Origin of the sequence: Exiguobacterium sp. s125 (assembly GCF_018618605.1) — a bacterium.
In the GTDB taxonomy this organism is placed as follows: Bacteria; Bacillota; Bacilli; order Exiguobacteriales; family Exiguobacteriaceae; genus Exiguobacterium_A; species Exiguobacterium_A oxidotolerans.
In genome coordinates, this window is record NZ_JACSMI010000001.1 from 865,071 (window position 1) to 971,216 (window position 106,146).

Consider the following 106,146-nt stretch of genomic DNA (forward strand, 5'->3'; position numbering starts at 1 on the left):
GTTCACGATGGATGAAGAATTGATCGATTCGCTTTATGGAGGCGGTAAAGAATGAAAGTCATTCAAGACATCGACGAACTACGGCAAGAATTAGCAGCCTATGACTCGATTGGTTTTGTACCGACAATGGGGTTTTTGCATGAAGGTCATGGTTCGTTACTCGAACAAGCACGACGTGAAAATGAGATTGTCGTGTTGAGTATTTTTGTCAATCCGACGCAGTTCGGACCAAACGAAGATTTAGAACGGTATCCACGTGACGAACAACGCGATCAACAACTGGCGCGTGCGGCAGGCGTCGATTATGTATTTTATCCGACGAATGAAACGATGTATCCGCTCGATATGGCGCGCGTGACGGTCAGAACGGGCGACGACGTCCTTTGTGGTGCGTCACGACCAGGACATTTCGATGGCGTCTTGACGGTCGTCAGTAAATTGTTGAACATCGTCCACCCGACCCGTGCCTATTTCGGACTGAAAGATGCTCAGCAGTTAGCCTTGATTGAAGGATATGTTGCAGATTATTTCGTCCCGGTCGAGATTAAACGGTGTCCGATTATCCGGGAAGCGGACGGTCTCGCAAAGTCCTCACGAAATGTCTATCTGTCTGAGCAAGAACGCAGTCAAGCACCGCGTTTGCAACAAGCTCTCCAGCAAGCAAACGCGTTACTTGAAGCAGGCACAGCCGTCGAGGAAGTCGTCGAACGGACGAAAGATGCTTTGCATCTTGAAGGAACGGCGCTTGATTATGTCGAAGCGGTCGACTATCCGACGCTCGGACCGGTTACATCAGAAACGAAAACGATTTTATTAGCCGTCGCGGTTCAGTTTGAATCAGCGCGCTTGATTGATAATTTACTTTATACGAGAGGAGCATGATTTATGTTACGGACATTCATGCACGCTAAACTACACAAAGCTCGAGTGACGGAGGCGAACCTCCATTACGTCGGTTCCATCACGATTGATGAAGATTTGCTTGATGCGGTCGGAATCTTTGAAAATGAAAAAGTTCAAGTGACGAACAATCAAAACGGTGCCCGGATCGAAACATATGCGATCAAGGGTGAACGTGGCTCCGGTGTCATTTGTTTGAATGGTGCGGCAGCTCGCCATTTCCAAGTTGGAGACGAAGTCATCATCATGGCATATGCACAATTGACGAATGAAGAAATCCTCGTCCACGAGCCGAAGGTGGCTGTTCTCGATGAAACGAATAACATCAAACAGATGCTTTCTCAAGAAATCGCGCATACGATCTTATGAAATTCAGAGACCCGGAACACATTCGGGTCTCTATTTTTGTTAAGATGAAACATGAGAAGTTCGATACGTAACAGATGGATGGTTAAAGGTGGAGATAAGTCGTGGAGAAGAAGTATGTGGTGATCGACCTAGAGACGACAGGTCATTCGATTAAAGCTGGAGATGAGATGATTGAAATCGGCGTAGCGGTCGTCGAACAAGGGCACGTGACGGAACGTCTGTCGGCTTTCGTTCAACCGAAAAATCCGATTCCGCCGTTCATCTCGCAATTGACAGGAATATCCGATTTAGATGTAAGGGACGCAGACACATTTGATGTCATTGCACCGCGCGTCCTCTCGATGTTAGATGGTGGAGTGTTTGTCGCGCACAATGTCCAATTCGATTTAACATTTTTAAATGAAGCGCTTGAAGAAGAAGGTTACTTACCGTATACCGGTCCCGTCATCGATACGGTCGAACTGGCACGGATTCTATTACCGACGGCAGAGAGTCACTCCTTATCGCACCTGACGGAAAGTTTACAGTTGACGCATCAAGAAGCTCACCGGGCGGGCAGCGATGCAGAAGCGACGGCAGAATTATTACTCGAACTGTTAAGTCGACTTCGCGAGCTACCGCTCGATACATTAAAACAGTTGCGTCGCTTAGCCCCAAAATTATTCAGCGCGATGGAAGAAGAGATTGATTTTGCGATTCAAGCCGTCGGCATCGAGACAGACGATCGGTTCGATTCGTTCCGAAAGATTGCGCTGAAAAAACGTCTTGATCCGGAACTGATGCCGCACCGGTCGGAACTCCAGCCATTCGGACCGTTCGTTGATCACTTGAATCAAGAGATCTTTCCGAAGCTGTTCAGGGGTTATGAGCAACGAACCGGTCAACTTGAGATGATGCGTCATGTCTATCAATCACTTGATCAAGAAGTACCATTGCTCGTCGAAGCTGGGACGGGTACCGGAAAATCTCTTGGCTATCTTGTTCCGGCGACACATTATGCGATTGAACACGAGACGCCGATTATCGTCAGTACACATACGATTCAACTGCAAGAGCAACTGTTCGCCCGTGATTTACCGCTGTTGCGTCAACTGTTCGATGCCCCAGTCGACATTACATTGCTCAAAGGGCGGAACAATTATATTGATTTACGTAAATTCGAGTTTTTCCTGAATGAAACAGAAGAACCGTATAATTTTACGTTAGCGAAAGCAACATTGCTCGTTTGGTTGACTGAAACGACGACGGGAGACTTGGAAGAAGTCAGTCTTCCCGGTGGAGCAGCACAAGGGAACATCGCCATCAAACAGTTGATCCAGTCGGATAGCCAGTCGCAACTCGGGCGATTCGATCCATGGTTTAGCCGTGACTTTTTCCAACATGCCGTCCGTAGAGCGAAGGACGCGACGATCATCGTCACGAACCACGCCTTATTGTTTAGTGATATTCAGTATGAGGCGGGTGTCTTACCGAAAGGCTGTCCGTTGATTTTAGATGAGGCCCATCAAATCGAGGAAGTCGCGAGCCACCATTTCGGACTCGTCTTCGACGGGCATTCATTCGACCGGATTTTTAGACAACTCGGATTCTCCGCGGATAAAAAACTATTGACGCGTCTCGTCAGCCTCTCCGATCAGTTTGATTTGACGGAGATGGTCGAAGCGCATAGTGAAGTGATTGATGAGACGATGACGGAGCTAATCGAAGAGGCAGATAACCTGTTGATGATCATCCAAGCCTATGGACTTGATCTCTCTTCCCGGAAAGAGCGACGGGAAGGACGTGTCACAGTCCGCTTCAAACGACTCGATCATTCGATGCGGGCCGTTCAGGAAAGTGCGAAACGGGTCGAATTGGTCTTACGTCGATTACGACAAGCGATTCGGGCGATTCATAAATTATTCCACGATCAACGCGAACACATGAGTTACCGGCAACGGTCCGTCGTCGCGGATCTCAAATCCGTGATCGGTCAAATCGAGGATGTCGAGAATGCGATTTTTGAGACGATGCTCGCGCCTCATGATGAAACAGTATCCTGGATTGAGACGACTGCAAAAAATCGGAAGTTGACACGGATTTATACGCAACCAATCGATATTTCAGAACGCTTATACCGGGATGTCTTCTCGAAACGGACGAGCATTTTGACATCCGCGACGTTGACGGTCTCGAACAAGTTTCAATTCATTGAAAAGCGGCTTGGTTTAAGCGAACTCGAGACACGGCGGTTCATTGTCCCGTCACCATTCGGGTACGCGGAAAAAGTCCGGCTGATGGTTCCGACGGACTTGCCGTTACTGCAGGACGTCCCACCTGCGAAATATGCCGAAACGATTGCGGAAGCAATCATCGAAATCGCTGAAGTGACGGAAGGGCGGATGCTCGTTTTGTTCACATCCAATGACATGTTGCGACAAACGCATGATGCGACGAAGCAGGCACTTCCGGCACGATTTACGTTGCTGTCGCAAGGGATCACACAAGGATCCCGGCAGCGCTTGATGAAACAGTTTAAGCAACTCGATGCCTGCATTCTTTTTGGGACTGCGAGTTTTTGGGAAGGGATCGATGTTCCGGGTGACGACTTAAGTTGTCTTGTCATCGTTCGTCTACCCTTCGCACCGCCTGACCAACCCATCGTTCAGGCACGATCGGAACAAATCGAACAACAAGGTAAATCTTCGTTTTTTGAATACAGCTTACCGCAAGCGATCATTCGTTTTAAACAAGGGTTCGGTCGTTTGATTCGAACGACGAATGACCGTGGTGTCGTGTTCGTGTTTGACCGTCGAATTGAGACGACACGTTACGGAAAACGTTTTGTTTCAAGTTTGCCAAATGTGCCTGTTTTATCAAAACCACTTCAAGAATTGACGGCAGAACTCGAATTGTTCTTGAATGATACGGATTGAGTCTATTAAAATAACCATTATCGCATTATAATAGGTTAAGAAAAATGAGGGAGGATATAAGATGGATTCGAAAATCGAGACACTCGCAACGGTCAAGGTCAATCGCCATGACGATACGTACAAAATCGTAGACTTATTGAATCGCACGTTAAAAACGGAGGACTTAATGTTTGGTTTAGCTCTAGATGAGAAAGACAAGGAGCAGATGGTCTTCACCATCTACCGCACATGAAGTGGAAAATCGCCATCGGTTTGATTTCGGTCGTTCTTTTGATTACGCTAATCGGTACAGGAATCTACCAGTTAACGGTTGGTGAAGCAAAGGGGCGAGAACAAGAAGTCGTCAAGCGGGCAGAAAAACGTTTAACACAAGAAATAGCCCCGGACGCCGTGACATTCGAAAATGTCTTTAACGGAAAAGACCAGTACACCGTCTTCTCGATTAAAAAAGAGGGAGAGGCGTTACGCGCTTTTGTCCCGTCAAAAGGTAAGATTGAGACACGCCCGGTTAAAGACGGCATTAAGGTGGATGAAGTCATTCGTCAAAGTGGAGATCAAGGAAAAATCGTTTCCACGAAATATGGTTTCGAAGATCGCGCCTTAATTGAGATCGTCGCGGAAACCGAGACGGGCTATGAATATTCGTACTATACGTATCAAGAGGGATCTTTCATCAAACGACTACGGATTAACTAAAAGGAGTGTGCGACATGTTATCAAAACGCGTACAACAATTGACGCCTTCTACAACGCTTGCCATCACGGCGAAAGCGAAGGAACTGCGGGCATCCGGTCAAGATATCATCGGTCTTGGGGCTGGTGAACCGGATTTCAACACGCCGGAGTTCATCATTCAAGCGGCATTTGCGGCAGCAGAAGCAGGCGATACAAAGTATACGCCTTCAGGCGGAACGGTTGCGTTGAAAGACGCGATTATCGAGAAGACACGTCGCGATTTATGGGTATCGTATGATCGCTCGGAAGTCATGGTTGCGTCTGGTGCGAAACATGCTTTATCGACACTCTTCCAAGCCATTCTCGACCCGGAAGATGAAGTCATCGTTCCTGCTCCGTACTGGGTCAGCTACCCTGAGCAAATCAAGTTGAGTGACGGCGTACCGGTCGTTTTAGAGACGACGGAAGCGTCACGTTTCAAGGTGACACGTGAGTTGCTCGAGCAACACATCACACCGAAAACGAAAGCAATCGTCTTGAACTCACCTTCGAACCCGACAGGTATGGTCTACACGAAAGAAGAGTTAGAGATGGTAGCAGAGATGGCGATTCAACATGACATTCTCGTCATCAGCGATGAAATTTATGAGAAATTACTGTATAACGGTGTGACGCACTTATCGATTGCGACACTTCCAGGAATGCGGGAACGGACAATCATCATCAATGGTGTCTCGAAATCGCATGCGATGACGGGCTGGCGGATTGGTTATGCGATCGGACCGAAAGCAATCATCGGCGCAATGACAAACCTTGCGAGCCATTCGACGTCGAACCCGACGTCAATCGCGCAAGCTGCTTCTGTCGCGGCCTACGAAGAAGGGGATGCCCCGGTCGAAGCGATGCGTGTCGTGTTCGAAGAACGACTCGAACAAATTTACGAACGCTTGATTCAAATACCTGGTTTGACGTGCTTGAAGCCGGAAGGTGCCTTCTACTTGTTCCCACATGCCTTAGAGGCAGCGAAGATGTGTGGTTATGCAAACGTCGATGACTGGTGTACAGCCGTCTTGTCAGAAGCAAAAGTAGCCTTGATTCCAGGTTCAGGATTTGGTGCGCCGGAATATGTACGTCTATCGTACGCAACAGACCCGAAGCGTGTCCTAGAAGCGCTCGATCGGATTGAAGGATTTATCGCGGCTCGTACAGCCGTTTAACTTAGAGAGGATGTTGACTTTTGAAAGCAATGATTCGAGATGTAGCAAAACATGTGGGAGAGGAAATCACGATTGGCTGTTGGTTAGCGAACAAACGTTCAAGCGGTAAAATCGCCTTCCTTCAGTTACGTGACGGTTCCGGCTTTATGCAAGGTGTCGTCGTCAAAGAAACGGTCGGAGAAGACTTATTCAAAACAGCGAAAGGTCTAACGCAAGAATCATCACTTTGGGTGACGGGAGTCATCAAATCAGATGGTGAGCGAACAGCACTTGGACATGAGATGGAGATCACTTCAATTGAAATCATCCATGAAGCAATCGACTACCCGATTACACCGAAAGCACACGGAACAGATTTCTTGATGGACAACCGTCACCTTTGGTTGCGGTCAAAACGCCAGCATGCCGTCATGGTCGTTCGAAATGAATTGATCCGTGCGACATATGAGTTCTTTAACCAAGAAGGGTTCATCAAAGTCGACCCACCAATCTTGACGGGCAGTGCACCGGAAGGAACAACCGAATTGTTCCAAACGAAATACTTCGATGAAGATGCGTACTTGTCACAATCGGGTCAACTCTACATGGAAGCGGCAGCGATGGCGCTCGGGAAAGTCTTTTCATTCGGTCCGACATTCCGTGCTGAAAAATCAAAAACACGTCGCCACTTGATTGAGTTTTGGATGATGGAGCCGGAGATGGCGTTCTACGACCACGAGATGAACCTCGAAGTCCAAGAAAACTATGTCTCGCATCTCGTTCAGTCCGCCTTGAAGAACTGTAAAGCGGAACTCGAGTTGCTCGGGCGTGACTTGACGGTTCTTGAAACGATTCAAGCACCATTCCCACGCGTCCGGTATACGGAAGCAATCGATATGTTGAAAGAGCAAGGATTCGATGACATCGAATTCGGAGATGATTTTGGTGCACCACATGAAACAGCAATCGCAAATAGTTTTGCCCGCCCGGTCTTCATCACGCACTGGCCGAAAGCCATCAAACCGTTCTACATGAAAGAAGATCCGGAAAACCCGGGATTCGTTCTGTGTGACGACTTGATTGCACCGGAAGGATACGGCGAAATCGTCGGTGGTTCGCAACGTGAAGAAGATTACGACAAACTGCTTGCTGATATGAAAGAACATAACTTGGATGAGACAGGCGCCTATAAATGGTATCTTGAAACACGCAAGTATGGTTCAGTACCGCACAGTGGCTTTGGTTTAGGACTTGAACGGACTGTCGCTTGGATCACGGGCGTCGAGCACGTTCGGGAGACGATTCCATTCCCACGTCTACTCAACCGGTTGTATCCGTAATTTAGACTGAAATCGACCCATCGTTTAGACGGGTCGATTTCTTGCTTAGACTAAAGAATCGAGGAAGTGTCATGAATCATAATTTAATCCAACTTTTCGAAGAAGGGACCGTCGTGCTTCCGAAACGATTGTTCACGGAAGCGAAGCGGCTTGGAATCAGCTTCGTCGAGTTTACGTTAATCGGTCAACTGTTCGCTTGCCGTGCGGAAGGGATGGAGATGCCTTCACCGGAAGAATTGAGCAATCGTCTCGGGCTGTCCGAGACGGAAACGATTGAGACGACGCTCGGTTTGTTACAGAAGGGGTTGCTGGCGATGGAAAACGTCGCCGGATCGGAACGCTATTCGTTAGTTCCACTCTATGAAAAATTAATGGCACCACCGGAACAAGAGGCGCCGAATTTCGATACGATCAATCCATCGGTCTTCCAACAATTTGAGCGGGAACTCGGAATGATGTCGCCGTTTCAAATGGAACAAATCATTCAGTGGCTGACGATTGAAAACATCGCGGAAGAGCTAGTCCTTGCTGCGCTTCGCGAAGCCGTCTACCATAACGTCCGGAAGATGACCTATATCAATCAAATTTTGCGGACGTGGGAACGCGAGGGTATTAAAACACTCGAAGATCTTGCGACGAGAGGAGGGTGAATCATGTTACGAGTAGCTGAAATCGACCGGATTGAATTGACCCTCGAAGAGATGTTTCCGGACGCTTTTTGTGAACTGATTCATAAAAATCCGTTTGAACTCGTCGTCGCCGTCGCCTTGAGTGCGCAAGCGACGGACGTGCTCGTCAATCAAGTCACGCCGGGATTGTTTGCCGCGTATCCGACGCCAAGCGACCTAGCCACTGCACCGGTCGCTGCCATCGAAGAGAAAATCAAACGACTCGGTCTCTATCGCAATAAAGCGAAAAATATCAAAGCACTCGCGGAACGCCTCATCACGTTGCATGAAGGCGAAGTACCAACGGACCGCGCCGGACTCGAAGCGTTACCCGGCGTCGGGCGAAAAACAGCGAACGTCGTGTTATCGGTTGCATTCGATGTCCCGGCATTCGCAGTCGATACGCATGTCGAACGGGTCTCGAAACGACTCGGTATCTGTCGCTGGAAAGATAATGTCACACAAGTCGAAGCGACGTTGATGAAACGATTCAAGCGGGAACGCTGGTCAAAGCTTCATCATCAATTCATTTTTTTCGGACGGTATCACTGCAAGGCGCAACGTCCGCACTGCCTTGAATGCCCATTACTCGACATGTGTCGGGAAGGAAAAAAACGGACGAAAGGGACAATCATCCCTGTCGATTAACGAAGAATTATTTAAATGATGCTTGAAAGCAAAAAAAGGATAGCGCGTTTCCGGAAGAAACTCCGGAAGCGTGCTATCCTTTATTCGTGTGAAATAAAATGTCTCTTGTCCATCATACGCGCGTATGTTTAACCATTCCAAGGCGTATCGGACCATTCCCGACGCTTTTTCGTGATCGGAACTTTTTTGAATCCCCAGTTTCGGAAATCTTGATCGGGACTATCGCGACGAATGTAAATTTTTTCTTTGATTGCTTTAAAGATTCGGTTTTCGTCCCCGTAATGGACAAACCGTGGTTTCACCTCAATCACGCCACGACGTACGCGTGAAAGGGGAAGACAGACGAGGTCAGCAATCTCAAGACCGGATTGGTAGAGGTCGCTATCCTTTTCAGCAAAGATGAAGCCTTTAATTTTTTGACGACTTTTTTCGACGTCAAGGTGGACCGTCCCCGAGTTAAAGATATCGAAGAACGCTTTTTGAATTAATAAGTTTTGATAATCATCACGACTTTCGAGGACGACACGAGCACTCGTCGCTTCCGTCTCCTCTAAAAAAGCGTAAAAAGATTTCATCAAGTGGGCAAAGGCGACGACGTAAGGATCTTTTGGTGTCGAATAAAAATCTTGCAGCTTCTGTTTATCGACTTCGACACTGACAATCGTACAGTCGATATCGACTAGGAAGTCAGGTAATGCGACCCAAAAATGACGTAACATATCAATCGTGATCCCGTCTTCTTTGCCGTAAGGATGCTCCGCCTTTAAAATTTCTTTTAAATGGAGTGGAATGTGTGGATCTTCAAACACACTCGACTTAAATTCCATCAAGCGTTTCCGTAAAGGGCTCGGTTCACCCGTTTCGTCCGAATCGATGGCATATTTGTATTCCATCAAGACACCTGTCAAATTAAATTGCGTATTCCCTTTAGGTGTCCCCGTCTCATCGACGAACATGACGTATTTTTTCGCAGTGTTGTTCGACGCTCTAGGAATCATTTTTGATTCATGGCGCGAATTCGATTTAGGTGTTGCCAATCAGATTCCTCCTCGCGCGGTTCTACAGGACCAGTTGTAACTGTCTCCCACACTATACTGTGTACGACAAGTATACCAAGATTTCCTGCTAAAAAAAGTAAAACCTTAAGTGAGAGAAATCACTGCATCAGTTGATCGATATAGCGAACAGACTTAATTGTTTCATTGAAACGTTTTAAACTTGTTTTTGGTTGGAACGCCTGGACTGATAGTTGTTTCAGTTGATCGACGGCACTCTCGACCATCGCCGGGCGTAAATAAGGGCTGTTCTGCGCATTATGTTGCCAATCGGCGATGAGCACATCTGCTTGTTCGACGAACGGAATGACATCCTCGTTGAAGTCATATTCTGTTCCGGCGCGACCTGCTTGATAAATTTTTTCGATTTCTTGAAGTAACGGTTCAATTGTCATTTGTTTTTAACTACTCCTCTCGGCCGATACGATACAATCACATATCATGGTACAATAAACGCGATAGGAGGGGAATCGTTTTGAATTATCCGAACGGTAAAAAATTTCAAAAGCCTCTCGAACCTCATGGAACGACGATAAAAAAAGCACGCTCACAAGCATCGACGTTTTCTAATCGGGGGATGAAGCTTGAAAAATTGATTAATGAAAGCAATACGTTTTACTTGACGCATAATCGGGCAATTATTCACAAGAAGCCAACCCCCCTTCAAATCGTTCAAGTCGATTACCCGAAACGTTCTGCGGCTGTCGTGAAAGAAGCCTATTTCAAACAACCGTCGACGACCGATTATAATGGTGTCTATCGGGGGAAATATATTGATTTTGAAGCGAAGGAAACGAATCATAAAACCTCTTTTCCACTCAAGAACTTCCACCCCCACCAAATCGAACACATGCGACAATGCGTAGCACATGGAGGAATTTGTTTTGTCATCATTCGGTTCAGTATGTATAATGTGCAATATGTGCTTTCAGTCGAGCACGTGTTCCCTTGGTGGGAGCAATTAGAAACGGGTCGTAAATCAATTCCGCTCGACCAAATCGAACAACATGGTATAAAAATCAAGACAGGTGCGTTCCCTGCGATCGATTATCTCGAAGCAGTAGACGAATTATATTTCACTTGAGAAACTTACGGATTGAAGGAGAAGGATAGCATATGGAAAGAAGTCGTGTCGCACGTCGTGAAGAAACGAAGACGTCAACTAAACAATCGAATCGGACGAAACGTCCGAAAAAAAAGAAGTCCGGTGGTTCAGGTGGATCTGGAAAAGGTCCACTTTTTAAAAAGCTATTAATGATTGCAACCGGCTTATTCATCATCATGATGCTTGTCGGAGGTGGGTTTGCTGCGTATGCGATTGCCACTGCTCCGGAACTCGATGAGACGAAACTACGGGATGCGCTCCCGCTGAAAATTTATGCGAGCAACAAAGAGGAAATCAAACAGGGTGGAACGAGTCGCGAGTACGTCTCGATTAAAGAAGTTCCTGAAGTCGTCAAAGACGCCTTCATCGCGATTGAAGATCGACGTTTTTACCAACACAAAGGGATTGACTTCCGTCGTCTCGGTGGAGCGATCATCGCGAACATCACCGATGGATTCGGCTCGGAAGGGGCATCAACAATCACGCAACAGGTCATCAAACAATCGTTTTTAAGTTCTGAAAAAACAATCACACGGAAAGTACAAGAACAGTGGTTAGCGATTCGTCTAGAACAAGACTACACGAAAGATCAAATTTTAGAAATGTACTTGAATAAAAACTACTATGGTCAGAATTCGTTCGGAATTCAGACGGCTTCAAAAGCCTATTTCAATAAGACAGTCGATAAATTAGATTATGCAGAAGCAGCGATGCTTGCCGGATTGCCACAGCGTCCGACAGCATATGACCCGATTAAAGGGGATCCGAAGTTAACGAAGGGGCGTCAAACACAAGTATTAGATGCGATGTTGACGACAGGCGTCATCACGCAAAAACAACGTGACCAAGGAGTCGATCAACCGATTTCTAAATTGATTGATCCCGCTCCAAAATCGACGACAGATGCTTCGTACGATAGCGTCATCTTTGATATGGTCTCAAAAGAATTAGAAGATGTCTTTGGTCTTGAAGGAAAAGACATCTATGGCCAAGGACTCAAAATTTATACATCGATTGATAAACCGATGCATGATTATATGAATGAAGCCATTAAAGAAGACAAAGTCGTACAATTACCAGATTATGCCGAAGCTGCGGCCTCTGCCGTCAACACAAAAACGGGTGAAGTCTTAGCCGTCGTCGATGGAAAAAATCCAGGGGAAGACACGGCACGCCGTAACTACGCGAATGAACCGCACCAACCGGGTTCTTCTGCGAAACCCTTCTTCGCGTATGGTCCAGCGATTGAAAATGAAAAATGGTCGACAGCAAAACAAATCACGGACCAAGAAACGAAGATTAACGGCAAGACGATTCAAAACTATTACGACGGTTACAAAGGAACAAACACGATTCGAAACTGGTTGAAGATTTCAGCCAATACGCCGGCAATCCAAACGTTCCAAGAGATTGGTGGCGATGCGGTCGAATCGTTTGCTGCTAAATCTGGTTTGGCATTAGAAAAAGATGAATCAATTTCTCCAGCGTACGCAATCGGTGGGATGAAACACGGATTCAACACGACTGAGATGGCGGGCGCTTATGCGACACTCGGAAACGGTGGCGATTATGTGGAGCCACACATCATCAAGTCAATTGAGTACAGTGATGGATCAAAAATCAAATCACCAATCAAATCGAAAAAAGCGATGGAAGACTATACAGCCTATATGTTGACGGACATGCTTCGTGACGTCCTGAAGCCGGGCGGTACGTTCCCGACGGCTGGACTTTCATTTGATGCAGCAGGAAAAACCGGAACGACGAATGCCTATAAGGATGTTTGGTTCGTTGGTTATACTTCTGATGTCTCCATTAGTGTTTGGACAGGAACGACGACATCTGGAAATAATAACGGGATCGGCCTCGAAGGGCAAACCGAGAGTAGAATGGCACAAAACCTATGGAAAGATTTTGTGACCAAAACACGTGACCGGACACCAGCGCCGTTCGAACAACCAAGCTCGGTCCTCAGTATCGGTGACGAACTGTATGTGAAAGGAACGAAGGAGCCGGTCGTCGAAAAAAAGGCCGTACCAGCTCCGACTGGATTGCAAGCTTCTTACGATGAAGAAGCGCAGTCAGGTGAGCTGACTTGGAATTACAACGATTCAGCGTTGCGGACGAACGGATACGATAGCGTAACATTTGAAGTATCGATGAAAGATCCGGATGGCAATACATCGGTTCTTGGGACGAGTTCGACGAATCGAATTGGTATCAACAGTCTAAAACCAGGACGAACAGAGTTCACACTCGTCGCGAAAGCATCAGGAGAAGAGTCAGGTCCTGTTGCGACGTCAGTCACAGTCGCTGAACCAGAGACTGAGGAACCAGTGACGGATGAACCGGCAACAGATGAACCGGCAACAGATGAACCGGCAACGGATGAACCGACGACAGACGAACCGACGACCGATGAACCGGCAACGGACGAACCGACGACCGATGAACCGGCAACGGACGAACCGGCAACGGACGAACCAGCGACGGATGAACCGGCAACGGACGAACCGGCAACGGATGAGTCAGTCTCTACACAATCAACGGATGAAAAAGCAAAAGAAAATGATAAGAAAAAACAATCCGATAAAGAAAAGACGGACAAAAAAGAGGATTCCCAAAGCACGGAATAAGAAACAGAGGAATGAATTGAAGGTCAAGACTGAAGTGGCGAACCTGTCGCTACAGTCTTACCTCTTTTTTTTTGTATAATGAGTGAAGAAGGAAGGAAGTGAGTCGATGGAACCGAGACAATCACTCGTTACTTATTTAGAGGAATTAAAAGCTGATCGCGCCTTTATGGAGCGCGTCACATATATGAAGACGATGGAAGCTACAGCAGGACGGTACTCACCTTTTCCGGAACAGATGCCAAAACGATTACAACAAGCTATCAAAGCACGTGGCATCGATGCCTTATACCGGCATCAAGCATTAGCATTTGATCAAGTCATGGCAGGGAAATCGACGGTCATCGTCACGCCGACGGCTTCCGGGAAAACATATTGCTTTAATTTACCGATTCTCTCGCATCTACTGGAGCATCCGAACGACCGGGCACTGTATCTCTATCCGACGAAAGCTCTCGCACAAGATCAAAACAGTGAACTGCTCGAGTTGATTGATGAGCTCGAAGCACCGATTCGTTGTTTTACGTATGACGGAGATACGTCACCGACGATTCGGACGAAAGTCCGCAAAGCGGGGAACATCGTCATTACAAATCCAGATATGCTTCACTCGGGCATTTTGCCGCATCATACGAAGTGGATTGAACTGTTCGAAAACCTGAAGTATATCGTCATCGATGAGTTGCATACGTACCGTGGCGTCTTCGGGAGTCACGTCGCGAATGTCATCCGACGGTTACGCCGGATTTGTCACTATTACGGGAGTGACCCTGTCTTCATCATGACGAGCGCGACGATTGCCAACCCACAAGAACTGGCGGAACGGCTGATTGAGAAGCAGGTCAGTCTGATCGATGACAACGGTGCTCCGACCGGGCGAAAACATTTCATCGTCTATCAACCACCAATCGTCAATGCCCAACTCGGAATTCGACGTTCGGCGACACTCGAAACCAAACAACTGGCATCCCGATTCATCAAAAAGAAGTTTCAGACGATCGTCTTTGCCCGTTCACGTGTCCGCGTCGAGGTGTTGCTGACGTATCTACGCAGTTTGGTTCGCCATGAACTCGGTCCGAAATCGATTGAAGGATACCGTGGTGGTTATTTACCGACGGAGCGACGTGATATCGAACGGCGTCTAAGAAAAGGTGAAATCACCGGCATCGTCTCGACGAATGCGTTAGAACTGGGCGTCGATATCGGTCAATTGCAAGTCTGTATCATGAATGGTTATCCGGGAACGATTGCTTCGCTTTGGCAACAGGCCGGGCGTGCCGGAAGACGGCAAGATGATGCTTTAATCATCCTCGTCGCCTCGTCCGGGATGCTCGATCAATACGTGGCAGAACGACCGGAGTTATTTTTAAATCAATCACCAGAGGCGGCACGACTCGATCCCGATAATTTAATCATCGCCGTCGACCATATAAAATGTGCCGCATTCGAACTTCCGTTTCGGCAAAGTGAAAGATTCGGCACACTCGAGACGGAAGATATTCTCGAGTATTTAGTTGAAGAACGTGTCCTGCATCAGCGGGGAGAGCGTTTCTATTGGATGAATGATGCGTTTCCGGCACATGAGATCTCGTTACGCTCAAGTGATCAAGAAAACGTCGTCATCGTCGATCAGACGGAAGTCCCGAATCGGGTCATCGGTGAGATGGATACATTTAGTGCAATGACGTTACTTCACGATGAAGCGATTTACTTGCATGGGGCGGATCAATATCAAGTCGAGACACTCGATTTTGAGGAGAAAAAAGCGTTCGTCCGTGCCGTTGATGTCGATTATTATACCGATGCTAATTTTTCAGTCGATTTGTCTGTCCTTGAAGAAGATGAAAGCTATTCGAATGATCTGTTTAGTGTGGCCCGTGGTGATGTCAGTGTTCGTGGGATGGCGACGATGTTCAAAAAAATTAAGTTCGGTACCCACGAAAACATCGGGTCTGGTCCGATTCATTTACCTGAACGGGAAATCCATACGACAGGCGTCTGGTTTACGTTGCCTGCTACATCTGCTTCCAGTACGGAGCTCGAACAAATACTGGAAGGGGTCGCGAACAGCCTACGGCGTGTGGCACCTCTTTATTTAATGTGTGACGCGAGTGATGTTTTCGTCGTGCCGCAAGTCAAGGCGACACACACGCAGAAACCGACCATCTATTTGTATGACCGGTATCCTGGAGGGGTCGGCTTAGCTTCTTCAATCTATAAACAACGGAGCATCATGTTACGGGCAGCACGCGACTCGATTGAGACATGTCCCTGCCTTGACGGTTGCCCGGCCTGTATCGGCATGGTCGGTCTCGCAGACGAAAAGGAGCGGACGATTCAGATGTTGACTGAGATGGAAAGGGAGTTAACATGAAAAATAAATTAAGACGAATGTTAAAACCGACGAATCAGGAGAGTGGACAACGGCAAACGATAGAAAAGACTTCGACGCACGCCGTCGATCCGAAGATTGCGAACGAACAAGCCGCCTGGGTGGAGAAGGGGGCGGAAATTTTAACGTTCGAAGATGAGTGGATCGTTCGAATCGATCAGCGCTATCCACTGACAGAAAGCCATGGACACCGGACGTTTGGTGCCGGGTACGAATCACTCCAACTACCGCATCCACCACTCGCGCTCGATGTCCCGCTCGAACAGATCATCTTTTTCGATACGGAAACGACCGGTTTACGTGGAACGGGGACAACGATTTTTTTGATGGGGTTCGCCCGTTTTGAACAAGGCGAGCTATTGATGCGGCAATACTTCCTGCCGCATCCGCACTATGAAGCAGCTTTTTATCATCACTTTTTGACTGATATCGGAGAAGACGTCCGATTCGTCACCTATAACGGAAAAAGCTTTGATTGGCCGCAAATCAAGACGCGACATGTCTTCGTCCGTGAACGTGTACCGCGTCTGCCGAAAGTCGGTCACCTGGATTTACTCCATGTCTGTCGGCGGATTTTTAAAGGGTTATCCGATTCGTACCGTCTGACAGCGATGGAAGAGCAAATCGGATTTGAACGAGCGGGTGATTTGCCAGGATTTTTAGCCCCGATGCATTACTTTCAATACGTCGAACATCAAAATCCGTCCATCATGGATGGCGTCCTTGAACATCACCTGCATGACTGTCTGACACTTGTCAGTCTGTACGATGAATGCAATCATCTCGTGACCCATCGAAAAGAGGTATCACCTCGAATTGGGGAAAACATTGCCGTCTGGTTAGCCGATTTAGGCATCAATGAGCAATCGGTCGAGCATTTTCATCAGGCAAACGATCTATCGGCAGAAGGTTGGTTACGGCAAGGACTTCTGCACAAAAAAATGAAACGGCATCAGGAAGCAGTCAACTGCTTTGAAAAGAGTGAGACATTCCGCGGATACATCGAGTTGGCGAAATGGGCGGAGCACATTGCAAAAGAGCCACAGCTTGCTTATGATTATACTGAGCAAGCAAAACAACTGTTAGAAGGACAGGTGTTACTAACAACACGGCGGGAACGTTTGACCGCTGAACTTACACATCGGAGCAATCGGTTACAAAGGAAGTGTCAAGAATGAAAGTCGTTGCCATCACGGGTTATAAGCCAACTGAACTAGGAATTTTTGATCAAAAACATCCTGGTATTCCGGTTATCAAAGCGGCGTACCGCGAACGCTTGATTCGACTCATTGAAGACATGGGGACGACATGGTTCGTAACAAGCGCGACTCCAGGCTGTGAACTGTGGGCCTGTGAAGTCATCTTAGAACTAAAAGCAGACTATCCGGACATTCGTCTCGGGATTTTATTGCCCTTTTTAGAGCAAGAGGCTAAATGGAAGGAACCTGTACAAGCTCAGTATTTAGCGGTACTGAACCAGGCGGACTTCGTCGATGCAATCAGCCAAAAGCCTTATGAGAATCCGAGTCAGCTTCGTAACAAAACGGAATTCATGATTGAAAAAAGCCAAGGTCTGTTATCCGTTTTTGATGAAGAACACGGTGGCTCAGCGAAGTATCTCGTCGAGCGTGCTAGAATAGAGATGGAACGGACCGATTATCAACTGTTCTTAATCACACAAGATGATTTATCGATGATGGAACAGGAACTGAACTATAATGATCAGTGGGAGTGAAGACGATGTATAAACCCTTATTGACAGCAGATGATATTTACAAAAAAGAATTTAAGACGGGCCTACGCGGTTACGTGATTGAAGAAGTGGATGGATACTTGGATCAAGTCATCAAAGATTACGAAGGATTCGAGCGCGAAATCGAGCGTTTGAAGAAAGAACTAGAAGCAGCAAAAGCGACGGCGCCGAAACCCGAAGAGCGAATCGTTGAGGCGGAAGCCCCAGTGTCTAATCCATCGAATTATGACATGCTACGCCGGATTTCAAATCTTGAAAAAGCTGTTTTTGGACGTCCTCACCAAGAAAATCAATAAACGTCAAGACATCTACTTAAAAAGAAGTGGATGTCTTTTTTTGTTACGAAATTCCCCTGATTTTGAAAGCGCACACCGCTTGTGCAAAAGGATGGTAAACTAACTAATAATACATAGACGTAAGGGGAGACAATATGTTACAGGTGATGGCAAAAAAAATGACACCTCTAGAAGAGCGGCGTTTCTTTTCCTTTAAACGTTCAGTTCCAAGTAAGGTGAACGACTTAGAACTCGTCTGTGATCAAGTGCGACATATTTGTCGGTACGATTGGATGTTATTTGAAAACGTCGAGCTCGACCGCCGCATGAAGATTGAATTTGCCTTAATCGGGCCAAAAGGATTGTTTTTAGTCCTTGTCAATCAAGAGGCTGCTGTATTGCTAAGTGATCAAACCTATCACGTCGAAGACGAGCAACGTGTTCAACGGGTTGAACAACGGCACCCAGTGATAGAGGCACAACGCCTCACGAAACATGTCAGATCACTTTTAAAGGCGGAAGGCGTGTCGATTCCTGTTCACACGATGATAGTATTCAAACAAGCGCCAAAGTTGCGTATGACGCGGGTTAAGTTTCCGATTGGCCAGTCCTTTGCCGCCATCAAGCCATGGATCGCAAGACGACAAGGAACTCCTGTCACGGAGAAAGATCGTAAACAGGTTGCTTTTATACTGGCAAACCATCAAAAATAAGCAACCTCTCAACTTACGGAGAGGCTGCTTATTTTTTAACGTCTTTTTTTAGGTTGAGTGAGAAAACGTTCGACACGGTCGATATCTTCTTTAAGTGCATAAATTGCAACACGATCGGCTAAATCTTTACTGAACCTTCGGAAAAAGATAGAGGTTTTAACACCTCGTTCGAGCCGAACTTCAAAACCGGCATCCGCTAGTAGCTCGTAATCTCGATGAAGCTGTTCGCCTTTTTCTCCAAATTCTTCACCGACGAGGACCCAACGCAAAGACTCTTTTGTGCGACGGGCGACGATGATGATGAACAGAACAACTAGAACGATGATCAAAAAGTATCGTATATTCATAAACTCCATGGATCTTATCACCTCATACCTATCATACGTGCTTACCGGGCATAAAGTAAACGTTCAAGGTAGCGAGAGAAAGGTTTAATCTTCAAGCCTTGCTGACGATAAGCGATGTAGCCGTCTGGACGAATCAAATACAGACCACATTGCTTAATCCCGAACTTCCGTGCGAGTTCTCCCCCCTGGTCGACGACCCCGTCTTCTTTTAGCTCTTGATGAATCGAGACGGTCTCAAACAGGTCCGGATAGGAGTAGGCGAGTTCTTTATAAGGGGTCAGTTCTGATTCATCGGACTGACGCGGTAAAAAGAGCAGCAATAAGAAATTTCGATCAGCGCGACGTAGCAGTAACTCATTTTTTTTCGTCCGCGGATTTACAACTTCGCTGTACGGCATCGGTTCACCCGGTTTCGGTGCAAGTAAGCCAAATCTCCCTTGCGTGACAAACGTATCGGATGGATGATAGTTACTATTCAATTGAGCAATCCGGTTCGTCACGTAATGATGAAGCGGTGTGATTTTTAAACTGTTCCGAATGACTTTTTCTTGCAGAGGTAGTAAAAATGGCACATTGATTTGCAACAATTCAGTCGCAAGGTTCGTCGAACGTAAAATTCCACGTGCCGCTTCCCGCCGTTCCGTACTATAAGAGTCGAGCAACGGGAAACTTGCTTTAAACTCATGTACACACCAAAGCTTCCAGGCTAGATTCATCGCGTCTGCGATTCCCGTATTCATCCCTTGTCCGCCGACAGGCGAGTTAATATGCGCTGCATCACCGATTAAGTAAATCCGGTGGTGACCAAACTTTTCGATGATTCGATTGTGGACACGGAACATGGAATACCAATGGACTTTTTTAAGTTTAAAGGGTACTTTCGCCCGATTTTTAAGAAAGTCTTCAATCGCCGCATGATCCGTCGGTACGACACCGTCCGTTAAATTGCCCGTAATTCGAAATAAGTTTGATTGTAATGGGAACGACTCGATTACTCCATGATCGGAAAAGAAAATATGGACTTCTTCTGACGAAAGCGGCCAGTCGACTTCAATATCAGCAAGCGCCCAAGACTCCTTGAACGACTTGCCACTGAAGGGAAGTCCTAGTTCACGCCGGACGAAGCTGTTCGCACCGTCTGCGCCGACTACGAACGAGGCATCGACTGTCTCGACGACATTGTTTTTTCGAATCGATGCCGTGACGAATGTTGGAAATTGAGCGAAGCCGGTCAACTCGGTATCCCGTTCGACACGATGTCCGTAATCAAGTAGGCGTTGTTCAAGAATCCGTTCCGTTTCACTTTGAGGTAAGAGTGTTACAAATGGGAAAGGTGTATTCAAATCCGTAAAATCAAGTTTTGCTTGCCAAGCTCCATTCACATAGAGATTTCCTTGATTAATCTTAATCGCTTCTGCCATCAGTTCCTCGGCAACACCGAGACGGGCAAACAATTCAAGTGAGCGTGCTTGAATACCGATTGCCTTTGAGACGACAGATGGTCCGCTCGCTCGCTCGATGATCCGGAATGTTAAGCCATACCGTGAGAGCGCGAGTGCAAGTGTCAATCCGGTCGGTCCGGCCCCGATAATCAATACATCTATGTTTTTCTTCACGAATAAGCCCCCCTTATTTTACTTCTTAGCCAAAAGTAGCTACCATTAAACTATACACCTAGCGGCTAACCGCAAGAGAGGATGAGTCGGTTGAACGAACAGTTATTTACAGCAGACCGTTTAGTAGCGAATTTCAAAGAGTATATTCGACAAAATGAGGCATATATGACAAAGACACAAGCATTGAATGCGTATTATAAAGTCGTTTCGGGCTCGATTCTTGCAGACCGAATCGCGAAGAACGCCGATTTGATTGTTCGGATGCGTCACTTAGAGGAAGCGTATCAGAGAGTTTCGCAGGAAGGACGATGAATAATCCCGTATTCGATCAAATCAAAGATGTATTCAAATCGACAAGGGACAGCCTTCCGCGGCAAGCAGCAGCAGTTCTTGTCCCGTTAGTCGAACGCGATGGGGAAATCTGCCTCCTCTTTCAAGTGCGGGCAAAAACGTTACGTTCGCAACCCGGAGAGATTTCTTTTCCGGGTGGACGAATCGATGCCGGAGAACAACCGAAAGAAGCGGCAATCCGGGAAACGCGAGAAGAACTCAATGTGACAGTGGAAGAAATTGAAGTCATCGGGACGTTAGAACCGCTCGTGACACCGAACCGCTCCATCATCTATCCATACGTCGGAATCATACAAGCGAATCAAATCGATCCCTCTCCGGATGAAGTCGATCATATTTTTTATGTCCCGTTAAACGCACTGTTGAACGCGCGTCCGATTGAAGGAGAGATGGAATGGCGAATTCGCCCGGGGAAAGCGGTTCCGACAAGTCGGATGGCGAATCGGGAAGCTTATCTTGATCGGACGTACAAAGTCGTCGAACATTTTTATGAGCATGAGGACTACTTGATTTGGGGATTGACGGCAAAGATTCTTCGCCAAGTGTTGAGTATGATTTCACGATACTAGCTTTTTTGTGAGTTCTTTTATATGATTAGTACTATCTGAACGTGTCAGGAGATGATTGAGATGGAAGAAACAGAAGAGTTATTTGATTATATCGTGGGCGATATGGTCAAAACGAAAGAAGGATGGGTCGCGGAAGTTACGGCTGTATTAACAAATACGGTTGTCGGTGATCTCTCGCATACAAAAAACTTTGAATCACTTGGATTCGAATTTGAAAAACAAGTTCTCCTCAAATCAGAGATTGAATTGTTAGAACGTAAAACAAAATAACACGGGACCCGACAACATATTGTCGGGTTTTTTGTTTGATTGAACCACCTCCACTTCGCTTAGAGGTGGAGGCTTCCTGAGCTATTCAATCTATCGGTCGAAAATTGATCAGGCTAACCCCGTCGTCCCGACGGTGGACCGTTTATCTTGCCCGAAGACGATTCATCTCCTATTTACACGAGGAGTTCACCCTGAACGTTTAGAAGTGGGAGATGAATCGTCTGATTTTGAATAAATATTCAAAGCGTGGATGAAAAGTTATAAACAAATCAGTCATTTGATCGCTGAATCGATTGGATGACCTCAATTTTAAGAATAAATTAACAGAATTTCATGAACAATCGTAATCATTACAAAGACGTTACAAGAATAAAAAGATGACAGAACGGTAACAATCATAGAAATGGCTTGATATCAACGATAAGAGCATATTTTGAAAGCGTGTAACCATTTCGTTACTTTTTGACAGATATATTTCAAATGACCTTTTAGGGTTTTCATCCGCAAATTCATCATGGTAAGGTGTTCGAGCCGTTAAAGGCCGGAAAGGTTGTTTTGAAAGATGAAACTAAAACAGATCGTACTTACAATCATTTTTACTTTTACAGGACTTATTCTTTTACCACATATGCATACGGAAGCCGCACAAATTGGAATCGGGACGGAAAAGAAAATCGTCCAAAATCCGCTCCAGATGAAACGAGAGGCTATTCGATTGGAAAAAGAGAAGCAAGCAGCAAAACTAGCTGAAGAACAGGCGAAACAACGTGCTGCAGAACAGGCAGCGCAACAAGAACGTGAACGCCAGGCGAAAGCCGAGCAGGAAGCAAAGCAAAAAAAGGAAACATTAGAAAAGGCAGAAGCACAGAAAAAACAACAAGCAGAAGACGAAGCGAAACGTAAACAACAGGAAAATCAAAAAGAAGCGGCATCGACTGTCGAACCAAAAAAAGTAGCTGCCAAAAATGAAACTGGTGGGCGCCAAGAGACATTTGAGACGACGGCTTATACGAATGATGCAGCGCTGAATGGTTCATATGATGGAAAAGTTTTAACGGCTTCAGGCTATGATGTTACACATACGATTCATTTTGAAGGCCGACGGATTGTTGCGGTTGATCCAAGCGTCATCCCCCTCGGTACGAAAGTGCATGTTGAAGGATTTGGAGATGCGATTGCTCTCGATACGGGAGGCGTCATCCATGGGAAAATCATGGATTTAATGATGGAAACGGAACAAGAAGCAATCAACTGGGGCCGACGTTCGGTCCAAGTTACGATTTACGAATAAGACTAAAAGAGCCATCTCGACCGAACGTTTCGGTCGAGATGGCTCTTTTTTAATGAAACTGCTAAAAAATCAGGTTTTGGAAACACTGATTAAGGGGAATTTTACAAAGATAATAAAACAATAGGAAACGGAGGGATCGTCTGTGATTGAATTTAAAGAAGTCGGAAAAACTTATGCCGACGGAACAAAAGCGGTCCAAAATTTGAATTTTACAGTGGAAGAAGGCGAAATCTTTTGTTTGATTGGTCCATCTGGTTGTGGAAAGACGACGACGATGAAGATGGTCAACCGATTGATTGATCATACAGCAGGTCAGATATGGATTAATGGAGAGCCGATCATGTCGATTGATGAACATGAACTTCGCCGGAAAATCGGCTATGTTCTGCAACAAATTGCACTTTTTCCCCATATGACGATTGAAGAAAATGTCGCTGTCGTTCCGCAGTTGTTAAAGTGGGACAAGAAAAAAGTTGCAAAGCGCGTCGACACATTATTCGAGTTGACGGGTCTTAATGAAAATTTAAAAAAGAAATATCCAAGTGAACTATCGGGTGGACAACAACAACGCGTCGGGGTCATGCGTGCGCTCGCTGCAGAGCAAGATGTCATTCTGATGGATGAACCATTTTCAGCCCTTGATCCGATTTCTCGAGACCAACTTCAAAATGACTTGATTCGATTGAACGGTGAACTCGGTAAAACGATTTTGTTCGTCACCCATGACATGAATGAAGCGCTGAAGCTCGGCAGTCGCATCTGCTTGATGAACGAGGGCGAAATCGTATTTATCGGAACAAAAGAGGAAGTCTTAGCGAGTGACGATCCCTTCATCAAAGAGTTCATGGGACAAGTCAGGGGGACGATGTGATGAACGGTTTAGTCGAAACGTTTCAAAATCGAAAAGAAGAATTACTGCAGGCATTAATCGAACATATTCAACTTTCGGTCATTTCGTTATTAATCGCATGTTTGATTGCCATTCCTTTAGGCGTTTACTTATCACGAAATAAAAAAATTAGTGAATGGTCGATTGGTGTGACATCCGTCATCCAAACGATTCCTTCGCTCGCACTACTCGGACTGATGATTCCGCTTGTTGGAATCGGAACACTCCCGTCTGTCATTGCACTTGTCTTATATGCTCTTTTACCAATCGTCCGTAACACATTTACGGGATTAGCAGAAGTCGACCCTTCAATTAAAGAAGCGGCCCGTGCCTGCGGAATGACACCGACACAAAGTTTGTTGAAGGTTGAGTTACCGCTCGCTTTACCGGTCATGATGGCTGGTGTTCGGACAGCGATGGTTCTCATCATCGGGACGGCGACGATTGCTGCCTTGATTGGGGCAGGGGGACTCGGATCGATCATCTTGCTCGGAATCGACCGAAATGATAACAATCTCTTATTATTAGGAGCTATCCCGGCAGCCTTACTCGCGTTATTGTTCGATTTTTTATTACGTCAGACGGAAGTCGCCACAAAAAAACGGCAAACGAGCCGGATGGTCGTCGCCCTGGCCTTGATTGCGACACTGATTATCACGCCGTTCGCACTCGGACGGACGGAACAACCTGACTTGGTCGTCGCCGGAAAATTAGGGGTCGAACCAGAAATCTTAATGAACATGTATAAAATCGTCATCGAGGATGAAACGGACTTAAACGTCCAAGTCAAACCGAACTTCGGGAAGACGACGTTCGTCTATAAAGCCTTGCAATCGGGTGATATCGATCTGTACCCGGAATTCACAGGGACGGTCCTTGCTAGCTTAACGAATGAAAAACCGGTCTCAAATGATGCACAAGCGGTTTACGAGCAAGCACGAGATGGATTGGTCAAACAGGACCTCGCGCTGTTACCGCCGATGGACTACAATAACACTTACGCCATCGCAGTTCCGAAAAAAATCGCGGATCGGTATGACTTAAAAACGATTTCCGACATCAAGCGGGTTGCGAGTCAATTAACGGCAGGCTTCACGTTAGAGTTTAAAGATCGTCAAGATGGTTACAAAGGGATTCAAGAAAAATATGGCGTCAATTTTAAAGAAGTCGTGACGATGGAACCGAAATTACGATACAAGGCAATCGAATCAGGAGATATCGAAGTCATCGATGCCTATTCGACCGATCCGGAAATCGCGAAATATGACATGGTCGTCTTGAAAGACGATCAACAACTGTTCCCTCCGTATGAAGGGGCACCTCTGTTGCGCCAAGAGACACTTGATGAGTACCCGGAAGTCGGGGAAGCATTAAAGAAATTAGATGGAAAAATCACGGATGAAGAAATGTCTAAAATGAATGAAGAAGTCGCCTATGGTGGTAAAACTGCCAACGAAGTGGCAAATAATTATTTGAAGAAAGAAGGAATCATTCAATGAAACTATTGATGATTAGTAATCCTTCCGCCGGGACGAACCGGAGTGGTCTTCTAGAAGATGTCATTAGTCCACTTGCGGAACAATTCAATGAAATCGTCATTAAGCAAACGAGTCGGGCAGGAGATGCACAGGAGTTTGCAGAAGAGGCAGGAGACTTCGATGCCCTTGTCGTCCTCGGTGGTGATGGAACCGTATTTGAAGTCATTAATGGATTAGCTAAACTGGAGACGCGTCCGATTCTTGGCATCGTGCCAGGGGGAACGTGTAACGATTTTGCACGGACACTCGGTTTACCGATGGTGCCGCGTCTTGCTGCAGAGATGATTGCGACCCAACAAATCGTCGAAGTCGATCTTGGACAAGTCAACGATACGTACTTCCTTAATTTTTTGGGTCTCGGATTAATTGCTGAAGCATCAATTGGCATTGATACAGAAGAAAAAGTCCGACTTGGGAAAATGGGGTATTATCTGTCAACCATCCGCTCAAGCTTGGATGCAAAACCGTTTGCCTACGAACTTGAATTAAATGAAGGGCAAAAAATGACAGGAGAAGCCGTTTTGATTTTAGCAGCGAACGGCGAGTCGCTTGGGGGAATTGAAACGAATCTATCGAACGGTGCATACAATGATGGGAAACTGGATTTAGTGATTGTCGATGAAGTCAACTTAGCGACAATCCGTGACGTGATCCTTCAAAAAATCGGACTGGCAAACGACCCATCTTTCACGCACATCTTAACGAGTGGTTTTACCTTAAAAACGGATTCTCCGAAAGTCATCGATACGGATGGTGAGAAGGCGCTGAACTCGCCTGTCGAGGTGAAGGTCTTACCGGAGTTCTTGAAAATGTACGCTGGACAAAATCGTAAACTAAATCGGACTTAACAAGATTGTATCAGGAGAGACAAAAAAGATTCGAAGAAGAATCCATGTCTCTCCTTTTTTAGTGTATAAGCTTTTTGTTTTAATACAAACATGCGAATATGCGGTTATGCTTTGACGCTTTAAAGAAAATGTTTGATAAAGGATGACTTCTTTATTTAACTTTTGTACAATAAGGAAGTATTTTTGAAAAGGAGGTGGAGTACCATGAAAAGCAATGCATGGGCTTCAAAAGTTGGGTTTATCTTAGCAGCAGCAGGATCAGCGATTGGACTCGGTGCGATATGGAAGTTTCCATATACGACAGGAACGAATGGTGGAGGCGCTTTTTTACTACTATTTTTAGTGTTCACCTTGCTCCTCGGTCTCCCGGTATTGATTGCAGAATTTTTAATCGGTCGAACGAGTGGAAAAACGGCGTTGCGCGCTTTCGAAGAGTTGGGTCATAAGAAATTCACCTTTATTGGCGTGTTAGGTGTCATCACCTGTTTCTTACTCTTATCCTTTTACAGCGTCATCGGGGGATGGGTATTGATTTATACGGTTCTTGGTTTTTCCGGAAATTTGACTTCCATGAGTGGGGATCAGTTAGGAGAACTCTTCGGAACGATATCCGCCTCTCCACTCTATGCGATTTTAGGCCAAGTCGTATTCCTCATCATTACGGGATTAATCGTCTTGCGAGGTGTTCAGTCGGGAATTGAAAAAATGAGTAAAATCTTGATGCCATTATTATTCCTTTGTTTCATTATATTAGTGAGTCGGTCATTGACCCTTGAAGGTGCAAGTGAAGGGGTTCGTTTCTTCATCGAACCGGATTTCTCAGCGCTGAACCGGACATCGGTCCTGAGTGCGCTCGGACAAGCCTTCTTTTCATTATCGCTCGGCGTCTCCGCAATGTTGACGTATGCCTCGTATATGAAAGAGCGTGGTCAAATCAATCGGTCAGCAGGATGGATCGTCTCTTTAAACATCGTCGTGTCATTACTAGCCGGATTCGCGATCTTCCCAGCGGTCTTCGCTTCAGGTCTTGATCCTGCTGAAGGTCCTTCACTCTTATTCATCGTGTTACCAACAGTATTCAGCCAAGTCCAATTTGGAACAGTCTTCTTAACGTTGTTTTTCTTACTCTTTGCTTTCGCGTCGATCACTTCTTCAATCGCGATGCTAGAAGTTGTGGTTTCATCGATTACTGATCGAAAAGAAGATGCGACCGTCCAAAATAAGAAACGTAATACCATTATTACGACAATCCTTGTCGCAATAGTAGGTGTTCCATCAGCACTCTCCTTTGGAGTCGCGAGCGACATCATGTGGTTCGATAAGACAATTTTTGATTGGATGGATTTCCTCGTATCGAATATTTTGATGCCAATCGGTGCACTCTTGATTTCAATATTTGCTGGATTTAAACTTGATCGGGCGATTGTCGAACGTGAGCTAGCGACAGGTCCCCTGTTAAAACGAATGATTCCATTTTGGCGCTTTAGTGTATGCTACTTGAGTCCGCTCGCCATTTTAATCATTCTGATTTGGCCACTCGTATTCTCTTGAATGTTTGATTGAATCAGAATATGATCACGAGCACTAGCTTTCGTTTTGATTAACGGAAGCTAGTTTTTTTGATGAAAGTGATTTTTGAATAATCGAAAAATCTTATGCGTATATGTTACTCGTGAAAAGTAAAAAGTAAAAAGAAAAAAGTAGATGCAATCCATTCAGCATCGTACATCTAGAGACGGATGCGGCCGGTGAAAGATTATGGTGAAATAAAGAGTAGAGAGGACTAACATTTATCGAAAACGGGAAACTTTTTGTTAAGACATCCGTAATGGTAAGATATAAGAAACAGTAGATTCATTCATGACACAAATAGATGGAGTCAATAGAAAGAGGGGATGACATGAAATCTTCTACATGGTGGATTTTCGGATCGATTGGTTTGATGTTCGTATTTCTTCAGATAGCAGATACGTTAAACTTTTCCGGAATCTTCGTAGCACTCGGTTTATGGTTCATTTGGAGCGGTTACCGGGCGAAACCCGGGAAGCGGTACCGGACAGAACGAAAATCAACAGAGATAAAACGACAAAATGTCAAAAAGAAATTGTTACTCGATGATGATGATCAATTTGTCGGAAGCGTCATCTTAAAGCCTGAACAAGCGACGCGCAGATTTGATGAAACGGATGATTTGGAGTTGCAAGTCTTGCAACGGACCGTCGAAGAAGGTTTCGTGAAGTTACAAGCATTCGATGGCATTATCCCATCGATCCGAGACAGCGAAGTACGTTCAGATATGCGAATCGTCTCGCGCGAAGCACATGTTTTATTTGAAGAATTATTTAATGCACCACGTGAAGTAAAAAAAGTACGCGACTTCTTCACGTTTTATCTCGATTCCTTATTATCGATTTCAGAAAAATTCGCAGATTTAGAACGACGTGGGGCTCAAGTGCAATTTGATACACGCGAACAACTGCAAGCGAACTTGAAGATGATTGCTCAAAAATTAAAACAACACCAATCCTTGTTGTTAGAAGGAGATACGGTCGACTTAGAGCGTGAACTTTTAACGATTGAAAAAGTTTTGGCACAAGAATCGGAACAAAGAAAACAGGAGGAGAGTTATAAACATGACCCATTCTGATAACAATTCATGGCAAGAGTGGCCGGACGAATCCAAAACAGAGGAACAGGCACAACCAACGATTTCTGATCCATCAGTTGACCTGAATCTTGCGGAAACACCAAAACACCGGACGCCAGTTCGTCCGGTTGAAGAAATGATTCCAAGTGACGTTCCAGCTGAACAGCGTCAAAAAATCGAACGTTTACTTCAAGTGATTGATTTGAATAAATCCGATGCCGTCATGCAATTCGGAGCACCGGTTCAACGGGAACTCTCGCAATTTTCAGATCAAGTGTTAAGCGAAGTCAAAATGAAAGATGGTGGCGACGCCGGAAAACTGTTGTCGGATTTAATGCAACGTGTCCGTCAAATGGACCCGGATTCGTTACAAGAAAAGAAAAGCTTTTGGTCAAACGTTCCCGTCATCGGACGGGCGAAGAAAAAAGCGGAGACCTACTTCTTACAATATGAAAAGATGAGTGCTTATTTAGAAGAGGTCGTTCATAATTTAGATCGTTCGAAGTTTGGCTTAATGAAAGACATTACGTTACTTGATCAAATGTATCAAAAAAATCGACGTTACTTCGAGGAACTAAATCTTTACATCGCAGCGGGTGAGACGAAGATTGCACACGTCAGAGAAAATGAGATCGAACCGCTTCGGACAGAAGTCGAGGTTTCACGTGACCAGACGAAACTACAAGAATTAAATGATTTGATTCAATTGACGGACCGGTTCGAGAAAAAAATTCACGACTTAAAGTTATCACGTACGATCAGTCTTCAAATGGCACCGCAAATCCGTGTCATTCAGCAGAATAACCAGATTCTTGCTGAAAAAATTGAATCTGCAGTCGTCAATACGATTCCACTTTGGAAAAACCAAGTCGTCCTCTCACTCAGTCTGTCTAGGCAAAAGAGTGCTTTGCAGATGCAAAAGGATGTTACAAATACGACGAATCAATTGCTCGAACAAAATTCACGTCTTTTAAAAGATTCATCGATCGAAATCGCAGAAGAGAATGAAAAAGGAATCGTATCGGTCGAATCGTTAAAAGTCGCGCATCAAAATTTAATCGAGACGCTTGATGAGACACTGCGGATTCAACAAGATGGGAAGCAGAAACGTCGCGATGCAGAGCATGAGTTAGAGCGGATGGAAAATGAATTAAAACAAAAAGTCATTGAAGTCGCTTCGAAAAGTCGCGAATTACCAAATCAACGATACTAAGGGACACGTTTACGTGTTCCTTCGTATTGTTTAAGGAGTGAACGTTATGGATCCGAAACAAGAGAAATGGGATACGACCTGGTTACTGTTTGCCCAGATGATGGCAGAACGTCATTCGAAATGTGCCTCGAAGTCTGTCGCATGCGTCATCGTCAAGGATGAAAAGCCAATTTCGATTGGAATCAATGGAACACCGAGTCAGCATGTGAACTGCAACGAAATTTTTTTAAAGCAACACGGGGTTTTCTATAAATCAATCAATGAAAATGTGTTGGAATCTGATACTACTATACATAATGGCGAAGTTTTTTATCGTTGTGATAACCAACAAGAACATCATGAATGGTCAAAGCAACATGAAATTCATGCGGAGATTAATGCGTTAGGAAAACTTGCTGCGGATTCGACGAGTGCGCGTCATGCGACGGCTTATGTCACGCATAGTCCGTGTCACGCATGTAGTTTAGCTTTAATCGCTTCAAAAATTGATCGCGTCGTCTATACGACGGGTTATGAATACGGCGATGGATTAAACTTGATGCGCCAAAGCGGGATTGAAGTCGTACATTTGCCATTAAAAGAACAATATTTTCTTGAGAAAATTTTAGATAAAGGCTTGTAAACGCTTCCATTGCATTGTATGATGAAATCAAGCATTGCCATGGTAATTATTCACTCTTCCATTCGGGTTGATTTCTAACGAGATCAACCCACTTTTTTTGAAAATCAATTGACAGAACCTTCAATATCTGTGATGATGATTATAGAATATGACGAAGCGGAATGCCGCATTTTCATAATATACACCTTTCAAGGAGCTGGAATGCCAGGTCGTTGAAAAAAAGTCCTGACTCACTCGAGTCAGGACTTTTTTAATGAGAGTAGGTGACGCGGGTTGACTCTTGTAGTCGACGTGCCCGAATCGAACACTTTTGTTCTGCTGCACCACACAGAACACGTTGTAGCCGTTGGCAAATGATATCGACTTGTGTCTGATGGAGAAAAAGTTTTTGGATGAGACGCGCGAAGATGGCATCGTATGAAGACAATTGTCTTTTGATTGCATTTGGTGTCATACTGTTCAGTTCTGCGGTGCTAAATCCCGCATCACTACTGAAAGCGGACAAGACGAGTAACTTGACGAGGTCGGATTGAACGTCGAGTCCGGCATGCTGTACTTGAATACAACATAAGTGGAGCTCCTGTTCGATTAAAGCCTGTAAAGGTGATTCATCTTTAGCCGTTATGCCATAGGCGACGACGGCCTGCCTCAGTTGAGCACGTGTTGCTGGATCGACTGTATCTCGCGCTGTGCGCATCACGACATCATAACTTGAAGAGAGTGAGCGAAGCATCATGAAAGTCCTCCTTAATTGGAAGTATTGTACATATGCATTCATCATAGCTGATTAAGTAAACGCTTACAATCATTCTTTTGTTTTGTACAGGTGGTGAGCGACTTTGATATGATGGACAATAGAGATGAGAGGAGTGATTCGGAAATGATTCGCTTATTTAAAGCAATTCCAGAGCAACAGATGCCACCTTACCTTGGGGATGAATTTGTGGTTGACGTATCAAATGCGTCAGGCGGCTTTTTGATTGAACGTCACGTTCCGGGAGAACAAATCGAAGAGACACTTTTAGTCGCTTCTGCGGAAATCAGAACGAGTCAGACAGGGCGTGAATGGCTACAGTTTACATTCAATTCATCGAGTGGTTCTTGTAAAGGAAAACAATGGTTGAATCAAGGAACGGCGGAAGAGGCGATGCGTCCTTATCTAGAGACGCGGATCGTCCACGTTACTGCCAAGGTCGAGGAATATCCCGTCGACTCAGGCAATAAGTCGTTGACTGTTCAACGCGTCAAGGCCGTCCATGATGTCGCTGGAACGACATTGTTACCTCAGATGCCGATGGAAGAGTCTGCGAGCGATTACCGGGATCAATTGATTGGCCTAGTCGAGCAAATGCAACAACCTTACCGCCAGATTGCCCTGCGTTGTCTAAACTTGTATTGGGATGATTTTTCGACGAGACCAGCGGCATTGTTCCATCACCATGCCTATATTGGTGGGTTGATGAAGCACACTGCTTGTATGATGACGATCGCGGCAGGAATCTGTCAATCGGAGCGACCTTATTTGACGTTACTCAAGTGTATTCAAGAAGCAGAAGCTGATCATAAAAACGATTTATTTCAAGCTCCTGAGCGAGCGACACGTCAATTTGCCTGGGACGACAGCTTCGATTCTCTTTATCAGGCGGCACGGTCGATTACGCTTCTCGATCAAGAACCGAATCAGGATGAACTCTTGTTAGGTGTCTTGTTGCATGACATCGGAAAGATTTGGGAGTATAATCATCTCGGCGCAACACCAAGTCGCTTCACGGACTTACTGCAAGTCGATGCGGCAGAGGAAACGTTATCCGGTATTGCGATTGATCCGCTTGGAAGTCTAGTCGGACATATGCCATACGGCTGTTTTGTGTTCGAACGCGCGTTGCGTGACGAGGCACTCCGGATTCCGTTAGACATGCATCATCGGATGATGCATCTCATCTTATCGCATCATGGAAAAAAAGAATGGGGTTCAAGTGTCACGCCACAAACAACGGAATCCTGGTATTTGCATGCGATTGATTTACTGGACGCACGAAAAGAGAAATGGCGAACGGCACAACTGCTGTAAGGAGTGAAAGTTATGCAAGAACGAATTAAAACGACATTGATTACGGGTTTTTTAGGAGCGGGAAAAACGACACTGTTGAATCATATTGTCTCCCATCCGACCGAAAAGGTGGCGCTGCTCGTCAATGAGGTAGGATCAGTCCATATCGATGAAGCTTTGATTGAACGAAGTGACGAAGAGATGATTGAATTGACGAATGGATGCATCTGCTGTTCGATTCGTGGCGATTTACGAGAGGCGTTATTACGGATTGCTAAAAAACGACGCGCAGGTGAGATGGTATTCAATCGTTTATTGATTGAAACGACAGGAATTGCTGATCCGGGCCCAATCCTCCAAACATTCTACTTTGAACCGGCAATTGAACAACAATATCAACTCTCGAGCGTCATCACGGTCGTCGACGCGTACCATCTCGAACGAGAATTGACGTTTGAAGAGAATGTCAGACAAATTGGCTTTGCCGATGTTTTGTTACTGAATAAAGTGGATTTGGTACCGGATGCTGCACGAACCGACATCATCGCCCGGCTCGAAGTCTTGAATCCGACGGCACATATCATTCCGACAGTCGAGTCACGTGTCGAGGTAGCAAATTTATTTGAAACGTTCCATTTTCCAAAAGCGGAAGAAGAACGTTTATTACAACAAGATGATCGCTTCGAACGAGCGGCAGATTCGTTCACGGCATTGACGATTACGGAAGTGCAGCCGTTGAATCGGAATCGTTTCGGTGCCGTTTTGCGTGAAGTACTCGAAGCCTATGCGGAAGATTTATACCGCTATAAAGGAATCATTCGTTTCGCGGATACGGATCAAAAGACGATTCTTCAAGGCACCGGAATGATTTACGGAACAGCAGTACGTGGAATGTTCGAGCAAGAGAAACAAACGACGCTAGTTTTCATCGGAAAAAATTTAGATGAACAAGCAATCCGAAAAGGTGTAAAGGCGGCGATTGAACATGGTTGAAATGTATTTTGATGGGGCTGTTCGGCCATCGAATGATGACGCGACGGTAGGAATCTTCTGTAAGAATTCCGCAGGAGAAGTCATCGAACGAACGTTTCGGATTACCGCGGTCAACAATCATGAAGCGGAATTCCAGGCGTTTGCACGAGCGGTCGAATTAGCGGAAGAGTTATTGAACGCAGGAGAAAGTGTCTTTTCGTTCCGGACGGACTCGGAAGCAGTTTCGTTAGCGGTCGAACGCGAGTTTGCCAAGAACAAGCGCATTCAAGTTTATTTTGATCCGGCATTCGAACGGTATTCACAATTACCACTGGCATTCGTCAAGTGGATTCCGCGGTCTGAAAATAAAGCGGACCGTGTGGCACGTGAAGCATTAAATGAGTTTTAATTTAAAAACGACCTGTTTGTCCGAGTAACTCGGTGCAATCAGGTCGTTTTTCTGATATTACAAATCAGGAGCGGCTTTTTCGATTAAGACTTGATCGATGCGACGTCCATCCAAATCAACGACTTCAAAACGATAATCGGCGATCATGACGTGACTGCCACGCTGTGGAAATTCGCCGAGTGTATATAAAATCAGTCCAGCTACCGTATGATACGCATTCTGGACTTCACCCGGGAGTGGTGTCGTCAAACCGAGCGTTCGTTTCAAATCATCGATATGCAACAATCCGTCTGCTAAATAGGAGCCATCACTTCGCATGATCAGCTCTGGTTCTTCCTCGATCGTTGAAATTTCTCCGACGAAGGCTTCCAATATATCAAATAATGTTATCATTCCTAAAAAACCACCGTATTCATCGAGGACAAAGGCAATCGAGACGGTTTCTTTCCGCATCCGCTCGAGTAAGTCTGTTGCTTTAAGCTGTCGAGGGACAATAAGCGGTGTCTGGATGTAGCGTTCAATCGTCAAGGCGGGAGTATCGGATGCTAAGACTTCTTTCGCATCGATATAGCCCACAAAATGATCCAAATCATCGTGTCCGACGGGCAAATTCCGGTGCTTCGCCCGACGTAAATCATTTAAGATTTGTTCAGGTGAATCGTTTAAATCAATCCACTCCGTGACGGTCCGGGGTTCCATTAATTCATAGGCGTATTGATCGTGGAACGCAAAGACACGAGAGACTTGTTCGGCTTCCGAATCTGCAAAGATTCCTTCCTGAGCACCACGAATCAACAACTGTTTCACTTCATCTTCTGTCTCATCTTCGCTTTCGAGACGATCGAGGCCAATCAATCGGAAAATGCCACTCGTCGACTTACTCAAAATGTAGATGAACGGACGAAGGAGTGTTGAAAAAAAACGCATCGGTTGGGCGAGCCACATCGTGACACGTTCCGGACTGACGAGAGCAATCCGTTTCGGGACTAATTCACCGATGACAAGTGAAATATACGTGATGATTGTGACGACGAAAATATATCCGAGCGTACTGGCATAGGCTTCAAGCCAAGAAAATTGACCGAGCCAGCGGATGACAGGTTGCGATAAAGCAGCGCCGCCGAACGCGCCGTTGACGATTCCAATCAAAGTGATGCCGACTTGGACCGTCGATAGTAAATCCGTCGGACGATCTAAAAAATCAAGTGCAATTTGGGCTGATTTTTTTCCTTCATCCGCATACTGTTGCAGTTTCTGGCGTTTTGAAGACAACAGCGCAAGTTCGGTCATTGCAAAAATCCCGTTTGCGACGATTAAAAGTAAGACAATCGTCAGATTGATAAACCACATACTGCATTCACTCCTTTTCGATTAACAAACTATTCCCCAAACAACGCTCTATCATTCCCATTCAACGTTTTTTCCGTTAAACTGATAAGGTGTAAGATGAAAAAAAGGGGGAAACAACAATGGAATATCGTTTAGAGCGAGACACGATGGGGGAAATTCGTGTTTTGGATTCAAAGGAATGGGGCGCACAAACACAACGGAGTTTAGAGAACTTTAAAATCGGTACAGAAAAGATGCCAATCGAAATTATTCGTGCCTTTGCCGTCTTAAAAAAAGGCGCAGCGTTAGCCAATCGAGACCTCGGTGTACTCGACCGGGAAAAGGCAGACGTGATTGCAGAAGTTTGTGACGAGATCATCGCGGGGCAATTCGATGAGGAGTTTCCACTGGTCGTGTGGCAGACGGGGTCCGGCACACAATCGAACATGAACGTCAACGAAGTGATTGCACGCGTTGGGACACGTAAGTTACAAGAACGTGGCAGCGACTTGACGATTCATCCGAATGATGACGTCAATAAATCACAAAGTTCAAATGATACATATCCGACGGCCATGCACATCGCAGCCAAAACGGTCGTCATTGATGACTTGTTCCCGGCGATTGAAGCCATTCATGCGACGCTTGACGAAAAAGCGAAGGCATTTTCTGACATCGTCAAGATTGGACGGACACATTTACAAGACGCGACACCGATTACACTCGGTCAGGAAATCAGCGGCTGGGTCCGAATGCTCGATTTATCGAAAAAAATGATTACGTTGACGCTTGATCCATTGACGGAACTCGCGATTGGAGGAACGGCTGTCGGGACAGGGATCAATGCGCACCCAGAGTTCGGGGACCGGGCTGCTGAAAAAATGAGTCAAGAGACAGGAAAAGCATTCGTCAGCGCTGAGAACAAATTTCATGCCTTGACGAGCCATGATCAGCTTGTCTTCGCGCATGGTGCCATTAAAGCGCTTGCGATGGACGCGATGAAAATCGCCAATGATGTCCGCTGGCTCGCGTCAGGTCCACGAGCAGGAATTGGTGAAATCACGATTCCTGAAAATGAGCCGGGTAGTTCAATCATGCCAGGGAAAGTCAATCCGACACAGAGTGAAGCATTGACGATGGTCGCGGCACAAGTGCTTGGAAATGATGCGACGATTGGATTTGCTGCGAGCCAGGGAAACTTTGAGCTGAATGTCTTCAAACCGGTCATTATGTATAATTTCATTCAGTCCGTTCGTCTGTTGACGGACGCGCTCCATTCATTCAACGACCACTGCGCAGTTGGTATCGAGCCGGAGCGAGCAGTCATCGATGAAAATGTAGAGCGCTCGCTCATGCTCGTCACAGCCTTAAATCCACACATCGGGTATGAAAATGCAGCGAAGATTGCAAAAGCTGCACATAAGAATGGAACGACGTTAAAAGAAGCGGCATTGGCGACAGGATTATTGACAGAAGAACAATATGACTCCTGGATTGTTCCAGCCGATATGATTAGTCCGAATTTAAAGGCTTAATTTGAAAGTGAGGGTGCCTCCCTCGCTTTCTCTTCACTCGAAGCAACACTGCTTCGGTTGTAGAGAAAGAGGGGGAGGATGTTTTGAGAAATAAACAAATGCAGTTGGAGAAACAAATCAATCAGACGATTCTGATGGTAGAACGTTTATTGCGGATGGAATCCGTCCCGACAGCGGAATTACTAGTGTTCGCCAGTTGGCTTGAGCGGCTCGGTCAACAAGAAAGCATGGAGTTCTTTGCGCGACAAGCGACGCGGCTTGAACAAGAACTTCCTTCAGAAGAAAAGACGATTGGTCATGAGGTGGTAAAACTTCAATTACGACCTGTCATCGACTATTTATCTGCATATGGTCGTAAAAAAATGGTCCGAAAAGAATTAATCGTCTCAATCACGAAACGGTTTCTTGATAATGTCCAGTGGAAAAAGGCGTTAGAAAACGAACGTTACATGACCCGTTTTTTTGGATCAGTCGAAGATATGCTTGAGGTCGGTTACGATTTACCGACGGATGCATTGTTGATTGACTATGAACTTGTCCGGGCTTCAAAAAAGGTACAGCTAGATAAGTTAATCAAAAAATTAGAGGCGACGTTCACCCCTTTGATTATTATCGGAGAGGAAAATCAACAGACGCGTCAATATTGTTACCAGCTCGGAGCAGATGATTACTGGGATGAAACGGTGACGCTCATCGAACGACAAATCCGGTTGAAACGGCTACTACATAAGCTGCGAATTGTCTCATCTACGATTCTTGTTGATGAACTGACCGGGGCGTTCAATCGTAAATACTTACAGAATGCTTTTCAACGGCGTGTGTCACGCCTTGCGCGTGACGGTCAATTATTTGCACTGGCAATCTTTGATCTCGATCATTTTAAGCGGATTAACGATTTACACGGACATCCGACAGGGGATCTCGTGCTATCTGAGCTTGCATCTTTAACGAAACAAGCAATTCGCCAAGAGGATGAAATGATTCGATTTGGTGGAGAGGAATTCATGTTGCTCTTTAGTACAGAGCATGTGGAAGCTGCGTGTGTAACGATGGGGAAAGTTCGGGAACGAATCGAACGGCATACATTTCCTAACGGTCTAAAGGTCACCGTTTCAATCGGTGTAACGCTTGTCTCTCAACCATCGTTTGACCTTGAAGAGATGACATCCGAAGCAGATGAAGCACTTTATCAAGCTAAACGAAAAGGACGGAACCGTGTCGTGGCGTACTCGGTCGCAACGGAAAAAGAAAAGATTGAAGGCTTGATAAAAATTGACGGAATGCCTTTGCAGAACTTGAGTCAGCTTGACGTACCGGAGCATCCAAAATATCATTTCCGTGTGTTACCATACGAGGATCCGGCAGAGGCTGTAATGCAACTTAACTTTGTTCCGTTATCGATGATTGCGGAAGCGGATTTCCGTCTGCTCGATCAATGGAAACACGAACGCGAACATACGATTGAAACGATTGTTACTGTCATGGAGGAAAGTACGCTGCTTGGAGAAGCATTACAACGGGGGGTCGTCGATTACTGTCTACTTCCCCTCGAATCGAATCAAATCGAAGAACAGATTCGGCAATGGGTGCTTCGGTTATCATGATTCTTTCGATGTGATGGTTTGCGCACTATAAGTTGATGATTACGATATTTCCCGGAAGTCTTGCATATCCTCGAATGCTTCATAGCACTTGATTGGAGAAGATATCTATTTCAGTACGGACTAAGTAAATTATAATAAATCAATGTTATCCTATTCGTTATTTTCCGATTCAATTAAGCATAGATATGATATGTTAAATTTAGCTGGTCAGGGTGAAATTTTAAGGCCGACTCAAGTCATCGACTTATCATAGCACCATCACTGTTGCGACAGGCAGACGGTTTAGGGAGGTTCATAATGACACAATTTAAAGCAGTTGCTGAAGATATGTATCAAACGCTTCTTACGAAGGAACATCAATTGATAGAATTGATTAAAGCTCAGAATAAACCGGACGATGAATTGGAACGGACTTTATTTGCGATTCGCGTTGCAAAGGATATTCTTGAAAATCGAGTTGTTTTTGGAAAAACAGTAACCATTACATATCCGCAAGGACAGTTAATCTTACGGTAAATGTATTAAAAAATAAGGAAATTCCTTTTAGAGTACGTCTAAAAGGAATTTCCTTATTTGCAGTGTGGCTAAAAAGATAATTGTGCTTTCTTTTTACGAAATTCACTTGGTGAATAACTACTTTCTTTTCGGAATACTTTATTGAAGTAATTTGAATTTGGATAACCTATTTCTTTAGCGATTTGATCAATTGTTTTAGACGTCTCTGTTAAGAGGGCAGCAGCTCGTTCGACACGAAGCCGAGTAATGTAATGGTTTGGCGTCATACCGACAGTCTTTTTGAACAAGCGCGAGAAATGGTGACGTGATAACCGAGCGACCGTCGCTAAGTCCTCAATACCCAACGAATCTGCATAATGTTCATGGGCGTAAACTAAAGAACGAGCGATAGAGGGCGGTGTGTCGGTTAGCATGTCGGTTGGATTAGCAAGAAATGTTTCGAGTGCCATCAAAAAAGTATAACCAAGAGCCGAAGCTTGAAATCCATCTGAAATCGTATCACTTGCTGCTGCATCATAAATAGTGGTTAATCGTTTAATCGGTTCAGATTCCGGATGAAAGCGGACGACAGGACCGAATCGTTTTCGTAGCTTAGTGAAGCAAAGGTTAGCAATTTCACCTTGTAATGTAATATAGATGAACGTCCAATCAGGCTCTCCCTCAATGACACCATATTCAAAATCACTTGGAACAGAAACAATGAAGCCATGTCCGGGGTCAAGTCTATAATTTTTTCCATCTATACGTAATTGACCTGTGCCGGAAAGTGTATATTGAAAAATCAGACTTCCTTTATCGCGACGCTCTAATCCATTCCACTGATAGAGAGAGGATGTTTGATGATCTTTTCCAACCGACCAGATTTGAACAATATCATTTACGAATTCCGGAAAACGAAAAGCATAAGAACCATATTCAATCTCATTTGTCATATCATTTCTCCTGATAGCATAAATTAGCTAATTAAAAAGCATAAAATGATTAAATAAAACTAAAAATATTTAAAAATAATCATTTCAAATATTTATTTCGTAAATATAGCATAAAATAGCATAGAAAACGCTCTAAATTTAAAAAAAGAGCACAATAAGACGTAAAATGAAGAAGAAATAGCTTCTTGTGATAACGCTTACAAAAAAATAAACTAATTATAACGAATTCAGTACTTCATACATCATTTAAAGGAAACGGGGTCTATTGTAATGGAATGGAAACAACACTTTGACACACCTAAAAAGGTAGCTGCGCTGATCATTATGTTCTTTGTTATGTTTACGCTTGGAGCAATTAATTATTCAAAAGGAGTAATACTCCCGCGTGCCCAAGAGGATTTAGGGTTTGGTTATAACGACATTGGAATAATGATGGGAATTTACTATACGGGATTTTTCTTATCAAGTTTATTTGGAGGATACATATCAGATAAACGCGGTATCCGGTTCATGATGGCAGGTGGAACGATCATTATGATAATCGGTTTGACTGGTACAGGATTTTCAAACAATTTTGCAATATTTGCTTTGTTTTATGCGATCGTCGGGATAGGGCTTGGAACGATGACGATTGGTTCAAATGCAATTGTTCCACCCATTTTTCCACAAAAACAAGGCTTAATGTTTAACGTCATGATGGGAGTATACGGAATTGGTGCATTCATTGCTCCGCTCCTTTTGAACTATCTATTTGGCGTTGCTGTATCTTGGCGTACAATCTATATCGTACTCGGGGTTACTTTAATCCTCTTTGCATTCTATACACTGAAGGCGCCAATGCCTAAGCAAACTGTTGAAAAGGAAGCCCTTGATTTAAAACAATTTTTTGGGATGTTAAAAAATCGTCAGTTCGTTTTATTGATGTTGTTACTAACACTATACGTTGGGGCGGAAGCGGGATTTGCCAGTTGGCTTCCAGCCTATCTTGAAGGAATTCAACTGGAAGAAGCCCGTTCAAAAGGTGCGTTGTATCTTTCAATTTTCTTCGCTGTTTTTACAATAGGACGTTTACTGGGGGGAATCATCGTCGATCGATACGGTGAAAAACGAGTGATTTTCGTTTTTGCATCTCTTGCTATTTTGACATTTAGCTTCGCTAAATTCGGTCCAGATTCGATTGCCATATTATATGGTGTGTCAGGTGCATTTTTTTCAGTCATTTTCCCGACGGCAATTGCGCTCGCTACATCGCTATTTAAAAATGCGGGGTCAGCACTTGGGTTTTTATATACGGCAGCAGGTCTAGGTGCGATGTTTTCAACTTGGCTCGTTGGATATATGATGGAATTTGTCGGTGTTCGTGCCGGTTTTAACTTACCGCTGTTCTTCTTGATAGGGGTTGTACTCTGTACATTCTTCATCAAGGATCAAGTCAAAGAAGTGAAACGTAATCAGGAAGAAGCTTCTTAAAAGAGAAAGGAGGAATTTTCTATGGCGATTTATTACAATAGTTCACCTACACCACAATTTCATATTCAAGGTAAGGATTTTAGCTATATTCTTCACGTTTTACCGAATGGTCAGCTTGGTCATTTATATTATGGAAGAAAAATCAGGCATCAAAAGAATTTTTCACATCTTATGCGCCAAGTACCACGAGCAACCCTTTCATGTGTCACAGAGGGTGACCTTGCTTTTTCGTTAGAAACGACACAACAGGAATTTCCGAGTTACGGTACGACGGATTATCGCGAACCTGCATTCCAAGTCGTACATGAAACAGGGCATCGAATAAGTGAGTTAATATACGTATCACATGATCTTTTTAAAGGGAAATCGAAACTTGATGGTCTTCCTGCTACTTATGTAGAAGATGAAACAGAGGCAACAACCTTAAAAATAACGTTACGTGATGAACAATCCGGTCTTGAGACTATTTTGTCATACAGTGTTTTTGAACAGACAAATGCATTATCCCGTCAAGTTAAGTATTGTAATACGGGACAGGGACGACTTGAATTAACACGTGCACTCAGCATGTCAGTTGATTTAGACGATGCCGATTATGAACTGCTACAGCTATCAGGTGCGTGGGCGCGTGAACGACATTTAGAGCAACATCATTTACGTCCTGGGATACAGAGTATCTCAAGTACGCGAGGAACAAGTAGCAGTCAACACAATCCATTTTTGGCCTTGAAACGTCCCGGTACGACAGAGCATTCTGGTGAAGTATTCGGATTCAGCCTAATCTATAGTGGAAATTTCTTAGGGCAAATCGAAGTTGATCATTTTAATACGACCCGTGTCCAGCTTGGGATTCATCCATTTGATTTTAAATGGATACTTGATGCCACGGAACAATTCGAAACGCCGGAAGTCATTTTAGTATACTCGAATCAAGGTATCAACGAGATGAGTGAAACTTACCATCGTTTATACCGGACGCGATTAGCGAGAGGTGTTTGGCGTGATCGTGAACGACCAACCTTGATTAATAATTGGGAAGCAACTTATTTTGACTTTGATGAAGATAAAATTGTTACGATTGCACAAACTGCACAGAAACTAGGTGTTGAATTGTTTGTTCTCGATGACGGATGGTTCGGTCAAAGAGAAGATGACACAACATCTCTTGGTGATTGGTATATCAATGAAAAGAAACTTCCAAATGGAATGCCACACCTTGTCAACCGGATCAGACAGACTGGACTGTCATTTGGTTTATGGTTTGAACCGGAAATGGTGTCAAAAAAAAGCCGACTATTCCAGGAACATCCGGACTGGATTATCGAAGTACCTGGCTATCATCATTCACATGGGCGTCATCAATATGTACTTGATTTTTCCCGCGAAGAGGTTGTAGATCATCTCTTTGAACAAATGACTACTATATTAGGAAGTGCCGACATATCTTACGTCAAATGGGATATGAACCGGTATATGACTGAAATTGGTTCTGCTACGTTACCGTATGAACGACAGCAGGAAGTCGCACACCGATATATTTTAGGGGTTTATGCACTTTACGAACGATTAATCGAAGCGTTTCCAGCTATTTTATTTGAATCGTGTGCAAGCGGGGGGGCCAGATTTGATCCTGGTATGTTGTATTATGCACCACAAGCTTGGGCCAGTGATGATACGGATGCAGTCGAACGATTAAAAATTCAATATGGAACGTCAATTGTTTATCCGCTCAGTTCTATAGGAGCACATGTATCGGCTGTACCGAATCATCAAGTCCACCGTCATACGAGTCTTGCCACTCGTGCAAACGTAGCGTTCTTTGGTACATTCGGATATGAATTGGACATCACTAGACTGTCCTTCGAAGAGCAGGAAGAAATCAAGCAACAAATTCATTTTTTTAAGAAGCATCGTAAGTTATTGCACACGGGCATCTTTAAAAGATTAGTCAGTCCTTTTGACGGAGATGGCAACGAGACAGCATGGTCCGTCATCTCTGGAAATAAAGAAGAGGCCCTTATTGCTCACTATCAGGTATTAGCGCGTCCTAATCCACGTTTGAAACGGTTAAAGTTGAGCGGGCTTGATCCAGAGAAAAATTACAGGGTGAATGGAAACGTATATTCTGGTGATGAGCTTATGTACATCGGTCTGAGCTTACCAGAACCTTACACGGGAGCTGACTTGCAGCAAAAAAGCCAGCAAGGAGACTTTAGTTCAATTCTGTATCACTTGGTTGCTGTGCGAATCGAACAAAACTATCTGGAAAAGACGAGTTTTACAAAAGTGGTAAATTAATAAATAAAGTAAAGGAAGACTCTCAGTCGACATCGAAGGATTAATCAAAAATCTCTTGAACGAGGGACCTTTGATTTCGTGCTTCCCGTCCAATTTTATATGTGGAAGCGTTCTTAAACGATACAAAAAGATGACCCCTGCTATGTAGTAAAAGGGGTCATCTTTTAATGTTATTGTTCAAAGCATTTTATCGAGAATGCAAATGTATTTTCTTTGTTAGCCGGATAAAATGCTTCTTCTAATAAAGTGAAGTGCGAAGGGATGGAGGGATAAAAAACATCCCCGTCGATCTCGGCTTCAATTTCGGTCACGTAGAGACGTTTTGCAACTGGCAAGGTTTGGCGGAACAGTTCGCCGCCCCCGATCAAAAAGACTTCTTCTTCTGAATTAATTATGGCAGAGAGTGAATCGAGATTGTACCAAATCGTGACACCGTCTGCTTGAAACTGTTCATCTCGCGTAACGACGATATTTTGTCGCCCGGGTAACGGACGTCCGATTGATTCAAAAGTCTTTCGCCCCATGATGATCGGTTTGCCAAGTGTCACGCGTTTAAAATGAGCGAGGTCAGCTGGAAGATGCCAAGGCATCTCATTATCACGACCGATGACACGATTTTTCGTATAGGCGACGATATGTGAAATCATACGGCGACGACTCCTTTAATGTGTGGATCAGGATCATACTCTTCGATGATGATATCTTCGAAACGGAAGTCCTCTATACGAGTCACTTCGCGGGCGAAACGGAGCCGTGGGAGTGGTTTGGGCGTCCGACTCAATTGAAGATTAACTTGATCCATGTGATTGGAGTAGATATGTGCATCTCCTAACGTATGGACAAAATCCCCGACTTCAAGTTTACAGACATGTGCGACCATATGTGTCAATAAGGCGTATGAGGCGATATTAAACGGTACTCCCAAAAAGACGTCTGCCGAACGCTGGTAGAGCTGACAAGAAAGTTTGCCGTCGGCGACGTAGAATTGAAACAAGAGGTGGCACGGCGGTAATGCCATCTCGTCTACTTGTCCCGGATTCCAGGCACTGACGATGAGGCGGCGAGAATCTGGATTTGTTTTGATTTGCTCGATGACATTTGCGAGTTGATCAACTGTCGTTCCGTCTGGCTTAGGAAAGGAACGCCATTGTGCTCCGTAAACCGGACCTAGATTCCCGTCTTCGTCTGCCCACTCATTCCAAATTCGAACTCCGTTTTCTTGTAGGTAAGCAATGTTCGTGTTCCCAGAAATGAACCAAATCAATTCATGGATGATTGATTTCATATGTAATTTCTTCGTCGTGACCATCGGAAATCCGTCCTTAAGCGGGAACCGCATTTGATGACCGAAGATGCTCGTCGTCCCGGTTCCCGTCCGATCTTCTTTTTTTGTCCCGTTCGTCAGAATTTCATGGCATAGGTCGTGATATTGTTTCATTTGCAAAACTCCCCCTCTAACTCTCTGTTCCCTTATTGTATCTGAAATCAGGAAGATGAGCTAGAGACATGACGGCGAAAGAGATAGCTGAATAGTCCGAATAGCGGGAGGAAATCGCGCCACATCAACTTTTTTTCATCGCGTGAGCGAATGCGGTATAACATAAAAATTTGTAAAATATAAAACATCACGAGGTCGACGGCCATCGTTCGGACGAACTGATTCGTCATGAAGTAAAGCAAGAAAATCGACCAATCGGAACGGGCTAACGCAATCCAGATGATGCACGCTGAAAGGACAGCTAACAGAGGAACGGCAATCAATATCCAAGTGCGCCGACGAAACGGAAGAAATGTCTGTCGCGGAATGGCGAGTGCGAGGTAAGGCATCAAAACGAACGATCCGAGGACGAAGGCGCCGATACTTGCTAACATCGGTGAAGGTTTTAAAAATCGTTTTTCGTCTAAGAACATCATAAAGAATGCAAGCGGATAAATGCCTAGCAGTGTAAACAGGCTCAGGGCTGACGTGTCAAATTGACTTTGATCAAACCGAAGAAAAGAAAATAAAAAACCGTCCGGAAAAACACGATTGTTTCCGAAGGATAAAATAAAGACGATGGCAACAATCCAAATTAAAAATAAAAAATAGCGACGATACACGATGAAACGCCTCCCTTCTCAAATTATTTTCCTCAATCAGTATACTTTAAACATCAAAAGTCTGTGGAAACGGATGTAAAGGTACTGTTTAAAATATTGGAATTCACTTGTTTTAAGTCAAAATGACATGGTACGATGGCGATGAAGTCGTTGGAAGCGCTTAACCGAAATGTGCAAGCGTTTGCCTAAAGCAATCATGGAGGAGTGATGACAAAGTATGGAACAAAAATGGTGGCATGATAGTGTTGTCTATCAAATTTATCCGCGTAGCTTTAATGATTCGAATGGGGATGGAATCGGGGACCTCGTCGGAATCATTGAAAAACTGGATTACTTAAAATTACTCGGGATTGACGTCATCTGGTTGAGCCCGGTCTATGATTCGCCGAATGATGACAATGGATATGATATTCGGGATTATGAAGCGATCATGAATGAGTTCGGGACGATGAATGATTTTGATCAATTGCTTGATCAAGCGCACGCACGGGGAATTAAAATTGTCATGGATTTAGTCGTCAATCATTCTTCAGATGAGCACGCTTGGTTCGCAGAATCACGAAAAAGTAAAGACAATCCGTATCGGGACTATTATATTTGGCGGGCAGCGAATGACGATGGTACATTGCCGAACAATTGGGGCTCAATCTTCTCCGGCCCAGCGTGGGAGTTAGATGAAGCGACGAATGAATATTACTTACACCTCTTCTCGAAGAAACAACCGGATCTGAACTGGGAAAATGAAAAATTGCGTCATGAAATTTATGCGATGATTACGCGCTGGTTAGACCGTGGAATCGACGGGTTCCGAATGGATGTCATCAACTTGATTTCGAAAACTCCAGGCCTGCCGGATGCGGATGTTGCACCGGGGGCATTGTATGGCGACGGGGGACAACACTACGTCAATGGTCCGCGGATTCATGAATACTTAAAAGAGATGAACGATGCGTCGTTCGGGAACTATGATGTCCTGACCGTCGGGGAAATGCCAGGGGCGACGACGGAAGATGCGATTTTATATACGGATCCAGCGCGTGACGAGGTCAACATGGTCTTTACGTTTGAACACATGGATTTAGATTCAGGTCCAGGTGGAAAATGGGACGTCTTACCGTTTGACTTACAAAAATTAAAGGACAATTTCACGAAATGGCAAGTCGCGTTACACGACAAAGGCTGGAACTCACTCTATTGGAACAATCATGATCAACCGCGTGTCGTCAGTCGCTTCGGAAATGATACGATGTACCGGGTCGAATCGGCGAAGATGCTCGCGACGTTGTTACACTTGTTAAAAGGAACACCGTACATCTATCAAGGAGAAGAAATCGGGATGACCAATGTCGCCTTCGAGACCATTGAAGAGTATGAAGACATCGAGATTCGGAACATGTGGAAGGAACGGATGGTCCAAGGAGCAAATCCTGAAGCATTACTGCAGGCTGTCCATCGAAAAGGACGCGATAATGCACGGACACCAATCCAGTGGAATGCAGAGCAGCATGGCGGCTTTACGACAGGAACGCCGTGGTTGAAAGTCAATCCAAATTATCGTGAAATTAATGTCGAACGGGCGTTAGAAGATCCGAATTCGATTTTTTATTACTATAAGAAGCTGATTCAGTTGCGTCATGAACACGATTTGGTCGTCTACGGGGAGTATGCGTTGCTCGAAACGGCTAATGATATCTATGCGTATTCGCGGACTTATGAAGGAGAAACGTGGTACGTGTACTGTTCGTTTGCAGAAGAAGAGACAACAGTCGAGGTCGCACACGATACCTCGGATATCATAATTGGAAACTATGCCACTGCCCCGACGAATACAGATCAAGAAGTCGTTTTGCGTCCATATGAAGCGGTTGTCTATCGAACGGAATAAAAAAACAGCCCTTTTCTCATTGAGAAAGGGGCTGTTTCATCACACTTAAAGTTCATTTTTAGCGATATGTTTGACGGCTTGAACAATCGATTCACGGTCTTGTTTAGTCGTGTGTAGATGTAGTCCGTATAACCGCTCCGTTCCAATCCACTTTTCGTGTAACAGTTGCCCTTCAATTTTTAAAGGTTCCGTGTTGGCAAGCAACGAAAACTCGACGATGATTGTTGTCGTTTTCTGTAAAGGTAACTTGAGTGGGGTCGTGATGGCGATACCACTTGGAGAAATATTATGGATGTGCATCAATCCAGCTGGTGTGCGGCGTCCGTCTTTAACGAGGTAAAACTCACCTGTGATCGGTTCTTTAAAGGTATAGCGAAAAGGTTCATTCCGTTTGATTTTCAATCATCCCACCTCCCACTTCCCATTATCCGTTAATTCAATGAAATCTTCCATCCTCGATTTGATGAATGAAGTCATTGGATTTTTTGATGTCAGGCTGCGAGATCCGTCGAATCAGCAGGCGGGTTCATCCGTTTCGCGATATACATAAATGGTGTCGCGAGCCATGCGATGACGAACTTCGCAACATACGTCGTCAAAAAGATTTGCCACCAAATATCAAACGGGAGACTGTGAAAAGCAATCGCGCAAAACGTTAACGTATCGAGCAATTGGCTGATGACTGTTGAACCAGTTGTTCGGAGCCATAAATTTTTTTCACCCGTCTTTTGACGAATCTTCGAATACATGAAGACATCAAATAGTTGTGAGACCAAATAAGCAGAAAGACTACCGAGTGCAATCCAAGGTAATAAACCGAATAATAAGTTCATCGATGAAGACATGTCCTTCGCGAAAGCATCATTTAGAGGTGAGTAAAGGAGACTGTATTGCATGAGGATGGTCGTAGCAATCAAAGAGAAGAATCCTAAGAAAACACCTTGACGCGCAACTTTTTTTCCGTATTTTTCATTCAAGATGTCCGTGGCAAGATAACAACTTCCATACACGACATTTCCTAATGTGAAAATGTACGAGTAGATATCGACTTGTTGTGTTACTTGGATATTGGCGATGATTGTCGCGATCGCAATCCAGACCATCAATCCCGTTCTACCAAAAAAACGATAACTAAGTAATAACAATCCCATCGTTAAGATAATCGAGGGGAACCATAACCATTCATTCATAAATAATGTGCTCCTTTCTAGGTCATACAGAGCAAAATTTTACGCGTAATTTTAAAATATGTCAAAAAAAAGACGCTCGAGAGCGTCGGTGGTCAATCGGGACGTTGAAGCGAATAACGTTTTCGACGGCCTTTGACGAAGTACCCGTCTGATTCCTGAAAGTCATTGGAAAGGAAAATTTTCCGTGCAATCTGTTCATGAGGTGATGTCGGTAAGACGCGAGCACGTACTTCGTATACTTCAAGGACGTTCGATGTATGCAAAGCGGACTTAACAGCCTTTGTTCCATAACCTTTCCCGCTGTATGAATCAAAAATCATCAAATCGAGCTGGAAGTAATGACCCATTTTTAATAACAAGACACGACCGACGACTTGGTCTTCGACGATAATGTCAAAATAGAAATCCTCTGGGTAACTGTGTTCGAGTGAATCAAAGGCACGAGTGGTCCCGAGTTCCTGATCGTAGCCTCGAATCTCTTGTTTCGTCAGTCCGTAGGCCGGCTCGCCATATTTTACGAAATGTTCGAATTCCACTTGGTCTACATGTCGTAGTGTTCGACGTTTTAAATCCATGACGTTATCCTCCTCTGATAGCAATTACCTGTGCATGTTCATTATAGCGAGTAAAAGAACGAAAAAGCAAAAGATAGCCGATGGGAAGGGAGGAGGGGCATCTTTAAAAAAGTATTCGGAAGCACCTGTAAACGGAATGTCGTTGTATCATTTGACGTCGAATATGGTAAAGTAATGATGTAGACATATATGTATTGGAAGGAGATGGAAAAATGTTCACTGAACGAGATGGTATTAAATTACGCCTCGAGCAAATCGAACGATTGTATGCTGATTTGAATCGTGAGGCAAAACAATTGACAGAACGCTTACGTCAGTTGGATGAGCAAGGTGATGATGTACGACATGATGTTGCGTTAAATAAAGAAGATCGGGATCATTTGAAATCAAGTATCGATGAGACGTTGCAGGCATTATTGCAACGGACGACAGTCGACGCGAAAGTCGAGCAAGAAAAACAGGAAGATTTGATTTCTAAAAAAGCACTCATCGAAGATATCGAAGGGTTATTGAAGAAAAAAAAATAAGCTGGCCTGGGCTAGCTTATTTTTTTTCTAAATTAGGCGAGAATACGCCCACTTCTAAACGATCAGGGTGAAGATCGAGTGAAGGTGGGAGATGAATCGCCACCCTCTCTTTCAGGTATATCCGTTGTAGGGAGGTGAACGTCATGTTGACTCACAAGGCCTACACATTCAGAATCTACCCGACAAAAGAGCAGAAAATCCTGATTGCGAAGACGATCGGTTGTTCGCGCTTCGTCTTCAACCACTTCTTAGCGAAGTCGGATGAGACGTATAAAGCGACAGGGAAGGAACTGTCCTACGGTTCTTGTTCGAAAGAACTCCCGTCGTTGAAGCATGCGTTCGACTGGCTGAAGGAAGTCGATAGCACGTCTGTGCAAACGAGCGTCAAACATCTTGCTGATGCCTTTGATCGCTTCTTCAAGAAACAGAACGAACGACCTCGCTTCAAGTCAAAGCGTAACCCCGTTCAATCGTACAAGACGAACATTCAAGGCAAGTCTCAACTTCCAAAAGTCTCGATCGTTGGCGCAAAAATCAAAATTCCAAAGCTGAAGTGGGTGCGCTTCGCTAACTCGAGGCAGGTCGTCGGACGCATCTTGAACGCGACCATCCGGCGGAACGCTTCAGGAAAATACTTCGTCTCCCTGCTCGTCGAGCAGGAGAGCAACGAAATGCCGAAGACGGGCTCATCCGTCGGTGTCGATGTCGGGTTGAAGCACTTCGCCATCTTGTCGGACGGCACGGTGTACAAGAGTGACCGTTACTTCCACTCGCTTGAGAAGAAGCTAGCGCGCGAGCAACGCAAGCTCTCTCGTCGTCAACGGTTGGCCTTGGAGAAGAAAGTGAAACTTTCCGAGGCGAAGAACTATCAGAAGCAGAAGCGGAAGGTCGCCCGCATCCACGAAAATATCGCGAACAAGCGAACCGACTTCCTGCACAAGGTATCGACCGAGATCGTCAAAAACCACGACGTCATCGGCATCGAGACCTTGCAGGTGAAGAACATGCAGAAGAATCGCAAGTTGAGCAAGTCCATCTCTGAGGTCAGTTGGTCGGAGTTCTTCCGCATGCTCGGATACAAGGCGGCATGGTACGGAAAGACCGTCGTGAAAGTCGGCAAGACCTTCGCCTCTAGTCAACTGTGTTCCAGTTGCGGACATCAACACAAAGACGTGAAACATCTTGGCTTGCGTGAATGGACATGCCCGAGTTGCGGCATCCATCACGACCGCGATGTGAACGCAGGATTGAATCTTAAACAAGAAGCTGAACGCCTCTTAGCTTCTTCAACCGTCGGGACGACGGGGTTAGCCTGATCAGGTTTCGACCGTCAGGTCGGATAACTCAGGAATCCTACACCTCTAAGCGAAGCGTAGGTGGAGGTAGTTCAAGGGAGTGAATCAAGTGAAGAAAGAACAGGTGTTGTTGACAACATGTTTAAGACCGACCGCTGCCGTCGAAACACGCTTACATCAGTTGATGCAAGAGGGAGCGCTAGACTTTCAGGTTGTCGAACGTAAAAAACACAGCATTCAGTCGTTACAACAAACCCACCGCTTACCCCTTTTAGTCGTTGACAAGCAACGGTTGGAATATTATCCGTTAGATGAAGAAGCCTCGTTTTTCTTTCATCCGTCTAGTGCGGTCTTTCGGATAAAACAATTTGATGCATCGGGTCATGATCCATTAATTGCAATCGCCAAGCTTAAGCCGGGAATGACCGTTCTTGATTGCACGCTAGGATTAGGAGCGGATGCAATCGTCATGAGCCATGCTGTCGGCTCAAGTGGTCAAGTCGTAGCGTTAGAGAGTAAAGCAGAAACGGCACTCATCGTTCGTGAAGGACTGATTGCTTGGCAAGAAGGCTATGAGCCGATCAATGATGCCATGCGCCGGATCGAGGTGCTGAACGAACAACACATCCGTTATTTAAAGACCTTGCCCTCGGATTCATTTGATGTCATCTATTTTGATCCAATGTTTGAAAAGACAGTGACGGAGTCGACGCATTTGAACGGCCTGCGCACCCTTGCTGACTATGAAGTATTATCGATTGAGGCAATCGAGGAAGCAAAACGAGTCGCAAAGAGACGAATCGTCTTAAAAGCCCATTTTGAGAGTGAGTTGTTTAATCAATTTGCTTTTGAGCGTATTAAACGGAAATCATCGAAACTTCATTACGGTGTGATTGAATTGACGTAATCTAGTACGACGAAAAAATCTCCACCCTCATCAGTCGACGACTGAACAGGATGGAGATTTTTTTAGTGTTTATTGTGTGACTTCTTTTAATTCTTCTTCCATATCATCAAACTTGTCTTGTACAGAGTCAACAGGTTGTTTCGTAAGAAGGCTGACGACGACTGTAAAGAGAAGACTTGTAAAGAATCCTGGAACCATCTCATAAAGCGTATCGCTAAAGTTGAGTTGGACCCATAGAATAACTGTGACGGCACCAGAGATAATTCCGGCAAGTGCCCCTTGTTTCGTCATCCGTTTCCAGTAAAGTGAAAGCAAGATGATTGGTCCGAATGCAGAACCGAAACCAGCCCATGCGTAACCGACAAGTGAAAGAATCGTCGCTGAAGGGTTCCAGGCAAGGAATGTTCCGATCACTGCGATGGCTAAAACTGCACCACGACCGATTAAAACAAGTTGTTTGTCTGACGCTTCTTTATGCAAGAACGTCTTATAGAAGTCTTCCGTCAGCGCACTTGATGTAACGAGCAGCTGAGAAGAAATTGTCGACATGATTGCTGCCAAGATGGCTGCCATCAAGAAGCCAGTGATATACGGGTGGAACAAGACATCAGCGAAACGAATAAAGACCGTTTCTGGGTCACCGAGTGCATTACCTTGTCCTTCAAAGTAGGCAATCCCGACAAGACCTGTCAACATCGCACCTAAAATTGAGAAGAACATCCAACCAATCCCGATACGACGGGCTTTTTTCAAGTCCTTAACAGAACGAATTGCCATAAAGCGGACGATGATGTGGGGTTGACCGAAGTAACCAAGTCCCCAAGCGAGGAATCCGATGATTCCGAGGACAGTCGTTCCTTTGAACGGATCAAATAGTGTAGGATCTAAGTTGTCCGCATAGTTGAATGCGCCGTCGACACCACCAACATCCGTCAATGCGACGATTGGTACGAGAATGAGGGCGACGAACATGATACAACCCTGGACGAAGTCGGTCCAACTGACTGCGAGAAAACCGCCAAAGAGTGTATAGGCGACAACGACCGCAATCGTCAAGAGCATACCATAATGATAATCAAAGCCAAATGAACTTTCGAACAATTTACCACCCGATACAATACCGGCTGAAGTATAGAACGTAAAGAAGACGATGATGACGATCGCAGAGACCGTCCGTAAGATACGTGATGTATCTTTAAAACGATTCTCCAAGAAGTCTGGAATCGTAATTGAATCGTTTGCCATTTCCGTATAGAGACGAAAGCGTGGAGCGAGGACGATATAGTTGATGTAACAACCAATCAGTAATCCTAATGCAAGCCAAAGTGCTGAAACGCCGGTAGCATACATGGCACCAGGAAGTCCCATCAACATCCAACCACTCATGTCAGAAGCACCAGCAGATAGTGCTGTTACGCCCGGTCCTAAGTTACGACCGCCTAACATGTAGTCTTCCGTGTTTGTCGTTCGTTTATACGCGATGTAACCGATGGCAAGCATCATAAATAGATACAGGCCAATTGAAATCCATTCTTGCGACATAAAAATAAATCCTCCCATGCATGTAGTTGTCGTCGTCTGTTCGGGATAAAAAAGTTAAAAAGTGAACATCGATGACTTATTTGTTCCCAACCTTACAGGTGACAAAACTACATTGCAAGTCCTTGCAAACAGGCGGAAAATGGCTTCAAGCCTAGTCTATCAAGGGGTTGGGACACTTTTCGTCCCTGCTAAAGTTCTAATTTTCTGATTTTCGTCACTTTATTGTAATGGTTAAATCGGATGAACGTATTTCAGTATTTGTGAAATTAGTGTAAAATGTGAAAAATTAAAAAACAGACTAGCATGTGCTAATCTGTTTAGAGAAAAATCATTTACATCAAGCTGAGGTATGCGTCATGCAGCCGGTCGAGTGCTTCGTCTAGTTGGCGCCGCGGGCATCCGAAGTTTAAACGTTCGAATGTCACGCCGTTCGTTCCGAATGCTTTTCCATGGGTTAAGGCGAGGGATGCTCGTTCAACGAGCCAAGTCGCACGGTCGTCTTCGGTCAATCCGAGGCGCTCAAAATCAATCCAAAGTAAAAAGGTTGCATCAGGTTTGACGACAGATAGTAACGGCATCTCCGTTTCGATTCGTCTGAGAGCATGGTCACGATTCTGCTCTAAATATAAGAGAAGTTGGTCAAGCCATTGTTCGCTCGCTTTATCCTCATAGGCAGCGATGATTGCTGTTGAGGCAAACGCGTTCGGATGAACAAAGTTTGCTTGCTGGACACGTTCGATTTCCAAACGAATGGTTTCGTTCGGAACAACTAGATAAGAAGCATAAAGTCCTGGAATGTTGAATGTTTTTGAAGGTGCACTGACGAGAATTGCCTTCTCATATGAAAATGCTGAAATCGGATGGTGTTTGTTACCGGAAAAAATCAAATCAGCATGGATTTCATCGGACAGAAGATAAACGTCATATTTCTTGGCCAACTCAACAATTGTTTCAAGTTCACTCCGATTAAACACCCGACCAGTTGGATTATGGGGACTGCATAAAATCATCATTTTCGCAGTTTTCATCTGTGCTTCAAGACTCAAGAAATCAATTTCATAACGTCCTGCAATCAAGCGGAGCGGATTTTCAATGAGCGTTCGATTGTTCGATTGAATGATTTGGTGAAACGGGGGATAAACAGGAGTTTGAATGATGACCTCATCATGCTCATCGGTCAGTGCCAAGAGACTGTGTGCTAGAGCAGGGACGACGCCACTCGAATAAAGGAGCGATGATTGTTTAATCTGTTGATCATAACGTTTCAAAAACCAGTTTTGAATGGCTTGTTTGGCTCGATCTTCGAATAGGGAATAGCCGAAATGACCGTGTGCAATCCGTTTTGTTAATGCCCCGACGATTGAATCCGCTGGTCGGATATCCATATCGGCGACCCACATCGGAATTAATTCTTCTGCTCCATATAAATCTTTTAAGCCGTCCCATTTTACCGAACCCGTCATTTTTTTATCAATGATTTCATCAAACATGTAATCTTTCATATGCCTCGACTCCTTCGTAAAATATGATTCATGTCTTCACCTTAGCGAACGGATTGAAATTCAGCAAGTTGAAAAATTGTAGGTTTTAGAGTGTACGCTTTTGGGAAAAACCATAATCGTACACAAAAAATAGACGGGGTGAATAAGATGTTGCATTCAAAAGTATTGGTAGGACGTACGCCTGAGGAGTTAGAAGAACGAATGAATCATTTCTTCGAAGAAAACGGAGTCGGTTCAAATTCAATCATTACACTTAAGTTTTCTACATTCGTTGCATCAAAAGCAGACGAACATTACTCAGTTCTTATCGTGTTCGATAATTCGCTAACAAAAACCGTATTATAAGTAAATAACTCTTCTAAATTGGCAGACTTGGCAACGTCTGTCAGTTTTTTTATTGAAGAAATATTTCATCTAAGCTATACTGATATCAGAAATATGTACGCTTCCGTAGGTTAATGGCAGACCTCAGCAATGGTAATGCTGCAGTGCGAGTTCGATTCTCGCCGGAAGCATCGAATAAATAAGTCTTCCGTAACAAGTAAAATTAACTTGGACGGGGGACTTTTTTTACTCTATTTGCTCGTTTTATATTAAAGGAGAAAAAGAATGACTTCTGTACAACGAACAATTGGTACGCGCTTAAAGAAATTACGTCAAAAGAAAAAAATTACTCAACAAGAATTGAGCCGAAATATTTGTAGTCAAGCTGAAATTAGCAAAATAGAAAATGGGAAAAATTCACCGACGATTGAACTACTTCAAGATGTAGCGAAAAAGCTACGTGTTCCGGTCTCTTTCTTTTTTATGGAGGAAGAAGAGATAGAAGAATTTCACCGAATTGATCATCAAATAACACAATTGATGCGTGCTCAAAAACATGCAGAGATTCTTAAAATCATCCCACAGAAACTAAAAAATACGACTGCAGAAGGCACGAGAATTTTATTGAGATATTATCAATTGATTAATGAAGTGGAAATGAAAAAAATTGATTATCGTACGTGTATTTCTCAGTTATTGAAGTTGGTAAATGATAAATTAATCCTTGAAGAGTACTTTTTAATTTATGTCAGGATTCAGATGGCTGTTGCCGTCCTGTATACTAATAATAAAGAATACATGCATGCTCACAATATTTACAAAGAGACTTTGAAATTAGATTATGTGACCGATGATTATAAAAAATTAATGCTAAAAGTAAAATACAATTATATTAGAAATTTGATTAAACTGAAAAAATTTTCACTTGTGATTGCAGAGTCCACCGAGGGCATTAATGAAAGCAACAAAATGCAAGACATGAGTTATCTGGGGCACTTTTTTTATCAGCAAGGATATGCGCTTGAACAAGTGTGTGCGTCGTCAGAAAAAATTAAAGAAGCATATACGCAGGCTTACGTAGTATTTATTGCTACTGAAAATAAGGCGTATAAAGAAATACTAGATGAATACCTATTCGAGTTAATGTATTTTACGATCGATTAGCGTTCTGCTTATATTGATCGTATTCTAATTGAATTGGTCCTAAAAAAAGTTATCAGCTTACTTTCAGTATGAAGGAAGGAAAGAAGAATGAATTCATTACCACTTTCCATTGGAAACGAAATCAAACGAATTCGAAAAGAAAAAAAATTGACACAAAAACAATTGTGTGATGGGATTTGCAGTCAAGCAGAAATCAGTAAAATTGAGAATGGACGAAATTCTCCAACAATCGATTTATTACAACAAATTGCGAAGCGGCTCCGTGTACCCATATCATTATTATTTCAGGATCGATTAGAAAGTGAACAATATCGTAAATATGATATGCATTTTTCTCAATTACTTCGAGAAAAAAAGTTTGGACAATTAGAGGAGGAAATATCTAAAAAAATTGTGAATCAAACGAAAGAAATGACGTTATTAAAGTCTTATTTTGAGATTTTATTAAAATTTAAAATAGCTCATATTGATTATCGCACGGCCTCTTCATTGTTATCTCATCTGACAAAGAAAGAAGACATTTGGTATGAGTCTCCTCAAGTGTTCATTCGAATCAAAATGGCAATTTCTAATTTGTATGCTGAAAATGACCAATTTCATTTATCAGAAAAAGTATATTTAGAATTAGAATCTTTATCATATGATACGTTGGAATTAAAGAAACAGTTATTAAAAATTTATTATAACCATTCGCAACTGCTGACATTTCAAAAAAAATATGATGAAGGAATGGCGTTAACGGAGAAAGCATTAGTAGAAAGTCTCGCTTTGAATGATTCTTCCTTTATCGCTCATTTTTATTATCAACGTGGATACTATAACGAAGTATTAGGAAACATTGAATCGACGAAGCGAGACTATACGGTTGCTTACACGTTATTTCGTACTTTTCATTTAAAGACTTATGAAAAAATTGTACTTAACGGAAAAAAGGACTTTTTATTATTCACATTCTAAAAATCCATCCCAGCCTTCTCACATGCAAAGAGGGCTTTTTGAATCCGTTCTTCGGCTTGATTCGGATATTGTTGGTGCCCTTCGAGAATGATGGATTTGACATCCGTGATTCCGAAAAATTGCAGAATGTCCTGCATATACCGTACGGCATGGTCGGATTCGATTTTATCAGGCGTTGAATAGTCACCTCCACGAGAATGTAAGAGTAGTACACGTTTACCAGTCACAAGTCCGACGGATCCTTCAGCAGTGTAATGAAACGTTTGCCCGGATTGCGCGAGATAATCCATATAGTTATGCAAGGGAGCAGGAACACTTAAATTCCACATCGGAAAAGAAAAAACGATTTTTTCTGATTCTAAGAAACGATTTAAATATTCTTGTAACCGTTCCGCCTGTTCGGCTTCCTCTTGATCGAGCGTTTCCCCTCGAAATAGTTTCGCGGCAGATTTAGCGAGACGTAAATCAAAAAAAGGAAGGCGTTCTTCAAATAAGTTTAGGATGGTAATCTCATCTTCTGGATGTTCCTTGCGATAGGAAGCAAGGAATGCGTTATTCATCTGTGAACTAAGACTTTTCGATTGATGTGTACTATCATTGGCTTCGATAAACAGCAGATGGCTCATCGTTAAGCTCCTTTCTTAGCATATAATTAACACTTCTTTTAATGAATACCCGTTTCTCTTTTCATTTAGACGTTTCCAACTAAATCATTATTTTAGGAAAAATTAGGTTTTATAAGTATGATCTAAAGGAAAAAGACAATTGGATAGAACAGAAAAGAGGGATTCCTATGAAAAATCAGCAGCGACCTTCTTCCGCCAGTCTTCAGTATAATCGAGAAGCAAAAGCGAACTATCAATTGTTTGGCTCCATCATTTTAGTTCTGACGAGCTTGGGTGCGATTTTGTATGTGCTTACTAGTTTACTCAGTACATCCGGCTTGAACAGGTATGACCTTTTACGTGCTGGACTTATTTTTCTCGTAGGCATTTGTCAATTTCTGCTTGGGAAAAGTAATATGCCGGATCGTCTTAAACCCCACGTGATGTCGAGTGTTTTTTTACTAATTCCTTTCATCTATTATCCCTTCCTCGAAAGTGGTGCTCAGACCGTTTGGGCAGCTGCGATTCTTTTTTTACTGAGTTCTCTTGTCGTCATTAATCGAACGATGCTCGTCTATGCGACGGGGACGACGATCATTTCTCTCTTATACATTTGGTTTAATGCACCGAACGTCACGTCCGTTACTAATACAGCAGATTATATCGCACGAATCGGCTTAGTCATCATTGCTGCGCTGATCAGTTTATTGATTCATCGTCAGTACGTGACACGATTAGAACGTAATATCGAGTATCTTTCACGCTTACAAGAGCAAGCCTTTCTTGATCCGGTAACAAAACTCGCTAATCGGTCTTATTTCGTTCTTGAAGTCGAAAAAATTTCAAGCGAAGGAGATGCAATTTGTTTAATTGATTTAGATGACTTCAAAACGGTCAATGATGCCTTCGGTTACCGGACGGGAGATCGCACGTTGCATATGGTTGGGAGTAGACTCATGAATCGTTTTCCCGATTGTTTAATTGCCAAAGCAAGCGGAAGTGCTTTTTTACTTCATGCGAAAGGTCATGCTGGTATTGAACTGCTATGCGAGGAGGTTTTAACATGTGTCGCTGAACGCGTACAAATTGATTTCAAACAAATCAATGTCACAGCGAGCATCGGTGTTTCTTTTATTTATGACGAATCCATTGATCATGTCATCAATGATGCAGAAGTTGCATTGTTCACAGCTAAATCGAACCGAAAAAACACGTATGCAATTACGGATGCAGAGACTCAAAATCAGCGTAAGCGAGCGCTTCAGCTGACACGCGATTTGTACGATGCAGAACTCGATCGAGATTTTTTTGTACTGTTTCAACCGCAAGTAGAAGCAGACAGTCACAAAATTACTGGAGCGGAAGCGCTTGTGCGTTGGAATCATCCCAAGTATGGAATGATTTCCCCTTTAGAGTTCATTCCGATTGCGGAGCGGACGCGTTTTATTGAAACGCTAGGAGGATGGGTGATGCGCCGCGCTTGCGCGCAAGGAAAGACGTGGTTGGATCAAGGACATGGAGCGATTACGATTGCAGTCAATGTCTCCCCGTGGCAATTAAGGCAACCCGATTTTACCGAAAGAGTACTGACGATTCTTGAAGAGACACATTTTCCGGCATACTTGCTTGAAATCGAAATGACAGAACATATTTTTATCGAAGGAACGAATCAGATTATCGAGACCTTAAACGAACTTCACCTTCATGGGATTCGAATTGCACTTGATGATTTCGGGACAGGTTTTTCTTCAATGCAAACACTCGTAGAATTACCGTTCGACCAGTTAAAGATTCCTAAAGAAATCGTTCAAGAAGCAATCCGTTCAGATGAGAAGCGTGCAATCATCGAGATGATTATTCAGTTAGGAAGACGGTTAAACATGACGATTGTTGCTGAAGGGGTCGAGTTAGTCGAAGAAGCAAGGTTATTAAATCAGTTAGGGTGCCATACGTTGCAAGGTTATTTGTTCCATAAACCTCTTCAAGCTATACAAATTGAACTCTTTTTAGCTAAGAACTATAGACAAGGCTAAAGCACCGCCCGCTTGACGAGTCGACTTTCCTCGTCAATCGGGCGGTGCTTTTTATGTCGGTTAAAGATAACGAGCAAAATGACGCTCTAGAACTTCTTGTACAGCTGCAATCAATGCGCAAATTCCCCAATAGATGAAGGCGATTACGAAATAAACCGTCATGTAATCGAATTCGCGTCCACCGACGATTTTTGCACGTTGAAAGATTTCTGGGACGGTAATCATCGCAGCTAAAGAAGACGCTTTGACTAAATCGAGTAAAACGTTCGATAAAGGTGGGATTGCCAAACGAATCGCTTGCGGGAGAATGATTCCGACTAGGACGCGATAAGGAGAGAGGCCGAGAGACTGGGCAGCCTCTCTTTGTCCTTTGTCGACAGACACAATGGCGGAGCGAATGATTTCTGCCATGTACGCAGCACTGTTTAGACTGAAGCCCGTTATCGCTGCTGTTAGCGCATCGAGTTCGATATTGATCACAGGTAAGCCGAAGTACAGCATGAAAAGAATCACGAGGATCGGTACACCGCGCATGAATGAAATATAGAGCGTCGCAGTCAGGCGTAAAAAACGAGACGCTGATAAACGAGCAAGTGCAAGCAACAAGCCGAATATCAGACCTAATCCCATGCTTGCGAATGCAATCCATAATGTATGTCCAAGTCCTCCTAAGATAAAGGGAAACGCATCAACCGCTAACTCAGGATTAAACACGGAGCGCCAGTCGACATTGCTCAATTCACATCCACAATCGTCGTTTTGACGTCAGGCATTTTTGAAACATCTTTGTTGGCGTAATATTGCTTTGATAATTTTGCGAGCGTACCGTCTTTTTTCATCGCCTCGATTTGAGCGTTAATGTTTGATTGGAGCTCTTTATTATCAAGATCCATGATGAGACCGACTTGACTCGGATTATAGGCGATGTCCGGGTGGATCGTGATGTCGAAGTCTTTGAAGAAATCGACAGCAAGGCTTTGAAGATAATAGTCGTTCAAGATGACATCCGTTCGACCATTCGAGACGTCGCGGAGATATTGATCGTTCGTTGCATTATCATATGTGACTTCTTTTGCACCATATTTTTTAGCGATTTGCATGTAAGTCGTCGTTGCCTCGCCAGCTGCTTTTTTACCTTTTAAATCCTCAAGAGATTGTATGTCAGATAAATCACTTTTACGAACGATGGCCGTTCCGTACGTATACTTGTAAGGTTTTGAAAATGCGAATTTTGCTTTCCGTTCTTCTGTGATTGTAATATCGTTTGCGGCAAGATCGACTTGTCCAGTATTGACGCTCGTCAACATACCATCGAATGACATCTCTTTGAAGTTTACTTTTAGATCGAGTCGTTTTGCGACTTCTTTAACGACTTCGACGTCAAAGCCAGTCAACTTGTTGCTCTCTTCATCATGAAACGACGTTGGATAAAGTGTTCCGGCAGTAGCTACTGTCAACGTCCCCTCCTTAACGATTTTGTCATATGCTGTCGTCTTCTCTTCTTCCTGACCACAAGCGCTAAGGAAAAGGGTAGTTCCTGCAATCAAGAGCCCTGTCCACTTTACTGAATTTTTCATAACGTACTTCCTCTCTAATCAAAATAATAGATTTCTCTTTATTAAAAATACCACGCTTGAAACACTCGTTGCAAAAAATAAAATTTAAACGAGAATAATTCTTCTGAAAAAATAATTAGTATGATTATTCATCTTTATGTAAGCGTTAACATTGTCTAGCCTCAGGGAATCATAAGTGATTTGGATATAATAGTTTCATTTATACATGGTGGCGAATAATCATAAAAGAGTGTAAAGTATATTTTAACTGAATATACAGAAAATTTAGAACGTGTTAAGGAGAGTGAAATTATGTCATTTCATCAATTGCCTGAACGGCAAGGTTTATATGATCCGAAGCAAGAACATGATGCGTGTGGAATCGGAGTCTATGCGCACCGAACCGGGAGACCGAGCCATGAAATCGTCGAAAATGCACTCGCGATGCTCTGTCAGATGGAGCATCGAGGCGGACAGGGGAGCGATGCGAAAACAGGGGATGGTGCCGGTGTCTTAACTCAAATTCCCGACCGTCTCTTTCGGGAGACATTTCGGAATGTAACCTTACCGAAAAAAGGAGATTATGGTGTCATGATGATGTTCCTGCCTCGGGAGGAACGGTCGAGACAGCGACTCGAACGCGCTTTAGAATCAATTATTTTATCAGAAGGACAACGGGTGATCGAGTGGAGAACGGTACCAGTCTCGAATACAGTGATTGGTGAAAAAGCACGTCAAACAGAACCGGTCATTCGCCAATGCTTCATTGAAGCGAAGGACATTGAAGGGTTGGCCTTCGAACGAACGTTATTCATGATTCGTCGTTCTTTTGAACGAGAAGCAAATCGTCTCAGGATCGAACAGTACGTGCTCAGTAGTTCGAGTGAGACTATCGTCTATAAAGGACTTGTCACTACAGATCAGCTCGGTCAGTATTTTGATGATTTACGTGATGAACGGTACCAATCGGGGTTTGCGATTGTTCACTCACGTTTTAGCACGAACACCTTCCCGAGTTGGAAACGAGCTCACCCAAACCGCTATTTGATTCATAATGGAGAAATCAATACGTTACAAGGCAATATTCAAGCGATGCGTGGACGCGAAAAAAGTCTAGCAAAAACGACGTATGGTCGCCGTGCAGATGATGTGCTCCCAATCCTCGATGAATCAGGAAGTGACTCGTCGATGCTCGATAATGCGTTTGAATTTTTATACTTGTCTGGTTTGACGTTAGCGGAAACAGCTTTAATGCTGGTTCCAGAGCCATTCGAGCATGCGGAAGTACGGCCGGCGAAACGTGCTTATTACGAGTATCACAGCAGTATGATGGAGCCATGGGACGGTCCGTCTGCCATCGTATTTACGAATGGGAAACAAATTGGCGCGACACTTGACCGAAATGGACTCAGACCTGCCCGTTATATCATGATGCGCGATGGTCACTTTATGTTGTCCTCGGAATCAGGTGTCCTCCCGATTCCGGAAAAAGAGATTTTGTATAAGAAACGTTTGATTCCTGGTGAGCTCCTCTTGCTTGACTTTGCTTCCGGTCAGCTGATTTCTGACGAAGAAGTGAAACGGGATCTTGCGATGCGTCATCCTTATGCCGAATGGTTATCAGAAGAACAGATTCAATTACCGACGTTAATGCACTCAGAAACGATTGAGGAATTAGGTACGACGCAACGTCTGTTTGGATACACGCGAGAAGATATCGAGCAATACTTGATTCCTCTCGTCGAGGAAAAAAAAGATCCGCTTGGTGCGATGGGAACGGACATCCCACTCGCTGTATTAAGTGAGCGACCACAATCGTTGTTCCGTTACTTCAAACAATTGTTTGCCCAAGTCACCAATCCACCAATCGATGCGTTACGTGAACAAATCGTCACGTCAACGATGACCTGGCTCGGGCGTCAAGGTGAACTATTGACCCCGAACCGGAAAAACTGTCGTCGGGTCCGCTTGAACTCACCGGTGCTAGTTCCGGCTGAAGCGCATGCGCTCAGTCAAACAAAGTTGAAACAAAAAACGTTATCAACATTGTTTACGAATCAAATGGAAGAAACACTTGGAACGCTCCTCGAAGAAGCGGTTCATGCCGTCGAATCGGGTTGTGAGTTGTTGATTCTTTCTGACCGGAACATTCGACCTGGAGCCATACCGATGCCAATCCTGCTCGTGACGAGTGCCGTGCATCACCATTTAATCCGTAAAGGGCTTCGGACAAACGTCAGTTTAATCATCGAAGGGGGAGAAGTCCGGGAGGTGCATCACTTCGCGGCGCTGCTCGGTTACGGAGCTGACGCAATCTACCCGTACCTTGTATATGCGACACTCGATGAAGCGATTGGTGAAAAACACGCGGACAATGCTGTTCGTTATCGTAACGCCGTGACGGAGGGGGTCGTCAAAGTCATGTCGAAGATGGGGATTTCGACCGTCTTCAGTTATCGGGGGGCGCAGATTTTCGAAGCCGTCGGGATTTCGACGGACGTCATCGATCGCTACTTTACGGGAACAGTCTCTCAACTCAGTGGTCTGTCGCTCGCTTTGATTGAAAAGGAAGCGAAACGTCAACATGAGGAAGGGACGAAACGGACGTTCTTGGAATCAGGTAGTGTCTTCCGGTACCGTAATGACGGAGAACATCATGCGTTCAATCCGGCGACGATCCATTTGTTACAACATGCTTGCCGAACTGGGGACTATCAGTTATTTAAACGGTACTCAAATCAAATTGCAGAAGAACCCGCAACCTTCCTGCGCCATTTGTTGACGTTCAAGGAAACGACACCGATTCCGCTCGAGGAAGTCGAACCCGCGAGTGAAATCGTCAAATTCTTTAAGACCGGTGCGATGTCGTACGGTTCACTATCGAAGGAAGCTCATGAAACACTAGCGATTGCGATGAACCGTCTAGGTGGTAAGAGTAACAGTGGTGAAGGTGGCGAAGAAGAGGAACGGTATCAACTCGACGAAAATGGTGACTCACGGATGAGTCGGATTAAACAGATTGCATCAGGTCGGTTCGGCGTGACGAGTCATTATTTGATCCATGCGGATGAACTCCAGATTAAAGTCGCACAAGGCGCGAAGCCAGGCGAAGGGGGACAACTCCCAGGCGAAAAAGTGTATCCGTGGATTGCGCGGGTCCGTGCTTCGACACCGGGTGTCGGTCTGATTTCACCACCACCACATCATGACATTTATTCAATCGAAGACTTGGCTCAATTGATTCACGATCTAAAGCGGGCAAATGACGAGGCGCGGATCAGTGTTAAGCTTGTCGCAAAAGGAGGCGTCGGAACGATTGCTGCCGGTGTCGCCAAAGGACTTGCCGATGTCATCGTCATCAGTGGGCATGATGGAGGAACGGGGGCTTCCCCGAAGACGAGTATCCAACATACGGGCTTACCGTGGGAACTGGGACTCGCTGAGACGCATCAAACGCTAGCCTTGAATGGTCTGCGGGAACGGGTCAGCTTAGAAACGGACGGTAAGTTACTAACTGGACGCGATGTCGTCATCGCAGCGATGCTCGGGGCGAATGAATATGGATTTGCGACAGCACCATTGATTGCCGTCGGTTGCATCATGATGCGTGCCTGTCATCTAGATACGTGTCCGGTCGGTGTCGCGACACAGGATCCGAAGTTGCGTGAAAAATTCACCGGATCTGCCGATCACGTCGTCCATTTCATGACGTTCGTTGCGGAAGAAGTTCGTGAATATTTAGCTCAACTCGGCGTCCGTAGTCTAGCGGAACTCGTCGGACGGACGGATCTTTTAATGACATCGGATCGTTTGACGAATCACTGGAAAGCAGCCAGTCTCGACTTTTCTCGACTACTTGTTCAACCAACATATGATTCGACGTCGACACAAGCGCAAGATCATGCTGTCGCGAAGTCGTTTGACCACCTTGAAATCGCTCCGTTGCTTGATCATGATGCATTTACGGAAAAACAAACATTTGCGCTTGCGATTACGAATACAGACCGGGCAATCGGTACGAATACCGGATCACGTCTGACACGGATGTTCGGAGAAATGGGCTTACCTTCCGATCGCCTAACATTGAACTTGACAGGATCAGCCGGACAAAGCTTAGGTGCATACGTGCCTCGCGGAATGACGTTGAACGTCGTCGGGGATGCTAATGATTACGTTGGAAAGGGATTATCTGGAGGAATTCTTTCGGTTCGTCCTGATATGAAGACGAGTTTTGTTTCTTCAGAGCAAGTCATCATCGGTAACGTCGCGCTTTATGGTGCGACGAGTGGGGAACTGTACGTCAATGGACAGGCAGGCGAACGGTTCGCCGTTCGAAACAGTGGTGCGACGGCAGTCGTCGAAGGAATCGGGAATCATGGCTTGGAATATATGACGGGCGGGAGTGTCGTCATTCTCGGTGACGTCGGAAAGAACTTCGCTGCCGGTATGTCAGGTGGTGTCGCCTACGTCTTACCGAAAGACATCGCGTTGTTCCGCTCGCGCGTCAATCTCGAGCTCGTCACGATGGGCGCAGTAACAGACACGGAAGAAGCGGCACGCTTAAAAACATTTATCGAACGTCATGTCGTACGGACGAACAGTGAACAAGGACATGCGATTCTTTCAAACTGGGATCATGTTTTGAGTTCGTTTATTCGTGTCATTCCGACGACCTATCAAGTCGTCACGACATTGATGGCCGATTATGCGAAAAAAGGACATAATACGGAAGAAGCGATGTTGTTAGCGTTTGAGACACACCTCGGACGCGGAACGGGAGGTCAATAATGAAAAGACGCGATAAATTCATGAGTGTTCCTCGCCAGTCCGGACGAGAGCGCGCCAGTACAGAACGGATTCAAGACTTTAATGAATATAAAGAAGCATTTTCTGAAAGTGAGGCGTCGGAACAAGCCAGCCGGTGTATGGATTGCGGAACCCCGTTTTGTCATGTCGGCGAGACCTATGGACATGTCAAAATTGGTTGTCCGGTCTACAATTTGATTCCCGAGTGGAATCTCCTCGTCGAAGAAGGAGACTTTAAAGGAGCGCTCGAGCGCCTGCATCAAACGAACAACTTCCCGGAGTTCACGGGACGTGTTTGTCCCGCACCGTGCGAAGGTTCATGTACGTTATCGATTAATGAACCGGCCGTCGCGATTAAACAGATTGAGCGTACAATCATCGATATCGGCTTTGAAAAAGGATGGGTCGTTCCGCGGGTGCCATTGAACCGGACGTCCCATCATGTGGCAGTCGTCGGTTCTGGTCCGGCAGGGCTTGCCGCGGCCGATCAATTGAATCAAGCAGGGCACCAAGTCACCGTTTTTGAACGGGAAGATCGTATCGGAGGTCTGTTGACGTACGGGATTCCGGCGATGAAGTTATCAAAAGATATCGTCGAGCGTCGTGTCGATCTGCTCAAAGCAGAAGGCATTCTCTTTAAGACCGGCGTAACGATCGGTCTTGATGTGACGCTGGACGAGCTTGAACAAGCGTTTGATGCCGTCATTCTTTGTGTCGGTGCAACGGAACCAAGAACGTTACCAAATCTTCCGACGAGCGGTGTCGGTTACGCGATGGACTATTTAACAAGCGTGACGCGCCATCTGTTGTCGAATCAATCCCTGCTTGAGCAACACGATACGCGAGGTAAAGATGTTCTCGTCATCGGTGGCGGAGATACGGGAGCGGACTGTGTCGCGACGGCACTCAGACAGGGTTGCCGTTCTGTCGTCCAGTTCGGGAAGCATGAAATGCCAGGTCAGGTCCGGGCGAACGACAACATGTGGCCGGATACACCGAACCTCTTTACACTTGACTACGGTTATGCAGAAGCATTCGATCAATTCGGACGTGATCCTCGCGAATATTTGATCGCGATCACACGTTACACGACAAGTGATTCCGGTCGCTTGACAGGGGTTTGGACGATTCATAATGAAAAAGTAAAGCAAGCAGATGGGTCAATTGAATTCCGAGCAATTGAAGGAACAGAAAAATACTATACGGTCGACTTGATGCTGATTGCAATCGGCTTCAGCGGAGTCGAGCAGACGGTCTTGAATCAACTCATCGTTGAATCAGAGCGAGGGAAAATCAAGACGAAGGGATATGCAACAAATCGGAAGGGTGTCTTCGCTGCAGGGGACGCACGGCGCGGACAGTCCTTGATTGTCTGGGCGATCCGCGAAGGGCGGGAAGTGGCAGAAGCAGTCGAACGACATCTGTCACTGATGACTCAAACGGGCTAATTCATTTAACGTCATGTATGGGAACAGTTAAGTTTCCACACATGGCGTTTTTGTTGTTCCTTAAAAAAAGTCTGAAAAATGTCTGTAGAAATTAACATTTTTAATGACACATCCGCTAGGATTAAAGAAAAGAGGTGGGTGATGACGTGAAACGTCTTAAAATCGGATTCGTCTGTGATTCTGGGTTAGTAGGGAGCGTCCTAGGAGCGAACGTGCTACGAAAGCGCCTGCGACAGGAGCAGTTGCAAGTCGATGTTCAGAGTTATCGTCTGAAGGAGGTCCCTACTGAAATACATCTGATTGTCGGACCTGAGAAGATTGTCCGCCAAGTGACGGGGGTGACGGATTATCGCGTATGCATCGTCAATCATCTGTTGTCTGAAGCGGCTTACGATGAAGTGATCACTGTATTAAGAAAAGAGTTGATTAAGGTTGATTGAGTTTTCTACACGAGAACGTGAAGTCTTATTTTATTTGTTGACAAAAACAGAGCCTGTTCAAGTCCAAGAAATTGCAGAAACGCTTGGAACGTCCGAACGGACCATTCAGCGTGAACGAGAACCGATTGCTCAAACAATTGCTTCTTTTCAGTTAGAACTGGATTATATTCGAGGAAGAGGATTAGTGCTCGTTGGGGATGAAAGTGACAAACGGAAGCTCCGAGAGGCATTGTTATTATCACATAAAGCATTACCTTCGACGGATGACCGGCAAGTTGAGCTCACTTATCGTCTCTTACAAGAACCGGGCATGATTAAATTACAGGCACTTGCGCATGCGATGTACATCGCACCGAGTACGATCAGTCAAGATTTAGAGCGGATTGATGAATGGTTTCAACAATATGATTTAGAGTTGCGGCGGAAGAAGGGGATCGGAGCTGAAGTCATCGGCGAAGAAATCAATAAGCGTCGTTTATTGCTTTCGCTTATTTTCACGCAATGGGATGTATTGTCCTTTTACCGGTTGCTCCAAGGGGATCTTAATCAATTACCCGATCTTTTGCATCCGGCGCGTAATCAGTGGGTCGAAGCAATCAATCAATCCTATGCAGTAATCGCTCCCGTAATAAAGCAACAGGAACTGAGCGACCGGTCAATTATGCGAGCCACACTTAGTTTGGCGCTCCAAGCGATTCGGATGGAAATATTTCCAATGCGCTATGAATTGAAAACGTACCCGGTCGAAGTGCTTCAACGGGTAGACATCATCGGACGACGTCTACCCTATGCGTTGACAGTTGCGGAGCGTCAATGGATTTCAGAAGAACTACGCAATTTTCAACAAGATCAACTAGACAGTTCTGAAGAATTGGTCATTCGATTGCGCGTCAAGCGATTGATTGAGGAAGTCTCTCTTTTATATGGAGAGCAGTTTACAGAAGACAGTGCCCTTGAGCGGGGACTCGTTTCCCATATCATGTCCTATACGCGACAAAACGTCATCAATCCGTCTTATGTCATCAAGCAGATCGAAAGGGAGTATCCACGGCTGTTCGATTCGGTTAAACAGGTGGCGCAAACCGTCTTTTCGGATCAAGCGTTTGCTGATCATGATTTAGCATTTTGGGTGATGCATTTTGGAGCGGTATTAAGTAGACCTGTCGTAAAAGTTCCGTATCGCGTTCTGGTCGTTTGTTCAGCAGGACTTGGCTCTTCCAAATTATTAATGAACCGGTTGCGACAAGAGTTTTTAGAACTTGATCAAATCGAAAATTCTTCCTTGTTCGGGATTGATCGTTTGAATTTAACTGATTACGACTTTGTATTATCGACGGTTCCGTTGCCGGATATCAGTCAACCACATTTACTCGTCAACCCCTTACTTCCGCAAGATGAAGTCGATCGTGTCAGAAAACTGCTTGTCTCGCTTCCGAAATCATTTAAACAACCCGCCCGAAAAGAGGTACAGGGGTGGTTAGATTTAAAACGATTAGAACAACTTGTGAAAACGGCACGTGAATTGACAGAATTTTTTTCGATTGAGTCGATTGCTTCACAGTCAGAAGGCCTAGAAGAGCTGCTTCTTGAAGTAAGTAATGTGATGGTTATGAAAGATATCGCGCATTCAGCGGTCCAGCTGTCGACACAATTGTTGCGGCGGCATGAAATGTCAGGTCTTGGAATTCCAGGAACACGGCTCGCATTATTCCATGGACGTGACAGTTCAATCAAACAGGGTGCCTTTTTAATTTTCGAGCTGAATCAAGCTATCGATTTGCTCGGAATGGATCAAGTCATCCATCCAGTTGAGCGGATTTTAGTACTTGTCGCGCCCGAACAAGCACCGGATGAACTTCTTCAATTGCTGAGTTCAATCAGTGGTGCAATCATTGAAAGTGAAGAACGGACGACTCAGTTTGAATATGGCGATGAACAACAATTGGACACCGTCCTCAATGAAACGTTCCGCAAAGTCATTGAACGGGAGTTGAATGTTACGGAAGTTTGATGTGATGAATGAATCGAATAGACAATGAAAAATGGAATTCGTCTCGTGACGAATTCCATTTTTCATTGTCCGCTGTACTATCTTTTTCACTTGTCCAACTACCTTGCCAAAACGCGAACTAGGAAAGATTGAGTAAGCGTTTGCAAGCAGTATACAATAAACATGTAGCAAAGAACGACTAACTGAATTTAATGAAATGGAGGTTATAGAGATGGCAACTGCAACTAAAGGAATCCGTGGATTACGGGTACAAGTACAACGATTTGGGAGTTTTTTAAGTGGGATGGTCATGCCGAATATCGGTGCATTCATCGCTTGGGGAATCATTACAGCACTATTCATTCCAACCGGTTGGGCTCCAAACGCAAGTTTAGCGGAGTTGGTAGGTCCGACAATCACGTATCTCTTACCGCTCTTAATTGGTTTTACTGGTGGTAAATTAATGCATGACGTTCGAGGGGGTGTCGTCGGGGCGCTCGCAACGATGGGTGTCATCGTCGGGACGGAAATTCCGATGTTCCTTGGAGCAATGATCATGGGGCCTCTCGGTGGATTCGTCATCAAGAAATTTGATCATTTCATCGAAGGAAAAGTGAAACCAGGTTTAGAAATGCTCGTTAACAACTTCTCTGTCGGCATCATCGGTGGTTTGTTGATGATTGGAGGATTTGAAATCTTCGGTCCGATCATGACTGGGTTGGATGATGTCATGGCGGCGGCAGTTGGTGCAATCGTCAGCGCACAATTATTACCACTTGCGAGTCTCTTCATCGAACCCGCAAAAATCTTATTTTTAAATAACGCCATTAACCACGGAATTTTAAGTCCACTTGGTCTCGATCAAGTCAGTGAAGCAGGAAAATCCGTTTTGTTCTTACTTGAAGCGAATCCGGGTCCAGGGCTTGGATTATTACTCGCATACTCAGTCTTTGGTTCAGGTGCAGCGAAAAAAACAGCGCCAGGTGCTGCATTCATCCAGTTCATCGGTGGGATTCATGAAATTTACTTCCCGTACGTACTAATGAAGCCAGTTCTTCTTCTCGGTATGATCGCGGGTGGAATGAGTGGGATTTTGACATTTGTTATATTTGATGTCGGTCTTGTCGCTCCGGCTTCACCAGGTAGTATCATCGCTGTTCTTGCGATGGCAGCACGTGGATCATATGTCGGCTTGATTGCGGGTGTTCTCATCTCTGCAACGGTAACGTTCGTAATTTCTGCTGTCTTACTCAAAACGAGCAAAGCGAAGGAAACGTCACTTGAAGAAGCAACGGCGAATGTCGGTGCAATGAAAGGTAAGAGTTCAATCACGTCATCACTTGTCGCAGCAGATTCTAAAAAATCACTCGCTGAAGTCGAACACATTATCTTTGCGTGTGATGCTGGAATGGGTTCGAGTGCGATGGGAGCTTCCGTTCTCCGGAATAAGATCAACAAGGCTGGCTTGCCGATTAAGGTGACGAACACGTCAATCAGTAACCTGCCAGCAGACGCAGAGTTCGTCATTACGCACCAAGATTTGACGGAACGTGCAGTCGAACAAGTTCCAGATGCAGAACATCGCTCGGTCGAAAACTTCTTGAATGCTGCATATTACGATCAGCTCGTTCAAGAAATTGAAAAGGCACGCAATAAAATTTCTTAAAAATTAGAGGGGGATTTACAATGGCAACAGCAATGAAACTAACAGAAGATATGATTTTACTCGATCAGCAATTCGATTCAGAAGAAGCGGCAATTCGTGCGGCGGGGAAACTCCTCGTCGATCACGGTTTTGTCCGCCCGGCCTATGTGGACTCGATGTTAGCTCGAAACGAAATGTCGAGTGTATATATTGGAAATCATGTTGCGATTCCACACGGTACGGAAGAAGCAAAAAGTGAAGTCGAAAAATCAGGATTATCGATTCTTCAAGTCCCGGGCGGTGTAACGTTCGGTACTGAACCAGCAAAATTAATCATTGGGATTGCTGGTGTTGGTGATGAGCATTTGGAGATTTTATCAAATATCGCAGTGATTTGCTCAGATGAAGACAATGTCGAGCAGTTGATTCAAGCGAAAACGAAGCAAGAAATCATCGAACTGTTATCGATGGAGGTGTAAAAATGAAAGCCGTTCATTTTGGAGCAGGTAATATTGGACGTGGCTTCATCGGATTACAACTTGTGAAGTCAAACTACGAAGTTTGTTTTGTTGACGTCAACACGACCGTAGTAGACGAATTAAAGTCTCGAGGCACATATGAAGTCGGCTATGCAGCTGAAGGAATGGCAAATGAGACCGTAACTGGTGTTACGGGACTCAATAGTATGACGGAAGCAAACGATGTCATCGCAGCAATTGCAGACGCAGAAATTGTTACGACGGCTGTCGGACCAGCACTGCTTTCGAAAATTGCACCCCTGATTGCTAAAGGGTTGGAAAAACGAACAAAAAATCAACCCATTTATGTCGTCGCTTGTGAAAACATGATTGGTGGATCGACACACTTACAAACAGAAGTGGCACGTCATACGACGTTAACTGAAGCTGCAAGTTATTTTCCAAATGCAGCGGTCGATCGTATTGTACCGCTTCAGCGTCATGAAGATCCGTTGTACGTTGAAGTCGAACCATTTTTTGAATGGGTGATTGAAACGAAACGATTGCCGGCAGATTATCCAGTTTTAGAAGGCGTAACATATGTCGAGGAAATTACACCATTCATCGAACGAAAGCTGTTCACTGTCAATACAGGTCATGCACTCACATCGTATCTAGGTGCATTATTCGAAAATGAAACGATTGCCCAAAGCCTGCAAGATCATCGTGTCCGACGCGGGGTCCAGACGGCTCTTTACGAAACAGGATGGTTGTTACTAGAAAAATACGGGTTTGATGCGAAAGAGCATAGTGCTTATATCCAAAAGAATATTCAACGGTTCGAAAATCCGCGGATTCATGACGAAATCGTTCGTGTTGCCCGTTCGCCAATCCGTAAACTCAGTCCGAATGATCGCCTTGTCAAACCAGCGCGCGAATTGATGGAGCGTGGCATCGAAGCGAATGGACTAGCACTCGGAATCGCAGCGGCGTTAACGTATTCTGACCCGAATGATTCGGAATCTGTTGAATTGAAAACATTTATCGAAACAAAGGGGATCGAAGAGACTTTAGTGACGTATCTTGGCCTTCAGCCGAATGAGCGTCTCGGTCAATTAATCATCAGCCAATATAATCAAATCAATGATTCAATCAATTCGCTTGCTTAAGTAGTTAGGGAAGGGTAAAGAAATCGGGCGTGCGTCCTCAGTGATGCACGCCCGATTTCTTTTTAACGATGTCTATTCTTAACATAAATGAACAAGAATTTGTATACGAGATTTGGAATATTCGAAAACGAATATTATTTCCGTCAAATAGATTGTACGCTATAGAAACGGAACCTGTCTGTTTCGATTTTTTCTATAAGAAGGTGGAAACATGCTGAATTATAAAGTGAACGTCTATATGATCAATGGTTCTCGACCAAAGAATGGGAAATCGGGTGGTTTCAAAAATTTGATTTATACGAGTCAGTTTCTTTCCTACACACCTGTCGACTTAGTGCATCAATTGATTTTAAATCGATTGATGATTGAACAAGATAAAAATACAGGATTGATGTATACACTTGAAGTCAATACCGTGATTGATCAATATGTCGTCGATGTCCGTGTTTATGCAGAAAAGACGGTTGATCCGCAAATCGAGCGTGATTTGATTGAAATCATTGAACGTGAAGAAGTCAGACACATCCCATCCCTTGAAATCGGAAAACCAGACTTTGCGGAATTCGCGCATCTCGTTCTTCATGTTAAAGAGTCAAGTTTACGGTTTACCCAAGACCGTGTACAAAGCATCTTCGACGAGTCTGGCGTTCGTGGAAGAATCATTCTTCAAAAGGAACGGATCGATAGCCATGAACCTTCGCATTCAATCCAATTGTTGATCGGTGGTTCGGAAAAAAGTTTATATAGTTTATCGCAGTACCAACTCGATCCGTTGTTCCGGAAATATGGTCTCGTGATTCAATCATTGAATTTATTGCCATTTGACTTATTTTCGATTCGGGAAAAAGTAGCGATGTTATCTTCAGCAGACGAATCACGACTATGGATTGATGATATCACGACTTCTAAGAATGGCAGAAGCCATCAAATTTGTTTTCATGATGGGCAGGAATGCATGACCGTCATCTGTGATTATCGTGGGTCGATTCGTTCGTACAAATGTTCTTGAACTACCTCCACCTACGCTACGCTAAGAGGTGGAAGGTTCCTGAGTGATCCGACCTATCGGTCGAAACTTTATCAGGCTAACCCCGTCGTTCCGACGGTTGAGAGTTAATCTTGTCAGTTTCTTTTGCACGGATGCCTACTTTGCTTGGTTTTCGCTACTTCGGTCATTCGCAAGGTGAACGTTGAAGATTTTACGTGACAGACGAACTCCCTGTCACAACCCTATATCTTCAGTTTTTAAAGAACATGACATTGATTTTATTCCTGATTTTGAGTGTTTTTGAACCAAGAATGTCGTGCAATTGACGTGTCTCAAGACACGTCGCATACATAAGACAAACCTTCATTTCCAAGTGGAAATGAAGGTTTGTCTTATGTATGCGTAAAAAATATGACACTCCATTAGGATTCCGACTGGAATCCCATGACCAATTGGCCAATTTTTTGAGGTTCAGGGCAGCAAAAGTGAGCATGGTCTGCATCGTTACTTTTTTTAACCCGCGGTAGCGAGTCCAACGCATGCCATGCTTTTCTTTCGCGTCGGCAAAGACACGTTCGATTGTCTCTTTTCGTCGGGCATACAGCTGCCTATTAACCGGTGTGTGGCGAAGGTGCTCGACTTCGTCGATTGCATCTTGCCAGACATGCCGATGAATCACTTTCTGCATCGTCTGACTTTTCGTATACCGTTCTAGAAATGGACAAGTTTCGCAGATTTTTGGATCTGATACGTACTCCCGTCTTCATTCCCGTGTAGTTGTTCGATAGACAAGCTGCTGATCATTTTCACAGAGATAGCAATCGTAATACGCATCATAATAAAAATGATACTATCGTGAATATTACCTGGTGTGACAATTGTCCCGAGGACAAAACCATTCCGATCACATGCTGTATGAAAGGAATAGGCGAATTGCTTTTCACGCTTCCCCTTCACGTAATATCCTGACTCAGGATCCGTGGTACTCTCCTTCGTCAAACGTCGATCATTCTCGTCCTTCTTCTTGGGGGTAAAACGCTTTTTTTTTTCCGTGCGCCTCACAATCATCATTGATTTCTTGTTCCAGTTCATCTTGATAAAAACGTGCTGCACGACGAACATGTTTCTTTTTATATTTCCGCTTATTCGCATTTGCTTTGACGTGTGTCGAATCGATAAACAGGACCACTGGGTCCACGAATCCAGCATCGACGCCTTGGGTCAGAATTTTGTAGAAGATATCTTCAAAAATCGTCGTGTCTTGGAAGCGTCGGACATAGTTTTTTCCGAAGGTTGAAAAATGAGGAACCTTTTCATCCAATCCAAGTCCTAGGAACCAACGATAGGCGACGTTCGTTTCGATTTCTTGGATCGTCTTCCGCATAGAAGGAATACCGAATAAATATTGAAGAAGAGCCATCTTGATTAAGAGAACAGAATCCACGCTAGGTCCTCCGTTATTTTCACAGTACAACTTTTCAACCAATGGATAGATGAATTGAGAGTCCATCACCTGATCAACCTTGCGAACCAAGTGGTCCGCAGGAACCAATTGTTCGAGTGTGACCGTAATGTTTTCAGAACGATGGGGTTGATTTCGTTTTCCCATCATGGGAAACCCTCCTTCGTGGTATATTTCTTTTACTTTATAATATGAAAGAAAGCTAAAAAAGCCTCGATTTCCGATCTAATCGCTTCCTAGTAGAAAGCAAACAGGAGCGACCCTGCAGCGAAGCGAAGCGGCGCGATGTTTGCCACAGGAAGACGATTAGGGAGGAAAGAGAGAGCAAAAAAAGATGGGAGATCACATTCAAGTGACCTTCCATCTAGTTTGTCTACACGCTGTGACGTGTCTCAAGACACGTCTTGCTCGAAGGCGATTCATCTCCTACCTGCGCTGGGCTTCGCCCTGAGACGCTTAGAGGTGGGAGTATTCTCGCCTGATTTTGATAAACGGCAACTAAACGTTTAAGATACCTCTGATTCGGCTAAAACATAATTAGAGCAGAATAGAGAATTGGAGATGATGAACATGTTGTCAGCGAAACAAATCGAGGAATTCAAAGAACGTCTACTTAAGGAAAAAGATAAAACGGAATCGAACATCGAGAACCGTGAAACAGATTACGACGAAGGCGCACTTTCAAGTTATGATAATCATCCTGGAGATTCAGGTGACGAATTATTTTTACGGGAACGGGATCAAGCGATCACGGATTTAGAAACAGACATGTTATCTGACGTCGATCTTGCCCTAAAAGCAATCGAAGAAGGCACGTACGGAATCTGTAAGGTATGTGGAAAAGAAATCGAGCTAGAGCGTCTCGATATCATTCCTGAAACACTCTTATGCATTGATGATGCGAAAGAAGAAGCTGAAAAAAATAGCTTGAATGAGCAACAACGACCGGTCGAAGAGGATGTACTCGATCCATCTGTTACAGCGACGGGAAAAGATATTGATGGAGATACGGATGGCTTTAGTAAAGTCAGTGACTTCGGAAACTCAGACTCGCCGTCAGATAATGAAGATGGCATCGACACGACGCGTTCATAAGAGGTTGATTAAGAGATGCAAGACAGGGGGCGATAATCGTTTCCTGTCTTGCATTTTTCAATCAAAAAAGTTAACGGAAAATTTTGACTTTTCATACTTATTTGTTAGTATGTACATGAGGGGTTTTTTTACGGGGGACCAAAATGAAAGCGCATACAAAAACTTCTCGGGTTGACCATTTTATTTGAGGGAGGAAAACAGTCATGATTTACGAGATTCCAAACACACAAGGGTCAAAAGTACAGTACAGAGATCGTTATGAAAATTTCATCAACGGGAAATGGACGGCACCCGTCAATGGAGAATATTTTGATGACATCACACCGGTCACCGGGAAGGTATTATGCCAAGTCGCGCGTTCGACAAAAGAAGATATCGAATTAGCACTCGATGCCGCACACGCAGCCAAAGAGGCGTGGGGAAGAACATCGGTCGCGGAACGGTCGAACATCTTAAATAAAATCGCCAATCGGATGGAAGAAAATTTAGAACTTTTAGCCTACGCCGAGACGCTAGAAAACGGGAAAGCCGTCCGCGAGACGTTAAACGCAGATTTACCACTGGCGATTGATCATTTCCGTTATTTCGCCGGTGTCATCCGGGCGCAAGAAGGATCTGTCGGGGAACTTGATAACGATACCGTCGCCTATCATTTTCATGAGCCGCTCGGCGTCGTCGGTCAAATCATTCCGTGGAACTTCCCGATTCTGATGGCCGTCTGGAAACTAGCACCGGCATTAGCTGCCGGAAACTGTGTCGTCTTAAAACCGGCAGAACAGACACCGGCAAGTATTTTACTCTTGACTGAAATGATTGAAGACTTGCTCCCGGCAGGCGTCTTAAATATCGTCAACGGGTTTGGTTTAGAGGCAGGGAAACCACTTGCGTCGAGCAAACGGATTGCGAAAATCGCCTTCACGGGTGAAACGACGACAGGTCGCTTAATCATGCAGTATGCGTCACAAAACATTATTCCCGTTACACTTGAATTAGGTGGAAAATCTCCGAACATCTTCTTTGAAGATATTATGGACGCCGATGACGCCTTTTTCGATAAAGCAATCGAAGGGTTACTAATGTTTGCCTTGAATCAAGGGGAAGTCTGTACCTGTCCATCGCGGGCGTTGATTCAGGAGTCGATTTATGAACCGTTCATGGAGCGGGTACTTGAACGCGTCAAAGCAATCAAACTCGGAAATCCACTTGACGGCGACGTCATGATGGGTGCACAAGCATCGAATGAACAAATGGAAAAAATTCTATCTTATCTAGAAATCGGTAAATCAGAAGGCGCAGAATGCCTGATTGGTGGAGAACGCAATCAGATGGACGGCGATCTTGCGGACGGTTTCTACATCCAGCCGACGATCTTTAAAGGGCACAACAAGATGCGGATTTTCCAAGAAGAAATTTTTGGACCGGTTCTGTCCGTCACGACGTTCAAAACGGATGACGAAGCGCTTGAGATTGCGAACGATACGTTATATGGTCTCGGTGCCGGTGTATGGACGCGCGACATGAACCGTGCCTATCGCTTCGGACGGGCGATTGAAGCAGGACGTGTCTGGACGAATTGTTACCATCAGTACCCTGCCCATGCGGCATTCGGCGGTTACAAGATGTCCGGGATTGGTCGAGAAAATCATAAAATGATGCTCAATCATTACCAGCGGACGAAAAACCTTCTCGTCAGCTATAGCCCGAACAAACTCGGTTTCTTCTAAGCGAAGAAAGGAAGTGTCCGTATGGTCGAACGTGTCCTTGCTACAGCGGCGACGCTCGAGTTGATTGACAAGTTACGAGCAAAGCATGGACCCCTCATCTTTCATCAATCCGGGGGGTGTTGTGATGGCAGTTCACCGATGTGCTTTGCGGAAGGGGATTTATTTCTCGCAGATCACGATTTATTGATTGGGACAATTGGCGGCTGTCCATTTTATATTCATGAAGATCAGTATACGTATTGGAAACACACGCAACTCCTCATCGATGTTGTCGATGGGCGCGGTGGCATGTTTTCGCTTGAAGGGGTCGAAGGGAAACGTTTTCTGACCCGATCCCGTGCCTTTACGGATGAAGAGTACGCTACACTTCAGACTGACACTAGATGACCCCCTTTAAAACATCTGAAACTGCTTCGAGTGAGAGATGTCACCGAGGCAGTTTTAGGTGTTTTTTCATTTGCTGTGTGAGGGGAACGCTAGCACGAAATTTGGTTTCTCTATGCGAAGAGCGGTATAATAAAAGCAACATTTTTTAAAAGGAGGTCTTGTTGATGGTTGAGTTTACACGATTGACGTCCATTGATGCCGTGCAGTCCTGGTATTCGGTTCAGGGTGCTAGTTTTTTATACGTCTCAAGCCCGAATTGTTCCGTCTGTGAATCCTTGTTCCCACAAATCGAACCCATCATGTTGGAACACCCGGAAATTCGATCGGCGCGTGTCGATGTATCGGACGTTCCCGAAATTGCAGGAGCGTTATCCATTTTCACCGCCCCTGTCTTACTTTTGTTTTTAGACGGAAAAGAGATGCACCGCGAGGCACGAATCGTCCCAATCGAACGATTCCGTCGACGTGTGGAGCAGATTGGTGAATTTGTAAAATCAGAAATCATCGATTTAGAAAATTAATCGTTAACTGAAGGAGGAAGAAGATGAGGTATCCATTTTTCGGCTGGACAGGGCAAACAATTGGTATAACAGCATTATCTTCCGGCTTACCTGATGCGCTCCATCCTTTACTCGAAGAATCCAAGTTACGTTTAGAGGACCGGCAGATGGAGACGATGATTGGTGATACGGTTTGGACACAAAAGAAAGCACAGAGTACAACAGCAGCGGTTCGGGCATCTGAATTGATGCAGATGTTCCAAAACCCAGATATCGATGCGATCCTGCCGCCGTTTGGTGGCGAACGCGCCTTGGATGTATTACCGTATCTAGACTTTTATGAACTGCCGGTGAAATGGTTACTCGGATATTCAGATACGAGTACGGTCTTGTTCGCAATTACCGTAAAAACGGGGATTGCGACAGCACATGGTCCGAACGTGCTTGAGTTGAGAAGTGAAGAATGGGACGAGACGACAGCTGCTTGGCGTCGCGTGCTTGCAACACCGCGTGATGGTTCCGTGACCCAATGGATGTCGACAAGGTTTCAAACAGCCTGGAATCACGACGTCCGCCCTGAGCGCTTTATGTTCCATTTCGATCAACCGACGGAATGGAAAACCCTGAATCCATCCATCACTCAGGTAACGGGTCGACTTCTCGGAGGATGCCTCGAAACCGTCCGTCATTTAATCGGTACGCCTTATGGCGATGTCCGTGCATTTCAAGAACAACAACTCGAGGGTGAACCGATTCTTTGGTACTTCGAAGCCTGTGAAGCCAGCGCGACTGATCTTCACCGTTCCTTGATGCAGATGCATCTTGCCGGCTGGTTTGATAACGCAACTGGTATTTTGTTTGGTCGAACAAGCGCAGGGCAGGCAATCGAAGACTATGCATTACTGGATGTCTACCAAATGATTGCAACAGAGACAGGACTGCCGATTTTTTATGATTTCGACATCGGTCATCAGCCGCCCCAATTGACACTCGTCAATGGTGCGACGGCAACAGTGACGCTTCAAGGAAAAGATTCACGGCTTGATATGACATTCAACTAAGGAGATTTCATATGGCGACACGACATTTTCAATCGCTTGGTGCATATAAGCGAATCTACATCAATCCGGAAACACGCCGGATGACGTTACCAGAACCTTTTTATGATGCACTCGGACTGACGGATGAAGTAATGATTGCGCAAGTCGGACAAGTCCTCGTCATGCGCAATCCAGACGAGATGGTCGAGATGGAGACCGAATTATTATCGCAAATCGTTGAAGAAGGATTTGCGGGGCAAGAGCTCATTCGCGAATTCGCTTACCGTAAGGCGCAGCATGAACAACGGTTGCGCCAGCACATATTACAAGATGATCATCCAGAGTCGTCAGCTCAACTAGAAATCGAACTATAACAACAAGGAGTGAGGACCGGATGCGAACAGGTACAAAAATTGGTTTAGGCGTGATTGGTTCAGGGATGCTTGCAGCAAGCTATTACTTTTACGAAATGGCGATCGCAACGAATCCGAAACCCTTCTTGACGAACAACCGTGATTTAAGTGACGAGATGGTCCGATTGATGCAACCGGGTCAGACATGGATTAAGGAACAACCGTTAGAACTCGTCGCGACGCAAGCAGATGATGGATTGACGCTTCGCGCACATTACTTACCGCCACTCGTTGCGTCCGATCGAGTCGTCATTCTCGTACATGGTTACGGTGGTGTCGGAACAGACTTAGCAGGATTCGCCTATCTGTATCATCAAGCGGGTTTTCATGTGTTGATGCCGGACAATCGTGGTCACGGAAAAAGTGACGGAAATTACATCGGTTTCGGTTGGCATGACCGGCAAGACTGTCTGCGCTGGATCGACTATTTAGTCGGACGTGTTGGAACGGCTTCTTCCACCTTTTTACATGGTGTATCGATGGGGGGCGCGACGGTTTTGATGACGAGTGGAGAAACATTACCTGCTCAAGTCAAAGGCATTATCTCCGACTGTGCTTATACATCAGTCAACGCAGTCCTCGCCTATCAGATGAAACGGATGTATCGTTTGCCGCACTTTCCGTTCCTTGCGATGACGAGTTTATTGACGAAATTAAAGGCTGGTTACTTCTTCAGTGAAGCTTCCGCATTAAAACAAGTCAAAAAGGCGGCGGTACCGATCTTATTCATTCATGGGGATGCAGATACGTTCGTTCCGACATCGATGGTCTATGAACTGTATGATGCTTGCCAAACGAAGAAGGAACTCGTCGTCATTCCGAATGCGGCACATGCAATGGCTTATTTTGAGGCACCCGATCGATACGATGAAGTCGTCGAGGCGTTCGTTCGGCGCGTAATGTCAGCATGACAAATGAAAGTGTATGAAGTGGAAGGAATGGATTGACAAAAATCAGTCCATTTCGTATTCTACAATCATATAAGCCATGTCGTCGTGGCGGAATCGGTAGACGCGCTAGACTCAGAATCTAGTGGTGGCAACACTGTGGAGGTTCAAGTCCTCTCGGCGGCATTTCCATAAGTTGAAGACCTGTTAGTAGGTCACAGACTGTAGACAAACTAGATGGAAGGTCACTTGCATGTGATTTTCTATCTTTTTTTGTTCTCTCTTTCCTTCCTAAGCGTCTTCCTGTGGCAAACATCGCGCCGCTACAGCGAAGCTGCAGGGTCGCTCCTGTTTGCTTTCCACTAGAAAGCGATTAGATCGAAAATCGCGACTTTTTTAGTTTTCTTTCAGATAATTCAGTTTTTTTACCAAAACATGTTTCAAAGGGACCATTATTAAGGAAAATATCCTAATAGAGGGCCGTGCCTTCAAAAGAAGGGGGTAAAAAGTATGAATAAACGTTTTTCTATCTTATTTTTATTGATGGGATGTCTGTTCGTATTAAGTGCGTGTAGCATCGGTTCAAATGATGATTCATCGTCAGAGGACAAAACGTACAAAGTCGGGATCGACGTCACCTATCCACCATTCGAGTACAAGGACGGGGATACGTACAAAGGAATCGATATCGATTTGATTCAAGCGATTGCAGACGACCAAAACTTCAAGATTGAATTTGAAGCGATGGACTTTAGCGGAATCATTCCTGCTCTGCAGGCGAATCAACTCGACATCGCGATTGCCGGGATGAGTATCACACCGGAACGTGAAAAAGTCGTTACCTTCTCTGACCCGTACTTTGAAGCCGGACTGATTCTTGTCGTCAAAGACAACAATGATGACATCAAGTCGGTTGATGATTTAAAAGGGGAACGCGTGGCAGTTAAAAAAGGGACGACGGGGGCAAAGTATGCAACGGATAACGCGGATAAGCTAGGCATTAAAGTTACACAATTCAATGATAGTCCAGCGATGTTCCAGGAAGTCAAAAATGGGAATGCAGCAGCCTTGATTGAAGACTATCCAGTCATCTCGTATGCCAACAAACAACAAAACCTTGGTCTGAAACTCGTGGGAGATCGTTTAAATGGTGATAATTACGGGATTGCCGTCCTTAAAGGGGAAAACGAAGACTTGATGAAAAAAATCAATACAGGTTTAGCGAATTTAAAAGACAGTGGCGAGTACGACGAAATCGTTGATCGTTATTTAAAATAATCACCCGATTGAGTGAATGATGAGGGAGTTGAGCTGCTGATGGAAGTAGCAAAAGCTGCATTTCCGTTTTTCTTAGATGGGTTACAAGTTACCTTATATATCTTTATCATCGCCGTCATCGCAGGATTCTTGATTGGTCTCATCGTTGCCTTGATGCGCTTGTCTCCATTAAAACTTTTAAATGGGATCGCAATCGTTTATATCGATGTGATCCGTGGGACACCGTTCATCGTTCAACTGTTCTTCATTTATTTTGGTTTGAACTCACTCGAATGGTTATCGATGGACCGGATGTACGCGGGGATTTTGACGGTCGCGATCAATGCAGGGGCCTATTTTGCAGAAATCATCCGGGCCGGCATCCAGTCGATTGACAAAGGTCAAACCGAAGCCGCACGATCGCTCGGGATGACGGGCCGTCAAACGATGGTCCAAATCATTTTACCGCAAGCTTTTCGGAGAATGTTGCCGACCATTACGAACCAATCGATCATTAGTTTAAAGGATACTTCGTTGCTCTCGATTATCGGCATCGCCGATTTGACGCAACAAGGACAAGTCCAGCAAGCGACGACGTTTGAACCGTTCATCGTCTGGTCCGTCGTCGGCTTAATGTATTTCGTCATCATCTATCTGCTGTCGATGTTAGCGAAATTCTTGGAACGGAGGTTTACGCTACGATGAGTATCATTCAAGTAGATAACTTAAAAAAGTCATTCGGAAAAAATGAAGTCCTAAAGGATATCTCCGTTGAAGTAGAAGAGAAAGAAGTAGTTTGCGTCATTGGTCCATCTGGTTCTGGGAAAAGTACGTTTCTTCGTTGTCTGAATCGTCTGGAAGACATTACAGGTGGGACAGTCATCATCGATAAGCACAATATTACGGACCCGAAAGTCGACATCAATAAAGTCCGAGAAGAAGTTGGGATGGTCTTTCAGCACTTTAATCTCTTTCCGCATAAGACGGTTTTAGATAATGTTATGCTCGCACCGATTAAAGTCCGTAAAACGGAAAAGGGACAAGCAAAGGAACGTGCGCTTGCATTACTTGATAAGGTAGGGCTCCGCGAAAAAGCGGACAACTATCCTGGAGAACTTTCAGGCGGACAAAAACAACGGGTCGCGATTGCCCGTGCACTCGCGATGAATCCGAAAATCATGTTGTTCGACGAACCGACATCGGCACTTGATCCGGAGATGGTCGGGGATGTCCTTGAAGTCATGAAACAATTGGCGATCGAAGGGATGACAATGATTGTCGTGACACATGAAATGGGCTTCGCCCGTGAGGTCGGAGATCGTGTACTCTTTATGGACGGCGGCTATATCGTCGAAGAAAATGTTCCGAGTGAACTGTTTGATTCTCCGCAACATGAACGGACCCAATCGTTTTTAAGTAAAGTGTTGTAAACGAGGACGCCGGTGCCTGAAAGATAGGCATGGGCGTTTCTTTTCGTGTGCAGAAATGACACTACCGTGAAAGAAATGTTTGTATCATAAATCACTGATGCTGACATCATAAGAAAAACTTATACATTTAGCACAGAGAAATTGGGAATTCGAAACGCACTGGGGCTTAAGAAGTAGTAAGATAATAACTAAGGCAAACACTTTGGTATAAACGCCTTCAGTCGTGGTCATCCATCTTAATTCATAGAGGAAGTGCCACTGTCGATTTTTTATGCCACTATATTTGAAAGCGCTAACAGGTAGAGAGTTGGGAACGGGCTGTGTTGAGCAGCTCAAAGGGTGAAATGAATGAAACGGGGGGAACCGTACATGGCAAGCCGGGAACAGGAGAAACAAGCATTTTATGGACCGAACCTTGGGTACATCATCGAGATGTACGAACGATTTTTAGAAGATGCTTCTTCGATTGACGAAGAGACGCGTGCTTATTTTGAAACACACGGTGCTCCGGTCACAGAAACTGTCACACCAGTGCACGTAGAAACAGGGGATTTCGAAAAATATTTAGCCGCGCATCGTCTCGCAGAACGTATTCGGGCGAAGGGTCACCTTGCGGCAGATATTTATCCGTTGAAAGATCATCCGCGTGAGAACGAATTGCTTGAATTAGAGCAGTTCGGATTAACGGAGGCAGATTTACGGACGATGCCGGTCTCACTCGTTTGTCCAGATCCACCTGCAGGTCTTTCGGACGCATTCGAAGCGATTGAGCACTTAAAAGCGCAATACACGGGAGCGGCGGCAGTCGAACTCCAACACGTTGATGATTTAGACGAAAAGAAATGGTTACGTCAAAAAGTCGAACAAGGTGCATTGACGGCGAAACTGACGAATGACCAAAAGAAACAACTTTTCAAACGACTAGCTGAAACGGAGTTGTTCGAGAAGTTTCTTCATAAAACATATGTCGGACAAAAACGTTTTTCAATCGAAGGACTCGACGCGATGGTTCCATTGCTTGATACGATTATCGGTCACTTGATTGCGAACGGTTCAGAAACGATCAATATCGGGATGGCTCACCGTGGACGCTTGAACGTGCTCGCTCACGTGCTCGGGAAACCGTACGAAATGATTTTCGCAGAGTTCCAGCACGCGCCAAATCATGACCTTGTCCCGTCAGAAGGGTCAATCGGAATTACGTATGGTTGGACAGGCGATGTTAAGTATCACCTCGGGCTCAATCGCAAAATGGAACAACAATCGACGAACGTCCGCGTGACACTTGCGAACAACCCGTCACACCTCGAGTTCGTCGATCCTGTCGTCGAAGGGTTCACGCGGGCGGCGCAAGACGATCGCTCCGGCAAGGGGATGCCGACGCAAAGTCAAAATAAAGCAGCCGCGATTTTAATTCATGGTGATGCTGCCTTCCCTGGTCAAGGAATTGTCGCAGAGACCTTGAACATGACGAACTTGAAGGGGTACAACACGGGCGGTACGATTCATATCATCGCCAACAATACGATTGGCTTCACGACAGAGCCAACCGATTCACGGTCGACACGTTATTCGAGTGACTTAGCGAAAGGTTATGAGATTCCGATCTTCCACGTCAATGCGGATCAGCCGGAAAGCTGTTTAGCAGTCGCGCTCTTAGCAAGCGAATACCGTGCGAAGTTCAACAAGGATGTCTTGATTGATTTGATCGGATATCGCCGGTTTGGTCACAATGAGATGGATGAGCCGATGAATACGAACCCGGTCCTGTATGAGTTGATCCATAAACATGACACAGCGCGTGTCCTTTATGCAAAAGATCTTGTCGAACGCGGGGAAGTATCGCAAGAGGAAGTCAAAACGATCGAAGCTGAGATTAGTGATGTGATGAAAGCGGCGCGCGAAAAAGTACCAAACGTCGAAAAAGAATACGGGGGCATCATGCCGGATGTCGTATTCAAAGGGGTTCCGTCGATTGAGACGGGGGTCGAGAAGGACAAATTGATTCATTACAATGACCAGCTACTCGCATGGCCGAGTGGGTTCACGGTCTTCCATAAGCTTGAAAAAGTCTTAAAACGGCGAACGGATGCTTTAACGACGCACAAGGGAATTGACTGGGGACATGCAGAAACGCTTGCCTTTGCTTCAATCCTGTCAGATGGCACACCAATCCGTCTCAGCGGTCAAGATTCGGAGCGGGGAACGTTTGCACAACGTAACATTAACTTGAATGACGTGAAAACAGGGAAATCGTTCTCACCGATGCATGAGTTAGAATCAGCGCAAGCATCATTCGCCGTCTATAACAGTCCGTTATCGGAAGCTGGCGTACTCGGGTTTGAATATGGATATAACGTCTTTGCGCCAGAGACACTTGTCTTGTGGGAAGCACAATACGGTGACTTTGCAAACTCAGGGCAAGTTATCTTTGATCAATTCATCGCCGCAAGTCGCGCGAAGTGGGGTCAAACATCAGGTCTTGTCATGCTGTTGCCACACGGGTACGAAGGGCAAGGTCCAGAACACTCAAGTGGTCGCTTGGAACGTTTCCTGACATTGTCCGGTGAAAAGAACTGGACCGTCGCAAACGTCACGAGCGCAGCGCAGTACTTCCACTTGTTGCGTCGCCAAGCCGCCATTCTCGGCAAAGACGAAGTCCGTCCGCTCGTCGTGATGACGCCGAAAAGTTTACTTCGTCATCCGCTTGCGACATCTGACTTGTCGGAATTGACGTCGGGTTCGTTCAAGCGAATCGTCGAACAAGAGGGGTTAGGTCAATCACCGGAACGCGTCGAACGTCTTGTGTTCGCAACGGGTAAAGTTGCGATTGATTTAGCGGATGCACTCGCGAAGTCGGACGAGTCATATGACTGGCTGCATATCGTCCGCGTCGAGGAAATCTATCCGTTCCCGGCGAAACAGTTGAAAAAGTTAGTCGCGCGTTATCCGAATGTGACAGAAGTCGTATGGGTCCAAGAAGAACCGAAGAACATGGGCGCGTGGTCTTATATCGAACCACGCCTTGAGTCCGTCGCACCTAACGGAATCACACAAGTCCGTTACATCGGTCGTAGACGCCGGTCGAGTACAGCTGAAGGAGATCCGACCGGTCACAAAGTCGAACAAGCGCGTATCATTCATGATGCGTTGACTCGGACAGCAGCACGGACGGAGAACGAACAAGAAGCGTCGAATACGAACGCGTAACGAAAGCGATTTAGCAGAGATTGAACCATAGTCATAGGGGGACAAAAACGATGGAAATCAAAGTACCAGAACTTGCCGAATCAATTACAGAGGGGACGGTCGCTTCGTGGTTGAAACAACCGGGCGATCACGTAGAAAAAGGGGAAGCAATCGTTGAGCTGGAAACGGACAAAGTAAACATCGAAGTACCGTCAGACGAAGCGGGAACATTATCAGAAGTGATGGCAGCAGAAGGGGATACAGTGCGTGTCGGGGAAACAATCGCCATCATCACGGTTGGTGGAGAAGCGGAAGCGCCGAAACAAGCAGAAGCGCCAAAAGCAGAACCGAAACAAGAAGAAGTCAAGCAGCCTGAAAAAGAACAACCGGTCGCAGTCGCAGCAACTGAAAAAACGTCAGCGGCTGATCGTCCAATCGCTTCTCCGGCGGCTCGGAAATTGGCACGGGAAAAAGGAATCGATCTCGCACAAGTAGCGACGCAAGACCCACTCGGTCGGATTCGTGTTCAAGATGTCGCGACGTTCGAAGTTTCACCTCGTGAGCAAGCACCTGTTCAGGAAAAACAAGCAACACCAGCACCGAAAGCACCAGCACAAGCAGCTCCAGGTAAACCGGAAGAGCGGATTAAAATGTCACGTCGTCGTAAGACGATTGCCAACCGTCTCGTCGAAGTGCAACAGACGGCAGCGATGTTGACGACATTCAACGAAATCGATATGTCGGCCGTAATGGCATTACGGAAACGGCGTCAAGAAAAATTCGTTAAAGACAACGATGTCAAACTTGGTTTCATGTCCTTCTTTACGAAAGCAGCCGTCGCAGCACTGAAAAAAATGCCGTACTTGAATGCTGAAATCCAAGGCGACGAAATCGTCCTTAAGAAATTCTATGATATCGGCATTGCCGTGTCTGCTCCAGACGGACTCGTCGTGCCGGTCGTTCGTGACGCGGATAAAAAGAATTTTGGTGAGATTGAAAAAGATATCATCAGTCTGGCTGTTAAGGCACGCGATAACAAATTAGGGCTGTCTGACTTAACGGGTGGGACGTTTACGATCACGAATGGTGGGACATTCGGTTCATTGATGTCGACACCAATTTTGAATGGTCCTCAAGTTGCGATTCTCGGAATGCATGCGATTAACTTGCGCCCTGTCGCAATCGATGCAGAACGGATGGCCAACCGCCCGATGATGTATGTCGCACTTTCATACGATCACCGGATCGTGGACGGAAAAGAAGCCGTGACGTTCTTGAAACACATCAAAGATTTACTTGAAGATCCAGAATCATTGATTTTTGAAGCGTAATCAACGTTACATGTGCGGCGTTCTCCTTTAAATAGGGAGGACGCCTTTTTGTTTGCTTGGGAAAAGGATGACATCAGTAGTTGCGTATTTGTCATCGTTTCTAAAAGCTTCTTCATCCGAACTACATGTTTCCTTCACAGTCATAGCGTAAGATTCAGTCTGTAAGTTACTTTTAAGGGGGAAATCCAACATGATGAAACAGATTGGCGTTACCGTACTTACAGGAGCAATCGTTGCAACAAATTTCGGGAGCATCGATGCTTCGGCACATCAACAGAAACACGGGTTACTCGATCAGAATCGAGTCGTCAACATCGCCCACCGCGGTGCTTCTGGATACGCACCTGAACATACGATGACGGCGTACCAACTGAGTCATAAAAAGTTGAAAGCCGACTACATCGAAATCGATTTACAGATGACGAAGGATGGTAAGCTGATTGCGATGCACGATGAGACGGTCGACCGGACGACAAACGGAACAGGTGCCGTCAAAGATAAGACGTTAGCAGAAATCAAGCGACTTGATGCAGGAAGCTGGTTCAATACAGCGAACCCTGAATATGCGAAGGACGAATATAAGGGACTTCAAGTTCCGACTCTCGATGAGATTTTTGATACGTATGGCAAACATGCGAACTATTATATTGAAACAAAATCTCCTGAAGTCTACCCGGGAATGGAAGAAAAATTATTGAAAACGTTACAACGTCATGGTCTATCAAGTGATCACGTCAAACCGGGGCAAGTTATGATTCAATCATTCAGTCAAGAAAGTTTGTTGAAAGTCAAGCAGCTGGATGCACGTCTTCCGCTCGTTCAATTGATGGACGCGGCGACGGTCAAAGCGATGACGCCTGAGGCACTCGACGAGCTACAGACGTACGCAGTCGGACTCGGACCGTCCTTTAAAGGATTGACGCGGGAAAATACAGCGATGATCCGCGAGCGTGGGTTATTGCTCCACCCCTATACAGTCAACGAAAAAGTCGACATGGAGCGGATGCTTGACTTCGGTGTAACCGGAGTCTTCACAAACTATGCCGATCGATTTAATGAAGTGTTGCACGCCCTGAATAAAAGAAATAAATGAATACCAGAAAAATCAGTTGTCTCCCGTTATGGAAGGAGATAGCTGATTTTTTTATTGTTCATAAAAAAACGATCCAAGAGCGATGTGCTTACGTATGCTTGTATGAAAAACTGTTAATTCGCCGAAACGCGTGAGGATGAAAAAAATTTAAATCGGACATTTGATTTTCAGATTCTATCTAAAAAATGGTACGCTAGGCATAGAGAATTCGGATGAATTAAAACTTTTTAAGACGCTTGAGCGAAAGGACGGGTTGGATGCGCATCACACAATATACGGATTATGGATTACGGGTCCTGATTTATCTCGGTGTTCATCGAGATAAAGTTACGCCGATGCCGATGATCGCGAGCCATTATGGAATTTCAGCGAATCATTTGATGAAAGTCACGCAACAGTTGACGAAACTCGGGTACGTTGAATCGACGCGTGGACGGACAGGTGGATTACGATTGATAAAGGATCCGGCAAATATCAATATCGGACAAGTCGTACGTGAGATGGAACCGATGGAAATCGTTGAATGTTTTTCTAAAGAAGGCCGATGCATCATTGAGCCGAATTGTCATTTAAAAGGGATTCTTGGACGCGCTTTACGTGCGTTTCTTAAAGAACTCGAACAACACTCACTAGCAGAACTCGTTGAAAATAAAGAGGAGTTAACCTTTTTATTTGCATCAGAAACGACATCCGTTCAATCGTAAACACGTGACGACGTTCACGAAAAAGGACATCATCTCCCGTAAAAAATCGGAGGATGATGTCCTTTTTGCGTTGAATTAACAAGAATTAGTTATCTCGGTTGATGCGTTTTTTCGGCATGACATGTTCTTTGTTTTTCGAGAGGTCGTCTTGAACGGATCCTTTCCATAAGGGAACATCACTGTAGTAGGCAGCACGGGCGATTAAATGACTTCCGATTGGTGCTGTCGTCAGAACGAACAGGATACCTAAAAATGTTCGTGATGAAAAGAGTCCTTCTTCTGTCACGAAGAAAATGATGACGCTGATCAAAATACTCATGACGCCGAGTGTGGCGCTCTTAGAGGCTGCGTGTGCGCGTGTATAGATATCGGGTAGACGAATCAGCCCGAGAGCCGCGACGATGCTGAAAAAGGCTCCAATTAAAGCAAAGGCGACTACGAAGATTTCATTTATTGCGATCACGTTCGATGATCTCTCCTTTCTCAATGAATTTCGAGAAGGCGACAGTCCCGATGAAAGCTAAAATACCGATTAACAAGATGACTTCTAAATAGTCACTTGTCCGTAAGAGAACGGATACTAAACCGACGATGGAGATTAAACTGATGCCGATTGAATCAAGTGCGATGACGCGATCAGCAATCGAGGGTCCTTTGATGACGCGGTAAAACAAACCGAGCATGGAAATGAAAACGCCTCCGAGTGCGATATAGATCAGCATTTCAAACATTATCGACTCACCTCCAGAATCGCTTTTTCAAAACTATTCCGGATGGCAGCGACAGCTTCATCCGCTTCTGGCATATGAAGCGCGTGGATATACAGTGTTTTATTATCATCTGAGATATCGACGACGAGTGTTCCGGGTGTCAACGTAATCAACATAGAAAGTAACGTAATCTCCCAGTTTTTCTTTAACGTCGTCTCGTACGCAAAGATACCGGGCTGAATATCGAGTCGCGGTTTTAAGATGACGGCCAGAACTTCGATATTCGCAACGACCAATTCGTAAAGAAACCGAATCGAGAGGCGAACTAGAGCGATGACCGGACCGAGATAAAACCGGCTACTGAAACCACGACGCATCGCGAACATCGCAATCAACCCGAGTAGATAACCGACGATGAATGACGAAGTCGTGAAGGAGTTCGATAGAAACATCCATAAGATGGCTAAAAAAGCATTGAGCATTAATTGAAATGGCATCGATTAGCCCTCCTTCAGTACAGCTTGAATATAAAGTGATGGATCGACGAGCGGATCAACGGCTTGGGTGATGAATGGACGAACGGCTTCTGCCCCGACCCCATACGCGACGGTAATCATTACTAAAAGAATTGATGGAGCGAGCAATTGTTTGACGAGATGACGTCGTGAACCCGTATACGTCTTCGATGTACCCCAAAATCCGCGAATGAAGATTTGCATGACGGAATAGAGGACAAGCAAACTTGACGCAAGGACGATGAACGGTCCGACGAGGTCACCGGCTTCAATCCCGCCACGGACGATCAGTAGTTTACCGATGAACCCGCTGAACGGCGGGATACCAGCCAAGGACAAGGCAGCGATGAAATACGTCCAGCCAAGCAACGGATAAGCCTTAATCATTCCACCCATGCTTTTAAGACGGCTCGAGCCCGCAATTCCGACCATGATACCGACGAGCAAGAAGAGAGCTGCTTTGATTAACATATCATGTAACAGGTAGAAGACGGCTCCTTCGAGCGACTGACGAGTCATGACGGAAACGCCGTAAAGAATGACGCCGACGGCAACGATGATGTTGTAGATTAAGATTTGTTTCGCATCTTTTGTCGCGAGGGCGCCGATGACACCGATGATGATTGTCGCCAGTGCCAATCCCCCAAGAAGCGAGTGGATGATCCCGATTTCGTTCGAAAAGAACAAACTATACGTCCGCAAGATGCCATAGACACCGACTTTCGTCAAGAGAGCACCGAACAAGGCGAGGACGGGTGTCGGTGGCACTTGATACGAGCCAGGTAACCAAAAATAAAGCGGGAAAATCGCTCCTTTTAAGCCGAAGACGACTAAAAATAAAATCGCGATGACACTCAAGATTCCGGGCTGATTGATTTCAGAAATCTTTTGCGAGATATCTGCCATATTGAGCGTGCCGATGATGCCGTATAAAAAAGCGACCGTCATGACGAACAAAGCAGATGAAATGACATTGACCAACAGATACTTCAACGACTCGCGTAACTGCGCCGGTTTACCACCGAGCACAATCAAGACATACGATGAAATCAAGAAGACTTCAAAGAAGACGAACATGTTAAAAATATCACCGGTCGTAAAGGCGCCATTGACACCGACGAGCAAAAACTGAACGGCGATGTAGTAATAAAAACGTTGATGTTGCTCCGACAGATACGTCATCGAATACCAAATGACGAAGAAAACGAGCACGCTTGTCGTCAAAACGAGTAATGCGGATAACATATCTGAAACAAGTGTGATGCCGAACGGTGCCGGCCAACTGCCGAGTGTGACCGTCAAAATCCCGTTTGCCTTGACTTGAGAGACGAGGTAAAGCGAGACACCAATCGTCAACAGCGTCGACAAGAAGGACACGATACGTTGCATCCACAGACGTTTCGTGAAAAACATCAACAAGACACCAGTCAGCAGTGGAATTAAAATCGGTAATAGCGGTAAATTAATCATTCGTATCGGTTCCTTTCATTTCCTCGATATTATCGGTCCCAAGCTCTTGATACGCTCGGTAGGCAAGAACGAGGAAAAATGCTGTTACCCCGAAACTAATGACGATTGCGGTCAAGACAAGCGCTTGCGGGAGTGGGTCGGTATATTTCGTCACTCCGTCTTCAAGGACGGGCGCAGCACCAGTCTTCAGTCCACCCATCGTCATGACGATTAAGTGGGCAGCGTGACTGAGCAAGCCGGTTCCGATGATGATGCGTAAAATACTTTTTGAAAGAATGAGATAGACGGCACACATCGTCAAGATGCCTGCAGCTATCGCCATGATAATCTCCATCTGTTAATCACTCTCCCCAATCGTTTGAATGATCGTCATCGTGACGCCGACGACGACGAAGTAGACACCTAGGTCAAATAACATGGCCGTATGCAAAGACGTTTTTCCGAACAATGGTAAATCAAAGTACCCATGGGCGTGGGTGAAGAACGGTACATTAAACAGTAAGGCACCGGACGCCGTCAAAACAGCGATCAACATCCCGACGGCTGTCACCATCTTGTAGTCGAACGGCAGGATTTGCCGAAGCGTCTTGATGTCGAAGGCAAGCAAAATCAACACGAGAGCAGACGCAGTGACTAGTCCACCGATGAATCCGCCACCTGGCGTATAATGTCCAGCGAAGAACAAGTAGACGGCAAACAAGAAAATAATGAAGGTGATGAACGTCGTCGCCGACTCTAGAATGACGTCATTCGTATTCTTTTTCATTGGTTTTTTCATTTGTCGATGCCTCCTGTCTTTCTGAAGTGAATCATCGCGTAGATGCCAAGACCAGCAATGGCAAGCACGCTGATTTCGAACAGTGTATCAAAACCACGGAAATCAACGAGGATGACGTTGACCATGTTTCCGCCAGCCGCCAATTCATACACGTTATCAATATAGTACTTAGCAATTGAGGCAAACGAGCGTTGGCTGAGTGATGACAAGGCAACGAGTGTCACGCTGAGACCGACCAATACTGAAATCGCAGCATTTCCAAGTTTAAATTTAATTCGTTCTTCTTTACGACTGATTTCCGGCATGTGATAGAACACTAGCAGGAACAGTGCGACAGAAACTGTCTCGATGACGAGTTGCGTCAAAGCGAGATCCGGTGCCCGGAACAAGACGAAGAACAAAGCGACCGAATAACCGGCGACTCCGAGCAAAATGATTGATGTCAAACGCGACCGAGCGAACGTGATCGAAAGCGCACTGCTGACGAGGACGAGCACTAAGATGATTTCGTAAGCGGAAATCGAGCTTAAGGGATCGACGTCGAAGGCGAAGGCATCGAAGAAAAACAGGCTCGATAACACAAGGAGGACAATGAATCCGAAAATATAAACGAGATAAGACCGCATGTATCCGGTCATGACCGCATCGTGAATCGCCGTCGAAACTTTTTCACCGCGGCGTAACAAGCCATCATATTGATGGTTCAGCGAGAAACTTTTCGGCATCCGGTTATAGAGTGACTGCCATTTCGGGAAGGTCTTGAACAAGATGAACCCGACCGTAATGATGATGACGGTGAAGAGAAGTTCAAGATTCAATCCGTGCCAAAGCTTAATGTGGACATCAATTTCACCACCAGCAGCTAGGACCTGCGGTAAGATCGCTTCGGCCGCCGGACGGATGATCGTTTCCGACAACATATTCGGGAAAAGACCGATCAAGATGACGAGTGAAGCCAAAATGATAGGTGAGATCAACATCCCGATTGGTGCTTCGTGTGGTTTTTTTGGTAACTGATCGTGCTGTTTTGGTCCAAGGAACGTCCGGTAGACGATCAGTAAACTATAAACAAACGTAAAGATACTTCCGACGACGGCGAAAAGTGGGAATAAGAAGCCGAACGTTTCCAAGTGGAATAAGCCGGATTCAGATACTTCGTTGACTCCAGTCAAGAACATCTCTTTACTTAGGAAACCGTTGAATGGTGGGACACCTGCCATCGACAATGTTCCAATCATCGCAATTGTAAACGTGACCGGCATCAATTGTGATAGACCACCGAGCTTACGTAAATCGCGTGTTCCGGTTTCGTGGTCAACGATTCCTGCCATCATGAACAAGCTTCCTTTAAAGGTTGCGTGATTAATCAAGTGGAAGACGGCCGCGACGGTCGCGATCGTATATAAACTGTCAGGCAATGCCTCGACCTGCAAGGCGGCGGCTCCTAAACCGAGGAGCGACATGATGAGACCGAGTTGAGAAATCGTCGAGTACGCTAATATTGCTTTTAAATCGACTTGTTTGACAGCGTTGAGAGATCCCCAGAATAGCGTGAACATTCCGACGCCAGAGACAAGATAGAACCAAAGTGGCGTCTCGGCAAAGATCGGACTCATCCGAGCGACGAGATAAAGACCGGCTTTGACCATCGTTGCCGAGTGGAGGTAAGCACTGACCGGTGTCGGCGCTTCCATCGCATCCGGTAACCAAATATGAAACGGGAATTGAGCCGATTTCGTAAAGGCTGCCAATAAAAAGAGGACGAGTGCAACAAGAAACATCGGATCATTACTGTACGTACCGAGTGTACTGAATGACTCGCGGATACTAAAGGAGCCGGATAGTAACGAAAGAATCGAGATTCCACCGAGCATTGAAAGTCCACCAAAGACGGTGATCAACATTGATTTTTGAGCACCATAGCGGGAACGTTCCCGTTCATACCAATACCCGATCAACAGGAATGAAGAAATCGAAGTCATCTCCCAAAACATGTACATGACGATCATGTTGTCGGAGAGGACGATTCCGAGCATCGCCGTCATGAAAAGAAGCAAGTAGACATAAAAATTATGCAGCGCCTCTTTTTTTGCATCAAGATAATAGACGGAATAGAGAACGACGAGCGTCCCGATTCCTGTGATCAACAGGGCGAACAATAGTCCGAGACCATCGATGTAAGCGACGAAGTTGATTCCGAGTGACGGGATCCACTGCATCGATTGCGTGACAGTCTCCCCAGCCATCGTCTGACTGATGTATTGACTAAAGTAAAGAACGAGCGAAAGAGGGACGAGCAAGACGAACCATCCCGTATGCACGGAGCGAAACTGTTTGTACAAGAATGGGATGAAGATACTAGCAAGTAATGGCAACAAGATGGCCAAATGAAGCAATGACACAAGATTCCCTCCTTTGAAATGAACCGAGTAAATGAAAGAAGGACTTCGTACGCAAGCGTTTGTTCTGCTTGGGACTTGTCCTCTCAGCCATATTCATTCGATTTTATGATTGAGCACCTGTTAAAAGTATAGCGTACATTTGCCGTCTCTGCATGACTAGAACCCTCATGAAGCAAAGGAGACCAGTGTTTTTAGATTGAAATATTAAATATGTAGAAACACGGGTGAAAAGGATTGAAAAAAATTTTTAGCCTTGGTTAGAAAGTGATTAATCTGCAATCATTGAGGGAACATTATTCAAGTAAGATCATCTACTATGGAAAGCAGGGGGAACAAAATCATGAATACTACATTAAAGCGCAGTCTGTTTGTAGGTAGCTTAGCCGCAGTGTCTGTTTTCGGAATCAAGCAATATAAACGTTCATGCGCGAAACAAAATCAAAGCATCAGTGATTCAGCTGAGCTCGATCGTCGTCCGAGTGTCGATCAAGGTCAAGATGAATCGGAAGTTGGCTTAACACAACTCGATTCTATCCAAAAAGCAGAGTGGCAAGCGAATGGTTTCCCGCAAACACATGCGGAACGTGAGCGTCTAGAAAACGAAGAAGTGTAAAAAAACAGCGCGTCCTGTAATGGGAGGCGCTGTTGACATGTATTAGAAAACCACTTAAGCACTCGTACTTTCGAGGGCTTGAATTCGTTCGCTATGGGCAGTATAGGATGAAAGATGTTCGAACTGATGTAACGTCAGTGTCGTCATCCGGCGTTGACCGGTGCTTGATTCGAGGAGTAAATACGCCTCGTTTTGATCTTCACCACCACCGTCGAAACGGATGTGAGCAGTAATTAGGCGACCATCGTTCGTCTGCATATAAATATCGTAACCACCAAAGTCGACCCGATTAAAGCGAGTAGCCTCGTTGACGATGTGTTTAAAAGTTTCAATGACTGCATATGACATGATTATTCCTCCTTCTTCTCTTACAAAACAAACGGGCTATTCCAAAGATTAACCGTTCCGATTAATAATTTTCCCATTAAATTGAAGAACTAAACATAAAAAAAGAATCTTTTTTTTGCTTGTCATGAAACGCGTTTCATAATGTATTTTGTAAATAAGGTAGCGCGTAATTGGAAGGATAGTTAAACCAAGCGTCAGCTAAAAAAGGAAAAAGCAGCCAAAAGGCTGCTTTTTTATCGTTTAAAGTTCAACGTTATGATAGACCTGTTGCACATCTTCTAAATCTTCGAGTGCATCGACCATTTTTTCGAATTGCTGAACATCTTCTTCAGATAAAGCGACTTCGTTTTGAGCGAGCATAACGAGCTCGGCAACTGAAAATTCCGTCACACCGGCATTTTTTAATGTTTCCTGGACCGTGTGGAACTGATCGGGTTCCGCGTAGATGATAACGGCTTCCTCTTCTTCTAGGATGTCACGGACGTCGATATCCGCTTCCATCATCAATTCAAGAACATCATCCGCCGATTTTCCTTCAAAAGCAAAAATGGCAGTCGCGTCAAACATATAGGCAACGGAACCACTGACACCCATGTTGCCTCCATTTTTCCCAAAGGCAGCCCGCACGTCTGAGGCCGTCCGGTTGACGTTGTTCGTTAATGTCTCGACGATGACCATCGAGCCGCTTGGTCCGAATCCTTCATAACGGAGAACATCGAAGTTCTCTTCCGCGCCGCCTTTTGCTTTTTCAATCGCCCGATCGACGATTGCCCGTGGCACGTTATACGTCTTCGCACGCTCGAGAACAACTTTAAGTGCTTGGTTTGATTCAGGATCCGGTTCACCTTGTTTCGCAGCGACATAAATTTCACGACCGAATTTCGCATAAATCCGGCTGGTGTTTTTGTCTTTCGATGCCTTTTTTTCTTTAATGTTATTCCATTTACGACCCATCAGAATCCACTCTCTCTTTCACATGACTTCGATTTTAGTTGGAAACCAGACGGCTTCCTCTGCGTTATCAGTATACATCAAAAACAGGGAAATACTGAATCAAAATGGTGAGGGAATAGCTGACTTTTTGCGGAAAACGTTTATAAGAGGTACGAAGTCGGGAACAGGAATTAAATCTATAGCTATTCTGAAGGGGTGACGGATCATTAATAAGCAGGCAGTTTTTCACCGGGCGATGTCGCCATATGTCTACAAGTACGATCAAGAAACAGTCCATATCAGGTTGACGACAGCAAAAGGGGATGTCGACCGTATCCGACTGATTCATGGCGATCCATACGAATGGGATGCAGAACGAGAAGAAGATCGGGACTGGAACTTTGATCCGGATAAAGAAAAGTTTTGGAAAACGCAACAAACACCGATGATTCGGACAGGTGCTGACGCGACGCACGACTATTGGTTCGTCGCCATAAAACCGAGTCGAAGACGCGTCCGTTATGGATTCGAGTTGTCGACTGCTGAGGAAACGGCAATCTACACGGAACGGGGATGGTACGACGAGATTCCGCTTGACCATCCCGGTTATTATTTTGCCGTTCCGTACATCAATGCAGTCGACGTATTCGATGCACCGGCATGGGTCAAAGAGACGGTCTGGTATCAAATTTTCCCTGATCGGTTTGCGAATGGAGACGTTACGAACGACCGACAAGGAACGGTCCCGTGGGCGTCGGAAGCACCGGCTTACGAGAATCACTTTGGTGGCGATTTTCAAGGTGTGATTGACAACATCGGTTATTTGAAAAACTTGGGGATCAACGGGATTTATTTCTGTCCGGTTTTCGCTGCACCCTCCAATCATAAGTACGACACGCTTGACTACTTGAAACTCGATCCTGCATTCGGGACGGAAGAGAGGTTTCGTGAGATGGTCGAATTGTTACATGCGAACGGGATTCGCGTATTACTCGACGCCGTCTTTAATCATGTCAGTGTCGACCACCCGACGTTCCAAGATGTCATCAAGCGGGGGGCTGATTCAGAATATGCCGATTGGTTCATGATTGATTCGTTTCCGATCGAGATGGACCCGCCGAACTATGAAGTATTTGCTTTTGAAGCCAACATGCCGAAGTTGAACACGGCGAATGCAGATGTCAAAGCCTATCTGTTGAAAGTCGGACGATACTGGGTCGAAGAGTTTGGAATTGACGGCTGGCGGCTCGATGTCGCGAGTGAAGTCGATCATGCCTTTTGGCGTGACTTCAGAAAAGAAGTGCGTATGGCAAATCCGGAAGCCTATATCGTTGGAGAATGCTGGACGGATTCGCAAGAGTGGTTGTTTGGAGATCAATTTGATGCCGTCATGAACTACGGACTGACGGAAGCGTTCTTGACCTTCTTTGCGACGCGAGAAACGACAGCCTCTGAATTTAGTGATGCCGTCGTCCGGAACTTGAACGGAAACGCGATGAACGTCAACGAGGTGATGTTTAACTTAGTTGGCTCTCACGACACACCACGTGCATTGACACGAGCGGGTGGCGATAAGGAACGGATGCGACTGCTGTTATTATCGCTCTTAACCTTCACGGGAAGTCCTGTCATCTATTATGGTGATGAAATCGGTATGACCGGTGGGCAGGATCCGGCAAACCGGAAATGTATGGAGTGGGATCAAGAAAAACAAGACACAGAACTGCTTAGCTACGTAACGGAATTGATTGCGTTACGAAAAGCCCATCCGGCGCTCGCGAATGAAGCATCGTATGTCTTTGAGCAAATCGATGACGAAAAAAATCAGTTCGTTATCCGGCGCTCCTCACCACATGGGGACTATCTCATCCTCATCAACAATGGGGAGAAAGAAGCGCGGTTCGAATTTTCAGGACGTGCAGTCAACTTACTGGACGGAACAGAGTGGGCTGGTGAAATCAACGTAGGGCCAATCCATGGGACGATCTTACAAATAAAGAATGGATAAGAAAAAGGATTGGAGCAATTTTTGCGCCAATCCTTTTATATTGTCAGCTGAAAAAGCGATGAATCAGTAAACCGCTACGCAGTTTTGGTTCGAACCACGTCGATTTTGGCGGCATGACTTGATTTGCATCCGCGACTTGCATCAAATCCGTCAAGTCGGTCGGATGTAAGTGAAAGGCAACTGCCATCGTCCCGTGATCAACGAGTTGTTCTAGTCCAGCATACCCACGGATGCCACCGACGAATTGAATCCGTGCATCGGTCCGAGGATCTTCAATCCCTAAAAAGGGTGTCAAAAGTTCATGCTGAAGGATAGAGACGTCAAGATTGTCTTTGACAGTCGTCTGTTGCGCCGTGTAATCGAGCGTATACCATTGTTGCTTAAGATACATCTCAAACCGGTGTTTTTGCGTCGTCTCAGCACGACCAACCGTCACGGTGAAGCGTTGACTGATCCGTTCGAGTAATTCGTCGACCGATTGTCCGTAAAGATCTTCGACAGCGCGATGATACCCCATGATCTTTAATTGATCACTTGAGAAGGAGACAGCAAGGAACAGTTGTGCCTCTTCGTTGTCCGGATGTAATTTTGCAACTTTTGATGCCGCTTCTGCCCGGTGATGTCCGTCCGCGATGTACAGTGCGTCATGACGAGCAAACTGACTCCCAATCGTCAGCATGTCAGAGCGATTTGTAATTTTAAAGATTGTATGTTCAATCCCGTCCTCGGTGGTGAACTGATAGAGCGGGACATTCGTACTCTGTTCTGCAACGATTCGATTGAGTTCATCATCCGGTTGATGGGCGAGTAGGATGGGGCCGGTATGTGCCTCTAACGCATCGATTTGACGGACGCGATCTCGCTCCTTATCAGGACGCGTAAATTCGTGTTTACGGATGAAGCCGTCGTCGTAATCAGTTACGGACACGCAACCGACAAAACCTGTTTGGACATGTTCGCCATCACGGAGACGATAGAGGTAATAGCATTCGTCTTCGTCAAGCTTTAGGATTTGACTATCGCGTGCATCCTTGAAGTGGAGGGCAGCTTGTTGATAAACACGCATGTCGTGCTCATCGATTAGATCAGGTAGCGTCACTTCAGCTTTGTCGATCCGAAGGAAGGATAAAGGGCGACGGCGTACCTCGACCCGTCCTTCAGCCCGGTTGAAGACATCATAAGGTAGCGAAGAGAACGTTTCTGCATATTTGCTTTGTGGTCGTAGTGCCTGGAAAGGTTCGAATGTTGGCATGAGATCACTCCTTTAAAGTAGTCGCGTTTTTAAGATGCCGGGAATCGCATCGAGCTGTGTCAAGGAAATCGTTTCGTCAAGATGGTTATCGATGTCGATGATCGTATAGGCAATCGGTCCTTTGCTACCGTTAATCATGTTCGCGATGTTAATACGCTCCGTCGCGAGGACAGAAGCAATCTGACCGACCATGTTCGGAATATTTTGATGGGCAATCGTCAAGCGACGTTTACCTGAATCGGCGAGTTCGACTGACGGGAAGTTGACGGAATGACGGATGTTGCCGGTCTCAAGAAACGTTTTTAGCTGATCGACGGCCATGATGGCGCAATTTTCCTCCGCTTCAGCTGTCGATGCCCCTATATGCGGCAACGGGATGACGCGCGGTAATGATAAAATGAAGGCATTCGGGAAATCGGTCACATAGTTCGCGAGGCGACCAGATTTCAGGACGGTTGCGAGTGCAGCTTCATCAATCAACTCACCACGCGAAAAATTAAGTAGCGTCGCACCTTGCTTGACTTTCGACAACAAGCGTTCATCGAGCAGGTGATGTGTTGCATCGACGAGTGGAAGGTGAAGCGTGACATAGTCACTCGTCGCAAGAAGTTCTTCAAGATTCGTCACCCGATGAATTTGATTTGAGACCCGCCATGCGGATTCAATCGACATATGCGGATCGTAACCGGAAACGGTCATCCCTAACTCATGCAGCGTATTAGCAAGATTTGCCCCGATTGCCCCGAGGCCAACGATGCCGATTCGTTTACCTAACAGCTCTGTCCCGACAAATTGCCGCTTGTTGGCTTCGATCCGTTCCGGGATGTCTGGTCCGCGTAAATTATTCGTCCAAAGGATACTCGGTATCAATTTTCGGGCTGTTAAAAAAAGACTGGCGATGACGAGTTCCTTAACGGCATTCGCATTCGCACCGGGCGTCGAAAAGACGGGGATCCCACGATTTGCGAGTTGGTCGAGCGGGATCGTATTGACACCGACGCCAGCACGGGCGACCGCCTTCAAGGAGTCGGCGAACTGCATCCCGTGTAAGTCCTTGCTTCGAACGAGGAAAGCATCTGGTGCCTCAACTTGGCGATGGACGTGGTAATCGTCCGTAAAGCGACTCAGTCCTTTTTCAGACAAATCATTCCACAACTGGATTTGGTACATTTAACGTTCCCCCTGTTCAAATTTACGTAAGACGGATAGTAAAGCTTCGACACCAGTGGTCGGCATCGCGTTATAAAGGCTAGCCCGCATACCGCCGACAGAACGATGTCCTTGTAGGTTCACTAAGCCGTGTCGTTCGGCGTATGCGATAAAGGCATCGTCTAAGGCTTGTTGTCCTGTCGAAAACGGGATGTTCATCAAACTTCGATCTGCGTGAGCGACTTGATTCGAAAACAGGTCGGAGTGGTCGAGCGCATCATAAAGCGAGGCGGCTTGAGCACGGTTGCGTGCCGTGATTGTCTGTAATCCGCCCTCTTGTTTTATCCATTCGAGAACGAGTTTCGTTAAATAAATACTATACGTAGGTGGTGTATTGTAGAGTGAATGGTGTTTCGCATGAACGTTATAACGTAAGTATGAACCGAGAGCAGAAGGTGTCTGCTCGACTAAACTTTTTTTGATGATGACAAGTGTCATACCGGCAGCACCGAGGTTTTTTTGGGCGCCTGCATAGATGACGTCGAACGCGCTGACATCAATCGGTTCTGATAAAATTGATGAAGAAAAATCAGCGACGAGCGGGACGTTGACACGTGGAGCTTCCTGAAAAGTCGTCCCTTCAAGCGTGTTGTTCCATGTCACGTGTAGATAATCGGCATCCGAAGTAAAAGGACCGGCCGGAATCGACCGATAGTGATCGTCTCGGGAAGAGGCGATGATGCGTGTCGATGCATAAGGAGCAGCATCGGCAATCGCCTTTTGCGACCAGCCGCCCGTATCGATGAAGTCGACACGATGAGTCGTCGCAAGGTTCAGTGGCAACATAGAGAATTGGAGCGTTGCGCCACCCTGTAAGAACAAGACATCATAGTCTGACGGCACTTCAAGCAGTTCGCGGACGAGCGACGTTGCATCGTCTAAGATTGCTTCGAATAGGGCGGAGCGATGACTGAGCTCGAGGACAGACTGATGGGACCCTCGATAATTCAATAATTCCGATTGTGCTTTACGTAAGACAGGTTCAGGTAAAACGGCTGGACCTGCGGAAAAGTTAAAAACAGTCATCCAATTCCTTCTTTCTCGTTAATTTTCAGAAAATACATGCAACTTCAGTGTAACGGAATGAAAACGGATTTTCAAATTGCTTTCAGATAGATTTCAAGTACCGAATTCGAATAAATAAAGAGGCTGACTCAAAAGTTGCTCCAAAACCAATTGCAGTGACGGACGGTTCCGGTTTTACGCGGCTTTTACAGAATAAAACGGAAGAGCTCGCACCGTCAGATACAAATAGGCCCGTTTCCCTGTCCATAGTGAGCAGGGAAACGGGCTTTTGTCTCACCCGAGAAAAAGTGAGAGAGCCATTCCTTGTTAAGGCCGTTGATCGTCATCGCAGTAAATGAGAGGAGTGGATCCATGTCATTTAATTTTGATCAAGCGACGTCGCTTGCGAAAAATGCCACTTCCAGCCTGTGTCCGTCAGTTGATAAAGAGAAACGATACGAAAACGTCCTACATAAGACGTCGTCCCATATTGAAACTGGTCTTCTGTCAATGTTTGTACCAAGGCAGTCGTCTCAAAAAGCTCGACAGTCATCGATTCATCTATAGAAGAAACCCATTTTATCAAATCAACGTCAACATAGTGGTCTAAATAAGTTTCTGCGTCGAATTGTCGTCCAAGTCCATCGATGAACGAGAAACTAGGAGTTAAAAGTTCGTTCATCGCTTCTCGGTTTCCAGCCATCAAATGGTCGTGTCTTGCTTGTAAGACATGTTGCAGTTGTTCTTGTGTTGAGAGTTGCATGGAAATTCTCCTTTCTATACGTATGAAGTTTATCATGAATGAAATTAAAAAAAGACCTTGCATCAGCAAGGTCTTAAAAAAATTAAAGTTTAGTAACGTTAGTTGCTTGCGGTCCGCGTTGGCCTTCTTCAACTTCGAAAGAAACCTCTTGACCTTCGTCAAGTGATTTGAAACCATCAGTTTGGATAGCTGAGAAGTGAACGAAAACGTCGTCGCCGCTTTCACGTTCGATGAAGCCAAAACCTTTTTCTGCGTTAAACCATTTTACTGTACCTTGTTCCATGTGTGTTGCCTCCTGCGTGCGACTAAGTCACACTGATTATTACTACCGTGATCAATTTCATCGAGTTAAAGCGTAAACTTTGTATCTCCACCGAACAACAATAATTACTTAATAATATACCATGCTCATCGGAAGAAAGAAAGGGTAATTTCAAAAAAAATAAAAAAAGAGGATTTGCATCAGCAAATCCTCTAAGGAAATTAAAGTTTAGTAACGTTAGTTGCTTGCGGTCCGCGTTGGCCTTCTTCAACTTCGAAAGAAACCTCTTGACCTTCGTCAAGTGATT

At 45.1% G+C, this 106,146-nt stretch carries 100 protein-coding genes, 2 tRNA genes and 1 pseudogene (1 of these 103 cut by a window edge); 69 read left to right on the top strand and 34 right to left on the bottom strand.

Annotation, left to right across the window (positions count from 1 at the left end; all coding sequences use genetic code 11):
• From panB to nth, 10 genes are all read left to right on the top strand, one after another.
• Positions 1 to 55 carry the 3' portion of a 3-methyl-2-oxobutanoate hydroxymethyltransferase gene (gene panB / locus KNQ05_RS04230; RefSeq protein WP_029330615.1) on the top strand. Its footprint begins 785 nt before the window's first position, so the window shows 55 of its 840 coding nt (coding positions 786–840); its start codon lies beyond the left edge, outside the window; it ends in the stop codon at positions 53 to 55.
• Positions 52 to 882, top strand: a complete 831-nt coding sequence (gene panC, locus KNQ05_RS04235) for a pantoate--beta-alanine ligase (protein ID WP_214765100.1) — start codon at positions 52 to 54, stop codon at positions 880 to 882. The genes panB and panC overlap by 4 nt, the downstream gene beginning before the upstream one ends.
• Before the next feature lie 3 nt (positions 883 to 885).
• A complete protein-coding gene (gene panD, locus KNQ05_RS04240; protein ID WP_029330611.1) occupies positions 886 to 1,269 on the top strand; it encodes an aspartate 1-decarboxylase in 384 nt (127 codons plus the stop codon).
• 101 nt (positions 1,270 to 1,370) lie between these two features.
• The gene (dinG, locus tag KNQ05_RS04245) at positions 1,371 to 4,184 is read left to right on the top strand and encodes an ATP-dependent DNA helicase DinG (RefSeq protein ID WP_214804451.1); all 2,814 of its coding nucleotides are present in this window, start codon (positions 1,371 to 1,373) and stop codon (positions 4,182 to 4,184) included.
• Positions 4,185 to 4,245: 61 nt separating this feature from the next.
• Entirely contained in the window at positions 4,246 to 4,416 is a 171-nt protein-coding gene (locus KNQ05_RS04250) for a YpmA family protein (protein ID WP_012370646.1), read from the top strand.
• The gene (locus KNQ05_RS04255; protein ID WP_214765099.1) at positions 4,413 to 4,880 is read left to right on the top strand and encodes a hypothetical protein; all 468 of its coding nucleotides are present in this window, start codon (positions 4,413 to 4,415) and stop codon (positions 4,878 to 4,880) included. Before KNQ05_RS04250 ends, KNQ05_RS04255 begins: the two co-directional genes overlap by 4 nt.
• 14 nt (positions 4,881 to 4,894) lie before the next feature.
• Positions 4,895 to 6,076, top strand: a complete 1,182-nt coding sequence (locus tag KNQ05_RS04260; protein ID WP_029330605.1) for a pyridoxal phosphate-dependent aminotransferase — start codon at positions 4,895 to 4,897, stop codon at positions 6,074 to 6,076.
• Between the two features lie 29 nt (positions 6,077 to 6,105).
• Positions 6,106 to 7,395: an asparagine--tRNA ligase gene (gene asnS, locus KNQ05_RS04265; RefSeq protein WP_152638933.1), complete on the top strand. Its 1,290-nt coding sequence runs from the start codon at positions 6,106 to 6,108 to the stop codon at positions 7,393 to 7,395.
• Positions 7,396 to 7,466: 71 nt separating this feature from the next.
• The gene (locus tag KNQ05_RS04270) at positions 7,467 to 8,045 is read left to right on the top strand and encodes a DnaD domain-containing protein (protein ID WP_029330601.1); all 579 of its coding nucleotides are present in this window, start codon (positions 7,467 to 7,469) and stop codon (positions 8,043 to 8,045) included.
• 3 nt (positions 8,046 to 8,048) lie between these two features.
• Positions 8,049 to 8,711 (top strand): endonuclease III, encoded by a 663-nt coding sequence (gene nth, locus KNQ05_RS04275; RefSeq protein WP_088837310.1) that lies wholly within the window; start codon positions 8,049 to 8,051, stop codon positions 8,709 to 8,711.
• Between the two features lie 128 nt (positions 8,712 to 8,839).
• On the opposite strand, the gene KNQ05_RS04280 is transcribed toward nth, so the two are convergent.
• Complete coding sequence (locus KNQ05_RS04280; protein ID WP_239456727.1) at positions 8,840 to 9,748, bottom strand: DUF3800 domain-containing protein; 909 nt, start codon at positions 9,746 to 9,748, stop codon at positions 8,840 to 8,842.
• A gap of 119 nt (positions 9,749 to 9,867) precedes the next feature.
• The gene (locus KNQ05_RS04285; protein ID WP_088837309.1) at positions 9,868 to 10,161 is read right to left on the bottom strand and encodes a DUF1798 family protein; all 294 of its coding nucleotides are present in this window, start codon (positions 10,159 to 10,161) and stop codon (positions 9,868 to 9,870) included.
• A gap of 74 nt (positions 10,162 to 10,235) precedes the next feature.
• Between KNQ05_RS04285 and recU the strand changes: the two genes are divergently transcribed.
• From recU to KNQ05_RS04320, 7 genes are all read left to right on the top strand, one after another.
• Positions 10,236 to 10,850 carry a Holliday junction resolvase RecU gene (recU, locus tag KNQ05_RS04290; protein WP_204251435.1) on the top strand — a complete coding sequence of 205 codons (615 nt, stop codon included), beginning with the start codon at positions 10,236 to 10,238 and terminating at the stop codon, positions 10,848 to 10,850.
• A gap of 32 nt (positions 10,851 to 10,882) precedes the next feature.
• Positions 10,883 to 13,507, top strand: coding sequence for a transglycosylase domain-containing protein (locus tag KNQ05_RS04295; protein ID WP_214804453.1), 2,625 nt, complete (start codon positions 10,883 to 10,885; stop codon positions 13,505 to 13,507).
• 106 nt (positions 13,508 to 13,613) lie between these two features.
• Complete coding sequence (locus KNQ05_RS04300) at positions 13,614 to 15,878, top strand: DEAD/DEAH box helicase (RefSeq protein ID WP_214804455.1); 2,265 nt, start codon at positions 13,614 to 13,616, stop codon at positions 15,876 to 15,878.
• Positions 15,875 to 17,074: a ribonuclease H-like domain-containing protein gene (locus KNQ05_RS04305; RefSeq protein ID WP_088837305.1), complete on the top strand. Its 1,200-nt coding sequence runs from the start codon at positions 15,875 to 15,877 to the stop codon at positions 17,072 to 17,074. The genes KNQ05_RS04300 and KNQ05_RS04305 overlap by 4 nt, the downstream gene beginning before the upstream one ends.
• The gene (locus KNQ05_RS04310) at positions 17,071 to 17,631 is read left to right on the top strand and encodes an SLOG family protein (protein WP_088837304.1); all 561 of its coding nucleotides are present in this window, start codon (positions 17,071 to 17,073) and stop codon (positions 17,629 to 17,631) included. The genes KNQ05_RS04305 and KNQ05_RS04310 overlap by 4 nt, the downstream gene beginning before the upstream one ends.
• A 5-nt stretch (positions 17,632 to 17,636) precedes the next feature.
• Positions 17,637 to 17,945 (top strand): cell division regulator GpsB, encoded by a 309-nt coding sequence (gene gpsB / locus KNQ05_RS04315; RefSeq protein WP_088837303.1) that lies wholly within the window; start codon positions 17,637 to 17,639, stop codon positions 17,943 to 17,945.
• A 134-nt stretch (positions 17,946 to 18,079) separates the two neighbouring features.
• Positions 18,080 to 18,637 (top strand): nuclease-related domain-containing protein, encoded by a 558-nt coding sequence (locus tag KNQ05_RS04320; RefSeq protein WP_088837302.1) that lies wholly within the window; start codon positions 18,080 to 18,082, stop codon positions 18,635 to 18,637.
• 35 nt (positions 18,638 to 18,672) lie between these two features.
• On the opposite strand, the gene KNQ05_RS04325 is transcribed toward KNQ05_RS04320, so the two are convergent.
• Both KNQ05_RS04325 and KNQ05_RS04330 read right to left on the bottom strand, forming a co-directional pair.
• Positions 18,673 to 18,993 carry a hypothetical protein gene (locus KNQ05_RS04325; protein WP_088837301.1) on the bottom strand — a complete coding sequence of 107 codons (321 nt, stop codon included), beginning with the start codon at positions 18,991 to 18,993 and terminating at the stop codon, positions 18,673 to 18,675.
• A gap of 32 nt (positions 18,994 to 19,025) precedes the next feature.
• Positions 19,026 to 20,600: an FAD-dependent monooxygenase gene (locus KNQ05_RS04330; protein ID WP_088837300.1), complete on the bottom strand. Its 1,575-nt coding sequence runs from the start codon at positions 20,598 to 20,600 to the stop codon at positions 19,026 to 19,028.
• Positions 20,601 to 20,681: 81 nt separating this feature from the next.
• Here KNQ05_RS04330 and yvfG point away from each other — a divergent pair, with 81 nt between their 5' ends.
• The 11 genes from yvfG to KNQ05_RS04385 all read left to right on the top strand — a co-directional run bounded on the left by yvfG (position 20,682) and on the right by KNQ05_RS04385 (position 30,838).
• Positions 20,682 to 20,912 carry a protein YvfG gene (gene yvfG / locus KNQ05_RS04335; RefSeq protein WP_236549972.1) on the top strand — a complete coding sequence of 77 codons (231 nt, stop codon included), beginning with the start codon at positions 20,682 to 20,684 and terminating at the stop codon, positions 20,910 to 20,912.
• Complete coding sequence (locus KNQ05_RS04340) at positions 20,909 to 21,520, top strand: NUDIX hydrolase (protein WP_088837299.1); 612 nt, start codon at positions 20,909 to 20,911, stop codon at positions 21,518 to 21,520. Before yvfG ends, KNQ05_RS04340 begins: the two co-directional genes overlap by 4 nt.
• Before the next feature lie 60 nt (positions 21,521 to 21,580).
• Positions 21,581 to 21,790 (top strand): hypothetical protein, encoded by a 210-nt coding sequence (locus tag KNQ05_RS04345; RefSeq protein ID WP_029330566.1) that lies wholly within the window; start codon positions 21,581 to 21,583, stop codon positions 21,788 to 21,790.
• 562 nt (positions 21,791 to 22,352) lie between these two features.
• A complete protein-coding gene (locus KNQ05_RS04350; protein WP_214804457.1) occupies positions 22,353 to 23,081 on the top strand; it encodes a 3D domain-containing protein in 729 nt (242 codons plus the stop codon).
• Positions 23,082 to 23,223: 142 nt separating this feature from the next.
• Positions 23,224 to 23,952, top strand: a complete 729-nt coding sequence (locus KNQ05_RS04355) for an ABC transporter ATP-binding protein (RefSeq protein ID WP_029330561.1) — start codon at positions 23,224 to 23,226, stop codon at positions 23,950 to 23,952.
• Positions 23,952 to 25,469 carry an ABC transporter permease/substrate-binding protein gene (locus tag KNQ05_RS04360; RefSeq protein WP_214804459.1) on the top strand — a complete coding sequence of 506 codons (1,518 nt, stop codon included), beginning with the start codon at positions 23,952 to 23,954 and terminating at the stop codon, positions 25,467 to 25,469. Before KNQ05_RS04355 ends, KNQ05_RS04360 begins: the two co-directional genes overlap by 1 nt.
• Positions 25,466 to 26,356, top strand: coding sequence for a diacylglycerol/lipid kinase family protein (locus tag KNQ05_RS04365; protein WP_214804460.1), 891 nt, complete (start codon positions 25,466 to 25,468; stop codon positions 26,354 to 26,356). The genes KNQ05_RS04360 and KNQ05_RS04365 overlap by 4 nt, the downstream gene beginning before the upstream one ends.
• 204 nt (positions 26,357 to 26,560) lie before the next feature.
• Positions 26,561 to 27,907, top strand: a complete 1,347-nt coding sequence (locus KNQ05_RS04370) for a sodium-dependent transporter (protein WP_088837295.1) — start codon at positions 26,561 to 26,563, stop codon at positions 27,905 to 27,907.
• Positions 27,908 to 28,256: 349 nt separating this feature from the next.
• Entirely contained in the window at positions 28,257 to 29,003 is a 747-nt protein-coding gene (locus KNQ05_RS04375) for a 5-bromo-4-chloroindolyl phosphate hydrolysis family protein (RefSeq protein WP_088837294.1), read from the top strand.
• On the top strand, positions 28,990 to 30,216 hold the full coding sequence (locus KNQ05_RS04380; RefSeq protein WP_051667285.1) for a toxic anion resistance protein: 1,227 nt from the start codon (positions 28,990 to 28,992) through the stop codon (positions 30,214 to 30,216). The genes KNQ05_RS04375 and KNQ05_RS04380 overlap by 14 nt, the downstream gene beginning before the upstream one ends.
• 46 nt (positions 30,217 to 30,262) lie before the next feature.
• A complete protein-coding gene (locus KNQ05_RS04385) occupies positions 30,263 to 30,838 on the top strand; it encodes a deoxycytidylate deaminase (RefSeq protein ID WP_214801818.1) in 576 nt (191 codons plus the stop codon).
• 250 nt (positions 30,839 to 31,088) lie between these two features.
• Here the strand turns inward: KNQ05_RS04385 and KNQ05_RS04390 are convergent, their stop codons facing one another.
• The gene (locus KNQ05_RS04390) at positions 31,089 to 31,574 is read right to left on the bottom strand and encodes a hypothetical protein (protein ID WP_214804462.1); all 486 of its coding nucleotides are present in this window, start codon (positions 31,572 to 31,574) and stop codon (positions 31,089 to 31,091) included.
• 144 nt (positions 31,575 to 31,718) lie between these two features.
• Between KNQ05_RS04390 and KNQ05_RS04395 the strand changes: the two genes are divergently transcribed.
• The 3 genes from KNQ05_RS04395 to KNQ05_RS04405 are packed head-to-tail and all read left to right on the top strand — an operon-like array spanning position 31,719 to position 34,269.
• Positions 31,719 to 32,909: an HD domain-containing protein gene (locus tag KNQ05_RS04395; protein WP_214765095.1), complete on the top strand. Its 1,191-nt coding sequence runs from the start codon at positions 31,719 to 31,721 to the stop codon at positions 32,907 to 32,909.
• A 12-nt stretch (positions 32,910 to 32,921) separates the two neighbouring features.
• Positions 32,922 to 33,881, top strand: a complete 960-nt coding sequence (locus tag KNQ05_RS04400; RefSeq protein ID WP_214804464.1) for a CobW family GTP-binding protein — start codon at positions 32,922 to 32,924, stop codon at positions 33,879 to 33,881.
• Positions 33,874 to 34,269: a ribonuclease HI family protein gene (locus KNQ05_RS04405; protein WP_029330538.1), complete on the top strand. Its 396-nt coding sequence runs from the start codon at positions 33,874 to 33,876 to the stop codon at positions 34,267 to 34,269. Before KNQ05_RS04400 ends, KNQ05_RS04405 begins: the two co-directional genes overlap by 8 nt.
• Before the next feature lie 57 nt (positions 34,270 to 34,326).
• Here KNQ05_RS04405 and KNQ05_RS04410 read toward each other — a convergent pair whose 3' ends face one another.
• Positions 34,327 to 35,619 (bottom strand): hemolysin family protein, encoded by a 1,293-nt coding sequence (locus KNQ05_RS04410; RefSeq protein WP_214765092.1) that lies wholly within the window; start codon positions 35,617 to 35,619, stop codon positions 34,327 to 34,329.
• Between the two features lie 119 nt (positions 35,620 to 35,738).
• Between KNQ05_RS04410 and fumC the strand changes: the two genes are divergently transcribed.
• The 3 genes from fumC (at position 35,739) to KNQ05_RS04425 (ending at position 39,253) form a co-directional block, all read left to right on the top strand.
• Positions 35,739 to 37,133 (top strand): class II fumarate hydratase, encoded by a 1,395-nt coding sequence (gene fumC, locus KNQ05_RS04415; RefSeq protein WP_088837288.1) that lies wholly within the window; start codon positions 35,739 to 35,741, stop codon positions 37,131 to 37,133.
• Between the two features lie 83 nt (positions 37,134 to 37,216).
• Positions 37,217 to 38,737: a GGDEF domain-containing protein gene (locus KNQ05_RS04420; RefSeq protein WP_088837287.1), complete on the top strand. Its 1,521-nt coding sequence runs from the start codon at positions 37,217 to 37,219 to the stop codon at positions 38,735 to 38,737.
• A gap of 297 nt (positions 38,738 to 39,034) precedes the next feature.
• A complete protein-coding gene (locus tag KNQ05_RS04425; RefSeq protein ID WP_088837286.1) occupies positions 39,035 to 39,253 on the top strand; it encodes a hypothetical protein in 219 nt (72 codons plus the stop codon).
• Between the two features lie 68 nt (positions 39,254 to 39,321).
• Here KNQ05_RS04425 and KNQ05_RS04430 read toward each other — a convergent pair whose 3' ends face one another.
• The gene (locus KNQ05_RS04430; protein ID WP_214765090.1) at positions 39,322 to 40,185 is read right to left on the bottom strand and encodes an AraC family transcriptional regulator; all 864 of its coding nucleotides are present in this window, start codon (positions 40,183 to 40,185) and stop codon (positions 39,322 to 39,324) included.
• A 270-nt stretch (positions 40,186 to 40,455) separates the two neighbouring features.
• On the opposite strand from KNQ05_RS04430, the gene KNQ05_RS04435 reads away from it, so the two are divergent.
• Both KNQ05_RS04435 and KNQ05_RS04440 read left to right on the top strand, forming a co-directional pair.
• Positions 40,456 to 41,655, top strand: coding sequence for an MFS transporter (locus KNQ05_RS04435; protein WP_088837284.1), 1,200 nt, complete (start codon positions 40,456 to 40,458; stop codon positions 41,653 to 41,655).
• Positions 41,656 to 41,676: 21 nt separating this feature from the next.
• Positions 41,677 to 43,953 (top strand): alpha-galactosidase, encoded by a 2,277-nt coding sequence (locus KNQ05_RS04440; RefSeq protein WP_214801810.1) that lies wholly within the window; start codon positions 41,677 to 41,679, stop codon positions 43,951 to 43,953.
• Positions 43,954 to 44,123: 170 nt separating this feature from the next.
• On the opposite strand, the gene KNQ05_RS04445 is transcribed toward KNQ05_RS04440, so the two are convergent.
• From KNQ05_RS04445 to KNQ05_RS04455, 3 genes are read right to left on the bottom strand one after another with little or no spacing between them, the layout of a single operon-like run.
• Positions 44,124 to 44,600 (bottom strand): dihydrofolate reductase, encoded by a 477-nt coding sequence (locus KNQ05_RS04445; RefSeq protein WP_088837282.1) that lies wholly within the window; start codon positions 44,598 to 44,600, stop codon positions 44,124 to 44,126.
• A complete protein-coding gene (locus tag KNQ05_RS04450) occupies positions 44,597 to 45,391 on the bottom strand; it encodes a thymidylate synthase (protein ID WP_214801807.1) in 795 nt (264 codons plus the stop codon). The genes KNQ05_RS04445 and KNQ05_RS04450 overlap by 4 nt, the downstream gene beginning before the upstream one ends.
• 47 nt (positions 45,392 to 45,438) lie before the next feature.
• Positions 45,439 to 46,053, bottom strand: coding sequence for a hypothetical protein (locus tag KNQ05_RS04455; RefSeq protein WP_088837280.1), 615 nt, complete (start codon positions 46,051 to 46,053; stop codon positions 45,439 to 45,441).
• Between the two features lie 217 nt (positions 46,054 to 46,270).
• On the opposite strand from KNQ05_RS04455, the gene KNQ05_RS04460 reads away from it, so the two are divergent.
• Complete coding sequence (locus tag KNQ05_RS04460; protein WP_214804466.1) at positions 46,271 to 47,938, top strand: glycoside hydrolase family 13 protein; 1,668 nt, start codon at positions 46,271 to 46,273, stop codon at positions 47,936 to 47,938.
• Positions 47,939 to 47,983: 45 nt separating this feature from the next.
• Here the strand turns inward: KNQ05_RS04460 and KNQ05_RS04465 are convergent, their stop codons facing one another.
• The 3 genes from KNQ05_RS04465 to KNQ05_RS04475 form a co-directional block, all read right to left on the bottom strand.
• Entirely contained in the window at positions 47,984 to 48,340 is a 357-nt protein-coding gene (locus tag KNQ05_RS04465; protein ID WP_214804467.1) for a PilZ domain-containing protein, read from the bottom strand.
• 89 nt (positions 48,341 to 48,429) lie between these two features.
• On the bottom strand, positions 48,430 to 49,128 hold the full coding sequence (locus tag KNQ05_RS04470) for a queuosine precursor transporter (protein ID WP_088837277.1): 699 nt from the start codon (positions 49,126 to 49,128) through the stop codon (positions 48,430 to 48,432).
• Between the two features lie 92 nt (positions 49,129 to 49,220).
• Entirely contained in the window at positions 49,221 to 49,703 is a 483-nt protein-coding gene (locus KNQ05_RS04475) for a GNAT family N-acetyltransferase (protein WP_214804469.1), read from the bottom strand.
• A gap of 212 nt (positions 49,704 to 49,915) precedes the next feature.
• Between KNQ05_RS04475 and KNQ05_RS04480 the strand changes: the two genes are divergently transcribed.
• From KNQ05_RS04480 to KNQ05_RS04490, 3 genes are all read left to right on the top strand, one after another.
• Positions 49,916 to 50,230, top strand: a complete 315-nt coding sequence (locus KNQ05_RS04480; protein ID WP_029330516.1) for a hypothetical protein — start codon at positions 49,916 to 49,918, stop codon at positions 50,228 to 50,230.
• A gap of 143 nt (positions 50,231 to 50,373) precedes the next feature.
• Positions 50,374 to 51,546: an IS200/IS605 family element RNA-guided endonuclease TnpB gene (gene tnpB, locus KNQ05_RS04485; RefSeq protein ID WP_214804471.1), complete on the top strand. Its 1,173-nt coding sequence runs from the start codon at positions 50,374 to 50,376 to the stop codon at positions 51,544 to 51,546.
• A gap of 88 nt (positions 51,547 to 51,634) precedes the next feature.
• Positions 51,635 to 52,432 (top strand): class I SAM-dependent methyltransferase, encoded by a 798-nt coding sequence (locus tag KNQ05_RS04490; RefSeq protein WP_088837274.1) that lies wholly within the window; start codon positions 51,635 to 51,637, stop codon positions 52,430 to 52,432.
• A 69-nt stretch (positions 52,433 to 52,501) separates the two neighbouring features.
• Here KNQ05_RS04490 and putP read toward each other — a convergent pair whose 3' ends face one another.
• Together putP and KNQ05_RS04500 are read right to left on the bottom strand one after the other, a co-directional pair.
• A complete protein-coding gene (gene putP, locus KNQ05_RS04495; RefSeq protein WP_088837273.1) occupies positions 52,502 to 53,974 on the bottom strand; it encodes a sodium/proline symporter PutP in 1,473 nt (490 codons plus the stop codon).
• A gap of 332 nt (positions 53,975 to 54,306) precedes the next feature.
• Positions 54,307 to 55,476, bottom strand: coding sequence for a MalY/PatB family protein (locus KNQ05_RS04500; RefSeq protein WP_214765081.1), 1,170 nt, complete (start codon positions 55,474 to 55,476; stop codon positions 54,307 to 54,309).
• A gap of 444 nt (positions 55,477 to 55,920) precedes the next feature.
• Here KNQ05_RS04500 and KNQ05_RS04505 point away from each other — a divergent pair.
• The 3 genes from KNQ05_RS04505 (at position 55,921) to KNQ05_RS04515 (ending at position 57,921) form a co-directional block, all read left to right on the top strand.
• Positions 55,921 to 55,991: transfer RNA gene (locus KNQ05_RS04505), tRNA-Thr, on the top strand.
• Between the two features lie 94 nt (positions 55,992 to 56,085).
• Positions 56,086 to 56,964 carry a helix-turn-helix domain-containing protein gene (locus KNQ05_RS04510; protein WP_088837271.1) on the top strand — a complete coding sequence of 293 codons (879 nt, stop codon included), beginning with the start codon at positions 56,086 to 56,088 and terminating at the stop codon, positions 56,962 to 56,964.
• Positions 56,965 to 57,051: 87 nt separating this feature from the next.
• Positions 57,052 to 57,921 (top strand): helix-turn-helix domain-containing protein, encoded by an 870-nt coding sequence (locus KNQ05_RS04515; RefSeq protein WP_214765080.1) that lies wholly within the window; start codon positions 57,052 to 57,054, stop codon positions 57,919 to 57,921.
• On the opposite strand, the gene KNQ05_RS04520 is transcribed toward KNQ05_RS04515, so the two are convergent.
• Positions 57,918 to 58,547 carry an FMN-dependent NADH-azoreductase gene (locus tag KNQ05_RS04520; RefSeq protein ID WP_088837269.1) on the bottom strand — a complete coding sequence of 210 codons (630 nt, stop codon included), beginning with the start codon at positions 58,545 to 58,547 and terminating at the stop codon, positions 57,918 to 57,920. The two genes, KNQ05_RS04515 and KNQ05_RS04520, sit on opposite strands and share 4 nt — an antisense overlap.
• A gap of 167 nt (positions 58,548 to 58,714) precedes the next feature.
• Between KNQ05_RS04520 and KNQ05_RS04525 the strand changes: the two genes are divergently transcribed.
• Positions 58,715 to 60,559, top strand: a complete 1,845-nt coding sequence (locus KNQ05_RS04525) for a putative bifunctional diguanylate cyclase/phosphodiesterase (RefSeq protein WP_214804473.1) — start codon at positions 58,715 to 58,717, stop codon at positions 60,557 to 60,559.
• Positions 60,560 to 60,619: 60 nt separating this feature from the next.
• On the opposite strand, the gene KNQ05_RS04530 is transcribed toward KNQ05_RS04525, so the two are convergent.
• Positions 60,620 to 61,297: an amino acid ABC transporter permease gene (locus KNQ05_RS04530; RefSeq protein ID WP_214765078.1), complete on the bottom strand. Its 678-nt coding sequence runs from the start codon at positions 61,295 to 61,297 to the stop codon at positions 60,620 to 60,622.
• Positions 61,294 to 62,136 carry a transporter substrate-binding domain-containing protein gene (locus tag KNQ05_RS04535; RefSeq protein ID WP_088837266.1) on the bottom strand — a complete coding sequence of 281 codons (843 nt, stop codon included), beginning with the start codon at positions 62,134 to 62,136 and terminating at the stop codon, positions 61,294 to 61,296. The genes KNQ05_RS04530 and KNQ05_RS04535 overlap by 4 nt, the downstream gene beginning before the upstream one ends.
• 291 nt (positions 62,137 to 62,427) lie before the next feature.
• On the opposite strand from KNQ05_RS04535, the gene gltB reads away from it, so the two are divergent.
• The 8 genes from gltB to KNQ05_RS04575 all read left to right on the top strand — a co-directional run bounded on the left by gltB (position 62,428) and on the right by KNQ05_RS04575 (position 75,080).
• The gene (gltB, locus tag KNQ05_RS04540) at positions 62,428 to 66,903 is read left to right on the top strand and encodes a glutamate synthase large subunit (protein ID WP_214765077.1); all 4,476 of its coding nucleotides are present in this window, start codon (positions 62,428 to 62,430) and stop codon (positions 66,901 to 66,903) included.
• Complete coding sequence (locus tag KNQ05_RS04545) at positions 66,903 to 68,369, top strand: glutamate synthase subunit beta (protein ID WP_088837264.1); 1,467 nt, start codon at positions 66,903 to 66,905, stop codon at positions 68,367 to 68,369. Before gltB ends, KNQ05_RS04545 begins: the two co-directional genes overlap by 1 nt.
• A gap of 146 nt (positions 68,370 to 68,515) precedes the next feature.
• Positions 68,516 to 68,809 carry a PTS sugar transporter subunit IIB gene (locus tag KNQ05_RS04550; RefSeq protein WP_214765075.1) on the top strand — a complete coding sequence of 98 codons (294 nt, stop codon included), beginning with the start codon at positions 68,516 to 68,518 and terminating at the stop codon, positions 68,807 to 68,809.
• Positions 68,802 to 70,820, top strand: a complete 2,019-nt coding sequence (locus KNQ05_RS04555) for a BglG family transcription antiterminator (RefSeq protein ID WP_214801796.1) — start codon at positions 68,802 to 68,804, stop codon at positions 70,818 to 70,820. The genes KNQ05_RS04550 and KNQ05_RS04555 overlap by 8 nt, the downstream gene beginning before the upstream one ends.
• Before the next feature lie 211 nt (positions 70,821 to 71,031).
• Positions 71,032 to 72,465, top strand: coding sequence for a PTS mannitol transporter subunit IIBC (locus KNQ05_RS04560; protein ID WP_088837261.1), 1,434 nt, complete (start codon positions 71,032 to 71,034; stop codon positions 72,463 to 72,465).
• Between the two features lie 20 nt (positions 72,466 to 72,485).
• On the top strand, positions 72,486 to 72,923 hold the full coding sequence (locus KNQ05_RS04565; RefSeq protein WP_088837260.1) for a PTS mannitol transporter subunit IIA: 438 nt from the start codon (positions 72,486 to 72,488) through the stop codon (positions 72,921 to 72,923).
• Positions 72,924 to 72,925: 2 nt separating this feature from the next.
• The gene (locus tag KNQ05_RS04570) at positions 72,926 to 74,071 is read left to right on the top strand and encodes a mannitol-1-phosphate 5-dehydrogenase (RefSeq protein WP_214804475.1); all 1,146 of its coding nucleotides are present in this window, start codon (positions 72,926 to 72,928) and stop codon (positions 74,069 to 74,071) included.
• A gap of 211 nt (positions 74,072 to 74,282) precedes the next feature.
• Positions 74,283 to 75,080, top strand: coding sequence for a hypothetical protein (locus KNQ05_RS04575; protein WP_214804477.1), 798 nt, complete (start codon positions 74,283 to 74,285; stop codon positions 75,078 to 75,080).
• Between the two features lie 229 nt (positions 75,081 to 75,309).
• On the opposite strand, the pseudogene KNQ05_RS04580 reads toward KNQ05_RS04575, so the two are convergent.
• Positions 75,310 to 76,671: pseudogene (locus KNQ05_RS04580) on the bottom strand (transposase).
• A 420-nt stretch (positions 76,672 to 77,091) separates the two neighbouring features.
• Between KNQ05_RS04580 and KNQ05_RS04585 the strand changes: the two are divergent.
• The 15 genes from KNQ05_RS04585 (at position 77,092) to KNQ05_RS04655 (ending at position 91,571) form a co-directional block, all read left to right on the top strand.
• Entirely contained in the window at positions 77,092 to 77,616 is a 525-nt protein-coding gene (locus KNQ05_RS04585) for a TraR/DksA C4-type zinc finger protein (protein WP_029330472.1), read from the top strand.
• 203 nt (positions 77,617 to 77,819) lie between these two features.
• Positions 77,820 to 79,340, top strand: coding sequence for an aldehyde dehydrogenase (adh, locus tag KNQ05_RS04590; protein WP_214765073.1), 1,521 nt, complete (start codon positions 77,820 to 77,822; stop codon positions 79,338 to 79,340).
• A 21-nt stretch (positions 79,341 to 79,361) separates the two neighbouring features.
• A complete protein-coding gene (locus tag KNQ05_RS04595) occupies positions 79,362 to 79,727 on the top strand; it encodes a DUF779 domain-containing protein (RefSeq protein WP_029330465.1) in 366 nt (121 codons plus the stop codon).
• Positions 79,728 to 79,891: 164 nt separating this feature from the next.
• Positions 79,892 to 80,248 carry a thioredoxin family protein gene (locus KNQ05_RS04600; protein WP_088837254.1) on the top strand — a complete coding sequence of 119 codons (357 nt, stop codon included), beginning with the start codon at positions 79,892 to 79,894 and terminating at the stop codon, positions 80,246 to 80,248.
• A 23-nt stretch (positions 80,249 to 80,271) separates the two neighbouring features.
• Positions 80,272 to 81,288 (top strand): S66 family peptidase, encoded by a 1,017-nt coding sequence (locus KNQ05_RS04605; RefSeq protein WP_214765071.1) that lies wholly within the window; start codon positions 80,272 to 80,274, stop codon positions 81,286 to 81,288.
• 11 nt (positions 81,289 to 81,299) lie between these two features.
• On the top strand, positions 81,300 to 81,641 hold the full coding sequence (locus KNQ05_RS04610; RefSeq protein ID WP_088837252.1) for a hypothetical protein: 342 nt from the start codon (positions 81,300 to 81,302) through the stop codon (positions 81,639 to 81,641).
• A 20-nt stretch (positions 81,642 to 81,661) separates the two neighbouring features.
• A complete protein-coding gene (locus KNQ05_RS04615; RefSeq protein WP_214804479.1) occupies positions 81,662 to 82,591 on the top strand; it encodes an alpha/beta hydrolase in 930 nt (309 codons plus the stop codon).
• 78 nt (positions 82,592 to 82,669) lie between these two features.
• Positions 82,670 to 82,753 (top strand) — tRNA-Leu (locus KNQ05_RS04620).
• A gap of 324 nt (positions 82,754 to 83,077) precedes the next feature.
• Positions 83,078 to 83,845 carry a transporter substrate-binding domain-containing protein gene (locus KNQ05_RS04625; RefSeq protein ID WP_214804481.1) on the top strand — a complete coding sequence of 256 codons (768 nt, stop codon included), beginning with the start codon at positions 83,078 to 83,080 and terminating at the stop codon, positions 83,843 to 83,845.
• Between the two features lie 39 nt (positions 83,846 to 83,884).
• Positions 83,885 to 84,529 carry an amino acid ABC transporter permease gene (locus KNQ05_RS04630; protein ID WP_088837249.1) on the top strand — a complete coding sequence of 215 codons (645 nt, stop codon included), beginning with the start codon at positions 83,885 to 83,887 and terminating at the stop codon, positions 84,527 to 84,529.
• Complete coding sequence (locus KNQ05_RS04635) at positions 84,526 to 85,254, top strand: amino acid ABC transporter ATP-binding protein (RefSeq protein WP_029330448.1); 729 nt, start codon at positions 84,526 to 84,528, stop codon at positions 85,252 to 85,254. Before KNQ05_RS04630 ends, KNQ05_RS04635 begins: the two co-directional genes overlap by 4 nt.
• Before the next feature lie 348 nt (positions 85,255 to 85,602).
• Positions 85,603 to 88,464: a 2-oxoglutarate dehydrogenase E1 component gene (locus KNQ05_RS04640; RefSeq protein WP_214765065.1), complete on the top strand. Its 2,862-nt coding sequence runs from the start codon at positions 85,603 to 85,605 to the stop codon at positions 88,462 to 88,464.
• A 50-nt stretch (positions 88,465 to 88,514) separates the two neighbouring features.
• Complete coding sequence (odhB, locus tag KNQ05_RS04645) at positions 88,515 to 89,774, top strand: 2-oxoglutarate dehydrogenase complex dihydrolipoyllysine-residue succinyltransferase (protein ID WP_214765063.1); 1,260 nt, start codon at positions 88,515 to 88,517, stop codon at positions 89,772 to 89,774.
• A gap of 190 nt (positions 89,775 to 89,964) precedes the next feature.
• A complete protein-coding gene (locus KNQ05_RS04650; protein WP_371816353.1) occupies positions 89,965 to 90,867 on the top strand; it encodes a glycerophosphodiester phosphodiesterase in 903 nt (300 codons plus the stop codon).
• 257 nt (positions 90,868 to 91,124) lie between these two features.
• Positions 91,125 to 91,571 (top strand): Rrf2 family transcriptional regulator, encoded by a 447-nt coding sequence (locus KNQ05_RS04655; RefSeq protein ID WP_088837245.1) that lies wholly within the window; start codon positions 91,125 to 91,127, stop codon positions 91,569 to 91,571.
• 85 nt (positions 91,572 to 91,656) lie between these two features.
• Here KNQ05_RS04655 and mnhG read toward each other — a convergent pair whose 3' ends face one another.
• Genes mnhG through KNQ05_RS04690 form a run of 7 tightly spaced genes read right to left on the bottom strand, consistent with a single transcriptional unit; the run spans position 91,657 to position 97,446 of the window.
• Positions 91,657 to 92,034, bottom strand: coding sequence for a monovalent cation/H(+) antiporter subunit G (gene mnhG, locus KNQ05_RS04660; RefSeq protein ID WP_088837244.1), 378 nt, complete (start codon positions 92,032 to 92,034; stop codon positions 91,657 to 91,659).
• On the bottom strand, positions 92,018 to 92,293 hold the full coding sequence (locus KNQ05_RS04665) for a Na(+)/H(+) antiporter subunit F1 (protein WP_369834785.1): 276 nt from the start codon (positions 92,291 to 92,293) through the stop codon (positions 92,018 to 92,020). The genes mnhG and KNQ05_RS04665 overlap by 17 nt, the downstream gene beginning before the upstream one ends.
• Positions 92,294 to 92,301: 8 nt before the next feature.
• The gene (locus KNQ05_RS04670; RefSeq protein ID WP_088837242.1) at positions 92,302 to 92,778 is read right to left on the bottom strand and encodes a Na+/H+ antiporter subunit E; all 477 of its coding nucleotides are present in this window, start codon (positions 92,776 to 92,778) and stop codon (positions 92,302 to 92,304) included.
• Positions 92,779 to 92,781: 3 nt separating this feature from the next.
• Positions 92,782 to 94,266, bottom strand: a complete 1,485-nt coding sequence (locus KNQ05_RS04675; protein ID WP_214804483.1) for a Na+/H+ antiporter subunit D — start codon at positions 94,264 to 94,266, stop codon at positions 92,782 to 92,784.
• Positions 94,259 to 94,600 carry a Na(+)/H(+) antiporter subunit C gene (locus KNQ05_RS04680; RefSeq protein ID WP_088837240.1) on the bottom strand — a complete coding sequence of 114 codons (342 nt, stop codon included), beginning with the start codon at positions 94,598 to 94,600 and terminating at the stop codon, positions 94,259 to 94,261. The genes KNQ05_RS04675 and KNQ05_RS04680 overlap by 8 nt, the downstream gene beginning before the upstream one ends.
• Before the next feature lie 3 nt (positions 94,601 to 94,603).
• Positions 94,604 to 95,044: a Na(+)/H(+) antiporter subunit B gene (locus tag KNQ05_RS04685; protein ID WP_200872396.1), complete on the bottom strand. Its 441-nt coding sequence runs from the start codon at positions 95,042 to 95,044 to the stop codon at positions 94,604 to 94,606.
• On the bottom strand, positions 95,041 to 97,446 hold the full coding sequence (locus KNQ05_RS04690; protein ID WP_088837239.1) for a Na+/H+ antiporter subunit A: 2,406 nt from the start codon (positions 97,444 to 97,446) through the stop codon (positions 95,041 to 95,043). Before KNQ05_RS04690 ends, KNQ05_RS04685 begins: the two co-directional genes overlap by 4 nt.
• 340 nt (positions 97,447 to 97,786) lie before the next feature.
• Between KNQ05_RS04690 and KNQ05_RS04695 the strand changes: the two genes are divergently transcribed.
• Positions 97,787 to 98,059 (top strand): hypothetical protein, encoded by a 273-nt coding sequence (locus KNQ05_RS04695; protein WP_088837238.1) that lies wholly within the window; start codon positions 97,787 to 97,789, stop codon positions 98,057 to 98,059.
• Positions 98,060 to 98,113: 54 nt separating this feature from the next.
• Here the strand turns inward: KNQ05_RS04695 and KNQ05_RS04700 are convergent, their stop codons facing one another.
• Both KNQ05_RS04700 and KNQ05_RS04705 read right to left on the bottom strand, forming a co-directional pair.
• Complete coding sequence (locus KNQ05_RS04700; protein WP_088837237.1) at positions 98,114 to 98,407, bottom strand: hypothetical protein; 294 nt, start codon at positions 98,405 to 98,407, stop codon at positions 98,114 to 98,116.
• 240 nt (positions 98,408 to 98,647) lie between these two features.
• Positions 98,648 to 99,361, bottom strand: a complete 714-nt coding sequence (locus KNQ05_RS04705; protein WP_029330405.1) for a YebC/PmpR family DNA-binding transcriptional regulator — start codon at positions 99,359 to 99,361, stop codon at positions 98,648 to 98,650.
• A 205-nt stretch (positions 99,362 to 99,566) separates the two neighbouring features.
• Between KNQ05_RS04705 and KNQ05_RS04710 the strand changes: the two genes are divergently transcribed.
• Positions 99,567 to 101,348 carry a glycoside hydrolase family 13 protein gene (locus KNQ05_RS04710; protein WP_214765265.1) on the top strand — a complete coding sequence of 594 codons (1,782 nt, stop codon included), beginning with the start codon at positions 99,567 to 99,569 and terminating at the stop codon, positions 101,346 to 101,348.
• 43 nt (positions 101,349 to 101,391) lie between these two features.
• Here the strand turns inward: KNQ05_RS04710 and KNQ05_RS04715 are convergent, their stop codons facing one another.
• From KNQ05_RS04715 to KNQ05_RS04740, 6 genes are all read right to left on the bottom strand, one after another.
• On the bottom strand, positions 101,392 to 102,600 hold the full coding sequence (locus KNQ05_RS04715) for a DUF1015 domain-containing protein (protein WP_214765061.1): 1,209 nt from the start codon (positions 102,598 to 102,600) through the stop codon (positions 101,392 to 101,394).
• A 12-nt stretch (positions 102,601 to 102,612) separates the two neighbouring features.
• Positions 102,613 to 103,770 (bottom strand): phosphoglycerate dehydrogenase, encoded by a 1,158-nt coding sequence (locus KNQ05_RS04720; RefSeq protein WP_088837234.1) that lies wholly within the window; start codon positions 103,768 to 103,770, stop codon positions 102,613 to 102,615.
• Entirely contained in the window at positions 103,771 to 104,835 is a 1,065-nt protein-coding gene (gene serC / locus KNQ05_RS04725; RefSeq protein ID WP_214801782.1) for a 3-phosphoserine/phosphohydroxythreonine transaminase, read from the bottom strand.
• 358 nt (positions 104,836 to 105,193) lie between these two features.
• A complete protein-coding gene (locus tag KNQ05_RS04730) occupies positions 105,194 to 105,577 on the bottom strand; it encodes a nuclear transport factor 2 family protein (RefSeq protein ID WP_088837232.1) in 384 nt (127 codons plus the stop codon).
• Positions 105,578 to 105,659: 82 nt separating this feature from the next.
• Positions 105,660 to 105,860: a cold-shock protein gene (locus KNQ05_RS04735; protein WP_029330387.1), complete on the bottom strand. Its 201-nt coding sequence runs from the start codon at positions 105,858 to 105,860 to the stop codon at positions 105,660 to 105,662.
• A gap of 200 nt (positions 105,861 to 106,060) precedes the next feature.
• Positions 106,061 to 106,146: cold-shock protein (locus tag KNQ05_RS04740; protein WP_214771847.1), on the bottom strand; the 86-nt coding region annotated here is incomplete at its 5' end.

Excerpts from the sequence above, each read along its gene's own strand:
- panC (WP_214765100.1), top strand. The coding sequence starts at position 52 with ATGAAAGTCATTCAAGACATCGACGAACTACGGCAAGAATTAGCAGCC.
- panD (WP_029330611.1), top strand. The coding sequence starts at position 886 with ATGTTACGGACATTCATGCACGCTAAACTACACAAAGCTCGAGTGACG.
- KNQ05_RS04250 (WP_012370646.1), top strand. The coding sequence starts at position 4,246 with ATGGATTCGAAAATCGAGACACTCGCAACGGTCAAGGTCAATCGCCAT.
- KNQ05_RS04255 (WP_214765099.1), top strand. The coding sequence starts at position 4,413 with ATGAAGTGGAAAATCGCCATCGGTTTGATTTCGGTCGTTCTTTTGATT.
- KNQ05_RS04260 (WP_029330605.1), top strand. The coding sequence starts at position 4,895 with ATGTTATCAAAACGCGTACAACAATTGACGCCTTCTACAACGCTTGCC.
- asnS (WP_152638933.1), top strand. The coding sequence starts at position 6,106 with ATGATTCGAGATGTAGCAAAACATGTGGGAGAGGAAATCACGATTGGC.
- KNQ05_RS04270 (WP_029330601.1), top strand. The coding sequence starts at position 7,467 with ATGAATCATAATTTAATCCAACTTTTCGAAGAAGGGACCGTCGTGCTT.
- nth (WP_088837310.1), top strand. The coding sequence starts at position 8,049 with ATGTTACGAGTAGCTGAAATCGACCGGATTGAATTGACCCTCGAAGAG.
- KNQ05_RS04285 (WP_088837309.1), bottom strand. The coding sequence starts at position 10,161 with ATGACAATTGAACCGTTACTTCAAGAAATCGAAAAAATTTATCAAGCA.
- KNQ05_RS04295 (WP_214804453.1), top strand. The coding sequence starts at position 10,883 with ATGGAAAGAAGTCGTGTCGCACGTCGTGAAGAAACGAAGACGTCAACT.
- KNQ05_RS04300 (WP_214804455.1), top strand. The coding sequence starts at position 13,614 with ATGGAACCGAGACAATCACTCGTTACTTATTTAGAGGAATTAAAAGCT.
- KNQ05_RS04305 (WP_088837305.1), top strand. The coding sequence starts at position 15,875 with ATGAAAAATAAATTAAGACGAATGTTAAAACCGACGAATCAGGAGAGT.
- KNQ05_RS04310 (WP_088837304.1), top strand. The coding sequence starts at position 17,071 with ATGAAAGTCGTTGCCATCACGGGTTATAAGCCAACTGAACTAGGAATT.
- gpsB (WP_088837303.1), top strand. The coding sequence starts at position 17,637 with ATGTATAAACCCTTATTGACAGCAGATGATATTTACAAAAAAGAATTT.
- KNQ05_RS04320 (WP_088837302.1), top strand. The coding sequence starts at position 18,080 with ATGTTACAGGTGATGGCAAAAAAAATGACACCTCTAGAAGAGCGGCGT.
- KNQ05_RS04325 (WP_088837301.1), bottom strand. The coding sequence starts at position 18,993 with ATGGAGTTTATGAATATACGATACTTTTTGATCATCGTTCTAGTTGTT.
- yvfG (WP_236549972.1), top strand. The coding sequence starts at position 20,682 with ATGAGTCGGTTGAACGAACAGTTATTTACAGCAGACCGTTTAGTAGCG.
- KNQ05_RS04340 (WP_088837299.1), top strand. The coding sequence starts at position 20,909 with ATGAATAATCCCGTATTCGATCAAATCAAAGATGTATTCAAATCGACA.
- KNQ05_RS04345 (WP_029330566.1), top strand. The coding sequence starts at position 21,581 with ATGGAAGAAACAGAAGAGTTATTTGATTATATCGTGGGCGATATGGTC.
- KNQ05_RS04350 (WP_214804457.1), top strand. The coding sequence starts at position 22,353 with ATGAAACTAAAACAGATCGTACTTACAATCATTTTTACTTTTACAGGA.
- KNQ05_RS04360 (WP_214804459.1), top strand. The coding sequence starts at position 23,952 with ATGAACGGTTTAGTCGAAACGTTTCAAAATCGAAAAGAAGAATTACTG.
- KNQ05_RS04365 (WP_214804460.1), top strand. The coding sequence starts at position 25,466 with ATGAAACTATTGATGATTAGTAATCCTTCCGCCGGGACGAACCGGAGT.
- KNQ05_RS04370 (WP_088837295.1), top strand. The coding sequence starts at position 26,561 with ATGAAAAGCAATGCATGGGCTTCAAAAGTTGGGTTTATCTTAGCAGCA.
- KNQ05_RS04375 (WP_088837294.1), top strand. The coding sequence starts at position 28,257 with ATGAAATCTTCTACATGGTGGATTTTCGGATCGATTGGTTTGATGTTC.
- KNQ05_RS04380 (WP_051667285.1), top strand. The coding sequence starts at position 28,990 with ATGACCCATTCTGATAACAATTCATGGCAAGAGTGGCCGGACGAATCC.
- KNQ05_RS04385 (WP_214801818.1), top strand. The coding sequence starts at position 30,263 with ATGGATCCGAAACAAGAGAAATGGGATACGACCTGGTTACTGTTTGCC.
- KNQ05_RS04390 (WP_214804462.1), bottom strand. The coding sequence starts at position 31,574 with ATGATGCTTCGCTCACTCTCTTCAAGTTATGATGTCGTGATGCGCACA.
- KNQ05_RS04395 (WP_214765095.1), top strand. The coding sequence starts at position 31,719 with ATGATTCGCTTATTTAAAGCAATTCCAGAGCAACAGATGCCACCTTAC.
- KNQ05_RS04400 (WP_214804464.1), top strand. The coding sequence starts at position 32,922 with ATGCAAGAACGAATTAAAACGACATTGATTACGGGTTTTTTAGGAGCG.
- KNQ05_RS04405 (WP_029330538.1), top strand. The coding sequence starts at position 33,874 with ATGGTTGAAATGTATTTTGATGGGGCTGTTCGGCCATCGAATGATGAC.
- KNQ05_RS04410 (WP_214765092.1), bottom strand. The coding sequence starts at position 35,619 with ATGTGGTTTATCAATCTGACGATTGTCTTACTTTTAATCGTCGCAAAC.
- fumC (WP_088837288.1), top strand. The coding sequence starts at position 35,739 with ATGGAATATCGTTTAGAGCGAGACACGATGGGGGAAATTCGTGTTTTG.
- KNQ05_RS04425 (WP_088837286.1), top strand. The coding sequence starts at position 39,035 with ATGACACAATTTAAAGCAGTTGCTGAAGATATGTATCAAACGCTTCTT.
- KNQ05_RS04430 (WP_214765090.1), bottom strand. The coding sequence starts at position 40,185 with ATGACAAATGAGATTGAATATGGTTCTTATGCTTTTCGTTTTCCGGAA.
- KNQ05_RS04435 (WP_088837284.1), top strand. The coding sequence starts at position 40,456 with ATGGAATGGAAACAACACTTTGACACACCTAAAAAGGTAGCTGCGCTG.
- KNQ05_RS04440 (WP_214801810.1), top strand. The coding sequence starts at position 41,677 with ATGGCGATTTATTACAATAGTTCACCTACACCACAATTTCATATTCAA.
- KNQ05_RS04445 (WP_088837282.1), bottom strand. The coding sequence starts at position 44,600 with ATGATTTCACATATCGTCGCCTATACGAAAAATCGTGTCATCGGTCGT.
- KNQ05_RS04450 (WP_214801807.1), bottom strand. The coding sequence starts at position 45,391 with ATGAAACAATATCACGACCTATGCCATGAAATTCTGACGAACGGGACA.
- KNQ05_RS04460 (WP_214804466.1), top strand. The coding sequence starts at position 46,271 with ATGGAACAAAAATGGTGGCATGATAGTGTTGTCTATCAAATTTATCCG.
- KNQ05_RS04470 (WP_088837277.1), bottom strand. The coding sequence starts at position 49,128 with ATGAATGAATGGTTATGGTTCCCCTCGATTATCTTAACGATGGGATTG.
- KNQ05_RS04475 (WP_214804469.1), bottom strand. The coding sequence starts at position 49,703 with ATGGATTTAAAACGTCGAACACTACGACATGTAGACCAAGTGGAATTC.
- KNQ05_RS04480 (WP_029330516.1), top strand. The coding sequence starts at position 49,916 with ATGTTCACTGAACGAGATGGTATTAAATTACGCCTCGAGCAAATCGAA.
- tnpB (WP_214804471.1), top strand. The coding sequence starts at position 50,374 with ATGTTGACTCACAAGGCCTACACATTCAGAATCTACCCGACAAAAGAG.
- putP (WP_088837273.1), bottom strand. The coding sequence starts at position 53,974 with ATGTCGCAAGAATGGATTTCAATTGGCCTGTATCTATTTATGATGCTT.
- KNQ05_RS04500 (WP_214765081.1), bottom strand. The coding sequence starts at position 55,476 with ATGAAAGATTACATGTTTGATGAAATCATTGATAAAAAAATGACGGGT.
- KNQ05_RS04510 (WP_088837271.1), top strand. The coding sequence starts at position 56,086 with ATGACTTCTGTACAACGAACAATTGGTACGCGCTTAAAGAAATTACGT.
- KNQ05_RS04515 (WP_214765080.1), top strand. The coding sequence starts at position 57,052 with ATGAATTCATTACCACTTTCCATTGGAAACGAAATCAAACGAATTCGA.
- KNQ05_RS04520 (WP_088837269.1), bottom strand. The coding sequence starts at position 58,547 with ATGAGCCATCTGCTGTTTATCGAAGCCAATGATAGTACACATCAATCG.
- KNQ05_RS04525 (WP_214804473.1), top strand. The coding sequence starts at position 58,715 with ATGAAAAATCAGCAGCGACCTTCTTCCGCCAGTCTTCAGTATAATCGA.
- KNQ05_RS04535 (WP_088837266.1), bottom strand. The coding sequence starts at position 62,136 with ATGAAAAATTCAGTAAAGTGGACAGGGCTCTTGATTGCAGGAACTACC.
- gltB (WP_214765077.1), top strand. The coding sequence starts at position 62,428 with ATGTCATTTCATCAATTGCCTGAACGGCAAGGTTTATATGATCCGAAG.
- KNQ05_RS04545 (WP_088837264.1), top strand. The coding sequence starts at position 66,903 with ATGAAAAGACGCGATAAATTCATGAGTGTTCCTCGCCAGTCCGGACGA.
- KNQ05_RS04560 (WP_088837261.1), top strand. The coding sequence starts at position 71,032 with ATGGCAACTGCAACTAAAGGAATCCGTGGATTACGGGTACAAGTACAA.
- KNQ05_RS04565 (WP_088837260.1), top strand. The coding sequence starts at position 72,486 with ATGGCAACAGCAATGAAACTAACAGAAGATATGATTTTACTCGATCAG.
- KNQ05_RS04570 (WP_214804475.1), top strand. The coding sequence starts at position 72,926 with ATGAAAGCCGTTCATTTTGGAGCAGGTAATATTGGACGTGGCTTCATC.
- KNQ05_RS04575 (WP_214804477.1), top strand. The coding sequence starts at position 74,283 with ATGCTGAATTATAAAGTGAACGTCTATATGATCAATGGTTCTCGACCA.
- KNQ05_RS04585 (WP_029330472.1), top strand. The coding sequence starts at position 77,092 with ATGTTGTCAGCGAAACAAATCGAGGAATTCAAAGAACGTCTACTTAAG.
- adh (WP_214765073.1), top strand. The coding sequence starts at position 77,820 with ATGATTTACGAGATTCCAAACACACAAGGGTCAAAAGTACAGTACAGA.
- KNQ05_RS04595 (WP_029330465.1), top strand. The coding sequence starts at position 79,362 with ATGGTCGAACGTGTCCTTGCTACAGCGGCGACGCTCGAGTTGATTGAC.
- KNQ05_RS04600 (WP_088837254.1), top strand. The coding sequence starts at position 79,892 with ATGGTTGAGTTTACACGATTGACGTCCATTGATGCCGTGCAGTCCTGG.
- KNQ05_RS04605 (WP_214765071.1), top strand. The coding sequence starts at position 80,272 with ATGAGGTATCCATTTTTCGGCTGGACAGGGCAAACAATTGGTATAACA.
- KNQ05_RS04610 (WP_088837252.1), top strand. The coding sequence starts at position 81,300 with ATGGCGACACGACATTTTCAATCGCTTGGTGCATATAAGCGAATCTAC.
- KNQ05_RS04615 (WP_214804479.1), top strand. The coding sequence starts at position 81,662 with ATGCGAACAGGTACAAAAATTGGTTTAGGCGTGATTGGTTCAGGGATG.
- KNQ05_RS04625 (WP_214804481.1), top strand. The coding sequence starts at position 83,078 with ATGAATAAACGTTTTTCTATCTTATTTTTATTGATGGGATGTCTGTTC.
- KNQ05_RS04630 (WP_088837249.1), top strand. The coding sequence starts at position 83,885 with ATGGAAGTAGCAAAAGCTGCATTTCCGTTTTTCTTAGATGGGTTACAA.
- KNQ05_RS04635 (WP_029330448.1), top strand. The coding sequence starts at position 84,526 with ATGAGTATCATTCAAGTAGATAACTTAAAAAAGTCATTCGGAAAAAAT.
- KNQ05_RS04640 (WP_214765065.1), top strand. The coding sequence starts at position 85,603 with ATGAAACGGGGGGAACCGTACATGGCAAGCCGGGAACAGGAGAAACAA.
- odhB (WP_214765063.1), top strand. The coding sequence starts at position 88,515 with ATGGAAATCAAAGTACCAGAACTTGCCGAATCAATTACAGAGGGGACG.
- KNQ05_RS04650 (WP_371816353.1), top strand. The coding sequence starts at position 89,965 with ATGATGAAACAGATTGGCGTTACCGTACTTACAGGAGCAATCGTTGCA.
- KNQ05_RS04655 (WP_088837245.1), top strand. The coding sequence starts at position 91,125 with ATGCGCATCACACAATATACGGATTATGGATTACGGGTCCTGATTTAT.
- KNQ05_RS04665 (WP_369834785.1), bottom strand. The coding sequence starts at position 92,293 with ATGCTGATCTATATCGCACTCGGAGGCGTTTTCATTTCCATGCTCGGT.
- KNQ05_RS04670 (WP_088837242.1), bottom strand. The coding sequence starts at position 92,778 with ATGCCATTTCAATTAATGCTCAATGCTTTTTTAGCCATCTTATGGATG.
- KNQ05_RS04675 (WP_214804483.1), bottom strand. The coding sequence starts at position 94,266 with ATGATTAATTTACCGCTATTACCGATTTTAATTCCACTGCTGACTGGT.
- KNQ05_RS04680 (WP_088837240.1), bottom strand. The coding sequence starts at position 94,600 with ATGGAGATTATCATGGCGATAGCTGCAGGCATCTTGACGATGTGTGCC.
- KNQ05_RS04685 (WP_200872396.1), bottom strand. The coding sequence starts at position 95,044 with ATGAAAAAACCAATGAAAAAGAATACGAATGACGTCATTCTAGAGTCG.
- KNQ05_RS04695 (WP_088837238.1), top strand. The coding sequence starts at position 97,787 with ATGAATACTACATTAAAGCGCAGTCTGTTTGTAGGTAGCTTAGCCGCA.
- KNQ05_RS04700 (WP_088837237.1), bottom strand. The coding sequence starts at position 98,407 with ATGTCATATGCAGTCATTGAAACTTTTAAACACATCGTCAACGAGGCT.
- KNQ05_RS04705 (WP_029330405.1), bottom strand. The coding sequence starts at position 99,361 with ATGGGTCGTAAATGGAATAACATTAAAGAAAAAAAGGCATCGAAAGAC.
- KNQ05_RS04715 (WP_214765061.1), bottom strand. The coding sequence starts at position 102,600 with ATGCCAACATTCGAACCTTTCCAGGCACTACGACCACAAAGCAAATAT.
- KNQ05_RS04720 (WP_088837234.1), bottom strand. The coding sequence starts at position 103,770 with ATGTACCAAATCCAGTTGTGGAATGATTTGTCTGAAAAAGGACTGAGT.
- serC (WP_214801782.1), bottom strand. The coding sequence starts at position 104,835 with ATGACTGTTTTTAACTTTTCCGCAGGTCCAGCCGTTTTACCTGAACCT.
- KNQ05_RS04730 (WP_088837232.1), bottom strand. The coding sequence starts at position 105,577 with ATGCAACTCTCAACACAAGAACAACTGCAACATGTCTTACAAGCAAGA.
- KNQ05_RS04735 (WP_029330387.1), bottom strand. The coding sequence starts at position 105,860 with ATGGAACAAGGTACAGTAAAATGGTTTAACGCAGAAAAAGGTTTTGGC.